This is a genomic window from Sphaerospermopsis torques-reginae ITEP-024, assembly GCF_019598945.1.
Lineage (GTDB): Bacteria > Cyanobacteriota > Cyanobacteriia > Cyanobacteriales > Nostocaceae > Sphaerospermopsis.
This window is the reverse complement of record NZ_CP080598.1, coordinates 5,130,220-5,245,562: the sequence shown is the minus strand read 5'-3', so window position 1 is coordinate 5,245,562 and position 115,343 is coordinate 5,130,220. Positions and strand designations below refer to the sequence as shown.

Annotated in this window: 108 protein-coding genes, 1 tRNA gene and 4 pseudogenes (2 of these 113 only partly in view); 48 read left to right on the top strand and 65 right to left on the bottom strand. The window is 36.2% G+C overall.

All coding sequences use genetic code 11. From position 1 onward, the window contains the following. Together K2F26_RS24425 and K2F26_RS24420 are read left to right on the top strand one after the other, a co-directional pair. Positions 1–227, top strand: the final stretch of a protein-coding gene (locus K2F26_RS24425) for a carotenoid oxygenase family protein (RefSeq protein WP_220609855.1). Its footprint begins 1,201 nt before the window's first position; 227 of the gene's 1,428 nt are visible here — the last part of the coding sequence; its start codon lies beyond the left edge, outside the window; the stop codon is at positions 225–227. 191 nt (positions 228–418) lie between these two features. After that, positions 419–1,261 carry a lysophospholipid acyltransferase family protein gene (locus K2F26_RS24420; RefSeq protein ID WP_220609854.1) on the top strand — a complete coding sequence of 281 codons (843 nt, stop codon included), beginning with the start codon at positions 419–421 and terminating at the stop codon, positions 1,259–1,261. A gap of 65 nt (positions 1,262–1,326) precedes the next feature. Here K2F26_RS24420 and K2F26_RS24415 read toward each other — a convergent pair whose 3' ends face one another. Further along, on the bottom strand, positions 1,327–1,935 hold the full coding sequence (locus K2F26_RS24415; protein ID WP_220609853.1) for a hypothetical protein: 609 nt from the start codon (positions 1,933–1,935) through the stop codon (positions 1,327–1,329). Between the two features lie 301 nt (positions 1,936–2,236). Then, positions 2,237–2,827, bottom strand: coding sequence for a thylakoid membrane photosystem I accumulation factor (locus tag K2F26_RS24410; protein ID WP_220609852.1), 591 nt, complete (start codon positions 2,825–2,827; stop codon positions 2,237–2,239). A 233-nt stretch (positions 2,828–3,060) separates the two neighbouring features. Between K2F26_RS24410 and K2F26_RS24405 the strand changes: the two genes are divergently transcribed. Further along, positions 3,061–4,398 (top strand): Mur ligase family protein, encoded by a 1,338-nt coding sequence (locus K2F26_RS24405; RefSeq protein WP_220609851.1) that lies wholly within the window; start codon positions 3,061–3,063, stop codon positions 4,396–4,398. 107 nt (positions 4,399–4,505) lie between these two features. Here the strand turns inward: K2F26_RS24405 and K2F26_RS24400 are convergent, their stop codons facing one another. Continuing rightward, positions 4,506–5,285 (bottom strand): hypothetical protein, encoded by a 780-nt coding sequence (locus K2F26_RS24400; protein WP_220609850.1) that lies wholly within the window; start codon positions 5,283–5,285, stop codon positions 4,506–4,508. A gap of 272 nt (positions 5,286–5,557) precedes the next feature. On the opposite strand from K2F26_RS24400, the gene K2F26_RS24395 reads away from it, so the two are divergent. The 3 genes from K2F26_RS24395 to K2F26_RS24385 all read left to right on the top strand — a co-directional run bounded on the left by K2F26_RS24395 (position 5,558) and on the right by K2F26_RS24385 (position 7,236). After that, positions 5,558–5,824, top strand: coding sequence for an AbrB/MazE/SpoVT family DNA-binding domain-containing protein (locus K2F26_RS24395; protein ID WP_220609849.1), 267 nt, complete (start codon positions 5,558–5,560; stop codon positions 5,822–5,824). Continuing rightward, positions 5,821–6,249 carry a putative toxin-antitoxin system toxin component, PIN family gene (locus tag K2F26_RS24390; RefSeq protein ID WP_220609848.1) on the top strand — a complete coding sequence of 143 codons (429 nt, stop codon included), beginning with the start codon at positions 5,821–5,823 and terminating at the stop codon, positions 6,247–6,249. The genes K2F26_RS24395 and K2F26_RS24390 overlap by 4 nt, the downstream gene beginning before the upstream one ends. 183 nt (positions 6,250–6,432) lie before the next feature. Further along, the gene (locus K2F26_RS24385; RefSeq protein ID WP_220609847.1) at positions 6,433–7,236 is read left to right on the top strand and encodes a type 1 glutamine amidotransferase; all 804 of its coding nucleotides are present in this window, start codon (positions 6,433–6,435) and stop codon (positions 7,234–7,236) included. Between the two features lie 101 nt (positions 7,237–7,337). Here K2F26_RS24385 and K2F26_RS24380 read toward each other — a convergent pair whose 3' ends face one another. The 3 genes from K2F26_RS24380 to K2F26_RS24370 all read right to left on the bottom strand — a co-directional run bounded on the left by K2F26_RS24380 (position 7,338) and on the right by K2F26_RS24370 (position 10,441). Beyond that, positions 7,338–8,069 (bottom strand): FtsB/FtsL family cell division protein, encoded by a 732-nt coding sequence (locus K2F26_RS24380; protein WP_220609846.1) that lies wholly within the window; start codon positions 8,067–8,069, stop codon positions 7,338–7,340. A 199-nt stretch (positions 8,070–8,268) separates the two neighbouring features. Next, positions 8,269–9,087, bottom strand: a complete 819-nt coding sequence (thiD, locus tag K2F26_RS24375; RefSeq protein ID WP_220609845.1) for a bifunctional hydroxymethylpyrimidine kinase/phosphomethylpyrimidine kinase — start codon at positions 9,085–9,087, stop codon at positions 8,269–8,271. A 928-nt stretch (positions 9,088–10,015) separates the two neighbouring features. Beyond that, complete coding sequence (locus tag K2F26_RS24370) at positions 10,016–10,441, bottom strand: hypothetical protein (RefSeq protein WP_220609844.1); 426 nt, start codon at positions 10,439–10,441, stop codon at positions 10,016–10,018. A 123-nt stretch (positions 10,442–10,564) separates the two neighbouring features. Between K2F26_RS24370 and K2F26_RS24365 the strand changes: the two genes are divergently transcribed. Together K2F26_RS24365 and K2F26_RS24360 are read left to right on the top strand one after the other, a co-directional pair. After that, complete coding sequence (locus K2F26_RS24365) at positions 10,565–12,415, top strand: S8 family peptidase (protein ID WP_220609843.1); 1,851 nt, start codon at positions 10,565–10,567, stop codon at positions 12,413–12,415. Positions 12,416–12,642: 227 nt separating this feature from the next. After that, positions 12,643–12,873, top strand: coding sequence for a hypothetical protein (locus tag K2F26_RS24360; protein ID WP_220609842.1), 231 nt, complete (start codon positions 12,643–12,645; stop codon positions 12,871–12,873). Here K2F26_RS24360 and K2F26_RS24355 read toward each other — a convergent pair. Continuing rightward, entirely contained in the window at positions 12,860–13,183 is a 324-nt protein-coding gene (locus tag K2F26_RS24355; RefSeq protein WP_220609841.1) for a thioredoxin domain-containing protein, read from the bottom strand. The genes K2F26_RS24360 and K2F26_RS24355 overlap by 14 nt on opposite strands. Before the next feature lie 1,490 nt (positions 13,184–14,673). Between K2F26_RS24355 and hetF the strand changes: the two genes are divergently transcribed. From hetF to K2F26_RS24340, 3 genes are all read left to right on the top strand, one after another. After that, on the top strand, positions 14,674–17,196 hold the full coding sequence (gene hetF / locus K2F26_RS24350; protein ID WP_194058480.1) for a cell division protein HetF: 2,523 nt from the start codon (positions 14,674–14,676) through the stop codon (positions 17,194–17,196). A gap of 128 nt (positions 17,197–17,324) precedes the next feature. After that, positions 17,325–17,663, top strand: a complete 339-nt coding sequence (locus K2F26_RS24345) for a P-II family nitrogen regulator (RefSeq protein ID WP_096571842.1) — start codon at positions 17,325–17,327, stop codon at positions 17,661–17,663. Between the two features lie 458 nt (positions 17,664–18,121). Beyond that, positions 18,122–18,433: a HigA family addiction module antitoxin gene (locus K2F26_RS24340; RefSeq protein ID WP_194056454.1), complete on the top strand. Its 312-nt coding sequence runs from the start codon at positions 18,122–18,124 to the stop codon at positions 18,431–18,433. A 24-nt stretch (positions 18,434–18,457) separates the two neighbouring features. On the opposite strand, the gene rdgB is transcribed toward K2F26_RS24340, so the two are convergent. The 3 genes from rdgB to purN form a co-directional block, all read right to left on the bottom strand. Beyond that, complete coding sequence (rdgB, locus tag K2F26_RS24335; protein ID WP_220609840.1) at positions 18,458–19,036, bottom strand: RdgB/HAM1 family non-canonical purine NTP pyrophosphatase; 579 nt, start codon at positions 19,034–19,036, stop codon at positions 18,458–18,460. Between the two features lie 125 nt (positions 19,037–19,161). After that, positions 19,162–20,613 (bottom strand): phosphoglucomutase/phosphomannomutase family protein, encoded by a 1,452-nt coding sequence (locus K2F26_RS24330; RefSeq protein WP_220609839.1) that lies wholly within the window; start codon positions 20,611–20,613, stop codon positions 19,162–19,164. A 207-nt stretch (positions 20,614–20,820) separates the two neighbouring features. Then, positions 20,821–21,468: a phosphoribosylglycinamide formyltransferase gene (gene purN, locus K2F26_RS24325; protein ID WP_137666086.1), complete on the bottom strand. Its 648-nt coding sequence runs from the start codon at positions 21,466–21,468 to the stop codon at positions 20,821–20,823. Positions 21,469–21,514: 46 nt separating this feature from the next. Between purN and K2F26_RS24320 the strand changes: the two genes are divergently transcribed. Beyond that, entirely contained in the window at positions 21,515–22,402 is an 888-nt protein-coding gene (locus K2F26_RS24320) for a carbohydrate ABC transporter permease (RefSeq protein ID WP_220609838.1), read from the top strand. Between the two features lie 153 nt (positions 22,403–22,555). Here the strand turns inward: K2F26_RS24320 and K2F26_RS24315 are convergent, their stop codons facing one another. The 3 genes from K2F26_RS24315 to fraC form a co-directional block, all read right to left on the bottom strand. Next, positions 22,556–23,335 (bottom strand): ABC transporter permease, encoded by a 780-nt coding sequence (locus tag K2F26_RS24315; RefSeq protein WP_220609837.1) that lies wholly within the window; start codon positions 23,333–23,335, stop codon positions 22,556–22,558. Between the two features lie 53 nt (positions 23,336–23,388). Further along, positions 23,389–24,399, bottom strand: coding sequence for a septal junction protein FraD (gene fraD, locus K2F26_RS24310; protein ID WP_220609836.1), 1,011 nt, complete (start codon positions 24,397–24,399; stop codon positions 23,389–23,391). 66 nt (positions 24,400–24,465) lie between these two features. Continuing rightward, a complete protein-coding gene (fraC, locus tag K2F26_RS24305; protein WP_220609835.1) occupies positions 24,466–25,014 on the bottom strand; it encodes a filament integrity protein FraC in 549 nt (182 codons plus the stop codon). 359 nt (positions 25,015–25,373) lie between these two features. Here fraC and K2F26_RS24300 point away from each other — a divergent pair, with 359 nt between their 5' ends. The 6 genes from K2F26_RS24300 to K2F26_RS24275 all read left to right on the top strand — a co-directional run bounded on the left by K2F26_RS24300 (position 25,374) and on the right by K2F26_RS24275 (position 32,401). Beyond that, positions 25,374–26,510 (top strand): cob(I)yrinic acid a,c-diamide adenosyltransferase, encoded by a 1,137-nt coding sequence (locus K2F26_RS24300; protein WP_220609834.1) that lies wholly within the window; start codon positions 25,374–25,376, stop codon positions 26,508–26,510. Between the two features lie 233 nt (positions 26,511–26,743). Then, positions 26,744–27,493, top strand: coding sequence for a thioesterase II family protein (locus K2F26_RS24295; protein WP_220609833.1), 750 nt, complete (start codon positions 26,744–26,746; stop codon positions 27,491–27,493). A gap of 547 nt (positions 27,494–28,040) precedes the next feature. Further along, positions 28,041–28,535 carry an Hsp20/alpha crystallin family protein gene (locus K2F26_RS24290; RefSeq protein ID WP_220609832.1) on the top strand — a complete coding sequence of 165 codons (495 nt, stop codon included), beginning with the start codon at positions 28,041–28,043 and terminating at the stop codon, positions 28,533–28,535. 280 nt (positions 28,536–28,815) lie between these two features. Further along, positions 28,816–30,720, top strand: coding sequence for a molecular chaperone DnaK (gene dnaK / locus K2F26_RS24285; protein ID WP_220609831.1), 1,905 nt, complete (start codon positions 28,816–28,818; stop codon positions 30,718–30,720). A gap of 435 nt (positions 30,721–31,155) precedes the next feature. Beyond that, positions 31,156–31,401 carry a hypothetical protein gene (locus tag K2F26_RS24280; protein WP_096571856.1) on the top strand — a complete coding sequence of 82 codons (246 nt, stop codon included), beginning with the start codon at positions 31,156–31,158 and terminating at the stop codon, positions 31,399–31,401. A gap of 10 nt (positions 31,402–31,411) precedes the next feature. Further along, positions 31,412–32,401, top strand: coding sequence for a hypothetical protein (locus K2F26_RS24275; RefSeq protein ID WP_220609830.1), 990 nt, complete (start codon positions 31,412–31,414; stop codon positions 32,399–32,401). A gap of 99 nt (positions 32,402–32,500) precedes the next feature. Here K2F26_RS24275 and K2F26_RS24270 read toward each other — a convergent pair whose 3' ends face one another. After that, positions 32,501–34,009 carry a UbiD family decarboxylase gene (locus tag K2F26_RS24270; RefSeq protein WP_220609829.1) on the bottom strand — a complete coding sequence of 503 codons (1,509 nt, stop codon included), beginning with the start codon at positions 34,007–34,009 and terminating at the stop codon, positions 32,501–32,503. A gap of 191 nt (positions 34,010–34,200) precedes the next feature. On the opposite strand from K2F26_RS24270, the gene K2F26_RS24265 reads away from it, so the two are divergent. Then, positions 34,201–34,719 (top strand): DUF29 family protein, encoded by a 519-nt coding sequence (locus tag K2F26_RS24265; RefSeq protein WP_220609828.1) that lies wholly within the window; start codon positions 34,201–34,203, stop codon positions 34,717–34,719. Between the two features lie 128 nt (positions 34,720–34,847). Here the strand turns inward: K2F26_RS24265 and K2F26_RS24260 are convergent, their stop codons facing one another. Together K2F26_RS24260 and K2F26_RS24255 are read right to left on the bottom strand one after the other, a co-directional pair. Beyond that, positions 34,848–35,075, bottom strand: coding sequence for a type II toxin-antitoxin system HicA family toxin (locus K2F26_RS24260; RefSeq protein ID WP_220609827.1), 228 nt, complete (start codon positions 35,073–35,075; stop codon positions 34,848–34,850). After that, on the bottom strand, positions 35,072–35,299 hold the full coding sequence (locus K2F26_RS24255; protein ID WP_228020305.1) for a type II toxin-antitoxin system HicB family antitoxin: 228 nt from the start codon (positions 35,297–35,299) through the stop codon (positions 35,072–35,074). Before K2F26_RS24255 ends, K2F26_RS24260 begins: the two co-directional genes overlap by 4 nt. 393 nt (positions 35,300–35,692) lie before the next feature. On the opposite strand from K2F26_RS24255, the gene K2F26_RS24250 reads away from it, so the two are divergent. Continuing rightward, a complete protein-coding gene (locus tag K2F26_RS24250; protein ID WP_220609826.1) occupies positions 35,693–38,173 on the top strand; it encodes a vWA domain-containing protein in 2,481 nt (826 codons plus the stop codon). 127 nt (positions 38,174–38,300) lie between these two features. Beyond that, positions 38,301–38,819, top strand: coding sequence for a DUF29 family protein (locus tag K2F26_RS24245; RefSeq protein WP_220609825.1), 519 nt, complete (start codon positions 38,301–38,303; stop codon positions 38,817–38,819). 114 nt (positions 38,820–38,933) lie between these two features. Here K2F26_RS24245 and K2F26_RS24240 read toward each other — a convergent pair whose 3' ends face one another. Then, a complete protein-coding gene (locus K2F26_RS24240) occupies positions 38,934–39,776 on the bottom strand; it encodes a tetratricopeptide repeat protein (RefSeq protein WP_220609824.1) in 843 nt (280 codons plus the stop codon). Between the two features lie 265 nt (positions 39,777–40,041). Next, positions 40,042–40,965 (bottom strand): ribonuclease D, encoded by a 924-nt coding sequence (locus K2F26_RS24235; RefSeq protein WP_220609823.1) that lies wholly within the window; start codon positions 40,963–40,965, stop codon positions 40,042–40,044. Between the two features lie 150 nt (positions 40,966–41,115). Here K2F26_RS24235 and K2F26_RS24230 point away from each other — a divergent pair, with 150 nt between their 5' ends. Beyond that, a complete protein-coding gene (locus tag K2F26_RS24230) occupies positions 41,116–42,144 on the top strand; it encodes an NADP-dependent oxidoreductase (protein ID WP_220609822.1) in 1,029 nt (342 codons plus the stop codon). A gap of 117 nt (positions 42,145–42,261) precedes the next feature. Here K2F26_RS24230 and rbp read toward each other — a convergent pair whose 3' ends face one another. Continuing rightward, positions 42,262–42,558, bottom strand: coding sequence for an RNA-binding regulator (rbp, locus tag K2F26_RS24225; RefSeq protein ID WP_220609821.1), 297 nt, complete (start codon positions 42,556–42,558; stop codon positions 42,262–42,264). A gap of 82 nt (positions 42,559–42,640) precedes the next feature. Here rbp and K2F26_RS25280 point away from each other — a divergent pair, with 82 nt between their 5' ends. Beyond that, entirely contained in the window at positions 42,641–42,766 is a 126-nt protein-coding gene (locus K2F26_RS25280) for a hypothetical protein (RefSeq protein ID WP_255512646.1), read from the top strand. 81 nt (positions 42,767–42,847) lie between these two features. Here K2F26_RS25280 and K2F26_RS24220 read toward each other — a convergent pair whose 3' ends face one another. Next, entirely contained in the window at positions 42,848–43,309 is a 462-nt protein-coding gene (locus tag K2F26_RS24220) for a hypothetical protein (protein WP_246605478.1), read from the bottom strand. A 53-nt stretch (positions 43,310–43,362) separates the two neighbouring features. After that, positions 43,363–43,638, bottom strand: coding sequence for a hypothetical protein (locus K2F26_RS24215; protein WP_220609820.1), 276 nt, complete (start codon positions 43,636–43,638; stop codon positions 43,363–43,365). Between the two features lie 451 nt (positions 43,639–44,089). On the opposite strand from K2F26_RS24215, the gene argZ reads away from it, so the two are divergent. Both argZ and K2F26_RS24200 read left to right on the top strand, forming a co-directional pair. Further along, positions 44,090–46,201, top strand: coding sequence for a bifunctional arginine dihydrolase/ornithine cyclodeaminase (gene argZ, locus K2F26_RS24210; RefSeq protein WP_220609819.1), 2,112 nt, complete (start codon positions 44,090–44,092; stop codon positions 46,199–46,201). A 216-nt stretch (positions 46,202–46,417) separates the two neighbouring features. Further along, positions 46,418–47,130: pseudogene (locus K2F26_RS24200) on the top strand (NgoBV family restriction endonuclease). Positions 47,131–47,133: 3 nt separating this feature from the next. Here K2F26_RS24200 and dcm read toward each other — a convergent pair. Further along, entirely contained in the window at positions 47,134–48,456 is a 1,323-nt protein-coding gene (gene dcm, locus K2F26_RS24195; RefSeq protein ID WP_220609816.1) for a DNA (cytosine-5-)-methyltransferase, read from the bottom strand. A 276-nt stretch (positions 48,457–48,732) separates the two neighbouring features. Here dcm and K2F26_RS24190 point away from each other — a divergent pair, with 276 nt between their 5' ends. After that, positions 48,733–49,551 (top strand): Uma2 family endonuclease, encoded by an 819-nt coding sequence (locus K2F26_RS24190; protein ID WP_220609815.1) that lies wholly within the window; start codon positions 48,733–48,735, stop codon positions 49,549–49,551. Between the two features lie 200 nt (positions 49,552–49,751). After that, a complete protein-coding gene (locus tag K2F26_RS24185; protein WP_220609814.1) occupies positions 49,752–50,261 on the top strand; it encodes a DUF2085 domain-containing protein in 510 nt (169 codons plus the stop codon). A 41-nt stretch (positions 50,262–50,302) separates the two neighbouring features. On the opposite strand, the gene K2F26_RS24180 is transcribed toward K2F26_RS24185, so the two are convergent. Both K2F26_RS24180 and K2F26_RS24175 read right to left on the bottom strand, forming a co-directional pair. Further along, a complete protein-coding gene (locus K2F26_RS24180; RefSeq protein ID WP_220612028.1) occupies positions 50,303–50,476 on the bottom strand; it encodes a hypothetical protein in 174 nt (57 codons plus the stop codon). A gap of 157 nt (positions 50,477–50,633) precedes the next feature. Further along, entirely contained in the window at positions 50,634–52,475 is a 1,842-nt protein-coding gene (locus K2F26_RS24175) for an ABC transporter substrate-binding protein (RefSeq protein WP_220609813.1), read from the bottom strand. 350 nt (positions 52,476–52,825) lie between these two features. Here K2F26_RS24175 and K2F26_RS24170 point away from each other — a divergent pair. Then, positions 52,826–53,032 (top strand): annotated as a pseudogene (locus K2F26_RS24170) (DUF2085 domain-containing protein); the annotation flags it as partial. Between the two features lie 457 nt (positions 53,033–53,489). Here the strand turns inward: K2F26_RS24170 and K2F26_RS24165 are convergent. After that, positions 53,490–54,182, bottom strand: coding sequence for a response regulator transcription factor (locus K2F26_RS24165; protein WP_194054736.1), 693 nt, complete (start codon positions 54,180–54,182; stop codon positions 53,490–53,492). 84 nt (positions 54,183–54,266) lie between these two features. Between K2F26_RS24165 and K2F26_RS24160 the strand changes: the two genes are divergently transcribed. Beyond that, entirely contained in the window at positions 54,267–55,625 is a 1,359-nt protein-coding gene (locus K2F26_RS24160; RefSeq protein ID WP_220609812.1) for a sensor histidine kinase, read from the top strand. Between the two features lie 168 nt (positions 55,626–55,793). Here the strand turns inward: K2F26_RS24160 and K2F26_RS24155 are convergent, their stop codons facing one another. After that, entirely contained in the window at positions 55,794–57,569 is a 1,776-nt protein-coding gene (locus K2F26_RS24155; protein ID WP_220609811.1) for an N-acetylmuramoyl-L-alanine amidase, read from the bottom strand. A gap of 321 nt (positions 57,570–57,890) precedes the next feature. Here K2F26_RS24155 and pyrG point away from each other — a divergent pair, with 321 nt between their 5' ends. Next, a complete protein-coding gene (gene pyrG / locus K2F26_RS24150) occupies positions 57,891–59,528 on the top strand; it encodes a CTP synthase (protein WP_220609810.1) in 1,638 nt (545 codons plus the stop codon). A 97-nt stretch (positions 59,529–59,625) separates the two neighbouring features. Here the strand turns inward: pyrG and K2F26_RS24145 are convergent, their stop codons facing one another. From K2F26_RS24145 to trxB, 8 genes are all read right to left on the bottom strand, one after another. Beyond that, a complete protein-coding gene (locus K2F26_RS24145; RefSeq protein ID WP_220609809.1) occupies positions 59,626–60,540 on the bottom strand; it encodes an ROK family protein in 915 nt (304 codons plus the stop codon). A gap of 92 nt (positions 60,541–60,632) precedes the next feature. After that, positions 60,633–60,794, bottom strand: a complete 162-nt coding sequence (locus tag K2F26_RS24140) for a hypothetical protein (protein WP_220609808.1) — start codon at positions 60,792–60,794, stop codon at positions 60,633–60,635. A gap of 163 nt (positions 60,795–60,957) precedes the next feature. Continuing rightward, positions 60,958–61,842, bottom strand: a complete 885-nt coding sequence (locus tag K2F26_RS24135) for an ABC transporter permease (protein ID WP_220609807.1) — start codon at positions 61,840–61,842, stop codon at positions 60,958–60,960. A 92-nt stretch (positions 61,843–61,934) separates the two neighbouring features. Continuing rightward, entirely contained in the window at positions 61,935–62,063 is a 129-nt protein-coding gene (locus K2F26_RS24130; RefSeq protein WP_437441041.1) for a PIN domain-containing protein, read from the bottom strand. Positions 62,064–62,116: 53 nt separating this feature from the next. Continuing rightward, positions 62,117–62,296, bottom strand: a complete 180-nt coding sequence (locus K2F26_RS25040; protein ID WP_246605476.1) for a PIN domain-containing protein — start codon at positions 62,294–62,296, stop codon at positions 62,117–62,119. A gap of 147 nt (positions 62,297–62,443) precedes the next feature. After that, a complete protein-coding gene (locus tag K2F26_RS24120; RefSeq protein WP_220609806.1) occupies positions 62,444–62,740 on the bottom strand; it encodes a hypothetical protein in 297 nt (98 codons plus the stop codon). 54 nt (positions 62,741–62,794) lie between these two features. Continuing rightward, positions 62,795–63,415 (bottom strand): Uma2 family endonuclease, encoded by a 621-nt coding sequence (locus tag K2F26_RS24115; protein ID WP_220609805.1) that lies wholly within the window; start codon positions 63,413–63,415, stop codon positions 62,795–62,797. A gap of 107 nt (positions 63,416–63,522) precedes the next feature. Next, positions 63,523–64,911 carry a thioredoxin-disulfide reductase gene (trxB, locus tag K2F26_RS24110; protein WP_437441040.1) on the bottom strand — a complete coding sequence of 463 codons (1,389 nt, stop codon included), beginning with the start codon at positions 64,909–64,911 and terminating at the stop codon, positions 63,523–63,525. Between the two features lie 390 nt (positions 64,912–65,301). Here trxB and K2F26_RS24100 point away from each other — a divergent pair, with 390 nt between their 5' ends. Beyond that, positions 65,302–65,823: a type IV pilin-like G/H family protein gene (locus K2F26_RS24100; RefSeq protein WP_220609803.1), complete on the top strand. Its 522-nt coding sequence runs from the start codon at positions 65,302–65,304 to the stop codon at positions 65,821–65,823. Positions 65,824–65,990: 167 nt separating this feature from the next. After that, positions 65,991–68,189 (top strand): O-linked N-acetylglucosamine transferase, SPINDLY family protein, encoded by a 2,199-nt coding sequence (locus K2F26_RS24095; RefSeq protein ID WP_220609802.1) that lies wholly within the window; start codon positions 65,991–65,993, stop codon positions 68,187–68,189. 115 nt (positions 68,190–68,304) lie between these two features. Here K2F26_RS24095 and K2F26_RS24090 read toward each other — a convergent pair whose 3' ends face one another. The 8 genes from K2F26_RS24090 to K2F26_RS24055 form a co-directional block, all read right to left on the bottom strand. Next, on the bottom strand, positions 68,305–68,934 hold the full coding sequence (locus K2F26_RS24090; protein WP_220609801.1) for an REP-associated tyrosine transposase: 630 nt from the start codon (positions 68,932–68,934) through the stop codon (positions 68,305–68,307). A gap of 112 nt (positions 68,935–69,046) precedes the next feature. Next, entirely contained in the window at positions 69,047–71,146 is a 2,100-nt protein-coding gene (locus K2F26_RS24085; RefSeq protein WP_220609800.1) for a DUF5672 family protein, read from the bottom strand. Between the two features lie 25 nt (positions 71,147–71,171). Beyond that, on the bottom strand, positions 71,172–73,871 hold the full coding sequence (locus K2F26_RS24080; protein ID WP_220609799.1) for a methyltransferase domain-containing protein: 2,700 nt from the start codon (positions 73,869–73,871) through the stop codon (positions 71,172–71,174). 314 nt (positions 73,872–74,185) lie between these two features. After that, positions 74,186–74,377 (bottom strand): DUF3368 domain-containing protein, encoded by a 192-nt coding sequence (locus K2F26_RS24075; protein WP_220609798.1) that lies wholly within the window; start codon positions 74,375–74,377, stop codon positions 74,186–74,188. Positions 74,378–74,637: 260 nt separating this feature from the next. Next, positions 74,638–75,246 (bottom strand): hypothetical protein, encoded by a 609-nt coding sequence (locus K2F26_RS24070; RefSeq protein ID WP_220609797.1) that lies wholly within the window; start codon positions 75,244–75,246, stop codon positions 74,638–74,640. Positions 75,247–75,493: 247 nt separating this feature from the next. Beyond that, complete coding sequence (locus tag K2F26_RS24065; RefSeq protein ID WP_220609796.1) at positions 75,494–76,036, bottom strand: Uma2 family endonuclease; 543 nt, start codon at positions 76,034–76,036, stop codon at positions 75,494–75,496. 126 nt (positions 76,037–76,162) lie between these two features. Next, positions 76,163–76,924, bottom strand: coding sequence for a Uma2 family endonuclease (locus K2F26_RS24060; RefSeq protein WP_220609795.1), 762 nt, complete (start codon positions 76,922–76,924; stop codon positions 76,163–76,165). Between the two features lie 145 nt (positions 76,925–77,069). Then, positions 77,070–77,474 (bottom strand): tetratricopeptide repeat protein, encoded by a 405-nt coding sequence (locus tag K2F26_RS24055; protein ID WP_220612015.1) that lies wholly within the window; start codon positions 77,472–77,474, stop codon positions 77,070–77,072. Positions 77,475–77,946: 472 nt separating this feature from the next. On the opposite strand from K2F26_RS24055, the gene K2F26_RS24050 reads away from it, so the two are divergent. Next, entirely contained in the window at positions 77,947–78,165 is a 219-nt protein-coding gene (locus K2F26_RS24050) for a DUF4327 family protein (protein WP_220609794.1), read from the top strand. A 112-nt stretch (positions 78,166–78,277) separates the two neighbouring features. On the opposite strand, the gene K2F26_RS24045 is transcribed toward K2F26_RS24050, so the two are convergent. The 3 genes and pseudogenes from K2F26_RS24045 to K2F26_RS25510 all read right to left on the bottom strand — a co-directional run. Further along, entirely contained in the window at positions 78,278–79,513 is a 1,236-nt protein-coding gene (locus K2F26_RS24045) for a protein kinase domain-containing protein (RefSeq protein ID WP_220609793.1), read from the bottom strand. A gap of 226 nt (positions 79,514–79,739) precedes the next feature. Then, positions 79,740–81,662 (bottom strand): serine/threonine phosphatase, encoded by a 1,923-nt coding sequence (locus K2F26_RS24040; RefSeq protein ID WP_220609792.1) that lies wholly within the window; start codon positions 81,660–81,662, stop codon positions 79,740–79,742. Next, positions 81,634–82,066 (bottom strand): annotated as a pseudogene (locus K2F26_RS25510) (transposase); the annotation flags it as partial. The gene K2F26_RS24040 and the pseudogene K2F26_RS25510, both read right to left, overlap by 29 nt. Positions 82,067–82,689: 623 nt before the next feature. On the opposite strand from K2F26_RS25510, the gene K2F26_RS24030 reads away from it, so the two are divergent. Continuing rightward, a complete protein-coding gene (locus K2F26_RS24030) occupies positions 82,690–82,869 on the top strand; it encodes a DpnI domain-containing protein (protein ID WP_220609791.1) in 180 nt (59 codons plus the stop codon). A gap of 108 nt (positions 82,870–82,977) precedes the next feature. Here K2F26_RS24030 and rlmN read toward each other — a convergent pair whose 3' ends face one another. The 5 genes from rlmN to lgt form a co-directional block, all read right to left on the bottom strand. Further along, positions 82,978–84,063: a dual-specificity RNA methyltransferase RlmN gene (rlmN, locus tag K2F26_RS24025; RefSeq protein ID WP_220609790.1), complete on the bottom strand. Its 1,086-nt coding sequence runs from the start codon at positions 84,061–84,063 to the stop codon at positions 82,978–82,980. Positions 84,064–84,111: 48 nt separating this feature from the next. Further along, the gene (locus K2F26_RS24020; protein WP_220609789.1) at positions 84,112–89,538 is read right to left on the bottom strand and encodes a trifunctional serine/threonine-protein kinase/ATP-binding protein/sensor histidine kinase; all 5,427 of its coding nucleotides are present in this window, start codon (positions 89,536–89,538) and stop codon (positions 84,112–84,114) included. Between the two features lie 184 nt (positions 89,539–89,722). Next, positions 89,723–90,076 (bottom strand): phenylpyruvate tautomerase MIF-related protein, encoded by a 354-nt coding sequence (locus K2F26_RS24015; RefSeq protein WP_220609788.1) that lies wholly within the window; start codon positions 90,074–90,076, stop codon positions 89,723–89,725. A gap of 147 nt (positions 90,077–90,223) precedes the next feature. After that, positions 90,224–91,012: a precorrin-4 C(11)-methyltransferase gene (gene cobM / locus K2F26_RS24010; protein WP_220609787.1), complete on the bottom strand. Its 789-nt coding sequence runs from the start codon at positions 91,010–91,012 to the stop codon at positions 90,224–90,226. Positions 91,013–91,297: 285 nt separating this feature from the next. Further along, a complete protein-coding gene (gene lgt / locus K2F26_RS24005) occupies positions 91,298–92,161 on the bottom strand; it encodes a prolipoprotein diacylglyceryl transferase (RefSeq protein ID WP_220609786.1) in 864 nt (287 codons plus the stop codon). Between the two features lie 284 nt (positions 92,162–92,445). On the opposite strand from lgt, the gene coaD reads away from it, so the two are divergent. The 3 genes from coaD to K2F26_RS23990 all read left to right on the top strand — a co-directional run bounded on the left by coaD (position 92,446) and on the right by K2F26_RS23990 (position 95,372). Further along, positions 92,446–92,997, top strand: a complete 552-nt coding sequence (coaD, locus tag K2F26_RS24000; RefSeq protein ID WP_220609785.1) for a pantetheine-phosphate adenylyltransferase — start codon at positions 92,446–92,448, stop codon at positions 92,995–92,997. Next, a complete protein-coding gene (locus K2F26_RS23995; protein ID WP_220609784.1) occupies positions 92,907–93,575 on the top strand; it encodes an ATP synthase subunit B family protein in 669 nt (222 codons plus the stop codon). Before coaD ends, K2F26_RS23995 begins: the two co-directional genes overlap by 91 nt. A gap of 150 nt (positions 93,576–93,725) precedes the next feature. After that, positions 93,726–95,372 carry a DUF1565 domain-containing protein gene (locus K2F26_RS23990; RefSeq protein WP_220609783.1) on the top strand — a complete coding sequence of 549 codons (1,647 nt, stop codon included), beginning with the start codon at positions 93,726–93,728 and terminating at the stop codon, positions 95,370–95,372. A gap of 318 nt (positions 95,373–95,690) precedes the next feature. Here K2F26_RS23990 and K2F26_RS23985 read toward each other — a convergent pair. Beyond that, positions 95,691–95,927 (bottom strand): annotated as a pseudogene (locus K2F26_RS23985) (DUF3493 domain-containing protein); the annotation flags it as partial. Positions 95,928–95,964: 37 nt separating this feature from the next. Between K2F26_RS23985 and K2F26_RS23980 the strand changes: the two are divergent. After that, positions 95,965–96,036: transfer RNA gene (locus K2F26_RS23980), tRNA-Thr, on the top strand. 142 nt (positions 96,037–96,178) lie between these two features. Here K2F26_RS23980 and K2F26_RS23975 read toward each other — a convergent pair. Together K2F26_RS23975 and K2F26_RS23970 are read right to left on the bottom strand one after the other, a co-directional pair. Beyond that, entirely contained in the window at positions 96,179–96,787 is a 609-nt protein-coding gene (locus tag K2F26_RS23975) for a hypothetical protein (protein WP_194054589.1), read from the bottom strand. A gap of 558 nt (positions 96,788–97,345) precedes the next feature. After that, the gene (locus K2F26_RS23970) at positions 97,346–99,004 is read right to left on the bottom strand and encodes a serine/threonine protein kinase (protein ID WP_220609781.1); all 1,659 of its coding nucleotides are present in this window, start codon (positions 99,002–99,004) and stop codon (positions 97,346–97,348) included. 108 nt (positions 99,005–99,112) lie between these two features. Between K2F26_RS23970 and K2F26_RS23965 the strand changes: the two genes are divergently transcribed. Next, positions 99,113–99,394 carry a type II toxin-antitoxin system RelE/ParE family toxin gene (locus K2F26_RS23965; RefSeq protein WP_220609780.1) on the top strand — a complete coding sequence of 94 codons (282 nt, stop codon included), beginning with the start codon at positions 99,113–99,115 and terminating at the stop codon, positions 99,392–99,394. A gap of 11 nt (positions 99,395–99,405) precedes the next feature. Further along, positions 99,406–99,711: a HigA family addiction module antitoxin gene (locus tag K2F26_RS23960; RefSeq protein ID WP_194054588.1), complete on the top strand. Its 306-nt coding sequence runs from the start codon at positions 99,406–99,408 to the stop codon at positions 99,709–99,711. 60 nt (positions 99,712–99,771) lie between these two features. On the opposite strand, the gene K2F26_RS23955 is transcribed toward K2F26_RS23960, so the two are convergent. Both K2F26_RS23955 and K2F26_RS23950 read right to left on the bottom strand, forming a co-directional pair. Then, positions 99,772–100,131, bottom strand: coding sequence for a hypothetical protein (locus K2F26_RS23955; RefSeq protein ID WP_220609779.1), 360 nt, complete (start codon positions 100,129–100,131; stop codon positions 99,772–99,774). A 336-nt stretch (positions 100,132–100,467) separates the two neighbouring features. After that, positions 100,468–101,979 carry a CIA30 family protein gene (locus tag K2F26_RS23950; RefSeq protein ID WP_220609778.1) on the bottom strand — a complete coding sequence of 504 codons (1,512 nt, stop codon included), beginning with the start codon at positions 101,977–101,979 and terminating at the stop codon, positions 100,468–100,470. A 93-nt stretch (positions 101,980–102,072) separates the two neighbouring features. Between K2F26_RS23950 and K2F26_RS23945 the strand changes: the two genes are divergently transcribed. The 4 genes from K2F26_RS23945 (at position 102,073) to K2F26_RS23930 (ending at position 104,977) form a co-directional block, all read left to right on the top strand. Further along, on the top strand, positions 102,073–102,579 hold the full coding sequence (locus K2F26_RS23945; protein WP_194054759.1) for a HugZ family pyridoxamine 5'-phosphate oxidase: 507 nt from the start codon (positions 102,073–102,075) through the stop codon (positions 102,577–102,579). A gap of 12 nt (positions 102,580–102,591) precedes the next feature. Next, positions 102,592–103,479, top strand: coding sequence for an alpha/beta fold hydrolase (locus tag K2F26_RS23940; protein ID WP_220609777.1), 888 nt, complete (start codon positions 102,592–102,594; stop codon positions 103,477–103,479). Between the two features lie 68 nt (positions 103,480–103,547). Continuing rightward, positions 103,548–103,940, top strand: coding sequence for a GFA family protein (locus K2F26_RS23935; protein ID WP_220612014.1), 393 nt, complete (start codon positions 103,548–103,550; stop codon positions 103,938–103,940). Between the two features lie 41 nt (positions 103,941–103,981). Further along, positions 103,982–104,977 (top strand): DNA-methyltransferase, encoded by a 996-nt coding sequence (locus K2F26_RS23930; RefSeq protein WP_220609776.1) that lies wholly within the window; start codon positions 103,982–103,984, stop codon positions 104,975–104,977. Between the two features lie 19 nt (positions 104,978–104,996). Here K2F26_RS23930 and K2F26_RS23925 read toward each other — a convergent pair whose 3' ends face one another. Further along, entirely contained in the window at positions 104,997–105,827 is an 831-nt protein-coding gene (locus K2F26_RS23925) for a helix-turn-helix domain-containing protein (RefSeq protein ID WP_302850075.1), read from the bottom strand. Positions 105,828–106,030: 203 nt separating this feature from the next. Next, positions 106,031–106,675 (bottom strand): DUF3386 domain-containing protein, encoded by a 645-nt coding sequence (locus K2F26_RS23920; RefSeq protein ID WP_220609774.1) that lies wholly within the window; start codon positions 106,673–106,675, stop codon positions 106,031–106,033. A 103-nt stretch (positions 106,676–106,778) separates the two neighbouring features. Between K2F26_RS23920 and K2F26_RS23915 the strand changes: the two genes are divergently transcribed. Beyond that, positions 106,779–107,453 (top strand): helix-turn-helix transcriptional regulator, encoded by a 675-nt coding sequence (locus K2F26_RS23915; RefSeq protein ID WP_220609773.1) that lies wholly within the window; start codon positions 106,779–106,781, stop codon positions 107,451–107,453. A gap of 68 nt (positions 107,454–107,521) precedes the next feature. Here K2F26_RS23915 and K2F26_RS23910 read toward each other — a convergent pair whose 3' ends face one another. From K2F26_RS23910 to K2F26_RS23880, 7 genes are all read right to left on the bottom strand, one after another. Further along, positions 107,522–108,229 carry a Na(+)/H(+) antiporter subunit B gene (locus K2F26_RS23910; RefSeq protein WP_220612013.1) on the bottom strand — a complete coding sequence of 236 codons (708 nt, stop codon included), beginning with the start codon at positions 108,227–108,229 and terminating at the stop codon, positions 107,522–107,524. A gap of 5 nt (positions 108,230–108,234) precedes the next feature. Further along, positions 108,235–108,777, bottom strand: a complete 543-nt coding sequence (locus K2F26_RS23905; RefSeq protein WP_220609772.1) for a DUF4040 domain-containing protein — start codon at positions 108,775–108,777, stop codon at positions 108,235–108,237. Then, positions 108,770–109,069 (bottom strand): monovalent cation/H(+) antiporter subunit G, encoded by a 300-nt coding sequence (locus tag K2F26_RS23900; RefSeq protein ID WP_187039926.1) that lies wholly within the window; start codon positions 109,067–109,069, stop codon positions 108,770–108,772. Before K2F26_RS23900 ends, K2F26_RS23905 begins: the two co-directional genes overlap by 8 nt. An 81-nt stretch (positions 109,070–109,150) precedes the next feature. Continuing rightward, positions 109,151–109,408 carry a hypothetical protein gene (locus K2F26_RS23895; RefSeq protein ID WP_137667240.1) on the bottom strand — a complete coding sequence of 86 codons (258 nt, stop codon included), beginning with the start codon at positions 109,406–109,408 and terminating at the stop codon, positions 109,151–109,153. Between the two features lie 2 nt (positions 109,409–109,410). Beyond that, the gene (locus tag K2F26_RS23890; protein ID WP_137667241.1) at positions 109,411–109,791 is read right to left on the bottom strand and encodes a Na+/H+ antiporter subunit E; all 381 of its coding nucleotides are present in this window, start codon (positions 109,789–109,791) and stop codon (positions 109,411–109,413) included. Then, positions 109,788–111,221 carry a cation:proton antiporter gene (locus K2F26_RS23885; RefSeq protein ID WP_220609771.1) on the bottom strand — a complete coding sequence of 478 codons (1,434 nt, stop codon included), beginning with the start codon at positions 111,219–111,221 and terminating at the stop codon, positions 109,788–109,790. Before K2F26_RS23885 ends, K2F26_RS23890 begins: the two co-directional genes overlap by 4 nt. Positions 111,222–111,268: 47 nt before the next feature. After that, positions 111,269–111,631, bottom strand: a complete 363-nt coding sequence (locus K2F26_RS23880; protein WP_220609770.1) for a cation:proton antiporter subunit C — start codon at positions 111,629–111,631, stop codon at positions 111,269–111,271. Between the two features lie 181 nt (positions 111,632–111,812). Here K2F26_RS23880 and K2F26_RS23875 point away from each other — a divergent pair, with 181 nt between their 5' ends. Next, positions 111,813–112,940 carry an ATP-binding protein gene (locus K2F26_RS23875; protein ID WP_220609769.1) on the top strand — a complete coding sequence of 376 codons (1,128 nt, stop codon included), beginning with the start codon at positions 111,813–111,815 and terminating at the stop codon, positions 112,938–112,940. Between the two features lie 479 nt (positions 112,941–113,419). On the opposite strand, the gene K2F26_RS23870 is transcribed toward K2F26_RS23875, so the two are convergent. Continuing rightward, positions 113,420–114,616 carry an MFS transporter gene (locus K2F26_RS23870; protein WP_220609768.1) on the bottom strand — a complete coding sequence of 399 codons (1,197 nt, stop codon included), beginning with the start codon at positions 114,614–114,616 and terminating at the stop codon, positions 113,420–113,422. A 184-nt stretch (positions 114,617–114,800) separates the two neighbouring features. Here K2F26_RS23870 and K2F26_RS23865 point away from each other — a divergent pair, with 184 nt between their 5' ends. After that, entirely contained in the window at positions 114,801–115,037 is a 237-nt protein-coding gene (locus tag K2F26_RS23865; protein ID WP_220609767.1) for a hypothetical protein, read from the top strand. Beyond that, positions 115,038–115,343, top strand: partial view of a type II toxin-antitoxin system tRNA(fMet)-specific endonuclease VapC gene (vapC, locus tag K2F26_RS23860; RefSeq protein WP_220609766.1) — the 5' portion only. It continues 96 nt past the right edge of the window; 306 of the gene's 402 nt are visible here — the first part of the coding sequence; the start codon lies at positions 115,038–115,040; the stop codon falls past the right edge of the window.

Here is a 115,343-nt window from a genome sequence, read left to right as displayed (position 1 = left end):
ATTTAATAGAAGCAAACTTAGGTGAAAATTTTTATCCTTCTGAACCTCTTTATATTGAAGATACTCAAAACTCTCAGCAAGGTTGGGTGTTGACAGTGGTTTATGATGGTAATACCGATAGTAGCGAAGTTTGGATATTTGATGGCGATCGCCTCAATGAAGAACCTGTTTGTAAACTGGGTTTACCCAGCGTTATCCCCCATAGTTTCCACGGTACTTGGAAGTAACAGGTGACAGGTGACAGGTGACAGGTGACAGTAAGAAGGCAAAAGGCAAAAGGCAAAAGTTGAAAAATTAATTCTTTCTCCTGACTCCTGACTCCTGACTCCTGCCTCCTGCCTCCTGCCTCCTGACTCCTGCCTCCTGCCTCCTGCCTCCTGCCTCCTGCCTCCTGACTCCTTGAAATCCTGAAAATTCCATGTTTCAACTACAACACACCCAAAACAAAAAACTAGGATGGTCTTTGGACGAGCGAGATCCAAAGTTCATTGAAAACCTCATGCCTATTTTGGGTTTTTTATATAACTACTATTTTCGAGTGCAAACCAGTGGCTGGGACAATATCCCAGAGGGAAAAGTTCTGTTTGTCGGTTCTCACAATGGCGGTTTGGCATCCCCGGATACATCCATGATGTTGTACGACTGGTTACGTCGGTTTGGCACACAAAGACCTATTTATGGTTTGATGCACCCCAAAGTTTGGGAAGTTTTTCCCCCAGCAGCGGAAATGGCCATGAAAGGTGGCGCTATCATGGCACATCCGAAAATGGCTTACGCAGCTTTTAAGGCTGATGCTAGTGTCTTAGTTTATCCTGGTGGTGCGGAAGATGTGTTTCGACCCCATCAAATGCGGGATCAAATATATTTTGCTGAACGTCGGGGTTTTATTAAGTTAGCACTGCGGGAAAATGTCCCCATTGTTCCGGCTATTTCCTGGGGGGCGCATGATACCCTGATAGTTTTGGCTGATTTGTATAAAATTATGCAGCAATTCCATAAATGGGGAATGCCTTGGTTGTTTGATGTTGATCCTTTAGTGTTTCCGGTTTATTTAGGTTTACCTTGGGGTTTAGCAGTAGGACCATTGCCGAATATTCCTTTACCTGCCCGTATCTATACCAGAGTTTGTCCACCCATTGTCTTTGAACGCTATGGAAAAGAAGCCGCAAGCGATCGCAAATATGTTAATGAATGTTATGAATTAGTCAGAAATAAAATGCAGGAAGAACTAGATAACTTAATCAAAATAGCCAGTAAATGAGGTTACAGGTGACAGGTGACAGTAATAAGTTTACCAATTACCAATTACCAATTACCAATTACCAATTACCCAATGGGATAATTTCCAGGGTTAACTGCATGAATAAACTCACTACCAGAATGTGGTCTACCTCTTTTATAGGCTGCTTCTTCTGGTTTTCCCCAACCCATTTGTAAAATTAATTCCAAAAAATTCGCATTTTCCCACTTTAAAAAACTTGCCCATTCTGTTCTTTGGGCTATTCTTTCAACATCTAATTTATTGATTTTTTCGTGTTGTTTACCATTACTAACACTTAAATATAAATCCATATCTGCTGTAACTTGATCCCAAAATTCCAACATAGAATTTTTCGCAGCTTTCAATATTTCCAAATCAGTATTTAACGCTATTAACTGCGCGTCAACCTCTGGATAATGGAAAGTTTTACCCTTTACAGTCAAATCTTTCCAGACAATCCCAGAAACTTGATTTTCTCGTTGATATTCATGAATCGAAGCTTTAAAATCTTGATAAGCAGTGAATTTTTGTAGCCCTTCCGTTGGGATAAACTGGTCTATAACTGGATTACCTGAAACCGTCACATCCAACTTTAGGCGTTCTCCTTTCAAGCAAGCTTGCCGTTCTGCTGCTAAAATTTGAATGAGTTCCAGCGTAGTATAAACTTTGTTCATTAGTTATTGGTTATTAGTTATTGGTCATTAGTTATTAGTCATTAGTAATTTAACTATTATGTCTTGGTAAAAAGAAAAATGCAGTATCAGAACCAACTAAAAATTTATCACCTAACTTAACTTGATCTATAGTAATTTATAGTTTTCTATGATCTGCGTTTATCTGCGTTTATCTGTGTTTATTACTTATCCAGACTGATGAAAATCATAAAATTTGCAACCAGCAGGGTGGGCAATGCCCACCATAATTTGCTAAATTTGCTAAATTTGCTAAATTAATGTGCTAATTGCTAATAAATTTTTACTGGCTCAACTCGCTGCTATACTCATTAAATGAACGCTGCTTGAACTCAATAGACTGATCACGAGGTAACAAATTAAATACCTCCCTAAATTTATCATCTATCTCTTCAAAAGGTACTTGACCTTTTTTATTCAAAACAACTTTTCCTGACTGATCAAAAAGAACAACCTGCGGTACAACACCAGAATAATAATATCCTGGTTCTGTCGGTTCATAACTGTCCTTCACGGGAATAGTATCAACACTCACAGGAATAATTTCCGCAGCACGTCCATAAAATGCTTGAGTCTGGGAAATATACACCGCATACTGTTTACAATCGCTGCTATCATCAACATAAAAAGCCAGCATTGCGGGTTTATGTTCTGCTAAAGTCTGTGCTAAAGTTAGTTTGGGAGGAACAAGAGAACCATTTCCCGCAAAAACCACGAAAATATTACCTTCGTATCTGTCATCCTTCATACCTGCAAAAGCTGGTTGTATACCTACAAAAAATAGGCAAAGCAGCAATAATAGGCATTTTGACAGCAACCGTCGCCAGTTAGCAGTTATGTTAGTTTGCAAAAAAAGCCAATTTATGCTACTCATCAACAGAAACCTTATTTAACACTTTTGCCTAGATATATAATTACATCTGGACGCTATTTTTTAACCATGACTTTTAGTAGATAGATCCCCGACTTCTTTAAGAAAGGGAACAGGGAACAGGGAACAGGGAACAGGGAAGAGAAAGTTTTGATCTTCAGACTGGTATTTTTTACCAAGATTGGTTAAACTGACAAAATTAAATTTGCCAATAAAGACATTACATAACAACTGCTGTGGGAAAGAAAATACAACTTATAGATAGAGTCAAACTAGGTTTAGCGGTATCCATTGCTAAAAGTGTGACATTTTTAGTACGTTCTTTGCGTCTTGGTGCTGCTAGTGTATTACCAGGTTCTATTGCGCGACGTATCGAACCCAGACTGTTAGAATTATTAAGTCAACAAGTTAAAAACGGAGTAATTTTAATTGCAGGTACAAACGGAAAAACCACAACCGCCCTATTATTATGTACAATTTTAGAACGCACAGGTTACAAAATTGCCCATAATTCTACGGGTGCAAATTTAGAGAATGGTTTAGCGACTGCTTTAATAGAAAATACCAGTTTATTAGGTGCTTTAAATGTTGACTATGCAATTTTAGAAGTTGATGAAAATATCGTTCCCAAGGTTTTAAAACCTTTACAACCAAAAATTATTATCTGTTTAAATTTATTCCGGGATCAACTTGATAGATATGGAGAAGTTGATACTATTAGTAAAAAATGGACAAAGGTAATTTCAACCTTACCAGAAGCAACAGTAGTTATTCCCAATGCTGATGATCCGACTTTATCTTATTTAGGTCAACAGTTAAATCAAAAAGTGCTATTTTTTGGATTAAATGAACCAGAGAATTATTTAGAATCAATTCCTCATGCAGTAGATTCTATTTATTGTCCCAGATGTGGACATTCTTTAGATTATCAAGGGGTTTATTTATCCCATTTAGGAGATTTCACCTGTCCTAGTTGTGGGTTTAGTAAGAGTCAACCCAGTTTAGAAAGTAGTGAATGGTCACAAATTCTCGTAGGTTTATACAATAAATATAATACCTTAGCTGCTGCTACTGCTGCAAAAGAATTAGGAGTTAATGAAGGGAAAATTAGAGAAACAATTAATAATTTTCAAGCAGCTTTTGGACGTGCAGAAGATTTGGTAATAGATGGGAAAAAAGTGAGAATTTTATTATCAAAAAATCCTGTAGGAACAAATGAAACTATTAGAGTAGTTACTCAAAGTACAGATAAAACTACATTGATGGTTTTGAACGATCGCACACCTGACGGAACAGATGTATCTTGGATCTGGGATGTAGATACAGAGAAATTAGTAGAACGGGGTGGAACATTGATAGTGAGTGGCGATCGCGTGTATGATATGGCGTTAAGATTGCGTTATAGCGAAAAATCTATTGACAGCAAAATTAACTTAATTGTTGAAGAAGATTTAAAGAAAGCTATTAACACAGCTTTAGAACATACCCCGAAAAATGAAACTTTGCATATTCTTCCTACCTATTCAGCAATGTTAGAAGTGCGGGAAGTTTTAACAGGGAGCAAAATTCTTTAATAATTGATAATTGACAATTGACAATTGACAATTGAAGAGTTACATCAAATAAAATAGATCCCCTATTTCTCAAAGAAGTCGGGGATCTGAATATTCTGAGAAATAACTTAAACTAAATAACTGGTATTAGGAACAATTTGAAAGAAAGCATATTCATACCAAGCAGTCCAAATAAAACTTCTAACCCAACGTTGATATTTTTCAGGAGATAATTCATAATTAAAATCTCCCTCAGAAATATCAATAGAAGATAAATGAGAATTACAACCGCAACCGTGATGATAGGTAAAACCATATTTTGAAGCAATGCTTTGTACCTTCATTTGCACTGCAAAAACCTTACCTGAGTGTAAAATTGCATCCCAAGAACGTTTATGTTTAATATCCCGTTTGTCAAATCTTAAAGCGCGTTCTTCAAATACATGATCTCGGTAAATAGGTGCTAAATGCACATGATAAAAACTTGCAGGTAAATCATATCCAAACTCGTTAAAAAGGTCAATTCCAATTAAAGCAACCTTCACTTCATTGGAATATTCTAAACCCTTTGATTTTACATCTTTTAAAATTTCTTGAAAATCTGGATATTGATCCTTTAAAAAATCATTTCCGTAAAATTCCAAAGTTTCATAAGCTAACTTTCCAAACAACTGAGAAAACGAAGATTTACAACCAGCTAACTCTGGACGTTCATTAAATAAATCCACATCACCTTGCGCGAGTTTATATTGAAATAACTGCGCCATTTTCACATAAACATCAACATCTTTAAAACCTACATTTGCTTTTCCAGCAGCGATATTTTGCCAAATAGGAGGTAGTTGAGAAACGGAAACCGCATTTTCACCAGCAATTACAGTTAAATTGGGATTTTCAATTAGTTTCATGATTGATTTACCTTTGAGGATACTGACTACGATAACTTGTGATTATGGTGACAAAATGCTCAAAAAAACTGTTACCAAAAATACTAAATTAACCAAAATACTAATTATGACAGGGTGTAAAACAATAAAAAAGCGAGATTGTAAATTAAAGTAACTACTGAATAGGAATTTTTACCCAATCGTGTAATATTTATGTTATAATTATTCAGACTGAGAATTATAATATTAATAATCAAAATAGAAGCTACACAAAAAAAGCAAAGGAGTAAATAATGATTACTAAACTAATTGCCAAAGTTACCTCAGAAGGAAAACTAGAAATTCCTCCAGAGATATTACAGCAGTTGCAACCTAATTCAGAATATGAAATTTCTGTAACAGAAAATGAAATTAAGATGATAAAAACCAAAAAAAAGCTAACGCTAGACGAGTTATTTCAAATAGTTGATGAATCTGAACCAGATCCAGAACAACCAACCTTAGAAGAAATTAGTGAAATAGTCAAAGAAGTGAGAGAAGAATTGTGGGGTAAAAAATGAAAGTAGTTGTAGATGTTAATGTTTTGATATCAGCTTTATTATGGGGAGGAACACCCCGCAAAATCCTAATTTTAGCCCAAAATAATCAAATTTCAATTTTTGCATCTCCAGACTTGTTTCAAGAATTAGAAACTACTTTAAAACGGACTAAATTTCAAGCCAAAATAAAATCACTGGGATTAACTGTAGAAGATATATTAGATGCTGCTACAGAGGTTTTACAATCGTGTCCTAATATTTCTCTAGATATAGATATATCACAACTAAGAGACATAAAAGACTATCATATCTTAGCTGCTGCTGTATCTGCTCAAGCTGATTTTTTAATAACAGGTGATCAAGATTTATTAGTATTAAACCAATTTGCAGAAATATTAATTATGACACCTGCTGATTTTCTAAATACTAATTTTACATCTTCATAAATAAAAAAAATCAATAATAAAACCAACCCCAAATAACCTTCAAAAACTAAACCTTAATTCCTCTGCGTCTCTGCGGTTCGTTATTCTGTTAGCATAGCAACACCAAACAAATAACCTAAAAAATATTGAAAACTCCAAAAAATGAGTTAACATAAAACCCAAAATAAACATAACTGTAAAACGATGGAAATAATAATTGGTTGGTTATATCCCAAACTCATGAGTACCTACGGAGACAGAGGAAACGTCATCACCATAGAAAAACGCGCCCAATGGCGGGGATATGATGTTAAAGTAATACCATTAGATCAAAATGCCACCGCAGATGATATAAAATCAGTAGATATAATTGTTGGTGGAGGAGCGCAAGATCGTCAACAAGAAATAGTCATGCGTGACTTACAAGGTGCAAAAGCTGACGCAATGCGAGATAAAATTGAAAACGGTACACCAGGAGTTTTCACCTGTGGTTCACCCCAACTTTTAGGACATTATTACGAACCAGGTTTTGGACAAAGAATAGAAGGTTTAGGAATATTAGACTTAGTTTCTATTCATCCAGGAGAAAATACTAAACGTTGTATAGGTAATTTAGTCATAGAAGTTACCGCTTCCCGACTCGCGCAAGAACTAGAAGCAATGATAGGAACAAAACCTTATTTAGTCGGGTTTGAAAACCACGGAGGAAGAACAAAACTAGGAAAAGTAGAAGCTTTAGGAAAAGTAGTTTATGGTTTAGGTAATAATGGTGAAGATGGTACAGAAGGAGCGTTTTATCAAAATGCGATCGCAACCTATTCACACGGTCCCTTATTACCAAAAAATCCCTTTGTTGCAGATTGGTTAATTCAAACAGCGTTAAAATTGAAATATCAACAAGAAATTAAACTGACACCTTTAGATGATACCTTAGCAATCCAAGGTAGAGAAGCAATGTTTCACCGTTTAAAAGTGAACTTACCAACAGTTGCTACAGTCAAAGTTTAACATCATATCTGTGAGGTTTGGTAATTGGTAATTAATAATTAGTTTATTAACTTCCTCTATCTAACTCCTGACTCCTTGATCTCCTGACTCCTGACTCCTGACTACTGACTACTATTTTGACCTTGATTTTGTAAAAAAGGACGTACAATCAAATAACCCGCACTAAACCCACCAATCATAATAAACACAATAGTAAAAAACAACCACCAACCATTCAACCCCCTAGACTCAGACTCTAGGGGTAAATAATAATGTACTTCTTGTTCTTCTATATACATTGGTTCTGATACCGGAAAATTCATATCCATCACAGGTACAGAAATAACCTCACGACGGACTTTTTTCGGTGGTTTGGAAGTTGGTTGACGTGGGGGAGGTGCTGTTTTAACTGTCTTCTTTTTAGGAACTTTACTTCCAGTGTTTTTACGTACTTTGTCTTGAGCTTTAGGCATATTTTTTACAGTTACATTAGGTCTAGGTGCAGCTTGATTATTTGGTCTATTATTTTGTGTATTATTTTGTGTATTATTCACATAACCATGATTTGGAGGAACAGTTGGAGAACTTGGTGTACTTGGTGGAGTTTGAGAACTTGGTGCAGAAGAATCTACTAACTTTTGCAGTTCTAAACAAGACTGAACAAGTTTGTTAATTTCTTGACGTAGTTGTTGATTTTCCTGGGATAATTTTTGATTATGGTTGGTGACTACATCTAACTTTGCTTGTACTGCTTGTAACTCTGCAACTAATTCCCGGTACACATAAACAGGAACAGATGGGGAATATTTGGGAGTGGGTGGTTTATTATGAACATTAGTGGTAGTTGCTCTCATCTGCATATTGGTATAAAAATTAGGTCTTTAGATTAGCAAAATATACTATCAGAGTAAAGTGATCCCGGAGATTAGACAATAGAATAATATAAAAATCACCTAACTGCACAGAGACAGAAATAAAATAGCAATTAACAAGGATGAAAACAGATATTCCATCCTGTTAATCCTTTAATCCTGGACATCCTGATTCAGACATTTATTTCACCAACAACGGGAAAAAATGTCCCACAGGTCCACTTCCCTTCCCAATATCCAAAGAATAAGTAAGTGCAGTTGTCACATATTCCTTAGCTTCTTGTACCGCATTCCATAAATCTTTACCCAAAGCTAAATTAGCAGTAATCGCAGCAGATAAAGTACAACCAGTACCATGAGTATTTTTCGTTTCTACTTGTTTCGTCCTCAAAACTTCCAACCTTTCCCCATCAAACCAAACATCCACCCCTCTCAACTCTCCAGACATTCCCCCACCCTTTACCAAAACCGCTTTAGTCCGTAAACTTTTGTGTATAATTTCGGCAGCAGTTTGTATATCCTGCAAAGAAACAATTTCCAACCCGCTTAAAATCTGCGCTTCATAACGGTTAGGTGTAATAATAGCCGCTTGGGGAATCAATTCATCACGTAAAGTTTTCACCGCATCATCATCAATTAACTGCGCTCCTGTCCGTGATACCATCACAGGATCTACCACCAAATTATCAATTTGTAAAGTTCTCACTTCCTGCGCTACAGTTGAAATAATTTCTTGATTTAGCAACATTCCTGTTTTTGCAGCTTGCACACCAATATCTTCAACCACCGCCCGAATTTGTGCTATAACAGCCTCTGAAGGCATAGCATCAACCCGGATCACACCAAGAGTATTTTGGGCGGTAATACAAGTAATAGCACTTGTACCATGAACACAGTGAAAAGCAAAAGTTCTTAAATCGGTTTGAATACCCGCACCACCACCACTATCCGAACCAGCTATAGTTAAAGCTACAGGTATTGATGTATTCTTAGTTATCATTATCGTTAAAAATCAAAATTTAACACACATAAAAAACAGATATATAATATATTAATGTTCTGTGTCTAATCAATCCCCAGATGAGGAAATCGCATTTTTAGGTCAGCGCGTTTCTGAAATAGAAAAATCATGATAACATAAAAACAAATTACAGCAATAACTAGAACAATATCGCCGGAAAAATGTAGAACTAGCAGAAAATTTAAAAAACACTAAAGAACAATCTGCACTCTATAAAATGATTATTGATACAACAGTAAATTTCATCTTTGTCAAAGATAAAAATTATATTTAGGGGTTGCTGAGAAAGTCTTTCCGTGAGGGTATAGGAGTCAGGAGTCAGGAGTCAGGAGTCAGGAGGAGATTTGAAAATTTCTTTGCCATCTCTCGAAATCCCAAAAAATGCACACTTTTTCAGGTATACCCTTCAAAACCCTTGCACTTTTTTCCTCTTTATCAGCCTGTAACCTTTAGTATATCTGGGTTTTACATTTTTTCAGCAAACCCTATTTAGTTATTAGTAAATAAACCTTTAGCTGATTCTCTGAATACAACAACCGCAGAAATTATTGGTAAAAATATTGATATATTCCATGAAATTTGGTGCATAAAGGATTTGGAAAATTGTTGATTCTTTACGTATATTTTCCTGCCTGTATCAATCAGAATTAAAATATGTTGATATTCATGAAGGAATAGAAAGCGCCTTATTACATTATTAATTTTAGCACATCGTCTCAATCATGAAAATCATCATTATGGTGCTTTAAATTGTATTTCATCAATTGGTAAAATAACAGAATTTATGATAAAAATTCCCCTTCCCCACAAATAAGCATTCAGATCTTAGAAGTCAGCTAAAACTGTTTTTTAGACAAGCGCAAATCAAAAATCAACTTAATTTAAGATATCCAATTTTCATCTGCGTTTATCTGCGTTCATCTGCGTTTATTACACCCTGCAAAAATTTACCCCATTCTGCTGCTAAAGGAATTTCTGTAAAGGGAACTCGTACTGATTTAGCAGATTCATAAAATACAAATTCTAACTCAATCACACGACCTTTTAAGGGAGGGTTTTCCATTTCCACTTGTTTATCATTTACCAACAAGCTAATTTTTTCAATATCTAATAAACTAAAAGTTTGCAGTTGAATAGGTCCTTTAGTAGTAGGTTTTCCCCAAGTGATATCATTACCTTTTTGAGCGAGTACAGCATAAATATCATACTTAGCCCGTTCAAACTGTTCTGCCCAAATTTTATAAGCTTCAAGTTTCTGATATTCCTGCGAACCTTGCCAAGCTAACCAGAAAAATGCTACTAACAAAGGCAACCATAAAAGACCACGTTCCATAATTCGTAATTGGTAATTAGTAATTCGTAATTTTTCCTAGATTTTTTCTAGTCTCCACTGTCCCAAAAATACCACTATATGAGTTATCGTAGTGTGCAAACTGACAAAAAGCGATGAGTTGATATGAGAAGACTTATATTATTGTGCTTGTTTGTCATCGGCTTGGTTGCTGCCGTATTCGGATACCTGAATGTTCAGGGATTGGCAACCAAAGGTGAATTTGAGACAATATTACTGGATTTTCGGGAAGATTTACCAGCAACAGTCATACAGCAAGATTTACAAGCGATCGCTCAACAATATAACATTACACCCCGACTGGATAATCAATTTTCAGCGGCTGATAATGTGTATATTATCAAAGGCGATCGCCAAAGATTGCAAGACCTGAGAAAATCAGCTTATGCCCAAAACACAGAATTTATCGAGCCTAACTATATTTATACAGCAGTTCCCATCGGCGAAACTGCCTGGTTAGGAGACTTTCTCCGTCCCCAAGAAGGAGATGAAGAAGCAACCCCTTCCTTAACAGGTCCCAACGACCAATATTACAGCAAACAATGGAATTTGCACAAAATTGGTGTAGAAGGTGCATGGACACGCACCAAAGGCAGCGGTATCACAGTAGCAGTTATTGACACCGGCATCACCAAAGTCCGGGACTTATATGAAACCAAAATAGTCAAAGGTTACGACTTTGTAAACGACACCGAAACCGCCCAAGACGACAACGGACATGGAACTCATGTAGCCGGTACAGTCGCCCAAGCCACCAACAATAAATATGGTGTAGCTGGAGTTGCCTACGAAGCAAGTCTCATGCCCTTAAAAGTATTAAGTGCTGATGGTGGTGGTACTGTTGCTGATATTGCCGAAGCCATCAAATTTGCCGCCAATAACGGCGCAGACGTAATTAACATGAGCTTAGGTGGTGGTGGCGAAAGCCAGTTAATGAAAGAAGCCATTGAATACGCCCACAGAAAAGGTGTAGTCATCGTTGCTGCGGCAGGTAACGAAAGTACCGATGGTTCTAGTTATCCCGCCCGTTATCCTCACGTCATCGGTGTTTCCGCCTTTGGACCCGACGGGGAAAAAGCAGACTATTCTAACTTTGGTGCAGGAGTAGATATTTCTGCCCCTGGTGGTAGTGATGCAGGTGCTATTCTCCAAGAAACCATCAACGAAGAAGGCCAAGGCGTATTTTTAGGACTGCAAGGCACAAGTATGGCTGCCCCCCACGTCGCAGGAGTAGCAGCATTAGTCAAAGCAGCCGGAGTTACAGACCCAGAGGAAATTTTAAAAGTCCTCAAACAGTCAGCTAGAGCCATGCCAGAGGACGCATTAAACTATTACGGTGCTGGACAACTTAACGCCGAAGCAGCCGTAAAACTTGCCAGCGAAGGACAAATTAGCTTTAACGACTTTTTCCGGTGGTTAAGAGATAACGGCTATCTCAACCCCGGCTTTTGGATAGATGGCGGTGCTGTAGCCTTAATACCGAAAGTCCTCATGGTACTAGGTTCTTATTTACTCGCTTGGTTTTTACGGGTTTACTTCCCCTTCACCTGGAGTTGGTCCCTATCCAGTGGTTTAATATTTGGTAGTTCTGGGTTATTCTTCCTCAAAGGAATTTATATCTTTGACTTGCCCCAGTGGCCATTCCGGGTTTTAGGTAGTTCTATTCCCGAACTAGGCAACAGTATACAAGGAACAGCAGATTTAAATCCCCTCTTTGCCAGTGTATTAATTCCCATGCTTTTAATAGCATTGCTATTAGGACATCCCAACTGGAAATGGTTTGCCATAGGTTCTAGCCTTGGTGTAGCAGCCTGTTTAATAGTTAGTGCTATTTATGATCCCGCAGTTTGGGGTCTAGGAGATGGTACATTAGCCCGCATTTTCTTACTTGTCAATGCCCTACTTTGCTACGGACTAGCCCGTTTAGCATTGAAAAACGACGAACAACCAGCTTAGATGGTGACTGGTGACAGGTGACAGGTGACAGTGAAAAATTAGGGACTTCCAGCAAATAAATTATCCAATCTTGTGGGATGGGCTTCTAGCTCGTCCGGGTTTAAGGGCAGGCAAGATGCCTACCCCACAAGAACTAATTAAATATTTTTTTATTTGTAAGTCCCTTAACCCTCTCTTGCCTTTTGCCTTTTGCCTTTTGCCTCCTATTCCCTATTCTCTATTCCCATATGATCACAATTACAGGCAAAATAGAACGCCGAAATATTGGACTCGGCGCTTGGGCTTTTGTTACAGACGATGGTGTTACTTACGAAATTCCTAAAAGTGCTGACAGAAATTTGCTCAAGTCAGGTCAAAAAGCCACAATTACAGGAAAAGTGCGTGATGACATCATGACCACCGCTATGATTGGTCCTGTTTTACAGGTAGAATCATTTGAAATAATTAATTCTGACTAGCTGCTGTATCTAAAACCTCTTGGATACGAGTTCTAAACTCACCTTTGGGATGTCCACCTTTAACTTCTCCCACAATTTGAAATTCACCATCAGGAGAATTGCATATAATATAGGTAGGCCATCCCATCTCCGATTTATCAGGATACTGGGTGAGCAGAATTTTCCGATATTGACGATAAGTCGCTGTATCCTGCATTTTCACATCAATAAACTGCAAACCCAGTTCCTCTGACACTTTTTTATCATAAAAAGACATTTTGTGGCAGATGCCGCAATCTTCAGAAGAGAACTTAATCACTGCTAAACTCATTTGTTTTTGGGAATTTCTTAATGTTGAATACAATTTTCTGAGAATTTAGAATACAGTATGAATCAGGCTTTTTGCGTCAAGCTTGGTTATTTTGGGCAAAACTTGTCCTATTTGATGTTTGGAAAAAATCAGTACAGGTTTTCCCTGTTCCCTGTTTCCTACCTCTACCGATAATGTTGGCAATCAAACCGGATTCCCTTATGTCATAAAATGTTAACAGATATCTAGAAAATCACACAGGCATGAATTATATAAAAATTATTAAGATTCCTATTATATATCGCTATAATCATTCTGAACTTGGGCTGAAGCTGAAAATAAAATTACTGCAATTACAAAAATAGGCTTGGCATTTGGCAGAAAACAGGAGTAAACTGGAAGCCAACACTGAGTGGACAAAAGATGAGAAAAGCACTTGTGGCGGCCAACTCGCTTTTGTCTACAAAAAACCCCCAATCGGTGTTAACCAACTAGGGGAGATTAGTTATCAGGGTGCATCTACCAATTTAATGTTCCCAGGTGTAGAACCATCGTCCGGATAAATTTGTTCCTGGAAGTTTGTTTTTATTTTTGAATAAAAAACCCCCAGTGGTGTTAGCCAACCAGGGGAAATTAGTTATCAGGGTGCATCTACTAATTTAGTTCTTCTTGGTGTCATTACCATATTCCGGAACAATTTAGGTGCATCATTATTATTGTTTATAAATTCTGGTTTGATGGGTTGTGAAGCCAATAAAAAACCCCCAATTGATGTTAGCCAACCAGGGGAAATTAGTTATCAGGGTGCATCTACTAATTTGGTTCTTCTTGGTGTAATTACCATATTCCGGAAAAATTAACTAGCTTTTTCATGATTGTTTGTCCAACAAAAAACCCCCAATTGGTATTAGCCAACCAGGGGAGATTAGTTATCAGGGTGCATCTACTGGTTAAATGTTCATTGGTTTTAATATTATTTCCGGAAAATTGGGTTGTATTTACATGATTGATCCTTGTCAACCAAATAAAAAACCCCCATTGGTGTGAACCAAATAGGGGAGATTAATTATCAGGGTGCATCTACCATCTAAACGTTCTCATTTAATGCACTATGCTCCGGATAAATTTCAGCAAATTTAGGTGCTTGTCACTTAGCGAAAAAATTCCTATGGCTAGTAGCTGGTTAGGGGAGTTAGTTATCAGGATTTGATTTTCTATACAGTTGAGCAGAAATTCTTGGGTCAAACACTGCTTTTTTTGCCAAAATTGAAAAGAAAACCCCCAGTAGGTGTTAACCTACCAGGGGAGTTGAAGATCAAGGTGCATCTACCAATAAAGTGTTCTAGTCAGAAGTAATCCAATCCGGATAAAGTTGTACCAGCACTTGAAGGCGAAACAACCCGAAAACAGAAACATTCCTCGGCAAGATGCTTCTAAAGTATCAGTTAGAGAGAAAAGACTAGAAACTTTTACGGTGAAAACCGGATTTTAGGAGGCAAACAGGAGAAGTTGTGACCCAGGAATTTCACATTTCCGTGACTCCAGTAGGGCAAAATGACTACTTGGTGCGGACGGAACAAGTCGCACCTGGGGTGCCATTGGCAGAAGAACTGGTGAGTTGGCCTGTGGCTGAGTGGTTAGCGGCCGCAGGACATTTAATGAATGACCCTTTACAGTCAGTGCTACAGGGGGATGCTATAGCCAGAAACTCTGTAAACTTGGTGGCACTGGGTCAACAATTATATAATGCACTGTTTCAAGGCACTCTCAGAGATAGTTGGATTACTGCCCAAGGCATTGCCCAGAACCAACAACAGGTACTGCGCTTGCGTTTGGGATTAAAAGATACACGGTTAGCGCGGTTGCCGTGGGAAGTGATGCACGCAGGCGATCGCCCCTTAGCCACCGGTCCTTATATCGCTTTTTCCCGTTATCAAAGTGGAATTCCTTCCACATCAAGATTACCAACACGCAACCTACCCACACCACAGGACGAAAGCGGAATAAGAGTGTTAATGGTGATTTCTTCCCCCACAGATCAAGCCCGTCTGGATTTGCTCAAACAAGAAGCAATCAACCTACAAGAAGAAATGCACCGCCAAGCCCCCCGCTCTGTGGAAAATGGTATTTATCTGCCAGAAATTGAATTGACTGTCTTGGATCAACCAGGAAGAGAAGAGTTAACCCAAGCTTTAGAACAGGCAAGATATCATGTTCTTCACTACTCTGGTCATAGTAATGTGGGTGCTAATGGGGGGGAAATATATTTAGTTAGTCGCAGAACTGGGTTAACAGAAACCCTCAGTGGTGATGATTTAGCCGGTTTGTTGGTGAATAATAATATCCAAATGGCAGTGTTTAACTCTTGTTTGGGAGCATATAGAGCTAAGTCTGATGGTTCTGGGGATACAGGAGAACGAAACTTAACGGAAAGTTTGGTGAAAAGAGGGATTAGCAGCGTTTTGGCGATGTCAGAACGGATTCCCGATGAAGTGGCGCTGACGCTGACACAGTTGTTTTACCGCAACTTAAGCCAAGGCTATCCTTTGGATCTGTGTGTGAGTCGGGTGCGTCAGGGCTTAATTTCTGCCTATGGTTCTCACCAGATGTACTGGGCATTACCGATGTTGTATTTGCATCGGGAATTTGAGGGTTTTCTGAGACCACAATTAGGTTTATCTGCTAGTTCCGAGTTCCTCAACGACTATCAGACTCCTGTGGGAGCATCTACTAATGCCATGTATGCGGCGGCGATAGATGATTTGGAAATACCTTTAACTCTGGAAGAGATGATGTCCTCTGAGTTGGCAAGAGAGCCTTCTGAGTTAGATTGGCTGGAGGATGATACTTGGGGGGATCTCATGGATGAAATTGATTATGATCACCCCGGTTATGATCAGGATTCAACGATTGTTGCGGATTTATTTCGCCAGTTGGGGAATCAACAAGCGCCAACAGTATCCGAAATGCCCATGAAGGCGGAACTGGAGTCACCAGTCACCGAAAATCATCTTCAGGAACAGCAACCTGCAAAACAGGAGGAAGAATTTGATTTTTGGGGAGATCAACCAACTCCAATCACGCTGAATGCGCCAAAGAATGTGCAAATTTCTACCAATACTAGCAATAATGCGTCAAATAATGTTGAAGGTAATCAGGTAAATTATCAACAGATACCTTTACCATCTTTTCGGCAACCACGTCGCCGTCGGCCATGGCCAATTTTAGGCATTTTGGGCGCAAGTGCTTTGGCTGTGATCATTGGTTTAAGTTGGTGGTGGAATCAGCGCCAGTCTGTAGTTCCTGAACTTCCAGTTATTCCTACTCCGACTGTTCCTGAGTCAAAAACAACACCCTTTGATTTAAAAAAATCATCAACAGGTATTGTTACTGCTAAAGCTACAGCAGAATTGAGCCAAGGTAATTTACAGGCTGGGCTAGACGCTGTGGCAGAATTACTCAATCGTGGCGCTTTAGAATCAGCAGATACGGCTTTAGCATTAGTTCCTGCTAAACAAAGCGAAAATCCATCTGTGTATTTTTTCCGTGGACGATTGGCTTGGCAATTTGCCCAAACAAGAGATAAAAAATACAGTATTGATGATGCCCGTCGTTATTGGGAAATTGCTGTGCGGGATCGCCCTGATTCGGTTCTGTATAACAATGCTTTGGGATTTGCTTACTATGCAGAGGGAAATTTGAATCGGGCTAATGATGCGTGGTTTAAGTCTGTGAATTTAGCACTTAAAGATCAGAATACAACCTTGATTACAACCCCAGACGCTAATACTATCATGCCTTCAGAGGCTTTAACGGCTTATGCAGGATTAGCTTTGGGTTTATATAAATCTGCAAATAATCAACCTGCTGATAAACAAGGACAATATATTAAAGAAGCAATTAAACTGCGTCAAATGGTAATTCAGAATGAACCTGTAAAGTTTACAGTGGATAAATTAGCGCAAAATTGGCTGTGGACAGATCAGGCGATCGCAGATTGGCGATCGCTGCTACAAGAACAGGAAAAGAGGTGATTGGTGATTGGTGACTGGTGACTGGTGACATAACTCATCGGAAACAAGTAGAGCTTGATTTACAGCTTTAGACAACGAATCTGGTTAGATATATAAACAACGCTCTGAGAAGTTAGGAATTGAAAAAAATGAAAAAAGTAGAAGCTATTATTCGTCCATTTAAGCTGGATGAGGTAAAAATTGCCTTGGTTAATGCGGGAATTGTGGGAATGACAATTTCGGAAGTCCGTGGTTTTGGACGGCAAAAAGGTCAAACTGAACGCTATCGAGGTTCGGAATATACGGTTGAGTTCTTACAAAAACTGAAGTTGGAAATTGTTGTAGAAGATAACCAAGTAGATATGGTGGTTGATAAAATCATTTCCGCCGCCCGCACTGGTGAAATCGGTGATGGTAAAATCTTCATTTCCCCTGTTGAGCAGGTTGTACGGATTCGGACTGGTGAGAAGAACACCGAAGCTGTGTAAGTTTTGAATATGTAGATATTGGGCGTTGTTGAATTTTCTTGTTCAGCAGCGCCTTTTATGCTTTGGTTGTGCTATGTAGGGGTTGCTGAGAAAGTCTTTTCGTGGAGGCAGGGAACTCTTAACAGGGAACAGGGAACAGTTTTAGCTATCTGTCATCCCCCCATTTTGGGATTTCTTGGTTTCAAAATGCACGGTTTTTCAGGTATACCCTTCAAAAGTCTTGCACTTTTTTCCTCTTTATCAACCTCAAACCTTTGATTTATAAAGGGTTGCGCTTTATTCAGCAAACCCTATGTAGTAGGAGTCAGGAGATCAAGGAGTCAGGAGTCAGGAGTCAGGAGTAAAACCCTGTGGTAGTCAGAGTTTCATAATTAATTGATGTCCTAAATACTCTGTGTACGGCTATACTAAAAGAGTTATTTACAATATGTCTCCATTGATCACTGAAGGATAATAATATGGCGCGTCCACCTATTCATCCTGGAGAAATTTTAGCTGATGAACTGCATGAATTAGGAATAAGTGCAAGTGAATTAGCTCGTTTACTTCATGTACCCAAAAATCGCATTACCGAAATAATTAATGGTAAAAGATCAATTACTGCTGATACCGCTTTACGCTTAGGACAATTTTTTGGGATGAGTGCTGAATTTTGGATGAATTTGCAGAAAAATTATGAACTCAGACTAGCTGAACAAAAAATTGGTCAGGAAATTAAAGCAACTATTTCTCTTTGGATTTTAACAGGAAATATGCAAGTTACGGCATAATTTTTTGCTAGTAAAACTTGATGATTAAATTTTAAACTTCACCAACTGCGGAACTAAATTTTTCAAAGCATTACCGCGATGACTAATTGACTTTTTCAACTCCGGTGACATTTGGGCAAAAGTCAACTGCTTTTCTGGGACATAAAAAATCGGATCATAACCAAAACCACCTTCTCCACGAATTTCATAGAGAATTTCACCTTTACAAATACCCTCAGATTGTAAAACTATTTCTCCTTGAGGATTCGCAACTGCTACGGCACAGATAAACTGAGCTTGACGATTTTTAGTATCTCCTAATTCCCGTAATAATCGCCCAATTCTGTCTGCGTCAGTGTTGCCATAACGGGCAGAATATACACCAGGCGCACCATTGAGTGCATCTACCGCTAAACCGGAATCATCGGCGATCGCCCATTTTCCTGTAGCTTTGGCAATTTCAGCAGCTTTTAAACAAGCATTGGCTTCAAAAGTTTCTCCAGTTTCATCAACATCTAGATCTGCTGGTTTTAAGATTAATTCCCAACCAGAATCAGCTAAATAAGCTTGCATTTCCCGCAATTTACCGGGATTTCCTGTGGCTACTACGAGTGTTTTAGTCATTAGAATTAGGTGACAGGTGACAGGTGACAGTAAGAAGGGAATAGGGAATAGGGAATAGGGAATAGGAAATAGGGAAGATGAATAAACCAATCACCAATTACCAATTACCCATTACCCATTACCTATTAATTTCCTTCTGCCCAAGTTTTAGCCCAATTTAAGGTTTGATGGACTTGTTCTAAAGTTGGTGCTTCACAATAAAGGCGTAATACTGGTTCAGTTCCACTAAACCTAATCATTAACCAACTTTGATCTTCTAGACGGAATTTATAACCATCTATTGTATTACAATCAATGACTTTTTTACCTGCTATTTCTGTTAAAGGTTGGGTTTGTAATTGTTGTAATAATTTTCCTCTCACTTCCATACTAGCTAATGGTAAATCTATCCGATCATAAGCTGAGAAAAAATTAGTTCTTTTCTGCAATTGTTGATAATAATCACCTAAATCTAAACCCGATTCTACTACTGCTTCTAATACATACAATGCTGATAGTAAAGCATCTCTTTCAGGAATATGACTACCATAACCAATTCCTCCCGATTCTTCACCTCCTAATAATACTTCTGTATCTAACATTCTATCAGCGATGTATTTATAACCAACGGCGGTTTCAAATACAGGTAAATTCAATGATTCGGCAACACGAGGAATTAAATCAGAACCGCTGACAGTTTTAACGATTTCCCCTGTAAAGTTGCGTCTGGTTTTGAGGTGATCTATTAAGATGGGAATTAAGATTTGAGAACTGAGGAAATTAGCGTTTTTGTTTACTGCGGCGATGCGATCGCAATCTCCATCAAATACTAACCCTACTGTTAAATATGAGTTATTATTGTTATTAATTTCCCCATGATTTTTGATTTCTGTAAATAATCGGGAAAGATATTTTGGTAAAGGTTCGGGCGCTCCTCCTTCAAATAAAGGATCACGGTTACTATTAATTTCTTTAACTTTTTCGCCTAATAATCTAACCAAACCACTAGCAGCAGCACCGTGCATAACATCAGCAAATAATGTTAATTTACCTGATGATATTGCTTGGCGAATTTCGTGAATATTTACTTTCTTTTCTAATGCTTGACAATAACTAGGCCAGGGATCAAATGTCTCTTCTTTTCCTGGAGTCGTTGCGGTTGGTACTGCTTCTGTTAATAGTGCTTCTATTTCTTTGGTAACTTCTGGAGGCACAGAACCACCAAAAGCACTCTTGACTTTTAACCCTAAATATGCACCAGGATTATGACTAGCGGTGATGACTAACGCGCCTAAAGCATTGAGGTCTTTTGCAGCCCAACTAAAAGCGGGAGTAGGTGCGTAGGTTTCGCTAAACAGGACATCAAAACCCACTGCTTTGACAGCATCAGCGACAGCATGGGCAAAATTTTCTGCCATAAAACGGCGATCGTAACCGACAATGATGGTACGGCTACCGACTGTAGAATAATATGTATTATATAATACTTTAGCGGCGACTGGGGCAACTATAGCTAGGCGTTCAAAGGTAAATTCATCACCGATAACACCCCGCCAACCATCAGTACCAAACTTTATGGGGTTAGTTAAAACTGACATGGAGATATCCTAAAATTTTCTAACAGAGGATTGTAGCATTTATACTGGTGATTGGTGATTGGTGATTGGTAATTGGTAATTGGTAATTGGTAATTGGTAATTGGTAATTGGTAATTGGTAAAATATAATTCCCCCTGTCACCTGTCACCTGTCAACTGTCAACTGTCAACTGTCAACTGTCAACTGTCACCTGTCACCTGTCACCTGTCACCTGTCAGCGAGGGAAGCAATGGCTAATGGTAAAATACGGTGTTCCTGAATTTGGATTCTTGCGTGTAGGGTTTCGGCTGTATCATCTGGTAATACTGGTACTGCGGCCTGCATGATAATTGGTCCGCTGTCCATTTCTAAACGCAACAGATGTACAGTACAACCAGTTATTTTCACTCCGGTTTCTAATGCTTGTTCTACAGCCCGCACACCTTTGAAACTCGGTAATAAGCTGGGATGAATATTAATAATTTTATCAGGAAAAGCGTCAATTAATTCCTGTGTTACCAAACGCATCCAGCCAGCCATAATCACTAATTCTACATCATGTTGATTAAAAGTTTTGACAATTTCTCTGTCTAAATCTTCGCGCTTTTTATAGTCACGATGATTTAATAATACAGCCTTTACTCCGTGATTTGCTGCCCTTTCTGCGGCTTTTGCTGTGGGATTATTGTAAATTAAAACTTGAATTTGGGCGTTGAGTTTCCCTGCTTGGATAGCTTGGGCAACTACTTCAAAATTACTACCGTTTCCTGAAGCCATTACTCCCAGTTTCAAAACGTTGCTAGGTTGTGAATTTTCCAGAGAAATATCAGGAGAAACTAGACTAGGTGTGCCATCAATGGGGTAATATTGACTCATAAACTCTCATAAAATTATGAATATACTGTGAATGTCTAAGATTATCATGAAACCATCCCGTTTTTCTCCTTCGGAACTACTAGATAATGATACTACTGCGGCTTGGGTTTTTCTCACACCAGCACTTATTTTGTTAGGTTTATTTATAATTTGGCCTATTGCCTATTTGTTTTATCTCAGTTTTACTGCTGGTAGTTTTACTTCATCGGGTATTTATTGGGTAGGTTTGAAAAATTATTGGCGTTTGTTGCTTAACTCTGATTTTTGGCAAGTTCTGTTTAACACTGTTTATTTTACTTTTGGTAGTCTTGTTCCCAGTTTGGTGATTCCTTTGGGACTAGCGGTATTATTAGATCGTTCTTTAGCTTTGCGGGGACTTTTGCGAAGTGCCTATTTTCTCCCTTCTATTATCTCACTGGTTGCGGCTGGTTTAGGTTTTCGTTGGTTGTTTCAAAATACTGGTCCTGTGAATGGATTTTTAGATTTTTTTGGTGTTGCACCCGTATCTTGGTTAGGTGATACTTTTTGGGCAATGCCTGTGATAATTTTATTTAGTATTTGGAAACAAATAGGTTTTAATATGGTGGTTTTTTTGGCTGGGTTGCAAGCTATTCCTCTAAGTCTTTATGAAGCAGCAGAATTAGATGGTGCAAATAGTTGGCAGCAATTTTGGCATATTACTTTACCAGGATTAAGACCTACTTTAATTTTTGCGACTGTCACCACGGGAATTTTTACATTACGAAGTTTTGAACCTGTTTATGTGATTACAGGGGCTGGTCCTTTAAATTCTACTAATTTGTTAGTTTATTACACTTATCAAGAAGCTTTTGGTCAATTTGATTTTGGTTACGCCGCCGCAGTTGCTACTGTGTTATTAGTGGTGACTTTGGTGTTAGTTTATTTGCAGTTACGAACCTGGGGAGAAAATTGATAATTGATAATTGATAATTGATAATTGAAAATTGAAAATTGATAATTGATAATTGATGATTATCAATTACTACCCAATCACCAATCACCAATCACCAGTCACCAATCACCAATCACCAATCACCAATCACCAGTCACCAGTCACCAATCACCTTTAAAACTCTTTTTTCAAGAAGATAAAAATAGCGATCGCTAACAACATGAAACTGTAAAGTAAGCCATAACCAGCATTACTTAATAGTGTCATGGTGTCAGGTATTGCTTGCAGTCCATAAACAGCATCATTTTTTAAATCTAAGCGAGATAAATCTGGAAGTATGAGATATAAACCTTGGGTGATTCTTTCTACCGCAGGGTTTTCACTGAGACGACCTAATGCGACTAAATCTTTGGTAATATAGCCCATTAAATAGACGGCAAATGTTAAAGCTGTGGCTATTAAGGAACTGGTAAAAACTCCTAATGTGACAGCCACAGCAGTAATTAAAGTTAATTGTAAAAATAAGAAAAGTACGGCTAAAAGAATGCTGGGTAGGGGATATGACATTTTACCAAGTTGCAAAAACACCAAATAAATAAATGTCATGGATGCTATAAGTAAACCCAACACACCTGATAAACCTAAGTATTTACTGGTGATAAATTCACTGCGGCTGATAGGTTTAGCAATTAACATGAAAATAGTCCGTTTTTCAATTTCTTTGTTGACAAGTCCTGTGCCAATAAAGACTGCAACAATTAAACCAATGACATTCATTACTGCTAAACCCACATCTAAAAAGATTTTGTCTTGGGTTGTAGCTGCAAATTCAAAAATTGCCCTGTCAGCAACAGCAAGGATAATTGCATAAAAACCGATAATGTAGAGGATGCGATCGCGTATCACTTCCTGAAATACGTTTTTTGCCATTACAAATGTTCTGACTGCGTTCATATTTTTTGGTAATGGGTAATTGGTAATGGGTAATTGGTAAGTGATAAATAAATCTACTGTTGTGGTGGTGGTGAACCGATGAAAAATCTGCTGTTGCGATCGCATTTAATTGCTGCTACCGCATTTTTATTTTCTGGACTTTTAACAGTTGATACTGGTTGAATTTGACAAGATTTTTGCAGATAAAATCCCTTACGATTAGCAGTTGGTCCTTGCCAAATACTCAGAATATCTAATCTATAACCAGATTTGATATTGACTACACGCGGTTCTATTTTCCATAGTCCTTTTTCTTCGTATTCGCTGAGGTTTTGGTTAATCATTCTTTTACCCAAATTTCCTACTTGTTGGTTAGCTTCTAGTAACCATCTTTCTACTTCTGACCAAGATCGGTTAGATATTTCATCTTGTATTAATGGTTGAATTTTATTTAAAATCATATTACCGTTTTCTGGTCTTTTCGCTTTTGGTTCTAGTTTAATTACAAAGGTGCTGCGTTGAAAATTATCTGCGGATAAACTGGGATATTCTTTTAACCATTTATCTATGACAAAGTAAAATTGAATCCAGCAACTTATCAACATCGACCAAGCAAGTAAAATAATGATTTTTTGGCGTGATTCTAATTTGGGAAGGGCAGCTTTTGTTGATGTACCTGTTCCTGAGAAAAATTCTGGGATTGCTGTAATTATAGCTGCAATTGTTGGCCAAAGAACTATGGTTCTAGGTGTAACTACATTTTCTTGATGTCCAAAAGCAAATACACTGACTAAAAACCCAGTTAATAATGCACCTACTGGCATAAAAGTTCCTGGAACTCTTGCAGGATCATCAGTAGTATACCAAGCTGTACCTGCAATTAAAAATCCCCAACCTGTTAAGGCAATGATATCTTTGATTGGTCCTGTGGCAAAATATGAATTTCCCCACGCGAAGAGGCTTAAATAGATAAATGTCTGCCAGGAAAAAGCTTTGGGAGGCATTATCAGTTTTTGAATGCCCAAAAATAAATCTTGAACAAATTTAAATAGCTGTATTACTTCTTTAAACAATGATGAATTCATATTTGCACCTATTTTTAGCTATTTTTACCTGGCTGATGTTTTCACTTAGTTTCTTAATTTCTCAATTTAATTCCTAATAGCAAAACCACGAATGACTAAAATTAATGAAATAGCCGTATAACTCAAGGAATTGGCGATTAAAGTAGTAGTAATTAAGCTGGTATTTTGTAATTTAAGTTTTTCATTATTGAATATTTTTTGGCGCTGATTGGTGTCTGTGCTTTCTTGTTTTTTACCCCCTTCATATAAGGTAATAATCAAGAGTTTTAACAATGCAAACTTGACCAAAAATGTACCAAAGAAAACCAGAAAGCCCATGAGAATTAGAGAATTCTGTATGCTGGCGCTTTTAAAGGTATTAAAAAATATGTAACTAATCAATTCTGACTTGATACCTACAGCTAATATTGGTTCGACCATAAAAAATACATTCCAGCCAATGACACTGGAAAAAACGTTCATAGCTATGGCGTAAAAAATGCTGGTTTTTTTGTCAAATTTGAGTGATCTATTGAGAATATACCCTTCTAGGGGAATGGCAATTAATAAAAATAAAGTTTCAAACAAAATTGCCCCAAGGGGTAAAATTCTCGGTAATGTTAATTCGTCTGACATAAAGCATCAATAAATGATAAAGTTTGAGATTTGAGATTGAACCCAGCCAGGAAAGGATGGTAATTGAGGATTTTAGATACAGGGTATTGCAGGATGCAGGAGGTATAACATTGAATCAATTTCTTGATGTACCATGAAAGTATAACTGAGATTATACGGATGATGGGGTAAATTATCTCATTTTTCTGATCATTTTTTCTCTAATTGTGCCAGCGACTGGAAGTCGTGGCTATACAGACAAAACCCACCTACGTGGGTTTTAGGTTTTGACTACTGACTGCTGACTGTTGGTGAATTAGTCCAGAGGTTCGGTAAGATCAGAAACAGCCACGTTACAGCTTTTCTACAGTTTTCCAAAAATGACAAGAAATGGCATCGGTATTCGCACAGCGCAAGTACGTTCTGAACGCCTCACGGGTCAAATTCATGTTTATGATGGTGTGGGTAAAGGTAAGTCTCAAGCGGCTTTAGGGGTGGTTCTGCGCTCTATCGGACTGGGTATTAATGCTGAGAGTAATTTTCATCGTGTGTTACTGTTAAGGTTTTTGAAGGGTCCAGAACGTGATTATGATGAGGATGGAGCGATCGCCGCTTTGCAGCGTGGTTTTCCCCATTTAATTGATCAGGTTCGCACTGGTAGAGCGGAATATTTCGGCCATGATGAAATTACCCCTTTTGATCGCGCAGAAGCAGCACGGGGTTGGGATGTGGCCAAGGGTGCGATCGCCTCTGGTTTATATTCTGTTGTGGTTTTAGATGAAATTAACCCGGTTTTAGATTTGGGTTTGCTTCCTGTGGATGAGGTGGTAAACACTTTAAAATCTAAACCCCAGGAATTAGAAATTATTACCACAGGTCGGGCAGCACCGCAACAATTATTAGATATTGCCGATCTGCATTCGGAAATGAAACCCCAACACCATCCCACAGCAAAAGCATTATTAATTGAAGGTATAGAAATTTATACTGGTGCGGGTAAAGGTAAATCTACCAGTGCCTTGGGTAAAGCTTTACAGGCAATAGGTAGAGGTATTAATCATCCTGGTTCTACTCGTGTATTAATTATGCAGTGGTTAAAAGGTGGCAGTGGATATACTGAAGATGCAGCGATCGCCGCTTTGCAGCAGTCTTATCCTGAAGTAGTGGATCATTTACGCTGTGGAAGGGATGCGATCGTGTGGCGTAATTCTCGCCAAGAATTAGATTATGTAGAAGCGGAAAGAGGTTGGGAAATTGCCAAAACAGCGATCGCTTCTGGTGTGTATAAAACTATCATCCTCGATGAACTTAATCCCACCGTTGATTTAGAATTACTCCCTGTTGAACCAATTGTACAGGCTTTGCTGCGTAAACCAAAAGACACAGAAGTAATTATTACTGGGCGTTGTCAAAATCAACCTGCATACTTTGATTTAGCCAGTATTCATTCTGAAGTTTATTGTCATAAACATTACGCTAATCAAGGTGTGGAATTGAAGCGGGGGGTTGATTTTTAAGCAGTTTTATTCCTGTAGGGATAATTCATGAATTACCCCTGCATGAAATTATACAGCAGATTTCATTTATAAGAGTTACAAATCATAATAATGAAACTCTTGTGGTGCGGGCATCTTGCCCGCTAAATATGTACCTCATATTTTCGGAAACTAAAAACCTCTTGTCTCTTGCATGAGTGCCTCTTGCCTTGTCATAACGACAATTTTTAACGCCTACCTACTTAGACCCTATTATGAACACCAAAACCACATTAAACGCCTGGGTAACTTGCCCCAAACCCAACCCCCAAGCAAAAATGCGCCTATTCTGCTTACCCTACGCAGGAGGTAGCGCAATGGTATTTCGCACCTGGCCTAGTCATTTACCCCCAACCATTGAAGTCTGTCCTATAGAAATTCCTGGTAGGGGAAAACAAATGAAATTTCCTCCCTACACAAAAATGCAGCCTTTAGTTGAAGAAATAGCGAAAAATCTCATCCCATTTTTAGATAAACCCTTTGCTATTTTTGGACATAGTATGGGTGGACTAGTTGGTTTTGAATTAGCTCGTTTACTGCGTTCAGATGATAATTTAACACCATTACATTTATTTATTTCTGCTCGCAATGCTCCCCAAGTTACACCCACAAAAAGAAAAATTTATAACTTACCAGATGATGAATTTTGGCAAGCAATTTGCAACTTTAATGGTACTCCTGATGGTGTCATAGAAAATGAAGAACTGATCCAAATTTTTCTGCCTATTCTCCGGGCTGATTTTACAGTTTTAGAAACTTATGTTTACACCCATCAACCACCTTTTGATTTTCCCATTAGTGTTTTTGGTGGGTTACAAGATACCACATTGACTGATTATGAATTAGAAGCATGGCAAGAACAGACGACAGCAGCTTTTTCTTTACATAAGTTTCCTGGTGATCACTTTTTTATTCGTGAACATGAAAAAGTTTTACTACAATATATATCTCATAAGTTAGAATGACAATATTGTTTTTACTTGATAACTCTACCTAAGAGGGATTTTTATTTTCTGTTTTTTTGATAAAAAATTGACTGCTGCATAGCCTTCAATAATGAACAATTGACAATGAAAAATTGACAATGAACAATTGACAACTACCTCACCCTTAAAGGAAGAAGATTGAAAAAGCGGCATTTTTAGCTTTTTCCCTGGAAATAGGAGGTTTTAAAGCTGGAATTAAACAATTAATTATCAATTATCAATTGTCAATTGTCCATTGATAACTGAGGGTAATGTTGAGATATTTACAACTAACATAAGGTGTATTTTTTATAGCCATGCTTGTAACAAATTGTGAAACAATGTAGCAGGTACGGCTATTGCGATTTTTATAGCTATAAAACCGAACCTACTAAATTTAAATCTTGGTGTTATGGTTTATTTAGGAAGCAAAAGATCAAGCTTCACGCAATAAAAGATTTAAAAAATATACGAGTATAGTTTACCATCTGTGAAGCTGAAAATTAAGCCTCCGCAAGCCAAATACAGCATTGTATAGGAGATAGATATGGCATTAGTTCGTTGGGACCCTATCCGCGATCTTGAACGTTTAGAACCTTTCCGCGAACTTGAACGTTGGGATCCTTTCCGCGAAATTGATACTTTACAAAGGCGGATGAATCGTTTGTTTGAAAGAATGATACCAGGTGATGGCAGTGAAAGAGGAGGGTTAACTTTTATCCCTGCTGCTGAACTCGAAGAAACTGATGATGCTTATAAATTGAAACTAGAACTACCTGGTTTAGAAGCTAAAGATGTGAATGTTGAAGTCACTCCTGAAGCTGTTTCTATTACTGGTGAAAGGAAGTCTGAAACAACAACTGAAAGAGAAGGTTACACTCGTTCCGAATTTCGTTATGGTAAATTCCAACGGGTAATTCCATTGCCTTCGACAGTAAAACATGAAGAAGTTAACGCAGAATATAAAGATGGTATTTTGCGGTTGAACTTGCCGAAAGCAGAACCAGAAAAACAAAAAGCTTTCAAAGTTAATCTCGGTTAATTTTTAAGCTATTAGCTATAAGCAGTCAGCTATAGCATTTCCATTTGAGATATGAACACCTGTGGCACAGGCTTCTAGCCTGTGACGGGCAAGATGCCCATCCCACATTCAGTTTACATCTCATTTTCTCGTTCCCATACTCTGTATGGGAATGAATTATTGAAGGTTCTGCCTTTAGTGATAGCAGAGTCAGAGACTCTGTAATAGCATTCCCAGTCTGAGACTGGGAACGAGAGAATAGCACTTCTGAAAAACTTCTACTCAAGTCCAGGGGGAAGATATGGCAAAGGTAGTAGGAATTGATTTAGGAACTACTAATTCTTGTGTTGCTGTGATGGAAGGTGGGCAACCTTTAGTAATAGCTAATTCTGAAGGACAACGCATCACTCCTTCTGTGGTAGCTTACACTAAAACCGGTGAACGTTTGGTAGGTCAAATTGCTAGACGACAAGCGGTAATGAACCCAGAAAATACTTTTTATTCTGTGAAAAGGTTCATTGGGCGCAAACATGAAGAAATTACCCATGAAGCGACGGAAGTTTCCTATAGAACCCTGCGTGATAGTAATGGTAATGTCAAGCTCAGTTGTCCCGCAGTTAATAAACAATTTGCACCAGAAGAAATTTCTGCCCAAGTTCTGAGAAAGTTAGTTGATGATGCTAGTAAATATTTAGGAGAAAAAGTTACTCAAGCAGTGATTACTGTTCCTGCTTATTTTAATGATTCCCAAAGACAAGCTACTAAAGATGCAGGTAAAATTGCTGGTTTAGAAGTTCTCCGCATTATCAATGAACCAACAGCAGCAGCATTAGCTTATGGTTTGGATAAAAAACAAAATGAAACTATTTTAGTATTTGACCTTGGTGGCGGTACTTTTGATGTTTCTATTTTGGAAGTTGGTGATGGTGTGTTTGAAGTTAAATCTACCAGTGGGGATACTCATTTAGGTGGTGATGACTTTGATAAAAAGATTGTTGATTGGTTAGCACATGAATTTCAAACTAATGAAGGTATTGATTTAAGGAAAGATAAACAGGCATTACAAAGATTAACGGAAGCGGCAGAAAAGGCAAAGATTGAACTTTCTAGCGCCACGCAAACTAATATCAATTTGCCCTTTATTACGGCTACTCAAGCAGGTCCAAAACATTTGGATATGACATTAACAAGGGCTAAGTTTGAGGAGATGACGGCGGATCTTTTAGATCGTTGTCGTAAACCAGTACAACAAGCATTGCAAGACGCAAAACTGACAAATGCCCAACTTGATGAAATTGTTTTAGTTGGTGGTTCTACTCGTATTCCTGCTGTGCAAGAATTAGTGAGAAGAATGACGGGTAAAGATCCCTGTCAAGGTGTGAATCCTGATGAAGTTGTAGCGGTAGGTGCTGCTATTCAAGCGGGTGTTTTATCAGGTGAAGTTAAAGATATTTTACTGCTTGATGTCACTCCTTTATCTTTAGGTGTGGAAACTCTGGGCGGTGTGATGACTAAAATCATTGGCCGTAATACAACTATTCCTGTGAAGAAATCAGAAATTTTTTCTACTGCGGCTGATGGTCAAAGTAATGTAGAAATTCATGTTTTACAAGGTGAAAGAGAGTTAGCAAAAGATAATAAAAGTTTGGGTACTTTTCGTTTAGATGGTATTCCTCCAGCACCCAGAGGTGTACCACAAATTGAAGTTACCTTTGACATTGATGCTAATGGTATTCTTTCCGTGACTGCTAAGGATAAAGCCACTAATAAACAGCAGTCAATTTCTATTACTGGTGCTTCTACTCTTGATAAACGAGATGTAGAAAAAATGGTGCGGGATGCGGAAGCTCATGCACAGGAAGATAGAAAAAGACGGGAACAAATTGATACTAAGAATTTAGCTGATTCTTTAGTTTATCAAGCAGAAAAAGAACTCAGAGACTTGGGTGATAAAGTCAGTGCTGCTGATAGAAGTCGAGTTGATGAGTTAGTTAAGGATTTGCGGGAAGCTATCAATCAAGATAATTTTGATCGGATTAAGTCTCTTAGCAGTGAATTACAGCAAACCTTGATGCAAATTGGTAGTGCGGTTTATGCTCAAGCGGGAAGACCGGATGTAAGTCCAGATGGAAGTAGTCGAGAACCTCAACCGCACACAAATCGGGGTGAAGATGTGATTGATGCTGATTTTGTGGAGTCCCAATAATAGGATATCAAGGAGTCAGGAGTCAGAAGATCAAGGATATCCCTGACCACAAGTCAGGGATCTATTTCTCAAACAAAATAAATAATAAATCATAAATTACAACATATCAACAACTTGATCGGGCAATTTACTCCATAAGGAGGATGGTTTGACTATCAAATTTATGCAAAGTTATCCAGATGATCAGTAGATAGAGATGAACAAGTAGAAAGACTTAAATTAAATATCAAATGTCATCTTCAGGAAAGGGGAGATTAGCGGCAAAATCTCAGAAGTGGAGATGGCTTTGCTGTTTATTCTTAACCATACAAATGTTTATCCTATTTGACTTTATTTTAAGGATTTGAAGAAAACTTGCAGTAAAACACACACTGAAATTGTTTTGTTTGCTTGAATAGCTATATTAAGATTACAGAACTGGGCAATTCTTAAATTATGGCTACCAAGATCATTGATGTGAGAGAATATACTGTTAGAGCGCATAAAAGACAGATTCACACTCGTGTTTTTCATTTTGTTTGTAAAGAATGTAATCAAGCGACAAAACGGGAAACCTTTGGACCTAGACCTTTATATTGTGAAAGTTGCCGTCCTCCTCAACCTCCGAAAAAATCTGCTCATGATCCTAGAAAACTCAAGCCTCATGCGATGAATTACAAAAGTGACATTGAATTAGAATAATTGAAGTAATATGAACACCCAAGAACAATTACAACCTCCTTCAGAGGTATTTATTAGACCATTGTTGGAATTACGAGACTATTATGCTGGTCTTGCACAAGAGTACCAACGGCTATTTATTGAAGCGCGATCGCAATTGGATCATGTGGAAGCTTTGTTGTCTCCTTGGTCCTATCCTGATGAACATGAAGTTTCAGAATTAGAAGCTAGTGAGCAACCAGGTTCTCGTTTGTTTTTGGCATCAGATCATCAGTCTGATTTAGACTTGTTCGAGTCTGTAGAGTCAGAACCTTCTCACTCTCAACAATGGAAAACAAATGGTTCAAGTGCTGCGGCTGCAAAAGCAGCAGTTTCTCATCCGAGAAATACCTCTTTGGATAGTTATGAACATTTTACGAAGGGGGTGGAAATTCCCATGCTTCCTGAATATAAATCCTTGAGTCGGATGGAAGCTTTAAGGATTTTATTACATGAATATGCTGGGACTGTTTGCCATATAGATTTTATTGTGCGATCGCTCTATGGTGAGTTAGAATCTACTATCTTTAAAATCGTCAAAGGTAGGGTTCAATCTTCTCTGACTCAAGGTAGAGAAAGGGGTTATTGGTCGGCTATTCCTAACGAACCTGGTTGTTATACTCTGGCTTTAAGTTTGTTAGATCCTAATCATCAAAATGGCTCATCTACTCGTAGTAAAAGTAGAAGAAAAAAGCCTGTGGCTGTAACACACTCCAATGATATTCCCATGCTCAAAAAATATGAGGGTCAATTTTTAATTGATGCTCTTACCTCTTTTTTAGGAGAACATCGAGGACGGGTTTTTGGTGTGAATGAAGTCATTAATGGTATCTATGGAGAACTTGATGATCGGGACATGAGAGAGGTAAAAAATAAGGTTCTCAATGAATTATCTAGAGGTCATCGCACAGGTAGATTTTCTAGAGTTCCTAACCAAATTGGTTTCTATACCTGGGATGCAAGGATGATATCAAGAAGATAAGGAGATGGGGAAGCAGGGGAAGCAGGGGAAGCAGGGGAAGCAGGGGAGGAACAATAAGTTCTTCTTTCTCCTGAACTCCTGACTCCTGACTCCTGACTCCTATTTCATATCATAACCAAACAAATTGGGGTCAACTTCTCCTAGTTTTAAATCTGCTAATCCGTATTCTGCCCAACGTCTTTCTACCATTGCGGCAATATCAGGATCAGATTCTAAAGGTGCGCCCCATTCATGTTCTGTTTCTGGGGGTATTTTGGTGGTTGCATCTATGCCCATTCTCCCCCCTAAACCAAGTTTTTCACTAGCAAAATCTAAGGTGTCAAAGGGGGTATTTGGTAATATGAATACATCCCTGGTTGGGTCAACTTTAGAACTAATTGCCCAGACAACTTGACGCGGATCACGAATGTTGATATTTTTATCAACAACTATGACAAATTTAGTATAGGTGAATTGAGGTAAGGCACTCCAAAAAGCTAAAGCTGCTCGTCTTGCTTGTCCGGGGTATGCTTTATCAATAGAAATAATTGCTGCTTTGTAACTTAATGCTTCCATTGGCAGGAAGAAGTCAACTATTTCTGATACTTGTTGCCGTAAAATTGGGGTATAGATGCGGTTAAGGGCGATCGCCATCATGGCTTCTTCTTTGGGTGGACGACCGCTAAATGTGGTAAGATAAATCGGATTTTTGCGGTGAGTCATGCACTGGAAGCGAACCAAAGGCGAATCTTCCACACCGCCATAATATCCCATGTGATCGCCAAAGGGACCATCAGGTAAAACTTCCCCTGGGGTGATAGTTCCTTCTAAAACAAATTCTGAATCTGCGGGTACTTCTAAATCTACTGTTTTACACTTGGCTAATTGTACTCCAGAACCGCCATAAAGTCCGGCAAATAACCATTCTGATAAATCTACGGGAATGGGTGTGGCTGCTGCCATAATGATTAAAGGATCGACTCCAAGGGCGATCGCCACTTCTAACTTCTTACCACGTTCCGCCGCTTTGCGTAAATGTCTCGCACCCCCCCGCACTGATAACCAGTGTACGGTCATGGTGTTTTGAGATTGCAGTTGTAGACGATACACACCCACATTTGGCGTTCCTGTCTCACAATCCTTGGTAATTACCAATCCCAGCGTAATTATCTTTCCGGCATCTCCCGGATAAGGACGTATTAAAGGCAACTTATTTAAGTCTAAATCATCACCTTCCACAACCACCTGTTGACAAGCGGGGAAAAAATCCCTTCCCGGTTTCGCTTTGACAACATCAAACAGCACCTTACCAAAGTCTATCGCTTGAGAAATCTTTTTCGGGGGTTTGGGTTGCTGAAGCATACTTAACTTCTTCCCCAAAGTTTCCAACTCCTCTGGTTTTTCCATATTCATAGCCCAGCATATCCTTTCTACCGTCCCCATTAAATTCACTGCAACGGGGAAAGATGCACCTTTGACATTTTCAAAGATTAAACCTGGACCACCTTTTTGCAGCATTCGGTTAGAAATTTCCGCAATTTCTAGTTCAGAGTCTACTAAAGCCGAAATTCGCTTTAATTGTCCTCTTTCTTCCAGAATTTTAATAAATCCCCGTAAATCTCGCGCCATATCCCTAACAGTTAAGAAGTGTAAAGTCTTCTTGATCTTAACTTGATATTTGATAGTTTATCTGTACTATATAATCATGATTTCCAGAATAATTGAACGCAGATGAACGCAGATTGACGCAGATTATATAATACAATTCATCTAATGATATGTTATTATAAAAATATTGTTACAGTGAGGTTAATAAAACAATGACACAGGAATTAATAGACCTCAGAAATAGTATTTTAGAACAGCGTTATAGTGATGCTTTAGCTATTGTAGATGAGTTAGAGGGAATGGGTAGACAAGCAATTTTCAGAAACATTCAATCTTTTTTATTGCGGCTGATGATTCATTTAATTAAAAATCAGATAGAAAAAAGATTAACTAATTCTTGGGCTAATTCTATTCGCAGTTCTATTAGAGAAATAAAAAAAATCAATTTACAAGACAATAAAACTTCTTACTACGTCAAAATAGATGAGTGGCAATCAATGTTAGAAGATGAATTTGAGGAAGCTATTCGAGAAGCTAGTGATGAAGTTATGAATGGTATTTATAGTCCCTTTCAATTAACGGAAATAGTTGATAAATTTGCGGTGATTAATCAATCACAAAGTTTGTTGAATTTGACCTATAATTACTCAATTAAGGAATTACCCGCAGTGGTTGATGATTATTTAACCCAGTTACCTGGTGGTGAAGATTGGAAATTAGGAAAAAGATGATTAATATAGATAAGTTATATAGAGAATATGCGATCAATGATCAAAATTTGTTGTTGGATTTGGGGATCTAATATTTCGCGCAAAGTCGCTAATAAGCAAAGGTGCAAAGGAAGAGGAGGGTTGAAGTATCAGTTTAAAAGTTCGATTAATTCATGTTTTGTTAAATCTGCATCTCGCATTATTTTTAATAATAGACCTTTACCAATGGTTTTACCACTATGACAAGGAATAGAAACAACTCGATCATCTTGATGTTTCATTCTCACATGACTACCTTTTTGTCGTACTATATAAAAACCTATTTTTTGTAATGCGGCAATTAATTCTTCTCCTGTAATTGCTGGTAATTTAGTCATGATAAAACTACTTTTTGGACTCCTATAAATTCTGTTATTGACTCTTCTTCTAATTCCTCTAAACACATTTCAATTACTTCTTTAATATTAGTGATTAATTCATCAATGGTTTCTCCTTGACTATAACAGGCTTTCAGTTGAGGAACTTCACCAATATACATACCATCTTCATCTCTTTCAATTACTACATAAAATTCTTTGTTTTTCATGGTTTTGGTTGTCATTGCTATAGTTTTATCGCAGGTTAATTATGTTAGATTTTTATTATAACACAAAGGAAAGATCCCCGACTTCTTAATTTAATCTTTGGTAAATAATGTTAATTTATCAAAGAAGTTGGGGATCTAAATGCAGTTTTAGCATCATTACATTTGAGATATTTAGTAAAACATTTCTCACTCTGCTGACAAGCAAAAATTAAGAAATATAAAGATTTTTACCCTGACCTTGACATTTTTATAGTATTTACGTACTATATGTGATATAGAGATAATCAAAACATCTCTAATTAGATTCTTTACAACATATTACAACATCATTCAAATCAGGTATAAATTGATCTATCCTGTGATTTATCCTGGACAATATTCCTTGTAAAATTACCATTTGCAAAAATTATGACAAGTCAAAAAACCAAGTTTGCTGTTTATAATCTCGCAGGTAAGGAAAAAGCTTTCTATTTAACTGAAAAAGTCAAACTGGAAATTAAGCCAGATGCAATTCCTAAAAAAATGATCGCTCATAGTATCATAATCATTGATCGTTCTGGTTCAATGTGTGGTGATATTGAAGCATTAAAAGAAACCTTAATCAAACTTTTGACGCTGGATGAATATAGCAACTCAGAATTAGTTGTGACACTAATTTCCTATTCTTCCAAAGGTGATTTAACTTGTCATTTTCAGCGTGTACCTATTCAAGAGGTAATGCAGCCAGATTCAGATTATATTGCTGATATCAAAGCAATTCACGCTACTTATTTAACTTGTATTTCTCAATCTTTGAAATTAGCTAATGAATTGATTCGTCCTGATGAATTAACTGCAATTACTTTACACAGTGACGGCTATGCTAATGATAGCAGTTTCAATTCTAAATCTAAGGCAATAGAGGAAATTTGTAATGATTTGAAAAACAAGGAAGTTTTTGTTAACACTATTGCTTATTCTTCCTCTTCTGATTTTAAATTCCTCGCTAAAATCGCTAATTCTGTTTCTGGTATTTGTATCCAAGCTGGCAATATTAAGGAAGTTTATGATGCTTTGTATAACACCGGAAATGTGTTAAAAGAAGCGACAGGAATAGTCATAGAAGAAACCTTAGCTAGTGACTACAGTTATCAAGTTTTCTTTTCTTCCACTGCTAAAAAAATTAATGGCACAAATCAAACTTTAAAAGTTTTTGGTTTGAAACCGGAAGATGAAGCTTACATCTATAAATATAAGCAAATTACCAAAGCAGCTTATGAACAATTAAAAGATGTTCCAGTGGCACAAAATGATCCGTCTGTTTATATTTTTGCCAAAGCTAATTTAGCAGATGGAAATTTGAATACTGCGAAATACGCACTTGCTAGTACGTTCAATGCAACTTTAACCGCAAGACACGCAAAAGCTTTAACCAATGAAGACATTGCTGATTTTACCAAAGATTTAGAAATTGCCATCTTTTATCCTCATGTTTTAGCTGAACATGAAATTTTAGATCATGTCAAAGTTAATGATAAAATTTCCGTTTTGGCATTGATTGATATTTTATCAAAACATCGCCAACATATCATTATTAACCTCAAACATCTGAAAGAAACTTATCAAAGAAAGGGTATTAAGCGGGTTAATGGTACAAGGGGAGAAAATGGGGAATTAATCAAACCTTGGTTAGAAATAGAATATATTGAACCAGGTGATTATGTGCAGATGGGTAGTTTTGATATTAACCGCAATACCGCGACTATTAATATGCTGCTTACGCAAAAAGTCAAACTGGTAAAAGCGGAAGATAAAACCCCTATTACTGAAGTTGCGGGTGTGTTATTAAATGCTTTAACGACTTTTAATAATTATACCATTGTCAGTGATGGAGAAATTAATGTTAAGACTTTAAAAATGAAAATTAGCAGTAAAAAAACCTTTGATGAATTACAAGCAGTGGGGGTTATTGATGGGGAGAAATTTGATTTTCAAAAAGAATATACTTTGCAATTAGCAGATTTACCTTTGGTGAGTTTTGAAGGTAATTATAGCAGCGTGGAAGGTTTGTTTACTCAACTGGCAGAAATTAAAGCTTTAACGAGTATTTTATCTGCTCATTTAAGGGAAGAGTCGGATATATTTATTCCCGCACAAATAGAAGAGTTGAAAAAACATTATCTTTCTAAAAATCTGTATCTGAATTTTCCCACCACTAACGAATATACAGATTTGAAAGTTGCTTTGTCTGATGGTACTGTAGATTCAAGAGTGAGTTATAAAATTGATATTGGCAGTTTAGAAATTGTGAATTTTAATAAATTGTCTTCTGCTAATCAATTTCTTGATAAAAGATATGAAGTTTTCGATTCGGAAACTGGGGAAATTTTCAAAAAACCGACTTTTGAATTAGCTTTTCAGGAAAACATTGCTTTTCGTTGTAAAGCTGTTTCTTCTAGGAGCAAATTTACAAAAGCAGATGATTTAATGAAAGCTGTTTTTGATGATTTTTTGGGAATAGAAACAACGGGTAAAGTTGCGGAAATTTTAAATTTGGTAGGTGCTGGAAGTTTAGCTTTATTACTACAAGCAAAACACGCAGGTACACCTGTGGATAAACAGGAAATTATCGACGCGATGACAACAGCAAAACAGAAGTTAGAGAGTTACACAGAAAATGTTTATCGAGAGAAAATTTCACCTTTAGTATTTTATATTGGTGCGACGGGTTTGTTACCTGATGAAATGAATGCTCCAGCGATGACTGCGGATGAAATTAGTAGTAAATATCCTGATTTGCAGTTTTCTAAATCTGAACAGGAAGGGACATTTTTCGTAGTTGGTGATACTGTAATTAGTGTGTATGCAGAAAATGAATATTACAGTAAAAAACCTGTGGGTGTGAGTTAGGTAATTTTGTAGATTTTGTTGGGGTTTAGCATTGCTAAACCCTTACCTATTTGATAAATTGAGTATGTCGTAAAATAATGTGTTATTATAAATAAGTATCTTGACTAAATTTGAGGTTAATAAAAATATGACCCAGGAATTAATAGACCTCAGAAATTGTATTTTAGAACAGCGTTACACAGATGCTTTAGCGATTGTGGATGAGTTGGAGGGGATGAGTAAAAAGGCGATTTTAAGACAAATAAAGTCTTTTTTCAAGGTGTTATTAATTCATTTAATTAAGAATCAAATTGAGAAGCGGTTAACAAATTCTTGGGCAGCTTCTATGAGAAATGCAGTTTTAGAAATTCAAGATATCAATTTAAAAGAAAATAAAAAATCCTATTATATTAATTTAGATGACTGGTATGATTATCTTGAAAATGAAATTGATGTAGCTATTCGTGATGCCAGTGTGGAAGTTTTAAATGGTGTTTATAGTCCTTTTCAATTAGCAGAAATGGTGGACAAGGAACAAATTATTTATCAAAGTCAAGCGTTATTAAAGTTCACTTATGATTATTCTGTTAAAGAATTACCAGCAGTGGTTGATAATTATTTGACTCAGTTACCTGGTGGTGAAGATTGGAAGTTAGGACGCAGATAATATGGTAATTTATGGTAATTAATTATATTGTCACCCTGATAGTTGATAGTTGATAGTTGATGGTTGATTGAGAAAAATATAATTACCCAGTCACCAGTCACCAGTCACCATTACCTAATTTCCTAATTCTTGGATATTTTTCATTACTTGTTGATACAATTCTTTGTTACCTTCTCGATCAAAAATAGCTGCTGCCCGTTGTAAATCTTGTAATGCACTGCGTTTATCTCCAGCAGCAGCAAAAGCATTTCCTCGGTTATTAAACCCAGGTCCAAAATTAGGATTTAAACGAATAGCTTGATTGTAATCTGCGATCGCTTTTTGTGGATCTCCCACGGCAGCGTAAGCATTTCCCCGGTTATTATAGGCAACAGAATAATTTTCATCTATTCTAATTGCTTCAGTATAATCTTCTATCGCCCCATTTCTATCACCTTGGGCTGCACGAGCATTTCCGCGATTATTAAAAGCTTCGGCATAATTTGGAGCTAAACGAATCGCTTCATTATAATCAGAAATAGCTGCTTGTTGATCTCCCAAAGATGCAAAAGTATTACCACGATTATTATAAGTTTCTGCATCATTGGGATTGAGACGCAAAGCTTGATTATAATCAGCGATCGCACCTTCTTTATTACCAATATCAAAATATGCTAAACCCCGACTTTTAAACGCAGGTGCATATTGAGAATTAAGACTAATTGAACGACTATAAGCAGCAATAGCCGCTTCAGAATTACCTTTAGCGTGCTGATTTTGTCCCTGAATATAAAACTCTCCTGCTTTGGATGTTCTAGGTGTCAGTCGGTTAGGAGGACTCACCCCTATTTCAGTTACTAAAACATCCTGATTTTGATTGCAAGAAACGCATAAAATCCCACTGAAAACAGTAACTACTGCTATTTTGAATATTCTGCCTAGCACTTGTCTATTATGTGTCAATAACTGCCATTTCATAAGTTCTTATCAATTACTTGCATACCCGGAAAAAATTGTTACCCGTTGTTACCAAAATTTAAGAGAAATCTAATAGATTCCATGAATTACTTTTTCCAAATTTAACCATTTACCGGAAAATTTAATGTATAAATAATTTCAGTTTTCATTTCGTAAAATGTTTAATAATATCCATTTAAGTTACTATAAAGAATCAAAACCCTAACTTATTAAATAAGTCAGGGTTCTGTAAGTTCAAAATATAATAAATTCTGGCTTTTGCATTCTATTCATCATTATTAACATCTTCTTCCTGAGATTTAACAATTAACCGCCAAACAGAACTTTTTTCAATATCGACATCTAATTGTTCCAAATTTCTGCCTAATTCTTTTTGTAATTTCTCAGTTAGAGTAATAGGAAAATCCAAATCAATATCTTCATTTTCCACTAATCTCACCAATTCGGTAAATTTAACCTTAACAGATTTACGTTCATAACCGCTGAGTTTACAATATTCAGTTTCCGAAATATTTTGAACTTGCATCGCTTTTTTTAATCGTTCTTGTAAATAATCAAATTCAGAATTAATCAGTTTTTTTTGCTGTTCCACTTCTGTATATCTTTGAGAAAGTAAAGATAAATCTTCCGTTTCTGGGTTTGTAGTAACTTGAGACTGTAAAGCTAATAATTTTGAATGTACTTGAGCTAAATAAATACAATCAAAATAAGCATATTCTAATTGATCATCGCTTAAAGGTCTTATACCCCAATCGCTACCTTGTTCTTGTTTATCAATACCATAAAAATTACACAACACATTAGCTAGAGTTTTCAGTTGATAATTAGGCAATGGTAGAATATGATATGGTATGGACTTAGCCATTTCTAAAGTACAAGTGATATTTTTGGCTTTTTTATTGCCTAAAAGTTTCAAATCATAACTTGCATTGTGAAAAACCTTTTCGATAGATTCATTAATCATGATTTGCTCAATAAAAGCAGCAATCACATCAGACTTATTTAAAACATCCAAAATATAAACACTGTCACCAGTCATATCTTGAGGATGATCCAATATTTGAATCAGGGATAATCGAGGATTACGACTTTTATAATCAGCAACTTCTGTATCTATCCACAAAGTTTTAGCTTTGGTATATTTAGCAATTTGAGAACGGATTTCCGCAGCAGTAGTAAGATAAGGCATTGGTAGATGTAGAGCAGTTTAACTTAGTTATAATTTTCCAAATTAACATTTTGTGACTAATTTTGCCCTTACCTACTGCCTGATAATTATGCTAAGTTTTAATAAAAGTTCTTGCCAATCTGCCAAAATTCTGAAAAAAAACTCAAATTTATGAAATCATCTATAAATCGTCAATGGCGTTTAGCATCTCGTCCTGTGGGTGACATCAAAGTAAGTGACTTTGAATATCGAGAAGAACCCATTCCCATACCAAAAGATGGTGAAATACTGATCCGCAATATCTATCTTTCTTTAGATCCTACCCATCGCATTTGGATGAGCGATCGCCCCCAGTATATGCCACCTGTGGAACTTGGGGAAGTCATGCGCGGTATGACAATAGGAGTAGTCGAAGAATCGAAAAATCCCAAATTTCAAAGGGGGGATCTCGTTTCTGGACTCTTAGGATGGCAAGATTACGCTTTAATTACTACTGAAAATCTTCCTTACATCACCAAAATTCCCCAACCTTTAACAGTTCCCCTAACAGCATTTATGGGACCTCTGAGTTTTATTGGTTGCACCGCTTATTTTGGACTTTTAGATATAGGAAAACCTCAACCCGGAGAAACTTTAGTAGTCTCAGCGGCCTCTGGTGCAGTGGGTTCTTTAGTGGGACAAATAGGGAAAATTAAAGGTTGTCGTGTAGTAGGTATCACTAGTTCCGATGAAAAATGTCGTTATTTATTAGAAGAACTCGGTTTTGATGCTGCAATTAATTATCAAACCGCTGATTTAATTCCCGCTTTCGCTGCATCATGTCCCCAGGGAATTGATATCTATTTTGAAAATGTAGGTGGGGAAATTCTGGACGCGGTTTTAACACAGGTTAATCTAAATGCCCGCATTCCTTTATGTGGTTTAATTTCCACTTATAATACTCAAGAACCTGTACCCGGACCTTATAATTTCAGTCAGATTTTAATGCGGCGGGTATTAATAAAAGGTTTTATTGTAACTGATTATGTGAGTCAATGGGATGTTGCTTTTAGGGAAATGGGACAATGGATACAAGAAGGAAAATTAAAATATCAACAAGAAATTGTGCAAGGTTTGGAAAATGCACCTACAGCAATTCTCAAACTTTTTAATGGTGAGAAAATGGGTAAATTAATTGTGCAGATTTCTGAACAGCCCTAATCTGAAATTATCCATTAAAAAGGCTCAAGTATTACTATTTTGTCATACCTGAGCCGTTAATTAATTCAATTAATTTGCTAAAACTATTGCATTAGCAAAAATGCTTGACTTTATAACTTAGTAGCGATTGCGATTATAACCACCACTGTTGCGATTACCACCACCTCTATCTTCTTTGGGTTTAGCTTTGTTAACTTTTAAATCTCTTCCCATCCACTCAGCACCATCAAGGGCATCAATAGCAGATGTTTCTTCATCATCTGTACTCATTTCTACAAACCCAAAACCGCGCAGTCTTCCTGTTTCACGGTCGGTAGGTAATTGAACGCGCTTTACAGAACCATATTCTGCAAAAACCGCAGTTAGAGTATCTTGGGTAACTTCATAAGAGAGGTTGCCTACATAAATTGACATAGATTTTCTCCAAAATCATAAGAGTGTAGAGATTTAGGTTTCGGAGAAAAGTCTGTAAGTACCAAAAGGAAAAAACCTATCAATGTTAAAAACAAACGCCGTCGCCGAATTACTTCTCACCTCCCATCATGGCACGGAAATTCACTTTCGGGGAAGAAGTGACCAAAACTGTTACATATCGTTATGTGAACAATTAAAGTCTAAGTAACTTTATCAGTTCAAGCTGATTACATTAACGCCTAATCCGGTAACGCTTATATAAAATTCTTTGTTTTTAGTGTTTATTGTGTTATTTGTTCATTGCGTTATTTATTTTTTGTTGAAGAGAAGCGATAATTTCATCACTTAATTCTTCTTCTGGTTCTACAACTTCACGTTCAGCTAAAACTGATTGAATTTGACTTTCGGAGGCTTTTCCTAACCTTTGTAGTAGTGTTTGAAAACTTTGTTCCTGTTCACTTATTTCTTTTTCTGGTGTTGCTTGAATAAAATCTGTGGATACAACTTGGCGAGTTAAAGCATAAACTATATATTGATTTAATGAAATACCTTCTGTTTCCGCTGAATCCAGTAATTTAGATTCTTTGGCAGGAAGAGATTTCATATCCCCTTCAACTATTGTTCCCCTTGCTTCTGGAGCAATTTGCTTTTTCAGTTTTTTAATTCCACTTGCAAGCTGTTCTTGTTCCGTTTCGGTTAACATATCAATTCTGACATTAATTGCTCTATTTCTATCTGATTTCTTGGACATGGTTAACACCTTGATTGAGTGGATAAAAAATACAGAAATACATGATGGTGATTCTAGAAATTAGAAATTTTTACTGTGCCGTTTGGTGTTTCTTTCTTGGTAACTACTTCCGAGATGCCAGTTTCATCCATGTGAGTAATCATTAAGTTGGGAGTTTGATTAATTCTTGGCATTTTATTCTCATCTAGACTTATGGATATCACAGAAACTTCTCCTTTTGGATTCTTGATAACAACGTGGTAGCCTGACTCAGTAGGCCACAAATTTAGCACTTCTTCTCCTTCTTTAAGAATTTTGATTTCTGGCGAAGAGATATAATTGGTTGACATGGTTATGTTCTCCATTTCGTAAATATCAATTCATATCACAATTTTAATATGGAAATCTTAAAACAGACGGTGTGGCTTATGTAATGGGGTGTATTCTGTTTGTAAGTGCTTAATTGTGACAAACATTAACATCACATACACTGTAAATTATAGTGTAAATTTTTGTAAACAGTGTTTATACATAAAATAAATTATTTTTTTAATACAAATTTTTATAAAAATTAACTCACTATGAGTTAGTTGAGAATGTAAAAGCCAGCAGTTTACATCCCACATAACACATTTTCCCTCCTCCCCCTCCTTTTCCCTATAGCAGTAATAGAATAGGAACGATATCCTGGTATAGTCTACCAAGAGCAAAAGGTAGCTATTAAGTAGCAGATTTGACAGACTTAGAACACCAAAACTCTGTATCCAGAAGAGATTACTGAAAAGCAAAGTAAAATTTTTTATGGTTTCCCAAATTCGGTTTTTAATGTGCGCTCCCGACCACTACGATGTAGACTATGTGATTAATCCGTGGATGGAAGGGAATATTCACAAATCATCACGCGATCGCGCTGTAGAACAGTGGAATAAATTATACAATGTTATCAAAAATCACGCCATTGTCGATTTAGTGACACCCCAAAAAGGTTGGCCAGATATGGTATTCAGTGCCAATGCTGGTTTAGTTCTTGGTGAAAATGTGGTTCTCAGCCGTTTTTTACATAAGGAACGCCAAGGAGAAGAACCGTATTTTCAACAGTGGTTTGAAAATAATGGTTTTAAGGTTTACACACTTCCTAAAGACTTACCCTTTGAAGGTGCTGGTGACGCGCTTTTAGACAGGGAAGGGCGCTGGTTATGGGCGGGGTATGGTTTCCGTTCTGAGTTAGATTCTCACCCATACTTAGCTAAATGGCTAGATATTGAGGTGATTTCTCTGCGGTTGATGGATGAAAGATTTTATCATCTTGATACCTGTTTCTGTCCCCTAGCTAACGGGTATTTGCTGTATTACCCCGGTGCGTTTGACTCCTACTCTAACCGGGTGATAGAAATGCGCGTTGCGCCAGAAAAACGTATTGCTATTGCAGAAGCTGATGCGGTTAACTTTGCTTGTAATGCGGTGAATATTGAAAGCATCGTGATTATGAACAAAGCCAGTGATAGTTTAAAATTACGGTTAGCGGAAGTTGGTTTTCAAGTGATTGAAACTCCTTTAACCGAGTTTTTGAAAGCTGGTGGTGCGGCTAAATGTTTAACTTTGCGAGTGACTGAACCTGTACGGGAAGAAGTACACGCTAATACTCAGGTAGAAAGTAGGGTAATTCGTTTAGAAGGTCATTTACTAGATGCAGGTTTAATTAACCGTGCTTTAGATTTGATCGTAGACATGGGGGGAAGTTTCCAAGTTCTCAAGTTTAACTTGGGTGAACAACGTCAAAGCACCTCAGCAGCGGAAGTCAGGGTATCTGCACCATCTCATGATGTAATGGAAGAGATTATATCCCAGTTGATTGATTTGGGTGCGGTTGACTTACCCCAAGATGAAAGAGATGCAAAACTCGAACCAGTTTTACAAGCGGGTGTTGCTCCTGATGATTTCTATGTAAGTACAATTTATCCTACCGAAGTAAGGGTAAATGGACAATGGTTGAAAGTAGAAAATCAACGCATGGATGGGGCGATCGCCATTTCTAGTACAGCTAATGGGTTAGTTGCTAGATGTAAAATTTTACGTGATCTAGAAATTGGTGAACAGGTGGTAGTTGACGTTCAAGGTATCCGCACTATCCGTAAAACCGAATCCCGCGAACAACGTAACGCCCAGGAATTTAGCTTTATGTCTTCCGGTGTTTCCAGTGAAAGACGGGTAGAATTAGTTGTGGAACAGGTGGCTTGGGAATTACGTAAAATTCGGGATGCTGGCGGTAAAGTAGTTGTCACCGCTGGACCAGTGGTAATTCATACAGGCGGCGGTGAACACCTTTCTAGATTGATTCGTGAGGGTTATGTTCAAGGACTTCTAGGAGGAAATGCGATCGCAGTTCATGACATCGAACAAAATATGATGGGAACATCTCTCGGTGTGGATATGAAACGCGGTGTAGCGGTACGTGGTGGACACCGACATCATTTAAAAGTAATTAACACCATTCGCCGTTTTGGTAGCATCGCTAAAGCGGTAGATGCTGGGGTAATTACTAGCGGTGTGATGTATGAATGTGTGAAAAATGACATTCCCTTTGTACTTGCTGGTTCAATTCGTGATGATGGACCCCTACCGGATACGCAGATGAACTTGATTTTAGCACAACAAGAGTATGCAAAAATCATTCAAGGTGCGGAAATGATATTGATGTTGTCTTCTATGCTGCATTCTATTGGTGTAGGAAATATGACACCAGCAGGGGTGAAGATGGTATGTGTGGATATTAACCCTGCGGTAGTGACAAAATTGAGCGATCGCGGTTCAATTGAATCTGTAGGTGTGGTGACGGATGTGGGTCTGTTTTTAAGTTTGTTGGTGCAGCAGTTGGATAAGTTGACGAGTCCTTATGTTGCTAATGTAGGTTAAGTAAGGTTTCGCGCAAAGACGCAAAGATGCAAAGAGTTTTTCTGTGCGTTTTTGTGTCTTTGTTTTTTTCACGCAGAGGCGCAGAGAACGCAGAGAGTTATAATTTGGAGTATTTGCTGAGGTTTTTAATTCAGTATAAAAACAATATTAAATAAATAGTCAATTTTGATACTGATGATAGTATGACTCAAGTTACTCTTGAAAAATCATACACCTATGATTCAATATCATCCTATTGCTACTCAAATTTACAATTTATTAATTCAGGATGAAATTACAAAACAAGAAGGAGAAATTATTGTTGATTTTTTCAATATATCTGTAAAAATAAATGAAAAAAGTGCTGTAGGATATATATTTGAAGAATGGCTTGCTGAATGGATGAGACAAAAAACATTAATTTCAGGACAAAACAAAATACTCAAGAGTTCCCTGATTTTTTGGTTGATGAAAATTCAGATTTTGCTGGTTTATTAGAAGTTAAGGCTTTTTATTTTAATAAGCCACCTGGTTTTGATGTAGCAAATTTTGAAGCATACTGTGATTCATTAACTAAGCAAGCTTATCGTCTAGATGCTGACTATTTAATATTTTCTTATGATATACAAGATTACAAGTTTAAAGTTAAAAAAGTGTGGCTAAAAAAGATTTGGGAAATTACAGGAAAGTCAGAAACATACCCAGTTAAATGTCAATCTAAAAAAAAATCACTTTACAGTATTAGACCTATTAACTGGTACTCTAATAGGGCTAGATATTTTCCTTTTAACTCTAGGTTAGATTTTGTAGAAGCTTTATATAACACTCTTAAAATAGCTACTAGAAAAACTGAAGAAAGTTATGAATGGTTACAAAAAGTTGGTGGATGTGATGGATGGTTACAAAAAGTTAAAGATAACTATTTGCTGCATACTGGAGAAGAATTATAAGTTTTACAGAAAAGTCAAAACATATTCTTTGTTAGGAACTGATAACATTCTTTGAAGAACTATTCTTTCTGCAATTTCTCTTACAATAGGAACTACTACGGTATTTCCTAATAAATCAAATGCTTTATTAATAGGTAAATTAATCTGATAATCTTCAGGAAAACCAAACAATCTTAATCCCTCTCTGACAGTTAAACATCTTAAACCATCCCCATCAACTACTGCTAATTTCTGCATATCTGTAGCTACTAATGTGGGTGCAATATCATAAGGATCGAGAATTTTATTGATAGGAAAACTCAGTTTACCGACTATTATATTATATCCTTTGGGTAAATCATATCTATATTCTCGTTTTTTCACATTGTTACCATCTTTGTTAACTACTTCTTGAATATCTTTCGGATGTTCATATTTTAAATAACCTTTATTTGCTAAATCATCTAACATTTCTGCTAAGTTAGGATGGGGATAAAAAGTAGCAATTTCATCTAACATTAAGGGTATTCCATCCATCCAGTGAATCCCTTTTTTAGCAGACCATATTTTTCTTCTTCTTTGTTTTAACAATAAGTTCAACAATTCCTTCTGTGCTAAACTCACACTTCCTTTTAATTCTAAATCCCAACTGTGAATATTATCTTCTCCCCCCCTTTTATCTTTAATAGATTTTCCATACAGTTGTTCAATGGGATAATTTTGTAATAATTTTTTGATAAATTCAGTTTTTAAAGTTGGACAACCTGTTTCTAAAATATCTAATAATACTGGTTTGGCATTTTTAGGAAATGTTAAAGAAATTGCATCAGTTTTAGTTCCTGCTATATACACTCTTTTCCTATCTTGAGGAACACCAAAATTTTGAGCATTTAAAACACTATATTTTACTTTATAACCTAATTGTTCTAATTTATTTAAAATTGTTGCTAAGGTTTTTCCTTGATCATGTTGTACTAAACCTTCCACATTTTCCAATAAAAAACCGAAAGGTGATTTATCTTTTAAAATGCGTTCAATTTCAAAAAACAGCGTTCCTCTAGTATCTAAAAATCCTTGTCTTGTTCCTGCACTACTAAAAGGTTGACAGGGAAACCCCGCTAATAAAATATCAAAATCAGGTATTTGTTGAGTTGATATTCCTGTAATATCAACCCAACTTTTCTCTTCTTGAAAATTATCTTGGTAAACTTGAATTGCCGATGCTTTTATTTCTGATGTCAAAACACATTCAGGCTTAATTCCTAAAGATTTACAAGCTTGTTCTAAACCTAAGCGCATTCCTCCAATTCCTGCGAACAAATCAATAAATTTAATGGTATTAAACATAGATTTACTATCCCGATAATAGTGACAAAGCTTCTTTTAATTTATCATAAATTTGATTATTTGTAAACACTTTTCAGAGATTTATTTACTAATTTTAGAAATAAATTTTCAAAATTTACTGCTCTATTATTAGTAATAGTTTTTACATCATTTATTGATGATTGATAAAAAAGCTGATGTTGTGTATTAATGGTAAAACAAATATTTTTACTCTTGACTCCTAACAATTTGTTTATGATATAATCTAAAGATAACAACCCCAATCTCTTAAACAGTATGAGTGAAACCCTGGCTGATATTTCCATACCTCCACAGTTTCCTGATCATACTCAATTACCGGAGTCTGATGGTACTTTCGTGAAGAACTTTCAAGAACATCCCCAAAGCATAATCATCACAGATTCAATAATTCAAACTTTAGAAAAATTACATCCCGATGGACAATTTTGTATAGGTCAAGATTGCGGGATTTATTGGCGAGAAACTGAACCACCAGAAAAAGGAACAGTAGCACCGGATTGGTTTTATGTCCCTGATGTTCCCCCCAGACTAGATGGTAAAATTCGCCGTTCTTATGTACTTTGGCGTGAATATATTCCCCCTTTAATTGTCATAGAATTAGCTAGTGGTAACGGTGATGAAGAACGAGATTCAACCCCTCTAGCGGGTTTACAACCAGGTGAAAAACCTGGGAAATTTTGGGTTTATGAACGCATTATCCGCGCTCCCTATTATGCCATTTATGAAGTTAATAGTGGCAATTTAGAAGTTTATCATTTGGTAGATTTTTCTTACCAAAAAATGCAGCCTAACGAACGCGGACACTATCCAATTCTGCCATTAGGTGTAGAATTAGGTTTATGGCAAGGAAGTTACTTAAATAATGCCGATCAACTTTGGTTACGTTGGTGGGATAATGAAGGTAACTTATTATTAGTAGGTCATGAACAAGCACAGTTAGAAAAATTAAGGACTGAACAACAACAACAAAGAGCAGAACAACAACAACAAAGAGCAGAACAAACAGAAATTAAAGCTGCAAAGTTAGCTGCAAAATTGCGAGAGTTGGGTATAAATCCTGATGATGAGTTATAATTAGTAATCAGCTATCAGCCTATAACGGCAAAATCAAAGATCAAGTAGGATTAATTGAAGGAGGAAAGTTTACTTTTTCTCATTTGTTCTTATTCTTTGTACCTGAGTCTTGAAAGCTGATGGCTGAAAGCTAACTGCTGAATATTTACACTGTATAATGAAAGAAACAAACCACAGAGTGACAGAGGACACAGAGAGAAATGCAACGGGCTATTTTATTAGAAAAGGTTGAATTTGAAAAAATTAATTGGGTGAGTTTTTTTGCTGACTTCCTGTTAGTAGGAATGGTATTTGGTCCCCCTATTGCTCCCTTTTTAGCCGCTTCTGGTTTTTTGGTACTGCCTAATATTGGGGATATTATTTATTTTATGGGTAATCATGTTTGTCCTCAACCTACTATGGGTTTGGAGTTAGCACCACCTCATATTATGGCGGTTTGTATGCGGTGTTATGGCACTGTTACAGGATTGTTAATTACTAGAATTTTGTGTGCTATAACTAAAGGAAAAGGCAGTTTTTGGTTACATCAATATGGTTGGATCGGTGCTGCTTTTGCTAGTGTGTTAATGATGGCTTATCCTTTGGAGTTAGCAGCGCAAATTTTTGATTTGTGGGATTTTAATAATTACATTGTCACACCTTTTGGTTTAGTTACTGGTTTAGCTTGGGGGTTGTTTGCTATGCCACTTTTACATTTTCAAAAGGTGTGATTAAGGTGTTGAACCAAATCCACCACCACCGGGGGTTTCTATCACAAAAACATCTCCAGATAGCATTTATAGACAATAATCCATTTTTTATTAGCCTGAGGAACAATCAAAAAACGTTGTGTATGTCTGGAAAGTCTGTCTATAATTTCCTGGTTATTCGTGACAGCAATAATATCTGTGAATGTACCACCACGATCTGCAAATACTTTCAACATTTTTCTATTTCTCCAAGTCTAGTTTATGGAATTAGATTAACGTAAGGATTAGGAGTAGTTCTACTTTATATGTGGAAAATTTTGACTATGGATGTTGATAATTAGGGATGAATGAATCAATTTATAACCGAATTAATGCACAATTGCCATTAGTTTTTCAGCATATTTTCCACTGCCATTGTTGTTGTGTTTCATCCCATTTGATGGCTACTATTTCTGCTGGAGGATCAAGGCGATCGCCACTTTGATCAAATTGAATCAAACCCGTAACACCCTTTACCTGTTTTCTCTTTTTTTTGAAATATTGATCCATCTGTATAAGTAAATCTTGGCTAGATTGACTACGGTATTCTTCCAAGACTTTTAAGATTATTAAGACAGAATCAAAAGCTGTTGCACTGCGCCATGTTAAATTTTCTATTCCCCATAACTTATCACCTATTTTACAAAAAGTTTCTGGTATAAAATTAGAACTCTCACACCCATTTTCTTGACTTTGGTAATGCCAAGGAATAGAAGCTATAATTTGACGGTTATTTTGATTTGTAGTATTGCAAGGAGTTTGCTCATGAATCCAATGTAAAACATTATGATGATAAAAAGTGGCCGAGCCGACTATTAAACAGTTGTTGATATTTAATCGGCTAATTAACCCAGCATTATCAAGGGAATTTGGTTCAATTCCTCCATCGGGAATTATAATGATAATATCAACATCATTTTTTTTCAGATATTCTATATATTGTTGGACTCTGTAATAATTTTCACTAATATAATTACATTCTTCGAGAAAAACAAATTTATCTTCATGTTCTTCTAGATATTTCCTAATACTGTTTCTATAGGAAATACTGTAACTACTATTTTGGTTATAGATAAGAGCTACTTTTTTGGGAGTTTGGCTGGAAACTTTTTCTATCAAATAATTAGCCATTTTTTTAGCATTAATAGCATCTGGTGTAGTCAATCTAAAAAAAGATAAACTTTCATCTATAGATAATTGGGAAAGTTCATTTGATGTACTACTAGAATTTACTAAAGTTAACCCTTTCTGCTTATAAAAACGCAGTGCATTTTTGGTCATTTCGCTTGAATAATGACCGATAATAGCAACTAGGTTCAATTGTGGTGCTAACTCAGCTAATTTTTCTGCTGTTTGGTTATATGGATCGTATAAGTTATTAGGATCATTAACAACAAGAATTTGCAATGCTATTTGACTATCACTAGATATTGAAGGTAAATAGGTTGGACGGATATCGTTTAAATTTATCTCTTGACCTAAAGAAATTCGATCAAAACTTTGCAGATTAACTTGTAATTGTATTTGAGAAATTCCTCTCAAAATTTCGGCTGCAACTTGCCCTTGATTATGAAAGAATGGAGTAACTACAGCTAAAGTATAAATTTTAATACCCTTCTTTTGTAAAAGAGATTTTTTATATTCAATCAAGCAGTTATTGATGTAGATTAATACTTCAGGATTACCAATTCCATAATTATTAAGTTCTTGATTCCAAGCTTTTAAAAAACACTGAAATGCTTGATAGTAAAGTCCTTGTTGATAAAAATTTGTTCCTTGAATCTGATATTGAACTATTTCTTGGTTAGCTGAATAAATAAAAATTTGTCTTCCAAAGCTGCCTTGAAAGTTATCACTATTTAATTGAGGTGGAGGATTTAATCTATAACCGTTTTTGGGGGCGTTTAAAAAGTTAATAATCTTGACCCAATTGCCAGCTATTTCCTCTTGGTCTACACCCATTATATATGCTATTTTTGGATAAATAATATTACTTAATCGGTCGGCAATATTCTGTCTAGGTAAGTTGACTATATTAGCTATTTGTTGTCGAGATAATCCCAATAAACAATTACAAACAATTATCTTATCTAGTTGAATGAGATTGTTTGTGTTAGGAGTAGTATCTAAATTTTGTAAGAAAAGCTCAATATTAATGCCAAGATTGTCTATAAATTGCTGATAATTTTCACACATTTTATTTCAGATGTTATCGTCTTTTCTAGAATGATACTCTGATTTTTCTGTGAAGTTTTTATATGAGTGTGAAGATAATTTCTACAGATGTGGAAGCAATACTGTTCGGTTAAGGATTTTTGTAGGTTGGGTTAAACGATAGCGTAAACCAACAAACCCTTATAAATGTTGGGTGTCGTTCCTCAACCCAACCTACATAGGGGTTGCGGAGAAAGTCTTTTCATGTTCGCGCAGGGTGACGTAAGTCATGGGAACAGGAGTCAGGAGGAGATTTGAAAATTTCTTTGCCATCTCTCGAAATCCCAAAAAATGCACACTTTTTCAGGAATACACTTCAAAACCAAAACCGTTTTTGGTTACATCAATATAGTTGGATCGGTGCTGCTTTTGCTAGTGTGTTAATGATGGCTTATCCTTTGGAGTTAGCAGCGCAAATTTTTGATTTGTGGGATTTTAATAATTACATTGTTACACCTTTTGGTTTAATTACTGGTTTGCCTTGGGGGTTGTTTGCTATGCCAATTTTACACAGGCAGACAGAGACGCAAACCAGCTAGAATGCGCCTACCACTGCCACGACCATCGTCTATAATGTTCGTTAACATTTTTTATTCCTTTGATGAAAATAACGTGATTTAGTTCACACACCCTGGATAACTAGTAACTTGATTAATACATGATTTGAAGATAGAGTAAAGGCGTTTTTGTTGTTGTTCTTAGTAATCAATCATCACTCAAATGCTAATTCATTAGTCTAATCTTTCCTGAGCGAAAAAAATTTTTACTCTCTCAGGATATAACCTATATATGCAATTACCGTGCAAGATTTGTGCAGAATTTGTGCAGATCAACTTTTCTAGAAAGTTGTATGATGATGGTGAGTTTATTCTTTTCTAACAATGCATTTAATAAATGAAGCCTGTGAGATATAAAAATCTGGTAGAGACAGTTTATCAATCGCCTCTACATTGAACAGATTAACAACAAATTCCCTATAATTTTGTATCAATTGTATCAGTTGAGACGATATCCCAAACCATGAACAGTTTCAATCAAAGTTTCCGGCGCACCTAAAGCCCTTAATTTTTGTCGAATACTTTTAATATGTGACCTTACTGTTTCCTCCACTGGAGAGTCATCAACAGACCAAACCTGCTCAATGATGCTAGAACGACTCAATACCCTTCTACCATTAGCAACCAGCAGTTCTAAAATTCCATACTCTTTAGGAGTCAAGGACATAAGATGACCATCATAGGTAGTCTCGTAAGTGCTGGGATTTAAAGTTAACTTTCCCCAAGATAAACTGACTGTACTGGCAGCACTACCACGTCTGAGTAAAGCACGTATCCGAGCCATTAATTCTTCTAAGTCAAAGGGCTTTGCTACATAATCATCTGCGCCGGCATCTAAACCAGCAACCTTATCGGCTACGGTATCACGGGCGGTTAGCATTAATACGGGTGCTGCTGAATTACGATGTGCTGGACTGTTGGTGCTAGTGGTGCGTAAGCGGTGACAAAATCTGATGCCATCTAACTTTGGTAAAGTGACATCCAGCACCACTAAATCATACTTCATTGACTCTGCTGCGTGCCAAGCTGCTTCTCCGTCTTGAGCAACATCAACTATATACTTTCGTCTGCTTAAAGCTTCTATTAGTGCTTCTGCCAGTTGAATATCGTCCTCAACTATTAAAATTCGCATAATTTATTCCTTATTCCACAGCAAGTCATGAAGTAATGAGGGAAATATTAACTTAAATTGACTATCTGAATAAAAAGGTAATTTATGAAATTGCATTTTTCAGTAAATTGGATTTCTGCGGGAGTTTCTTTGGCTATATCTCTGATGCTTTTGGTTACTTTCGCTGCATTAAACAACACTACCGAAATTAAGGAAAATGTTGCTCAAGTTCAACATACTTCTCAAACACTCAATACTTTGACAGATTTTTATGCAGCAATGACTGTGGCTGAATCAGCACGACGGGGGTATATATTTTTGGGCAGTCAACAAGATTTGGATCGTTATCAAACTGCTATCAATAATATGAGAACTAATATTAATTTATTAGATATTCAAATACATAATAGTAGCAAACAGAAACAACGATTTGCTCTTTTAAAATCATTGGTTAATCAAAGATTAGCTTTGTTAGAAGAATCTATAAAACTTTATCAACAAGATGAAACCTCATGGCAACGGCAAAATAAAATTACTGAACTTAGTGTTAATCTCAGAGAGAAAATTATACCGATAATTTTAGAAATTCAAGGGGAAGAACAAAGTTATTTGAAAACTTCTCTCCAGCAGTCAGAAAATAGTATTCACTTACGAATCATCATAGAAATAATAGGAACTCTTTTAAGTTTGTTAGTAATTTGCATTTTATGTTTTATTATCGAGAGTCAATCGGTGAAACGAGAACATATTAAATCTTTAGAAGCTTCCTTAGCTCAAGAAAAAAAGATTGGGGAACTCAAGGTTCAGTTATTTTCTATGATTTCCCATGAATTTCGTACTCCTTTAAGTGTAATTTTGCTATCTTGTCAGTTATTAAGGGAAATTTTGATAGAATTAGTAGATGAAAAGGAATTGAAAAACCTTTATCGCATTCAGTCTTCAGCTAAGTTAATGAATCACCTTTTAACAGATATATTAACTTTAACTAGAGCCGAAGCCGGTGAACTAGATTATAAACCTCAATTAATTAATGTGGAAAATTTTTGTTTAAATTTGCTGGAAGATGTGCAAATGTTTAGTCGCACAACTCATACTATTAAATTTATCAAACATGGTCAATCTTTTCGGGCTAATCTAGATGAAAAGTTACTATATTCTATTTTGAGTAATTTACTTTTAAATGCTATCAAATATTCATCACCAGGGGGTAAAATTTACTTGATTTTAAATGCTCAAGAGGATGCTACTATTTTTCAAGTGATAGATGAAGGTATCGGCATTTCTCCAGAGGAACAGGTGAGGCTTTATGAGCCTTATTATCGCTCGGAAAATGTTGAAGGTATTGTTGGTACTGGGTTAGGATTACCAATTGTGAAAAAATGTGTAGATCGACATCAAGGAGAAATTTTTGTAGACAGTAAAGTGGGTGTAGGAACAACTTTTACTGTGAAAATTCCTATATAGCAGGAGTCAGGAGTCAGAAGTCAGGAGTCAGAAGTCAGGAGTCAGGAGTAAAACTCTCTTGTATTGGTAGTTTCATTATTTACTATGACTTACACAATATAGGACTAAAAACCTAATTATTACGTAGGGGTAATTCATGAATTACTCCTACTTACGTTCTGTTTTGCTTTATTTCCGACTTTTAAACCACTCTGTCACCCCATCAGCTAAAGTCCGCGCCATTTTTCGCTGTTCTTGGGGGTTGACTATCTCTTCAAACTCCTGGGGGTTAATCATAAAACCTAATTCTAATAATACTGAAGGAGCAGCAGCAGGACGAGTCAGGGCTAAATTATTCCAAAACACCCCATAATAAGGTTTCCTCAATGTTTTTACTACATGATTTTGCAAAAATATTGCTAAACTGTGTGCCTGTGGATGATACCAAAAAGTCCCAAAACCTCTAGTTTTTTCGGCATCGCCGTCATCAGGTAAAGCATTGTAATGGATAGAAAGGGCGATCGCAGGTTCTTCTTTTTCAATCATCTGCTGACGTTCCACTAAAGACACATCCCGATCATCTTCCCTTGTCATCACCACCTTTGCACCCCGTTTTACCAACTCATCCCGCAGTAACTTGGAAATTACCAAGTTGGCATCTTTTTCTGGATACCCAGTCGGACCAATTGCACCAGACTCTTTACCACCGTGACCAGGATCAAGTAATATCTTAATACCAGATAAAGGTAGGCGTTTTCTGTTGTGAATCTTAGGTGCATGGCGCAAGGTCAAAACCAGCGTTGTGTTGTCGTATTTCAGCTTATATCCCCACTGTTGGAAGTTTTTGAGGTTAAAGGTATATTTCACTTGACCAGGACTCACCTGTTGCCAATCTAGGCGATAAATCAAGGGGTCATCATCCAGGCGAATGGTGTCTGTTTGAGCAATAGTATTGTAAAGGGTGAGACTAAAAGTGCGATCGCCTAAGGCGGGGCTTTGCCCATCGCTCTGTTCCACACTTACAGGTATGGGCATTTGTAAAGGAAACCTGATTTCTGTTCTATCAGACAAGCGACGATATCCCACACTACGAATTACAGTCTGTGGTGGTACTGCACCTGGTATAATTCTAGTTTCTTTACTATTGATCCAAGCCCCATAATCTAAGCGTAGCCAATCACCTTCTCTACCTGTAACTGTTGCTTTTGTTCCCTGTGGTAGTGGTGTCAGTCGAGAATAATCTGTACTAGGACCTGTGCGAGCAACACCTGATGTTGCTGACACTTCCACAACTGGCAACTGTGCAGGTGCAAGAATTTCAATTTTGCCCTTACCAGTTTCAGTGATAGTCTGACCATTCAATGTCAAACTATATTGAGGTTGTCCTAAATCAGCAGCATTGGCCACTGTTGTACAACCTTGATATTTGTTAGGACTAGAAGTTGTGGGTTGATTTCTTCCCGTTAGTACACCTGAATTAGCAGGTAATTGCGCTTGTGGTGGTTGTGGTAATAAGGGAATGGTTTGATTAGCCAACTTGACAGAAACACCAGCTTGAGGAGGTGCAACAGCACCAAAACAAATCAGTTCTCCCGGTAGTCTGGCAATATCAGCAGCAGGAGTCAGAGAATCCTTAGCAAAGCCTAAACCTTGTGGTAATTCTGGTTGAGTAGAAAGCCTTGTTACTTTAATCTCTCGTTCCTGATTTTGGTAACGTACTTTAAATACATTCTCCCCTAACTGTAAAGGGAAACTGGGAGAAAAATGACCAGCCTTGCTGCGGTTAATTAGTCTACCATTGATGAGAACTTCTCCAACTGGTGGTGCAGTACCGATAAAAAATATTTTTTCTTTACTGGTTTGGTAGTTTGTTGGGGGAAAAACTACTAGGAGCGATGTTTGTGCAAAAGCAACGGAGGAGGTAAGCAGACAGTTAAATACTACTAATCCTAAGAGTTTTTTCACGGCAAAACACAGAAGATTTTACGATAATGACTGTGAGACAATGAATAATAAAGGATAAAGAATGAAGCATAAAAAGCAGGAAGTCAGGAGTCAGGAGTCAGGAGTCAGGAGTCAGGAGTCAGAATATTTGATCAATCAATCGGTAGATAATCGAATAGTGATTTTTGGCGTAACCGTTAAAACCTGACTGCTAAAAGCTGACGGGGTAGCTTACCTTTAAGCATTAGCTGAATCTTTACTTCATATCTAGTGTTTGGGCGCACGTTTTATCCTTCAAGAAACAGAATGTATTTTTAGAAGTTGCTAGAAATTGAAAATACTATGACTAAGTTTATCTTTGTAACTGGAGGCGTTGTTTCCAGTATTGGTAAAGGCATTGTAGCAGCAAGTTTGGGGAGGTTGCTTAAATCACGGGATTATTCAGTATCCATTCTCAAACTTGATCCTTATATTAATGTTGATCCTGGTACAATGAGTCCCTTTCAACATGGGGAAGTTTTTGTTACCCAAGATGGTGCAGAAACAGATTTGGATTTGGGACATTATGAACGTTTTACGGATACTTCTATGTCCCGGTTAAACAGTGTTACTACTGGGTTGATTTATCAATCAGTAATTAATAAAGAACGCCGGGGAGAATATAATGGTGGGACTGTACAAGTAATTCCCCATATTACCAATGAAATTAAAGACCGCATTTTAAGAGTTGCTAAGGAAACAAATCCGGCGGCAGTAATTACGGAAATTGGTGGTACTGTGGGTGATATTGAATCACTGCCATTTTTAGAAGCGATCCGTCAGTTACGTAAAGAAGTCGGACGACAGAATGTTTTGTATATGCACGTCACCCTTCTCCCTTGGATTGCTTCAGCAGGGGAGATGAAAACTAAACCTACTCAACATTCTGTTAAAGAATTGAGATCCATTGGTATTCAACCAGATATTTTAGTTTGTCGTTGCGATCGCCCCATCGGTGTGGGTTTAAAACAAAAATTATCGGAATTTTGTGATGTACCGGTAGAATGTGTGATTACCTGTCAAGATGCTAGTAGCATTTATGAAGTACCTCTGATTTTAGAAAAGGAAGGACTGGCGCAGCAAACTTTAGACTTGTTGCAAATGGAACAACGCCAGCCTGATTTGAGTCAGTGGGAAACAATGGTAGAAAGAATGTATAGTCCTAAATATAGCGTAGAAATTGCCATTGTTGGTAAATATGTGCGTTTAAGTGATGCTTATCTTTCTGTAGTTGAATCCTTACGTCATGCGGCGATTTCTACTTACGGTGATTTGCGGATAAGATGGGTAAATTCAGAAACCCTAGAAACTGAATCAGCGGAAAATTATCTTGCAGGTGTGGATGGTATTCTTGTTCCTGGTGGTTTTGGTAGTCGGGGGATAGATGGCAAAATTGCCGCGATTAAATTTGCACGCGATCGCCAAATACCCTTTTTAGGTTTATGCTTAGGAATGCAATGTTCTGTGATTGAATGGGCGAGAAATGTTGAAGGTTTAGCTGATGCTAACAGCGCCGAATTTGACCCATATACCACAAATCCCATTATTAATCTTTTACCTGAACAACAAGACGTAGTAGACTTAGGTGGAACAATGCGCTTAGGTTTGTATCCTTGCCGTGTACAACCGGGTACACTAGCCTTTGATTTATATCAAGAAGAAGTCATTTATGAACGTCACCGACATCGTTATGAGTTTAACAACTTGTACCGCAACGCTTTATTAGAGTCGGGTTACGTTGTCAGTGGTACTTCTCCTGATGGAAGGTTAGTAGAAATAGTTGAATATCCCAAACATCCATTTTTTATAGCTTGTCAGTTTCACCCAGAATTTCAATCTCGTCCGAGTACACCCCATCCTTTATTTAAAGGTTTCATGGAAGCTGCTATTTCCCGTACTCATCACAGTAAGAATACATCTAAACCAGTCCAAGTTTCTTAATTTGGAGGCAGGAGGCAGGAGGCAGGGGGCAGAAGGCAGGAGGATGAACAAATAATTTTCTATTCCCTGTTCCCTATTCCCTTCTTACTGTCACCTGTCACCTGTCACCTGTCACCTTCTTACTGTCACCAGTCACCAGTCCCCACGCTAATTTAGCAGCACCTACCATTCCCGCTGAATTACCTAGTTCTGCTGGTAAAATTTGTAAACCTATACGGGATGTTGGTAAAACTCGCTTTTCGATTTCTGCTTGCATTGCTGGTAAAAAATATTCAAAACTGGCACTGACACCACCACCAATAATTACCGCTTGGGGTGTGAGTACATATATTAAACTTGTTAAGCCAATTCCCAAATCTTTACCATATTCTTGCCAAAATGTCAAGGCTTCAATATCGGCATTTTCAGCTAATTTACCTAATTCTGCGGGTTCTTTTCCTGTGCGACGACGAATAGCTGAAATTGAAGCATATTGTTCTAAAGAACCTTGATTACCACTATTGCAAGTTGGACCATCAGGGTTTAAAGTAATCAAACCTAATTCTGCTGCTGCACCTTGATGTCCTACAAATAATTTACCATCAAGTATAATCGCACCACCAACCCCAGTTCCCAAAGTGAGTAAAATCAAATGTTGAAAATTACGGCCTGCACCTAACCAAGCTTCTCCTAAACCTGCACAGTTAGCATCATTAGCGAGGATGGTAGGTTTTCCAGTTTTTGCTTCTAACCAATCTGCTAAGGGTACATCATGCCATCCTACCAGATTAATGGCAACTTTGGCAACTCTGCCAGCAGCGTCAGCAGGTCCTGGAGTTCCCACACCGATCGCTATACTTTGATTATCTGGATCAATTTGGGCGATCGCCTCTATCATCTTTAATAATACAGCTTCTGGTGTTGCCGGTTGGGGAGTATCCACAGTTACAGATTGTAAACAATTACCATCTGCTGTAAATCTTCCCAGTTTAATCGCTGTTCCACCTAAATCAATACCAATTACATTAGTCATTAGTTATGGGGCATTGGGCATTGGGCATTGGGCATTGGGCATTAGTTATTTTTTTCAATAATCAATAACCAAGAACCAATCACTAACTAATTTTAAGATTTTTTACTGGCTATTTGTACATGAGTAATTTGATTTGTACTCATGCTTAAATTCTGTATATTTGTCACGGGTGAACCTTTTAAAATCCCCGATAAAGCAACAGAAAGCATTAACCCACCAGTAGCAGCTGCAATTAAAGTAAATTTATCGTTCACAGGAGTCTCTCAGTTTTGTTAGTTATCAGGAGTCAGGAGTCAGGAGTCAGGAGTCAGAATAATTTTAGATTTTAGATTTTAGATTTTAGATTGGAGTTGACAAAAACAATCCAAAATCCAAAATTGTATCACCAATTACCAATTACCAATTACCAATTACCAATCATCTATTTTCTCTTCTCAGACGAGGATTGACAAACTCATTCAACCCTTCACCAAGTAGTGATAACCCTACTACCATGATAGTCATAGCTAAACCGGGAAAAAGAGTGGTCCACCAAATACCTGTAGGTAGTGCTTCTAGTGCCTGTTTTAAATCATATCCCCATTCGGGTACATCTTCAGGTAGTCCTAAACCTAAAAAACCTAAACCACCTAATACTAATATGGCATCTGCGGCGTTAAGGGTAAAGAGGACGGGGACACTTTGAATAACATTGAAAAATAGATATCTTGATAATACAATCCAGGTAGAAGCGCCCATTGCTTGCGCTGCTTCAATGTAGACTTCGGTTTTGACGCTCACGGTGTGATTACGGACAACGCGATAATATTGGGGAATGTAAGCTATACTAATGGCGATCGCTGCATTTAATATTCCTCTCCCTACCACAAAAGCTAAGGTAACAGATAGCAACAAACCCGGTAAAGTGTAAATGCTATCCATGAGAAATAGCAAAGTTTTATCTAATTTTCCTCCTAAATAACCACTTACCATCCCCAAAGGTACACCCACTATCATACTTAATGCAGTGGCTAAAATCACTACTTGTAAAGCTGCTTGTGCGCCGAAAATAGTCCGGGAAAAAACATCATAACCCAAGCGACTTGTACCAAACCAATGTTTAAAGGAAGGTGCATTATGAATAGGGTTACTTAAAAATTCTTTCGGGTTTTGTAACCATCCCCACTGTTGAAACACTGGGGCAAAAAAGGCTAAAAATATGAATGATAGGGTAATAGCTAAACCTATCAACATAAATTTTTGAGATAGGTTAGATTTAGCAAAGTTTAAAAATCTGGGTATGCGGCTTTTTGTAATAGTCATGGTAATATAATTATGATGGTAATTTTTCTTTTTCTAACCCTTTGCGTCTTGGCGTGAGACTTAAAAATATAAATTATAATATAAATTATATATTACAATAACCAATTTTCTAATTTAAGTCCTTCAACTCTCGATAAATCGGAATCATTAGAAACAAGAATTAAATCTAAGATAATTGCTGTTGCTGCTATTACAGCATTTCCCGGTGTAATGAGGTACACTTGATTTTAAGACACAAGGTAAAATTCAAGAAACAAGAAGATTAGACTTTACCTCATAACAAAGGAATCTGCTGTAAAACGTCTGCATCTTGAATAGGTGTACCTTTGTTTTTTAATTGAGAGTGAATTTCACAGGATTTTTCAATTATTTCTAAATCATCTAAAAATAACACAGGATAATCATTACAAAAACCTTGAAAATCTACTAATTGCCTAGTAGCGTTTAAATACATTAGCCCTCTTTTAATTTCATAGTATGTATACAACTAATAAATATTTCCGAACCAAGAAAACTTAACTCTCTCAGTTTATTATTTATAGTTGTATTTTTCTTTAACGCATAACTAACGATATTTGAATCAAGTAAATAATTCACCGTGTTATTTTCCTTCTACTGCTGCATCAAAAATCGCTATTTCTTCGGGTGATAAGTCGTTTAATGTTCCAGAAACCGCTTCTAACACAAGAATTTTATCAATTCTTCTGGTTAAATCATGTTCTTTAATTGCTCTCATTTCCTCTGGTGACAATCTACCAAATAATTCTATCAACATTTCGGTCATTTCATATTGATCTAATTTGACTTTGTAGAAACTACTTCCTTGAAATAATTTATCTACCAATGTGGAAATACGTTCGGTTAGTTCTTGTTGATAGTCGGTTATTTGTTCTTGCATGGTTTTGACTCCTGATGATGGCTGAATATTTACATTAAAATTATAATCTATCCTCTATAAACTAGCTTGAAAAATTTGATTAGCAGTTAAATTTAACTCTGGGAAAGTTGGTGATATTATTAAATCATCATTTCTAAATTGACTAACTTGATATTCTCCTTCTATCAGTTGATAAATAGAAATAGTTGGTTGTTTAGGATTGCCAATAAAAGCTCTACCACCTAAAGCAGCATAATCTACAATCCAATATTCTACAATACCCATTTCCTCATAGTCAGCGAGTTTTTTATGGTAATCATCACGCCAGTTTGTACTCACTACTTCCACTACTAAAGGAATTGACGCTGATTCACTAATTGTAGATGACTTTTTCCACAGAGGTTCGTTAACTAGATTAGCTCGATTTAACAATGGTATATCTGGTAAGTATGCTGATTCTTTATTATATGGTTTGATCAAAGCTGTTTTAGGAATGAAATAAGGAAGTTTTAGACGACTAAATTCTAATGTGATTTGTGCAGCTAAAAAACCTATAATTTCTTCATGTTCTCCTACGGGTGGTGTCATTTCTACAATTACTCCATCGTATAATTCATAGCGAACTCCTGTATCTGGATACCACTCTACAAACTCGGCAAAAGTGACTAATTTAGTTTCAGGTAAAGCTTGAATCATAATTTAGATTATTTGGTTTGAATAGTTATTATATCTGTTCAGAGAGGGAACAGCGAACAGGGAACAGAAAATACTGTCACCTGTCACCTGTCACCTGTCACCTAATTTTACAAATTACTTTCAATCAACTGTCGATATTCACTTTTCTGTTTTACACCTTTCAATTCCTTCACTAATTCTTTATTCTTAAATATCTGTACCGTCGGTGTACCAACTATACCAGCATTTTCAGCAATATCTCTATCTTGGTCAATGTCGATTTCCACAAAGTGAATTTTACCATCAAATTCATCGACGACTTTATTTAATATTGGTTTCAAGGTGTGACAAGGACCACAACCAGGAGAAACATATTTTACCAACAACAAGCGATCGCTCTCATGGAATAATTTTCTTAAAGCATAACCTCCATTATGGCGTGTTGCTTGTAAATTAAATTCAGTGGCTGTTTCTGCTTTCTGGGTTTCTGGGTGGGGTGTTGTTCCCTCAGTTTGGGTTTGATGAAATTCATGAATTAAATTATTAGATGATAACCATCTTTCCGCTAACATGGCCGCCATACAACCAGTACCCGCTGCTGTAATAGCTTGTCTAAATTCATGGTCTTGCACGTCACCGGCTGCAAATACGCCCTCTACACTGGTTTCTACACCACCATGTTTAGTGGTAATGTACCCCACCTCATCCAGTTCTAATTGTCCCTGAAATAGCTCTGTATTGGGCTTGTGACCAATAGCGTAAAATAAACCTTTAGCGGGAATAGTGCTTTCTTCCCCAGTTTGTTTGTTAATAACTTGTACACCGGTCATATTACCTTTACCAATGACATCTACCGCTTCGGTGTGCCAATGTACTTTAATTTTCGGGTTACTCAAAACTCTGTCTTGCATAGCTTTAGAAGCCCGCATTTTATCAGAACGGACTAATAAATGCACTAGAGAACCATATTTAGTTAAATAAATAGCTTCTTCTGCTGCTGAGTCTCCCGCACCAATAACCGCTAACTCAGCACCGCGAAAGATGGGGGTTGCACCATCACAAATAGCACAAGCGGAAATTCCCCGACTCCAAAATTGATGTTCGCTGGGTAAACCTAAACGTTTAGCTGTTGCACCGGTAGCGATAATTACACTATGGGCTTTTACTTCCCTTTCTTGGGAACGGATAGTAAAAGGTCGCTGACTTAAATCTACTGATATCACATCTTCAGTATATAACTCTGACCCCCACCGTTCTGCTTGCGCTTTCATGTTATCCATCAAGTCTGGTCCGGTTATCCCGTGGGGAAACCCTGGGAAGTTCTCAACTTCAGTGGTTGTCATCAGTTGGCCACCGGGTAAACCTCCCGCTTGAAACCCTTCAAACACCACGGGTTTTAAATTTGCCCTTCCTGCATAGATAGCTGCGGTGTAACCAGCAGGACCAGAACCGATAATGACTAAGTTTTCTACTGTGTTTTCTACTGGGGAATTTGTCATACTATTATACAAACTCATAACGACTACGTTTAAGTTAGTATAGCATAACTCAAAGATCCCTGACTTCAATTTATGATTTCAGGACTTACGCAGCATAGAACGGAAGTAGGGGTAATTCATGAATTACCCCTACACAAGAATCAAGTTTTGAGTTCAATCTTGCGTTACAAATCGAACATCCAGAATGGCAAATGGAGTTGGTAGAAGGGAATATAGTAATTATGGGTCCATCAGATTACGAGTCAGAAGAAATAGGTGGTCGGTTTTATTCTATGTCCATCAAACTTTTAAGACTGTTGACGAGATGGTAAAAAAAAAATTTTTTACAGAGGTGATATGAAACTGATCAAAAGTGGGTAAGTTAATAGCATCAGGAATTAGACAACACCGATCCTACAGGAAAACACCATGAAAACTGAACTAAAAGCCAAATTCTTACAACACCTCCTGGGTAAAAAGAAAGAAGACGAAGGTTTCACCTTAATTGAACTGTTAGTTGTTATTATTATCATCGGTATTCTATCCGCTATTGCTCTACCTTCCTTCCTCAGCCAAGCAGCAAAAGCTAAACAAACGGAAGCGAAAAGCTTTGTTGGTGCAGTCAACAGAGCGCAACAAGCTTTCCGCATGGAAAATCAACAGTTTGCAGGCAATGCTAATCTTGCGGATCTGCAAATTGGTGTTCCTACTCAAAGTGAATACTACGGATATAGTTTATCGGCAGCCGCTGCTACTCAGACTACTGTTAGTGCAACACCTATAACTAATGAGTCATCTACTCTTAGAGCTTATGCTGGTGGTGTAGTTGTTCTGTCAACTGGACTAACTAAGAGTCAAGCTTGTATGACAACCGCAGTTTCTGGCACTGCTCCTACCTTCAATTTCTCTGGAACTGATGTAACCTGCGGTAGTGGTACTCTCATGAAATAAAGTTGAATGCTTTATTTTTGTGAATGATGTCAGATTTTTTCGTCAGATTTTCTCACATATTGTGGGGGTTAACTGTGTTAATCCCTGCTTTTAGTTTTGATTTATGTTTCCAACGGCCAAAACTAATATTAATTTAGACTTGTGTATTCATCCTTTCCAAGTTTTCAATGATTACCACCAACTTAAATAATCAAATTTCTGCTCACCCAAGCTTATTAAGCATTCAAGAATATGAACAAAATATTACAGAGAATCCCCAGGAAGTTACTAATTATTGGTATTTAGGACTTGCTTTGTTATTAGCAGGAAGAGAAGAAGAAGCGCAGATAGCCTGGATGACTCCAATGCTAGAATTTGGAGAAGAAGAGTCAGAACAATGGCTACTGCAATTAACAGAAATTTTATTAAATGCTGCCCAACAACAGGAAACAGATTCTCAATCTCAACTGGCTTGGGTAATTCGTCAACACATTAGAGAATTTGTCCCTGGTCATATTAATAATCTTTTAAAAATAATTGAACTAAATATTGATTTAAAAATTGAGGATTGGGAAACAAATGTTAATCAATTAATTGCCATTATATCCGAACTAATAGAACCCCCTATTTTTGATGAGAAATTATTAGTGCCAGTGATTGAGAAGTTACTTCGTCCTAACCCAGTTAGTCCTCCTGCATTTATAGATAAATTAGTAGAAGCTTTTATACCCTATTTAATAAATTCTGAAACTATTATTGAATTATTGATACATAAAGCTGATGCCTATAGTCATTTTTTTAACTACCAGATGTCAATTTATTTTGCGAAAATTGCCTACCACCTAAGACCCAATAATTTAGCTTGTCTTGGCAAAATTATTTCTCCTCTGCAAAGTCTAGGAGGATCTTATAATAAAGAGTCTATTGATTGGGCAAACAAATATTTAGAAATTGCTCAAGAACTAATTGATAAAATTCTCGGTAATCACTTCTTACTGACAGGATTTTCCAAGTCTCTTGATTATCCAGAAAAAGCGGTTCAGATTTACCAACAATATAAACAATTTTTATCTGATCTTGTCAACAATCAAACACAAAGCAAAAGTTTGATTGAGATATTAGCCATTGGTCACTTTTTCCTATACATGGAAGATAATCCCCATGAAAATAGATTAATTCGCAATGGATTAGCTGCTTTATGTCAAAAAATGATCTGGAAAGAGTATTCTCAAGAGATCAACATTTATCAACAGCGTTTTAATTTACCTCGTCCTGCTTTGAGTGCGCGTCCTTTAAGAATTGGCTATGTATCAGAGTGTTTTATTTCTCATTCTGTCGGTTATTTAGCTTGGTGGTTATTAAAATATCATAATCGGCAAGAATTTGATATTCATTTATATTCTTTAAGAGAGAATATTTATGATCCACAACAACAAGCTTATAAAAACGAATTTGGTGATCATTTTCATCAATTATGCCCGCCGATAGTGACGGTTACAGATAAAATAAATGAAGATGAAATAGATATTTTAGTTGATTTAGATAGTTTAACTTCCTATAGTAATTGTGCTATTTTAGCCTTGAAACCCGCACCGATTCAAGTTAGTTGGTTAGGGTATGATGCGACTGGTTTCCCGACGGTTGATTATTTTATTGCTGATAACTATGTTTTACCTGCATCAGCACAGGATTATTATACAGAAAAGATTTGGCGACTGCCGCAAAATTATATTGGTATTGATGGCTTTACCGTGGGAACACCAACTATCAGTAGAGAATCTTTAGATATTCCTAATGATGGAATTATTTATTTTAGTTCTCAAACTGGATTAAAACGTAATCCCGATAATATCCGGTTGCAAATGCAAATTATCAAACAAGTTCCTAATAGTTATTTTCTGCTGAAAAGTTTTCGCAGCAATCACGAAGATCTGCAAAATTTTATTGCTCCCCTTGCTGAAGCCGAAGGACTTGATTTAGAATGTTTTAGGTTTTTACCCACTGCACCTACAGAGATGGAACACCGCGCCAATTTAGCCATTGCAGATATCGTTTTAGATACCTATCCCTATAATGGTGCAACTACTACTTTAGAAACATTATGGATGGGTGTACCGATAGTGACAAGAGTGGGGGAACAATTTGCAGCCCGGAATAGCTATACAATGATGATGAATGCTGGAATTACTGAAGGTATTGCTTGGAGTGATGAAGAATATGTCGAGTGGGGTGTGAAGTTGGGTAAAGACGAGAAATTAAGACAAGAAATTGTCTGGAAATTGCGAAAATCACGACAAACATCACCCCTATGGAATGGCAAAAAATTTGCGCGGGAAATGGAGAATGCTTATTTACAGATGTGGCAAAGGTATATTGATAACAAATAACTGAGTAGTGAGGACTTTAGTCCTCAACTAATTTTATTAAACAATAAGCACTAAAGTGCTTACTACGATGCTTACTACGATGCTTACTACGATGCACTAAAGTGCTTACTACGGACTAATCATCCCAATCTTTCCCATAATCTCTGACGGGATATTCAACCCAAGAATCACGCAACCATTCCCGTCCATAAGTTTGTAAATACCGGTGAACACTACTCTCAATCCAATCATAAGGAGATTTCACCAAACCATGTTTTACTGGGTTGTAATGAATATAGTTAAGAGTTCTGTAGTAATGTTTTTTAGAGCGAATTGCGCGATCACTCCAACTATACCATATTTTTCGCCCAGTTACATTGTCTTCTTGATTCCATTGACGAGAAAGCGCACCATGTATTCTGCGAAATATCTCACTTAAAACATTAAAATCTCTTACGTGAACCAGTAAATGATAATGATTAGGTAAAATCACCCACGCACAAATCTTGAAGTTTGTAGTGAGTGCTTCAGCACTCCCCTCATTACTCCCCGCATCACCAAAATTATTAAATATCATCTCTAACAGTTGCTGACGACGTGATTCTGAATGAATATGACACTTATGTTCATAGCAAGTTGCTGTTAATAAATAAAATTCTTGATCTCTGACTAGATGTGGTGGTGAGTGCGGTGGATAACCCCGACTTATACGATATTGCACCAGTTCAGCTTGTTGCTTGTATGTAAGTTTACGATATTCGTACATAATTTTTTCAGATAGTCAGTCCAAATAACTGAGTATTCAGGACTTTAGTCCTCAACTAATTTTATTAAAGAATAAGCACTAAAGTGCTTACTACAAAGTGAAAAACCTCCTTTCAGATTTGATTAATCAAACTATCCAATGGATAACTTTTTAAGTTACTAACTGGCATTTGTGCTAAAGTTATTTTAGCTTCATTACTCAAGATAACTCTACCATAAATGCGGGGTAACAAAGATTGCCATTGCATATTTCCTAATTTATCAATCAAGGAAATCTCTATAGTATCGCTAATATCTAAATCTGCCATTAACAGATTCATAGCCACACTAGATAAAAATATTTCTGCATCTTCTATAGTTAGATTACCTGTGTGAATAATCAGGGTAATTTTTTGATTTTCAGGGTGATTTGCTAATGTTTGAATTACCTGTTGTAATTCTAAACCAAGTTCATCTTCTGCTTGTGTCCAATCAGGAAAGATAATTAAATTAATATCTCTTAATTTTAACTCATTGATAAAATCGCTGTTTTGGTGATTATCTGAAGAAAAGTCTAAATTCAAATCTTGAGATAATTTATTTAGGACAGAGATAACATGAGGTTTTCCATGGAATCCAAAGGTGTTTTCCCAAGAAAAGTTTTCAAGTTCTTCTATGGGTTGTTCAAAACTAAATTTAATAGCAAATTCTAAAGGTGCAAATTTAATACTTTTCGCTGTAAACCAGTCATAAAAATAATGGCAGATAATCAAATCTTCTGATAACGAAGATGTTTTTATATGATCAAAATCTAACTGTGAACATACCTCTAATAATTTTTTACTTCTTAAAGAAAAACCACCATTACCTACTCTATTTTTATTTAAGTCAAGTATATCTACTGTCTGACCTTGGGAGTTAACTAAATGAGATTGTTTGCGCCAAGGTGCGCCAATATAATCATAATTTAAAAATTCCTCTGACCAGAACTGAGGATTGATAATAAAACCATCTCCTTGTGTAACTAAGCAAAATTCAGTATCTATAAATGAATTAAGCTCTTTAATTATAAATCTGCTATATTCAACTAAACTCTTGATAGGATGAATTTTAATAATTTCTAATTGTGGAAAAAGTTCCAAATAACTTTGATCAATTTCCTCAGATGTAAAGAACAATACTCTATTAAAGTTTGCGTTTAAATTGGAAATTACTAAACTTAGTAACGTAAGTTCTATGTCTACGGAAGATATGGTGACTAGAGTTGTATTTTGGAGATTGATTTTATTTGTATTTTTATCCAGTAAATTAATAGCATTATTCAATAATTCTGTGATATTAATAGCCTGTTGTGTTTTAGCTAAAGATCCACTATAAAAAGTTCTTTCAGTAAAATTATCTGCTTGGGTATCTCTGACTATGAAAGGAGGATGTTTTAAAGGAAACTGCATTTCTTCAACTGGTATATTAGCTAAAATACTATTTGTATCTGTTGCATGAGTTCCTTCTTGTCCAAATCCAATATTAGAAACTAAATTAATATTTGGTAAAATACTTAAACCTTGATTTATATAACAAGCAAATAACCAAGGATAATCCCAGGTATCAAAACCTTCATACATACTTTGGAAAATTACTGACCAGTATCTAAATGCTTGTTCATCTTGGAGAATATCAAATAGCCAATTTTCATCTCTAACTTGAGGCCAAAGCGTCATAGTATCATCATAATATTGCCATGCTCTTTTCCAAGTAGCCCATCCCCAACAATGGTTATAACGGGAAAAATAATAACTATAATTTCGTCTTTTTTGTCCAAACTGAAGATTTTGTCCAGAAACTAACATGATCCGCGAATTATGACGATACTCTTCTAATAACTCTTCACAAAAGCGAAAGAAACTAGGATCAGGGAGACAGTCATCTTCTAAAATAATTGCTTCTTCAACTTGAGAAAATACCCAATCTAGTCCGGTATAAATTCTCTTTCTACAACCTAAATTAATATCAGAGTAATTAGTTAATACTTCACACTTCCAGTCAACTTGATTAATAATTGCTCTAGCAGCAAGACACTTTTCTTGTTCTCCAATTTTATTCGCTCTTGCACCATCAGCAATAACCAATAATTTGGGAGGTTTAGCTTCACGAATTTTTTCAAAAACTCTCTGAGTGACATCGGGACGGTTAAAAATGATAAAACAAACCGGGGTTTTTAATTGCCATTTACTCATAATTTTTTATGTGTACTTTTATTTCTTAAATTGCAATTACAGGACTGGTAATCTGAAAACAGGATCTTCCTAAACAAGAGCGTTTTTCGCTAGGTAAGTCTCCTCTGGATAATAAACTAACATCTTTAAAGAAGATGGAAGTGCAGTTTTTATAAAGATAGCTAGGAATCATTCCATAAAAATCAATTTTCATAAATCCTGAGTCTAGTAATTTTTTAACACCTTCTGCGTGTCTGTGATCATCTGTGTTATCAAAAATAATAAATCCTTGGTCTTTTACTTTAGATATAGCAAATTCAGCACATTGATTTCTATTGCTACCGTCAACAATAATTACATCAAATAAATGATCTTCATATTCAAGAATAGCAGAAGCATATTCTAAATCATCTTCAATTAAATATAATTCTACATTTGAAGGCATATTTTCTTTAATATAGTTAAACCAATTAGCATCATTCTCAATGGAAATTACTTGTGTTACTCTCTTAGACCACCAAAGAGACGAATTACCACTACCATATTCAAAAATACGAAAATCACTATCTATTTTATTTTCAATAAATTCTATAGCAGGATAGGTGTACCAAGGAATAGGTTTTGCTTCTTGGTTAATAGGTTTCCCTGAATATAAAGAATTTAACCATCCAGAAGTCTGTAAATAATTAATACCTGGCGGTAAATTTCTGGAAATTTCTTGCCAATCAGTAGCTAATATTAGGCTATGAGCTAGGGGTATTAACCCAGTTTCAGAAAATTGAGGATTTTCAATGATTGTTTGTTTAAATAATTCGATGGCTTCAGAAAATTTCTGTTCAGCAAATTTTTGATAAGCTTTGGATAAACTACTTTCTTGTTGTTGTGACTGTGTATTTGGTAAATTATCTAATAGTTGTGATTTCTCTACAGCTAGTGCAGCACTTTTTAATTCTTCTAAAGAAAAAGAAGGTAATTGTTCTAATCCTATTTGATTAATAAATTTTTTGTCTTCACATTCTAAAATAATTCTAGAGTGCAAAACTGGCAATAAACCTTTATATTCTTCTGGTGAATTTGTTTTTAATAAATTAAATTGTGGTAATTTATCATCATCAGTTTCCATATTTCCTTGATAACAAAGATTAAGTACAACATCTGCTAATAAGAAGTTTCCATCTTCTAAACTGGTGTTTTGGATATCAATAAGTAAGGCAATATCACTATTTTTAGGGTGATCAATAATGGCTTGACATATATTTAGTAACTGTGCAAATATTACTTCTATAGATTGACTCCAATCTGGGAAAATGATAAAATTAGTGTTTCTTAAATTCAGTTGATAGTTGTTTTCTGCTGATTTTATAGCTTTTAATACAGCATGAACATGAATAACTTGATTTCCCGAATTTTTCTCATCAATGCTAACAATACTAAATTCCCCTTTAAAACCATAATGACTTTGACAACCTGCTAAATAAGGAGGAAATTCTTGGCAATAATACATAAAAGAATTAATATTCCAAAAACTGACATGGGTAGGATCTTGAAATGCTCCTCTGCCATCAGTTGATGGTACGCTAATGTCAACTATTCCATCTGGCTTTAATATTCTCCAGATTTCATTCATTGTGTGGATTCTATCAGGCAGATGCTCAATAATATCATGTGCTTTAAGAAAATCAACACTATTATCTGGAAATGGAAAATGACCATTCAAATTAGCAATAACATCTACACCATCAGCAGCAACTAAATCTACACCTATAAAACCTTCAGCTTTATGAGTTCCACATCCTAAATCTACATTTACCAACAAGTTAGCATTATTCATAATGTCAATACTTTTTTTATTAAGTTGTTGTTGATCTGACTCAAATAAATTTTTTTCTTCTTGCTTATCACAAATTAATAATATACCATTATTTTGAAAATATTTTCTCCCAGGATAAAAGTGTTCTAACTTACTTTTTATTTCTAAATCAATAGGGCGCGTAAATGTTAGCTCAATTTTATCAGTGATAAAACTGCTTTGATTAATATATGCTAAGTAATCTTCTGTAAATAAGCGATTAATATGAGATGAATGATAAATATAATAAACCATCAGATTAGCCGTTTCTTTGTCAGTAAATTGACATAGATGGCTATACATTTGCGGTGGATTCATTAAAAGATGACCCCAAGGGGGAATAGGAGAGTCACCAAAATGAAATTTTTGGCCTTGTTGATCAACTATATTCGGTAAATGATGTCCATCATAAGCAGACCAGATAGGAGAAAACATTGAAAACAATTTGCCTCCTGGTTTAAGAGCTAGAAACATTTTATCCAAAGCTAATGGCAATTTATGAATATGCTCAAAAGTCGCAATAGAAAAAATTAAATCATATTGGTTATAATATTCCTCTGGTAAATCTTCAATATTTTCTAGATAAAGATTATATTTATTTTGTTGTTTATTATTGAACTTGTAATCAGAAGTATTCTTAATGTTTTTAATAATTGTACCTGTGTGAGTTATTCCTCCCGTTTCTTCCAATGATTCTTCATAATCTGGTGTTTCAATTCCTGTCCATGATTTCACACCAAGATAATCAAAAACAAAATCAGGAGGTAAACTTCCTCCTACTTCAAGTACATCTTTATTTTCAAATCCAACTAATTGCTGACAGATATGAGCAAAATTGACATGATAACTAAGGTTGAATTTAGTTTGACATTCTTGGATTTGTTCTTGTTTTAACATTATTTTCTCCCATGAAAAATTTATATAACTGCTGATGGTAACAAAAATAGCTATTTGTGGCGATCGCCTTCCCCCACTATCTTCTCCACATCGTCCAACACAGTCTGATAATCCTCCCTATCAGAATCCAACTTAACCAACCTCTCCATCAGTACCATCACTCCTTAAATTACCCACCATATCCATAGAATACCCACAGTTGACCAAAATCTATCATTTCCTAGATACGTGAATATTTATTGAAATCAATCTTTACAATTAACATCAGCAAACCCAAAAATCATTATTCAATGCTTTTACACTGATTTATATTTTTATTTACCAACTTGAAATTTAAGAATATTTACCATACTATCTGACAACCATAACCCCGCATCCCCTAAAGCCTCAATTCCTGGAGATATATTAGAAATAAGTCTCCGGCTTTTTGCTAAAATTATTACCCCACCAGTACCCATAGTAATAATACTTAATAATTTAACACAACGCCGTGCTGTCTCGATCATCAAGTATAGCAAAACGAGGAGAACAATTAAAACAACCGTTTAACTATTCTCAGGAAATTGAAAAACAAGTGTTTTTATTTCTGAATTATCCTTAGAATGTGATACAGTAAGGGCGAAGCATTCGGATGATAGTCTTAGGTAAAAACCGATAATTAATTGTCCGAATGCTTCGCCCCTACATTGTTGACGCGAAACCTAAATCAAAATGTGGTTTATTTACCTGAAAATAGCTGTAACATAGTTACTTCTCCTGGAATATCTTACAAATTCACCTGCTCAAAACTAGCATGAAATAAAAAATTAACAGCTTCCATCAATGCTTGTAAATCCTCCAATACATAATATTTAACATTCTTCACAAAATCCACAGCTTGTAAAAATCCAAATTCCCACAATTTACCATTAGAAACTATCCCAAACAACCTACTATTTTCCTCACCATTAATTTTTTGTGCTGCTACCAACTCCGCTAAACACTGTCCCCAACCTTCCTCAAAATTATCCTTTTTTGCTTCTACAATAATTAAATAAGGTTTCTCTAAAATTACCTTTCCTCTAGGAGAACGTTGGGCAATCATATAATCTGGAATACCAGATAAATTCTCATCATAATTTAATGCTTGATGACTCCACAGCAGTAATTTATCAGCGTAATTTCTCCATATTTCTACTAAAATCGGATAAATAATACTTTCACAAATAGCATATTCTGAATTAAAAATTACCCCTTCCTGTAATAGAAACTTTAATCTGTTTTCAAAATATGAATCAATTTCTATCGGTGTTTGTTCAATAAAATTTTTTTCAGAATAATTGATAGGAAAATCTTGTAAAACATCAGCAATATTTTTGTATTTATTAAAAGACATAACTACCTCTATTAAATCCACATATAATGTTTAACTGTTGTTAATCTTATCCAATTATTTCTCCAATTATTTCAAATAATAAAACCTAATAATTTAACTTCCTATTTATCTATTTCATCCTGTAAATCCTTAAATTCTGGATATCCTGATTCAGACAGAAAATTATAATTTTTTATTTTTGACTTTTTATCTAGTTCATCATGTAAATCCTTAAATCCTGGACATCCTGATTCAGACAATTATACAACTACATTAATAACTGACTAACAATAATATCAACATCTGGAAAAACTAAAGCATTAATTATTGGTTCTTGCCATTTTATTTCCACCAAATAATCACCATTTTCAAGTTGCCGAAAAACAATTAGTTCTTTACTTTGTAAATTAATAATCCAATACTCCGGGATTTTTGCTTCAGCATAAACCTTTTTCTTAATCAATAAATCTTTAGCTAAACTTGTATTAGCTACTTCAATTAACCAAAAAATATCCTCTGGATAGGGATGACGTTGATCATATTTAGACTCAGGTAATTTAACAATTGCAATATCTGGTTCTGGTTCAGAATTAGATAACGTAATTGGACCATTAAACCTAACATCTGCTTTTCCTTGTAAAAGACTGGATAAATAACTAACACCTCTTTTAGCAGTATTATAATGTTGAGGTAATTCGGGACTCATTTCTATAATTTCCCCATCTATTAATTCACAATTACGACCTGTTAAAATATCAGAAGCAATCATTTTATGATAGTCGGCAACTGTCCATCTAACTAAAGTTTTCATTGTTTAGAACCTTAACTTCAATTCATATACCCAATATACCAAGATCCCCGACTTCTGATATAAAATTATAATTATAATTTATGGACACAATCTCTAAAAGAAGTCAGGGATCTATTCACTGATTATTTACTCATCTAATTCTACCCCTAATTCTCTCAACTTTGCCGCTAATTTATCCGCACGTTGTTTCTCCTGTTCAGCCCGTTGTTTTTCCTGTTCTGCTTGTTCTTCTCCTGTTAACAATAAATTACCATCTAAATCCCACCATCTTAACCAAGGTAACTCTACATTTTTATATGTTCCTTGCCAAATACCCAACTCTACACCCATTTTTTGAATTAGATAACGCCCCCTTTCATTAGGTGACATTAAATAATATTTCCCCTCAACTAAATGATATAATTCTAATGATGCTTTCTGCACTTCATAAATTCCATAAAAAGGTACTCTAATCGCTTTTTCATACACCCAAAACTTACCTGAACATGGCGTTTCATCCCTTTCTTCAGCACCATGCCCTGAAACAAATTCAATCACAATGAAAGGGGCTACAAATTCCTGCCACATCACATAAGAACGGCGCATTTGTCCGTTTAAAGTTGGCGGTACATCAGGAACATAAAACCAATCTGGTGCTTCTGCTCCTTTTTGTGGTGGCTCAGTAATACGCCAATAAATACCGCTATCTTGACCTATACAAAATTGTTTATCTGGATGAATTTCTTGTAATTTTGACCAAATAGATTCTGTTAATAAAATACTTTGAGGATGTTCTTGAAAATTCTTCACAAATGTTCCATCTTCACAGGGTAATTGAGTATGATCTGGTAATTGGGTGGGTAGATCAGTTGGCAGATCAAGTTTCATATCAAGTTTCATACTATCCATAATTTACCATTGTGTATGTTTGTTTTGACTAGGATAGGTTATGGCATGGCATTCACCTGATTTCATTGTAAACAAATACCCAAATCCCCGACTTCTCAGATAAAATCATCATTTCTGGACACAATCAATAAAAGAAGTCGGGGATCTATTTAGCTACCTGATTATTTTTCTCTGTTTTCTTTGCATCCGCTAACACAGTTTGATAGTCTTTTCTATCTGGATGTAGTTTAACCAACTTCTCCAACAGTGCGATCGCTCCCTGATTATCCCCCACCTGTAACTTCATCACTGACAACTTCTCCAACGCCACCTGATTATTAGGTTCACGCTGCAAAACCAACTCATAACCCTTAATCTGTTTCTCTAACTCAGTCTCAGCAGATTCAACCACCGATTGCTGTGGGTGTTGCCAAGCTTTTTGAATGGTGCTAAACCCCCCAAACAATATAGAACCACCGAAGCCCAATAAAGAAATATATGTAACAATTCTTTGCTTTCTTGCAATTTGCTGACGACGTTTTTCCAAGTAATCACTACCAGAACTAGCCATGTATTCATACTTGCTGCGGTAAATACATAAAAACAGCAATCTTCCTCTCCTATTTATGAGATTACCCATAAAACCAAAAAAAATATCACCACTGACTGCTGATAGCTGACAACTCCTAGCACTCAATAATGGACAATTAACAATGAACAATTGACAATTAATTACCTCTCCCTTCAAGGGAGAGGATTGAAAAGCTGAATTTTTTGCTTTTTTCCCCTTGAAAGGGGAGGTTTTAAACCTTGAACGAAACAATTATCAATTATCAATTGTCAATTATCAATTGATAACTGTGGTCGTAATTACCGTACAAAAACCCAAATCTTAGCAACTTCCCAGAATAAGTTATGATATACTCTAGAAGTTAAGACTAGCTTTGCCCAACTATAGGACTCACGCACCAGTAACAAATGCCAACTGGAAAGCAGTTTTAACTAAGTATTCACACAAATAAAATTTGAACCACATCGAGGTTATGACTCAGCAAGTGATTCACCCTATGGTGAAATTGCAGCGCAATGTGCAATCACTCGTAGAATCCAATATTATTAAGCCAAGCGATAGCATCTGGAAAATTGCCTTCCTCTACGGCAATGACTGGCAACACTGGAAACAAGAACTGCTAGACTTTGGCTTTAGTATGCAAGATCCCATTGGTGATCTATTAGCAGTAGAAACTTGGGACGAAGATTAGGGACTGGGGACCGGTGACTGGTGACTGGGGACTGGGAAAAGAATTTCACGTAATTACCATTTACTAATTACCAATTACCAATTACCAATTACCAATTACCAATTACCAATCACTAACAAGCCATCAAAGCCTCAGCTAACTCCTTAGCAGTTTGAAAGCGATCGCGTGGTAGAGGTTCCGTCACCCGTTCAATAATTTCGCGGAGTTGAGGAGTAATTGTCGGCACATTTTTCACATCAAAGCAACCTCCACGCCCTTTGTGGCGGAAATACTTTAAAGGATTTTCCCCCGTTAGTAAAAAAATCAAAGTTGGACCTATAGCATACAAATCCGATTGTGTCAATGGTTGTCCTCGTTCCTGCTCAGGAGCGCAATAACCTTCCGCACCAATCCTTGTCCCCGGTGCAGTGCCAATTTCCTTCACAGCACCGAAATCCAACACCACAATTTGATTATCAGCATTTCTCACCATCAAATTAGCAGGTTTAATATCCCGGTGAATCAGCGGTGCATCTTGATGATGAAGATAATCTAAAATATCGCAAGTCTGAATCATCCAGGCGATCGCCTGATGAGGAGTCACAGGACCAGTAGTATATACACGCTTTTCCAAATCCTGTCCGTGAATTAACTCCATTGCCAAGTAGTTTTTCCTATCTTCGGCAAAAAAATCATAATATTTGGGAATTCCTCGATAATTAAGACATTTCAGAGTTTTCGCTTCTCGTTCAAACAACTCCTGCGCTTTAGCAATTTTAGCCATATCCGCATTCATCTGCTTTAGCACCAACAGTTGAGGAACACCTGTACTTACACCTGTAGCATCCCAAGCCAGGTAAGTAGTACCCATACCACCCTGTCCCAGTGTGCGTAAGACCTGATAATGGCGAATTCGCTTGATAACAGTTAGCGGTTGACCACAGTGAACACAAAATATATTATTTGGGGAATTTCCTTCGTGATTGCAATGGGAAACAGCAACTTTCTCAATTTCCTGGTGTATTGGTTGCCAAGGTGAAACCGTCAGTTCCGGTATATCCTCAAGTTGGAATTTGAGTATAGGTCCTCCCTGTGCTAGTTGCAGGAGAGAATTATCGGATAACGTACTTTTTGTTACCAGAACACCATTAAGAAAAGTACCATTTGTCCCTTGACTAATTACCTGCCAAGCATCACTGCTGCCAGAACTCAATTGTTGAAGTTGCAGATGATACCGAGAAACTAAACTATCATTGAGTACAACATGATTATCCACCGCGCGACCAATGCGAATCACAGAGGAACCCTGAAAACTCCACTGTTTAAGCGGCGTTTTATTTTTCGTGTCTAACAGGGTCAGTGTTACCACAATCAAAATTTATAATTCATAATTATTTATCTATCAGAAAAGAGAACTACTTGTAAAGACATGGCTTATCAACCTGCTATATAAAACCTAGACAAAGCTAGACTTTACTTTCTACTAGTTTTGTATGTACTTGTATAGGTTTGTCTAGTAAATTGTCAATTTAGGACAAGCTCATTTCCATTCTATGTCAACTTTGCTGATAGGGTTAACAGCTAGTTAGCAAGAGTTAGCTTGTTTGCATCGGAGAAACCTTAACCCGAATCAATATAGCCGTAATATTGTCGTGACCATTGTATTCATTTGCCAGATCAACCAAGTCGCTCAGACCTGATTCCAAATTTGTACTCGAACTGAGCAACGGTGTGAGGTGAGTCTGCCAATTAGTTTCCAATAAATCATTATCAGATAACCCATCGGAAACCAACAACAGCAAACAATCTTCATGAATCTCAAAGAAATTGATATCAGGATGGACAAAATTGGCATCTCGTGGACCCAAAGCTTGAGTGAGTTGGTAGGCATCTGGACGAGCATAAGCTACACTAGCAGGTACCCCTTTAGCAATTTCCCGTTGACCCACTTCGTGATCCACAGTCATTTGCTCTAGTCCCCCCTTGCGAGTGACACGATAAAAACGACTATCTCCCAGATGAGCCACTGCTAACTTAGTGTTTTGCATCAATAACATCACCAAAGTTGTACCCATGCGCCCCACACCAGAACGCAGTCCTTGTTGATTGAGATCGTAAATCGTTTGATTCGCTAACAAAACCGCTTCTTCGATCATTTCAGATGTTGGCAGTTCCTCCCCAACCCACTTTTCTTGAAAGTATTTTCGCAAAGTAGTTACAGCCAACTCACTGGCCACCTCACCTCCAGCGTGTCCCCCCATCCCATCACAGAGAATATACAAACCCCTAGCTTGCAAATTGCGATTTCTAGGTACTTCCAGCTTTTGCTGCTTGGTTTCAATGGCAAAATAATCTTCGTTGTGATCACGTTGACGACCGACATCAGTGCGTCCTACATCTTCCACAGTCCTTAATTGCATTGACAAGATAATTGTCGGTGCATCTTCATTTCTTTCCTCATCCTGACAATTATCATCTTGCAACACAGTTGGCGCAAAAGCATATTTTGTCTCTGTAGAAGCAACACCAGAGTGAGAAGGTGATTGTAGTTCTGTGGATATTTCCTCCAAATGCGATCGCAATTCTTCCCCAGTGGCAGTCTTACCAGCTTCTAAATCATCCAAAATTTGCACAAAAGAGGCAATATGAATATGTTGAGACTGTAGACATAAATTGCGCCAAACCCTTCCCAAAGACTTGATAGTTAAAGGCGGCTCGCCATCAGTAGGCAAATTTTCAGTAGGTGTTTCCAGATACAACTGTTGTAACCCCAGTGTTTGGTCTCCATCTAGTCGCAGATTTGATAACTTCAACAAACTTTGACGACAATTTACTGGTTTCAGTATTTCCCAAAGTTGGATCATCTGATAACACCAGTGTAAAATCTGCAATGGATGGGTTGTAGGATCTTGCCACGCCTCTAGTAACAACTGCCAATGGGAACGGTCTTCAATCAGTACCACCTGCATATTATCTTGTTGCCAAGCATCGTGAATTATGGGTATTCCCAGTGAAATTTCCTGTTGTAATGCCACATAAGCTTGAGCCAAACTAGGAATACCAATTACACTCACCGATGGCACAATCAAACCCTGTGGTTGATGTTCCAGCATCGCCTCAATAGGTGAAATGTGAAAGGGTTGGCAATCTAAAACCTTGAATTTATACTCAGTACCACCCGGCATCACTTCCGGTTCTGGTAAAGGTTCTAATAATTGATAGCGTTGTCCCCGATCTAAAAATGAGCCTACCGCAAATTGTAGACGGGTGTTTGTGTTGCCTATATCTGGTGTTAATTTTTCTTCCCCAAATTCGGAAACAACAACAGGTACTTCTTGGGTAATGATTGCCCACCAAATCGTGCCACATTCTGCACCACACTTGTGACAGTATTGATTATTTAAAAGGACTTCTGCCCCACATTCAGGACAAGTCTTATAAGTTAAAGACGTGCCACAACTTTGACAAAACTTATTGTCATTGGGATTTTCAAATTGACATTGCGGGCAAATGAGCATAGTAGAAATTCCTTGCTTTTTCTTCTAAGATGCTTCTAGCTACTAAATATATAACGTCTCTACTGGGATAAAATCTATCCACAATTACTAACTTACTGCCATATAGTTGTGTTTTATATTCTAGTACAGCACGGCGTAAATAAACCAACCATTCTAAATCTCCGACAATCCTATGCTGTCTTGGTTTTGACTTTTGACTTTTGACTTCCGCAAAGCGGTACTAGCTGCCTTCTAAATTCATAAAAGCCCATATCTGATATAGCTTTTGATAATTTCCCATTAGCTAACATCCCGGATACATTCAAATCCTCTATCCCTATCACCGCGTGGTTTTTGCTAATATAGGTCGTGATTTTATGTAATGTATCTTTTCTAATGTTGGCTATTTTTTGGTGTAATCTCGCTCATTCGATAACTCTTAAAGTCTTACATGATAAGAAATAATGGGCAATTAATAATTAAGAATATCTATTACTAATTACCCATTTCTCATTACCCATTACTAATCTCTAGATTAGCAAAAGTAGTTGATGACTGTAATATCTCATATTGGAAGTTTTGCTTAAATTATAACTGCGTCATGTAGTGATATTTTCTCTAATCAAGGTAATAAAGGTAGTAAATACCACTATCGCAGAGAATATAAATGTAATCTGAAATACAATTTACACAGCGAAAAGCTTAACAAAATCTAAAGAAAAATATTTTGTAACTTAAAATACAGTTTTTCTGTGTCTGTAGCGATTGAATACAAAAACAACTTATTGGAAAACAAAAGGATAAATATACTTGTCTCAAAGATTAAAGTACGGGGATCACTAAGAATGAAAACAAAAGTTACAAAAAAAGTAAATTTATATATCTAAAGCGTGACGACTAAAAATATCAATACTAAGATAATAAATAAGGATACGTGAAATTTTTAAATTGTTAAATTTGTTAAAAAATAGCCGCCTCTGTGGCTATAAATCTTGACTGGCTAGAGTTACAGAGTGTTACCAACATTATTTAATCCAGGGGTTTTAAAATGCAAGTCTTACAAAAAATTCATTGCCCAAATTGCGGCAGTAAAGCTGAACGTCACTTTATTGCTGAGAGTCAAGTCACCAGAACACAATGCCCAACCTGTGATTACCTGATGATTAGCTGCACTCGCACTGGTAGGGTTATTGAGGCTTATGCACCAGGTATTTATGCTAAAAAATAGGTGATTGGGGACTGGGGACTGGTGACTGGTGACTGGTGACTGGTGACTGGGTAATCAATTTTATGTTTACCAATTACCAATTATCAATTATCAATTATCAATTACTAATTACCTTTTATTTCTTCTCAGTTGTCCACAAGCTGCGTCTGCTTCTAAACCGCGAGAATATCTGACACTTACAGCAATGTTTTGTTGTTGGAGAACATTAACAAAAGCCTGTATTCTATCGCGGTTTGGTCTTTTATAATCTACTTCCTCAATAGGGTTGTAGGGAATTAAATTCACATGACTTTGAAAACCGCGCAGACGTTTTGATAGTTCTAAAGCGTGTTCTGGTAAGTCGTTGACTCCCGCTAAAAGGATATATTCAAAAGTTACTCTGCGTCCGGTTATTTCTACATATTCTCGGCATTCTGCGAGTAAGTCTTCGATGGGGTAGGGTTTAGCACTGGGAATAATTTGTTCTCTTAATGTTTGGTTTGGTGCATGAAGACTGACAGCGAGGGTAATTTGAAAATGGTGTTCGGCTAATTGACGAATGCGATCGCGTATACCTACAGTAGAAACTGTGAGCGATCGCGCTCCTATTCCCACATCTTGATTTAAAGATTTCAACGCTAAAATTACATTTTCCGTATTCAACAACGGTTCACCCATTCCCATAAACACCACATTACTCACCCGTTGTTGAAAATCTTCCTGTACAGTTAATACTTGATCCACAATTTCTGCACGGCTAAGATTACGTTTAAAACCTCCTTTCCCCGTCGCACAAAAATCACAGGCCATTGGACAACCAACTTGAGTAGAAACACAAACCGTTAACCGCTTATCACTGGGAATACCAACAGTTTCAATAATTTCTCCATCTGCTAATTTCAACAGATATTTTACCGTATCATCAGCAGCAACAGAACGATAATGTAGAGATGAACGACCTATAGGAATATCTATAACTTTTTCTCGCCAACTTTTAGGAAATACAGAAACATCTGCTAAATTACGCACACCTTTATCATATATCCAATTATGTAGTTGTTTCCCCCGGTATCCAGGTTGTCCTTGTTCTTGAACCCAAGCGGTTAACTCAGCTACCGAAGCACCGAGAAGAGGGGAAACAAGTTCAGAGTTTGCAGTGGTAGAGTTTGTAGAGTTAATGGAATTTACGGGAGATACAACAGGTGTAGCAGACATAAAAAAAACCATAATTTGATTCTATATCTCTATCCTACACCCATGATCTCAAATTGTGTGGCTTTTCTGACTCGAATTAATAGGAATTTGAATAATAAATTCTGTACCCATTCCCGGTTCAGACACGCACTCTATTCTTCCACTATGTTTATCTACGATAATTTGATAACTAATTGATAAACCTAAACCTGTACCTTCACCAACTGATTTGGTGGTGAAAAAAGGATCAAATATTCGTTGTGTAATTTCTGGATTCATCCCCATTGCATTATCTTTAATGGAAATTTTCACCCAATCATTATTAATGATATCCGTGCTAATTGTAATTTGACTAAAATGTAATTCTCTTTCCGCTTTTGATAAACTCTGCTCATATTCATATAAAGCATCAATCGCATTACTGATAATATTCATAAACACCTGATTTAGCTGGGAAGCATAACAGCTAACTAAAGGTAACTTACCATAATCTTTAATAACTATATTTTGTGCATAACCTAACTTTTCTTTTAACCGGGGTTGCAACAGCATTAATGTACTTTCAATACCCTCATGGATATCTACAAACTTCATTTCTGATTCATCTAAACGGGAAAAATTACGTAATCCTAGAACAATATTGCGGATACGATCTGCACCTACAGACATTGAACTGAGTATTTTTGGTAAGTCTACAATCAAAAAATCTAAATCTATTTCTGCCATCTTTTGTTGCAATAAAGATGTAGGTTGGGGATACTCTTGTTGATAAAGATTGAGCAAATTTATCAAAGCTTCAATATAGCTCTTAGCATGATCAACATTACCATAGATAAAATTTACAGGATTATTAATTTCATGGGCAATACCAGCAACTAATTGTCCTAAACTAGACATTTTTTCCGTTTGAATTAGTTGCAGTTGTGTAAATTTTAATTCCCGCAGTGTTTTTTCTAAGTGCAGATTTTTTTCATTTAATTCCTGGGTTCTTTGGGCAACTTTTTCTTCTAATTTACCATAAAGTTGGGCATTTTCTAAGGAAATAGCAGCTTGGGAAGATAAGAGTTTTAATACTTTCAGTCTTTCCGGGGTAAATGCACCTACTGTTAAATCATTTTCTAAATAAATAATGCCGATAAGTTTACCTTGATTTAAAATAGGATTGCAGAGAATAGATTTAGGTTGATATTTAATAAGATAAGGATCAACAGCAAATGTTTTTTCATTAGTAGCATCATTCATCAGAATGTCTTTTTGAGTATTCAAAACATAATTGATAATGCTTAATGGTAAGTTTTGATTCTCACTTAATTTTGTAAAATCTAACTCAAGTTTTTGGTTTTCTCGATATTGTGGTACAACAAATAAGTTACCTTCTTGCTGTAAAATAAAAACAGCTTTTTTCGCTCCTGTATTTTCTACAATTACATCCAGTAAATTATGTAGTAATTTTTCTATCTTAATTTCCGAAGAAATGGCTAGAGATGCTTTAGTCACAGTTTCTAAATCTAAAATTGCTGATACACTCTTATTGCTGGAATCAGATATAAGCTTACTAATTAGATTAGGTTCTTCACTGTCTATTGCTTTTTGCTTGAGAATAGGAAGAAGTAGCTGAGGATAGGTTATTTCTAAATCTTCTACTTTAGCTTTAGCACCCCAATTAACATAACAATAATAAGCATCTATTAAGTAAGTTTGAGCAATTTTTATTTTACCAGATTCGAGATAAAATTGAGCAGCTAATTCATTAGCAATAGCTTCTTCTTGGATATATTTATTTTCCTTTGCTCCAGCAATTGCTTGATCATAAAGTTCCATCGCTTGCCAATTATTACCCAAAACTCTCGCTATTTCTGCTGCAACTAAATCATACTTGTGTTGATAATTTTGCGGTGCATGATTAGCCCAAACTTGCATTTTTTTTTGATTTTCTAAGACGGTTTTTAAATTTTCTGGTTGTTCATTTATAGATTGATAAGGGTATTCAGCCAACAAAACTAAAGAATAGTATAAAATATATTGACTAACAGTAATTTGTCCAACTACATACTGTAAATATTCTTTTCCTTGAACAGCACTTTCAAGGGATTTTTTAGTATTTTTAAATAAATAAAAAAATATGCTTTTTGCCAAAAATAATGAAAATAATGTTGTAGAAGCTTTTGTTTCTATTAACAGTGGTAATAATATAGATTCATTAAATGAACTTCCACTGAAATCTGATTTATCAATCTTGCTATCTGACAAATTAAAAACTAACTGTTTCCAGATTTGGTGAAGAAGAACAGTACCCTGTTGCTTTAACTTATACATTAAATTTATATGGGTTTCTATCTCCTGAAATATATATGCTAAGTTGTCCCCACTTAAGATCATATTGATGTTGTAGATAGCAGAAGCGTAACTCACATATTCAAAATCTCCGGTTTCTAATCCAACCTGTACAGCTTCCCGTAAACTATCTATTGTTTTGTGAATATGATTTTTCCAAAAATTAATATTAGCATTCCACATCAACAATGCTCGACACTTTATTTCCTTGGTATCTAATTTGTCTAATAAATTTAAACCCAATTTACCACAGCGATATCCAGTATCAATATCTAAGAATACTCCACATAATAATACACCATAATTCACGTACCCATGAGCAGAACTTGAACAATTACCATATTTCACAGACAAATGTATCATCGTAAAAATAATTATCGGGAATAATGCCGGATCAACAAAATAACAAGCAGCAGTCATGTTAGCTAAGATTCGCATGGCTGCAATTTTATCTGGAGCGGTCATCAATGGTAAATTGATTAAATCATCAACATTCAAATTTGCTGGCGGTTCTTTTTCTAAGTTAACTCCCAACATCTTGATGATAGTTAAACCTGTTTCAATGGCTAATTCTATTTGTACTTGAGCCATATATATTTGCATTTCTGCTTCATAAACTTTCACTTGGTCAAGTAAACTATTGGCATTGTTTTTGACTATTTTTATATAAGTTTGTGCTTGATCAAAGTTGATGTTTAAAAATTCAGCATCAACCGCTTCCACATAAAGATTTAAAGTCAGATCATACTGATGTTGCCAACTATCTATTGTTAATAAATCTAAACCAAATTTTAAATATCTCACCGCAGCTTCGTAAGCTGTAGCTAACTTGGCTTTTTTCCCAGCAATTAAATTCAGTTGAGCAAGTTCATATTTATCTGACTCATTGGTAATTAATTCAACTCCAATGTTAAGCTGATTAACTATCTCAAATATTTTTTCTTCTAGTTCCCAAGAATCAGTATTTTTTAAAATCAATTGCCCAATTTTCAAGTGTGTTGCTTGTTTCTCAGCATCAGGAATCAATAAATAAGCAGCTTGCTGTACTCTGTCATGGAGAAACTTATATTTAACTGTCAGTCTTTCCAAATTATTCAATTCTAATTCTGAACCAGATACAGAAATAATATCTATACTATCTACATAAAATTTATAACTTTCATCTTGTGGTAAAATCAAACCTTGTTTCAACGCATTCCATAAATTTGTAGCTATTTCTAATTGTGATTTTTCACAGACGATAGATAAAGTATATAAATCAAATTGATTACCTATACAAGCTGCAATTTTCAAGATGTTTTGTGTATCAATTGGTAATTTTTTGATTTGTGAACCTAAAAACTGTACAATATCATCATTCTCATATGAAGCCTTAGCTGCATAAATATCACACTGCCAATAACCAAGATTAAAATTAAAACTAATCAACCCATCTTCATACATAGATTTCATGAATTGATTAGTAAAAAATGGGTTTCCTTTGGTTTTGGTTAACAGTAATTCAGTGAGAGATTCTGCTTCAGATTCAGGGCAATATAAAGTATCTACTATTAGTTGATTTAAGTGTGATTTATCTAAAGGTTGTAGGTTTATTTGATTAACTATAACATCGGCTTTGCGAATATTATCTAAGGTAATTATTAAAGGATGTCCAGCATAGACTTCATTATCTCGATATGCTCCAATTAACAACAAATATTGAGTATCTGTTTCACTAATTAATAATTCTATTAACTTCAAAGAAGCTGCATCAGCCCATTGTAAATCATCTAAAAAAATTACTAATGGATGTTCTTTTGTGGCAAATATTTGAATAAATTTACCAAAGAGAAAATTAAAGCGATTTTGAGCAGCACTACCTGTAAGTTCTGGGATATCAGGTTGCTTACCAATAATATTTTCTAGTTCGGGAATGACATCAATAATAACTTGTCCTTGTTCTCCCAGTGCTGATAAAATAAAACTTTTCCATTCTTGTAACTTGTCGGTACTTTCGGTTAAAAGTTGCTGTAATAAACTCTGCAATGCTTTGACTAAAGCCGACAAAGGAATATTCCGTTGAAATTGGTCATATTTGCCAGAAATAAAATAACCTTTTTGACGGATAATAGGTTTATGAATTTCATTAATAACCGCAGTTTTACCAATACCAGAAAAACCAGCTACTAAGATTAATTCTTTATTGCCATTACTGATTCTTTCAAAAGACTCTAATAAACTTGAAATCTCATTTTCTCTCCCATAAATTTTATCAGAAATTATAAATCTGTCTGCTATATCTCTTTGTCCTAAATCAAAATCAGAAATTGCACCTTGATTTAATAACATTTGTTGACAGATTTCTAAATCATATCTAATTCCCCTGGCTGTTTGATATCTTTCCTCCGGGGTTTTTGCCATTAACTTGATAATCATATCTGCAACAATCTCAGGAATTTCGGGATTAATTTCCCTGGGATGCTCAGGAGTTTTCGCCAGATGACAATGCACCAACTCTAAAGGATTATTACTAATAAAAGGTAATTTTCCTGTGAGTAATTCATAAAATGTCACACCCAAAGAATAAAAATCAGTCCGGTAGTCTATCCCACGATTCATTCTTCCCGTTTGTTCTGGTGACATATAGGGAAGCGTTCCTTCTAATACATTTGGGTTTTTAATTTCAGCAACTTCTTTAGGTAAAAGACAAGAAATACTAAAATCTATTAGTTTAATTTTCTTCGTTTTTGGATGAATAATAATATTTTTTGGTTTGATATCTTTATGAATAATTTTATTTTGATATAGATATTCTAACGCATCAACAATGGCAATAGAAATATGGAAAAACCAATCTAATGTTAATGGTTGCCAATTAGCATATTGATGAAGAGATATGCCACCAATATCTTCTAAAATTAAAGCATAACTATTACCATAAGGTTCTAAAGCATAGGATTTGATAATATTCAGATGTTCTATTTGTTGGGTAATTGTGAACTGATTTTTTAAGGATATCAATTCGTACAATTGGGGATATTGTGCGTTTAAAGTTTTGATGATGACTGGATTTTGAGTCTTTTCTTGCTCACCACGATATACAGTCGTTCTAGTGCTAACATGAATGACTTCTGTGATGCGATAACCAGGAATAGTGATAGCAGAGATATTACTCTTGCTCATAACTCATTATTTGATAAAGAGGGAATAGTTAGGTTTATTTATTTAGACATCAACCAAATGCTTTAGACAACTTTTGTAGAGACGCTTCATGGAACGTCTCTAGATCATTTGTCACCAGATGTCTATTGCATCTGAAATTTATTAGCTGATAGCTGATAGCTGATAGCTGAATGATTAAAAAACATTAACCAAAGGTTGTACTATTCCAACCCCACATAAAACCCTTAGCGTCAGCAAATTCTATATAAATTCTATTTTTAGGAACACCCAAACAAGAGTTAATTTCCTGGCAAAATTCCTGACTCATAGCTAAAGTTTGTTCAGGTTTCATTGTGCCAACACTTTTAATTTCAATATAGCAAACTGGATCTGTAGTTCCTGCAAAAGTCATGGGTATTTCTGCTTCAAAAGCTGTCATCACATAAGATTCTGGTTTACCTGTATGTTTAGCTAACTTGGCTGATAAACCTTTAAGCATTGACTCAATTTGAGCTTTTTCTGGGGCAGATACAGAAGTTTGGACTTTAATTAATGGCATAATCAACAATTCAAAATTTAAAATTACAAAAAAATGAAATAATTGCCGGAATAATCTTAATGAATTTTCAAATCTTCATTAAAATTTGAGAATTGCCATCCTGAGAAGGTAGCAATGATTCTCCTAATTTTACTTTGTTTTCTGCATTCAGTGATGAGATGAACGAAACAAATGATTATGCTGTGGATGGTATAAACGAGAACGACCTGTTACTGGTAAGAGGGCAGGACTAATGATATAAAGTGTAGTCCGCAGTAATTGTTCTTCTTGGGTACATTCTGCCATTTTGTCAAGAGGAACAACCCGGATTTTTTCATCAGGCCAGCCTACACGAAAACAAATAGCCACTTGGGTTTGTGGTGGGTAATGTTCCAAGAGTTGAGCTTGGGCATTGGCAACATGACGCGCACTCAGGTATAAACACAGACTAGCTTGATGTGCAGCCAAACTAGCTAATTCCTCTCTTGCTGGTACTTCTGTGCGTCCACTGATGCGGGTGAGGATAATACTTTGTACCAAATTAGGCACTGTTAACTCTATCTTGAGTTTAGCAGCCGCAGCTTGAAAAGCACTAATACCAGGGATAACTTCAAAAGGAATATTCGCCTCAGTCAAAAGCTGCATTTGCTCATGGATAGCACTATAGAGACTAGGATCACCAGAATGAAGACGCACCACAGACTTATGCGATCGCACCGCTGTCACCATGATCGGTAAAATCTCTTCTAAAGTCTTATTCGCCGTTTTAATAATTTCCGCATCCTGACGACAGATATCTAAAATGTGTTCTGGAATTAAAGAATCAGCAAATAAAATTACATCAGCCCTAGAGAGGAGTTTTTGCGCCTTAACCGTTAATAAATCTGGATCTCCCGGACCTGCTCCCACAATATACACTGCTGATTCTAAGGAATTAATCAAACTTGCATCACTCATATTATTAGTACATTCACTTATAGAAATCTACACAACTATTCCCCAAAAAATTTTTTTGGCATTTCTTGACTACCCTTCCGGATCAACGCCCCTGGCCTAGTAGAGAGATATGGTAGATGCACCCTGGTTAAGCCCTAGAGAAAACTCTGGGGCATTTTTTATTTTTGGGCAGGAGTCAGGAGTCAGGAGAATTTTAGATTTTAGATTTTAGATTTTAGATTTGATTCATGAAATACAATCCAAAATCCAAAATCCAAAATCCAAAATCCAAAATAGAATCACCAATCACCAGTCACCGTTAGAAGAAGAAACCACATCAGGTAAAGGGCGTTTGAATAAATAAAGCCAAGCTAAACCAGCTAATCCTAAAGAAATTCCCGTTAAACTAACTATTTGTGCAATTCTCAAAGGTCCTAGCATCAAGCTATCTGTGCGTAAGCCTTCAATCCAAAATCGTCCTAAGCTATAGGCTACCCAGTAAACTAAGAATAACGTCCCTACCTTTAGGCGAGGCTTGCCAGATAAAGCGCGAAAAAATAAAGTTAGCAGCAGGGCAAAAACCATTAAATTCCACAGAGATTCATAGAGAAAAGTGGGATGGAAATATTCAAAATTAACCAAACCGGGAGGACGACGATCCAAGGGAATATACAGCTTCCAGGGTAAATCAGTTGGTCTGCCAAAAGCCTCAGAATTGAAAAAATTACCCCAACGTCCGATCGCTTGCCCTAAAATCAGCGAAGGAGCTACTAAATCTGCTAATTGCCAAAAAGATATCTTTTTCAGTTTGGCAAAGATTAACGCCGCTATGACACCACCAATAATTGCTCCATGAATGGCAATACCTCCTTGCCAAATAGCTATAATCCTCTCTGGATGCTGGGAATATTCTGACCATTGAAATAAAACATAATATAGCCTAGCTGCGGGAATAGCCCCAATTACCAGCCAAATCGACAAATCACTGATTAACTCAGGATTAACATGACGACGCTTTGCCACATATTGCGAAAGGCTAACGCCAATTAACACGGCTGAGGCAATCAACAAGCCATACCAGCGGATAACCACTGGACCGAGTTCAAATATAATTGGTCCTGGAGAAGTAAATTGAAATCCCAAGAGCAAAGCAGAAAAATCTATTGTCATGCAGAATTACCTAACAGATTTGATTGACTACTGCTATTTTCTCGACCTAAACATCATAAGCTGGAAATGAAAACAGGAGGCAGGGGATTGGTGATTGGTGATTGGTGATTGGTGATTGGTGACTGGGGAAGAAAATTTTAGATTTTAGATTTTAGATTTTAGATTTTAGCTTGGAGTTAACAAACACAATCCAAAATCCAAAATCCAAAATCCAAAATTAATAACTCCTGCCCCCTGCCTCCTGTATGTCGCTATAATTACCTAAAGCTGTTTAATTTATATAAATGATTGCTATCTATCCGGGGAGTTTTGACCCTATTACATTGGGACACCTTGATATCATTCAGCGCGGTAGTCGCCTGTTTGATGGGGTAATAGTGGCTGTATTGCGAAATCCTAACAAAATACCACTTTTTCCGGTGCAACAACGGTTAGAACAAATTCGTCAGGCTACAAAACATTTACCGAATGTGGAGGTAGACAGTTTTGATGGACTTACCGTTAACTATGCCCAAATGCGACAAGCACAAGTTTTGTTACGTGGTTTACGAGCAGTTTCCGATTTTGAGATTGAGCTACAAATGGCTCACACTAATAAAACACTTTCCACTCAGATGGAAACAGTTTTTCTGGCCACCTCAAACGAGTATAGTTTTTTAAGTAGTAGTGTGGTAAAAGAGATTGCAAAGTTTGGTGGCTCTGTCGATCATCTTGTTCCCCCACACATTGCCCTGGATATATACCAATGCTACAACCAAAACTCTCCAAACCTGAACCCAACCACAACGGAAAAAATGTCCCACCTCAAGAAAACCCCATTGGACAAGGAGGTGTAGATATTCTCCAAGAACTTAACCGTTTAGAGGATATGATTCTTGCTGGTTTGCAAATTCCTCTGACTGGACGCACGCTGATAGATGAAGACAAGGTTCTAGAACAGCTTGATTTTGTGCGTGTTTCTTTACCGTCGGTGTTTCAGGAAGCAGCAGAACTCCTTCAAAACAAGGAGGAAATCATGCTGGAAGCGGAGGAGTACGGACAGCAGGTGGTAGAAGCAGCACAGGCTAAAAGAGCGCAAATTCTGGCTGATAGCGATATTATCAGACAAGCAGAAAGGGAAACTGAACAACTGCGTCGAAAAGTACAGCAAGAGTGTGACGCAATGATGCAAGATACTCTGGCAGAAATTGAGCGCAAAAAACGTGCTTGTATGCAAGAGTTAGAGGAAATGCGCCAAAATGCGATCGCTCAAGCTCAAGAAATTGAAGATGGTGCTGATCAATATGCCGATAATGTTCTAGAAAATATCGAACAGGATCTTCAGGAAATGTTACGAATTATTACTAATGGTAGATTACAATTGCGAGGAGAAATACCTAAGCAACGTAATTCGACCTATCCTAAGAAAAAATAATTTGTTCAATACCCAATATAGATCGTATCCGATTCCCAACTTTACCCAGAATCACTGTTGATCATCCTGTATATTTTTGCATGGGTTTTACAGTTCGACGCTGTTACTTTAGACTGTATTAAAAGTACCGTAAGCAAGTACATCTAAAATATGAAATCTAAGGGTTTTAACATCTCTCGTTTATCTTTAGGAAGCAGTTTGACTGCTTTGTTAGTTATTGCTGGTAGTTCAACATTGCTACCCAGTCAGGTAAACGCTGGTTCTGCTCAAAGTTTGATTGCCCAAATTCCTGCCAGTGCTACAGTCATTTATGTTAATCCGGTAACTGGTCAAGATCTTGCCGGTGCTGGTGTGAGCGCAGCAACACCTTACAAAACCATTACCTTTGCTCTTTCCCAAGCGCAAGCAAACACAGTGATTCAACTTGCTCCTGGTAACTATAGTAAGGACACTGGGGAAAGTTTTCCTTTAATACTCAAACCAGGAGTGACACTTATAGGTAATGAATCTGCCAAAGGTCAAGGAACAATAATTACAGGTGGTGGGTTTTACACCAGTCGTACTTTTGCTAGACAGGATGTCACAATCCTCGCAGAAAATAATACCACTATTGCTGGCTTAACTGTGACTAATCCCAATCAACGAGGTACTGCTGTTTGGGTAGAATCAAGCAATCCCACTATCAAAAACAATACTTTTACCAACAGTGTCAGAGAAGGGGTTTTTGTTACAGGTACAGGAAATCCCAAAATTGAAAATAACATCTTTTTCAAAAATGGAGGTAATGGGATTTCTTTAGCCCGTTCTGCTCAAGGTGAAATTAGAAATAACACCTTTGAAGATACTGGTTTTGGTTTGGCTATTGGTGGAAATTCTACACCTTTGGTAGAAGGAAACCAAATTATTAAAAACCAAGATGGTCTGTTTATCTCTGAATCTGCCAAACCCATACTGCGTAAGAATTTTATTCAGAACAATAAGCGGGATGGTATTGTTGCCACTATCAATGCTCTTCCTAACCTTGGTACTAATGACAGTCCTGGTGGTAATCTGATTCGGAATAACACGCGTCACGACTTAAATAATTCCACTAGAGGTAATCGCATTGTTGCTATTGGCAATGATATTGATCAAAAACGCATTACGGGCGCAGTAGATTTTGTAGCTGCAACTGTTACTCCCCCCAGTGGTGGTACTGGTAGTACAGGTGCTACAGCATTTAAAGATGTGCCAACAGGTTATTGGGCAAAAGCTTATATTGAAGCTTTAGCTGCCCAAAATATTATTGCAGGTTTTCCCGATGGCACTTTTAAACCTAATGAACCTGTCACTCGCGCCCAATTTGCGACTATTATCAATAAAGCTTTGACACCTCCTGTTAAACGTCCAGCTATTCAGTTTAAGGATGTGCAAAGCAATTTTTGGGCTTATAATGCAATTCAAGCTGCGTACCAAAGTCAATTTGTAGCAGGGTATCCTGATGGAACTTTTAAACCACAGCAACAAATTCCTAGAGTTCAGGCTTTAGTGGCTTTAGCCAACGGGTTGAATTTCACTGCTAACAATAACAATATTGTCAGCGTTTATACTGATGCTGCTCAAATTCCCAATTATGCCATTGGACCTGTAGCTGCTGCTACTGTGAGACAATTAGTAGTGAATTATCCGACGGTGCAACAACTTGATCCTAATCGTCAGGCAACTAGGGCGGAAATTGCTGCTTTTGTTTATCAATCACTTGTGGCTATTGGTAGGGCGCAACCAATTTCTTCTGCTTATTTGGTGACAGCACAGTAACTTCAACAAATTCAATCAAACCCAATACCCAGATCCTTGACTTTTCCAAGAAGTCAGGGATCTGTCTCAGAGGATGTTTGAAAAGTCCAACTTGGGTGATTAGAAATCACATCTACACAGACAAAACCTGCCTACGCAGGTTTGAAATCCCTAGTTTTTCGTTAGTCCACTAGTGGACTTTGTTTGTGTAGTAGCGTATCCCTAACGGGACCGGAGGCTCTATTATATTCGCCGAAAACTTTTCTTCCTAATTTCTTCTCCTGACTCCTGACTCCTGACTCCTTGAACTCCTGACTTCTGACTCCTGACTCCTACCTCTTTGGAGCGTCGCTGTTCCCATCTCCACAGAAATACCATGAGGGCAACTATTCCTGCCTGCAGTGCAAAGTTAAGTAAGCTACTGTCAATATTTATACCAGCAAGTATTTGAAAGAAAAATACAAATGCACCGATAAAACCAGAAGCACCAACGCCAATATAGATAAACTGCCTTAAACCCCGATAGGGTGAGGCCATTTCGGCTTTTAAGCGATTTTTGAGATTTGGATCTACCATTTTTTTAAGAATTATGCTATAATTTTGGATGGTTTATGCCGATGTAGCACAGTGGTAGTGCAGCTGATTCGTAATCAGCAGGCCGTGGGTTCAAATCCCATCATCGGCTTGGGTTCTAGAAAATCAATATTTATTATTGCCTAGATTTTGCCTATTTGGAAAAAAATCTGGGCATTTTTAATACTTGCTTATTTAATACTTGGGGGATGCTGAATAAATGTAAAAGATATATAAATCAAGAGATGGAGAATTTATTTTGCATGACTACTTAACATCCACAGCAAAAATCCTAAAATTGGCTCAACTGGTGGTAAGGGATATTCGGTAATATCAATAGTGACTAAATTACCTTCTAATTTCAAAAATTTCCAAGCTGTGCCACTGGTGACAGAACCAAAAATAGTAGAAATATCTATACTATTAGCAGCATTAAATTTTTGAGCAGCTACCATTTCTGCAATACACTGACCTAAACCACCATTCAGATTTTCTTTTTTTGCTTCTATAATGATAATAACTGGAGCTTGAATTTCTAATTGGGTGGGTGATTGACTAATCAGAAAATCACAAATACCATTAAGTCCCATGTTGGTATCTACAGTAAAATCTTCTCCAGAAAAAAGGCTTACTTGACGATTTAATAATCTTCTCACTGCTGTTAATACAGGGCTAATAATCCATTCAGAACGGGCTTTTTCGCTACCTCTTGCGAGTACCAAAGGTACACCTTCTTCTAGTTCTTGACGTAATAAATCATCAGGTGCTACAGGAGGAATGTCTGGGAAAAATCTTCCACCTTCATGGATGGTAATTGCTAAATCTTGGCGGACTTTTTTAAGTGTAAAATCACTGTAAGGCATGGTGATAATTAATTAGGACTAAAAATGGATAGGAGAGTCAAATATTTGTTGTTACATCAATTCAAATGTTAATTAATTATGGTTGTGTTTGTCAATATATTTTGTATGACTCAGGATATCCAGGATTTAAGGATGTACAGGATGGGGTTATTTGTGGGTATCATAATTTTAGAAATTCAATAATATTGTAATGTTAATTAATTATGGTTGTGTTTGTCAATATATTTTGTCTGAATCAGGATATCCAGGATTTAAGGATGTACAGGATGGGGTTATTTGTGGGTATCATAATTTTAGAAATTCAATAATATTGTGATGTAGAGGATTATTTTTGGTGATATAATTAATGATTAGTTGTGAACTTCAGGAATAATTGATACTTAATCAATCATATCCTGAAAATCCTTAAATCCTGGACATCCTGATTCAGACAAAATTATTTAATGTCCTCATCCTGAAAATCCTTAAATCCTGGACATCCTGATTCAGACAATCTGCGTTTATCCGTGTTCTTATCCTGAAAATCCTTAAATCCTGGATATCCTGATTCAGATATTTTCACGGTTTGATTAAAGATTCCTCAGACTGACGATATTTAGCAATTAACTTACGTCTTTTTAGAGGTGGATAAAGCAGCATGGAAAGTGCAGGTAAACCTGTTCCGGTTAGTGCTAACAAAATAAATGGATTCAGAAAGCCTATTATTATTCCCGTTCCTACAGTAATTCCAAAACCTAATAAAAGTAGCATCAGTACAATTGTAAATGAGTCTACAGCCCCAATCACAGCACCAATCACAGCCCCCGCCACCGCCCAAACTACAGCCAAATATCCCACAGCCATAACCACAGCCACCGCCCAAACCACAGCCAAATATCCCACCTTTCGATTCTCTCGATACACAAGAAAAAACGAAAGAAAAAGCCAGAAGCCACACGTCAGGCTAAGAAGAAAAGACTCTATTGTTAAATAAGGTATACTACAAATCATAGCTGTAAATGAGATGACAGCCGCTATAAGCAACCCAATTAAATCCCGATAATTTATCTTCCTTTTCTCAATAGGTAAATCTTCTGTCTGTACCTTCACTGTTAAAATATGACTCTCTGGATAGGAATTACTGTATAGTATCAGTTGACGTTTATAATTTTTCTGTGCCATTAAATTCTTAGTATCAATTTGAATACGAAAATCAATATTATTACGCTTGAACTTGGCAGGTTGAACCGAAATCCAAGCATGAGAATCTGGAGTATGAGGAGGATCACTAGGATGAGGTGCAACTTCCCATCTACCTTCTAATAAAGTATCTGGTACAGAGTTTTTAATTGTAATGAGTTGGTTTATTTTTTCCCCTAACTTCTGTGCTTTAAATTCTAGTAATGTTTGACTTATAGTAACTATTGGAATACGGATGACATCAAGTGGTTTGAGTGCTTGTAAAGCTAATTCTGCATTAGAAAACCTGTCTTTTTGTTTCGGTTGTACCATCTTTTCCAACCAATCCAAAAACCGTAAACTCAATCGGGGTAAAAGATGACGAAATTTAAGTAAATAAGGATCATCTTCATCTTGTAATTTATCTATTTCTGTTGACTTAATTCCTGTCAATAAGCAAATCAAAGTTGCACCCAAAGCATACAAATCTGTAGCCTCTGTTGGCTTAAACATTTGCTCAGGTGGAATAAAACCAGGAGTTCCTTTAAATACACTACTTCCAGCCACTTCTTGACTACCAATACGTGCAAAGCCAAAATCAATTAAATAAACATTGATGTGTTCATCTACTAATATATTTTCTGGTTTGATATCTCGATGAATTACCGACGGAATACGATTTTGTAAATATACAAGAATTTCTAAAACTTTAACAGCAATTTGTTTGATTTCTTCTGGTGAAAAACTCCGAGGTTCTGCTAAAGTGGAAGCATCAATATATTGTTGAACTAGACAAAAACCATCAGATGTAGGAAAGGAATTTAAATAACAAGGAATTCCCGGATGTTTGAGTCCTGTTAGTACCTGTATTTCTCGTTCGTGTGCTGCAAAACTTGACCAGTTAGAACCTGCTTGAGCAAAACAAAACTGTTTTATTACTTCTTGTTGCCCTGTGTTAATATTTGTTACTAACCAAGTAATTCTGCCACCTTCTCTGTTACGCCCTAGTTCTTTAATAACTTGATAACCTTGTGCTTGGAAATCAGGGTAAATGCTCATATTTAGATAGAGGGAAGTATAATATTTGAATCATATTTTAATACATTATAATAAGGGAAGAGGTATAATAAAAAACTATACATCACAGAAACAAAATAATTAAAAGTAATGATTGTTTCCTTTGCTTGTAAAGAAACAGAAAAAATATGGCAGGGGGTAATTTCACGAAAATTACCAGTAGAGATCCAAGAACGCGCCTTACGCAAATTGCGACAATTGGAAGCATCAACTAATTTAGATGATCTTCGTATTCCTCTAGGAAATCGCTTAGAAGCTCTTTCTGGTGATAGAATAGGACAATACAGTATCCGTCTTACAAAGCAATGGCGGATCTGTTTCATTTGGGAAAATAGAAATGTTTATAATGTAGAAATAGTGGATTACCATTAGGAGAAAATCTCATGGAAAATAACTTACTGCATAATCCTCATGCTGGTGAAATTTTAAAGTATGAATTTTTAGATGAATTAGAAATCAGCGAAAATATTTTAGCTGATAATTTAGGTTTACCTCATCCTACTATTCAAGAAATTATTACAGGTAAACTTCCCATGACTGCGGATATAGATTTGCGTCTTTGTCGCTATTTTAGACTTTCGGAAGGATATTTTTTAAGATTGCAAAATGCTTATGAAATTATGGAAGCAAAAAGAAGTTTAGGAGAAATTTTAAATCAAATTACTCCTTATTCTTCGCTGACAACATAGAATACATATTGCCTACAATTTCTGTATCACAGATCAAAAATCCTAATTCAGACATTTTCACTACTTCCCAGTCTCCAATTTTATAACCCGCTTCTCTAAATCATTAACCTGTTGCTTTAATTCCACTACTAAAGTTGATAATCTCTCAAACATTTTATCCCTGTCAGATTGTGATAAATTCCGTTGATCAATTTGCGGTTGGACAGGATTTTGAGAAATTCTCGAAGATGGAATTTGAGGATTTTGACGCAATGATAATTCTATTTGGTTTAACCGCAATTCTAAACGTCGCAAGTTAGATTCTAGGTTATAAACTCTAAATTCTACTTGTTGTGATGTTGCAGGATGAGAAAAAACACTACTCCACAAAATAATGGCTAAAATTCCAGCTATTACTGTAAAAAACAATTTTTTTGACATTTCTAATATTGCATTAATTTTGATTTTGAAGGTGAAATACACGGAAGCATCCCAAATGTGTAAGTTTATTTTTTTATTGAGGCCAAGACATGAAATAAACGAACCACTAAGGGACGAAGGACACGAAGGAAAGAAAGTTTTAGAGAGATTTTGCAGTGGACAAGTTTATTTTTTCAAAATTGGGATGCTCCCAAATACACAGATACCCAATTTATTTTAAAATTCGGTTTTAAAATTTGGGTATCTATGGTATTTTTTTTCAGGGAAAGGAATGAATAATTAAACGCAGATGAACGGAGATGAACGCAGATGAGATAAACGCAGATAATTCTAAATTTAGATTATCTTAACTGGATCACGTTGCAATTGAGAAAATAATTGTTCCCAGTTGATAGAGTTAACGTTATTTTCTCCTTGTTTGACTTCAAAAGTGATATTTTTTGCTTTTGGTTTTTTTAACGATTGCACACAAATTTCTGCTACATCATTACGGCTAATTTTTCCCCGAATATTATCACCTTGTTCAACTATTAATTCTTTACCTCCCGCTTCTTCTGTTAACGCACAAGGTCGAATAATTGTATATGGTATTCCACTTGATCTTAAACTATCTTCTCCTTTTAATTTCCAGGTTAAAATTCCTCCTAATTGGTCATTTAATCTCACTGCTGGGGGTTCTTCCTCTAAATTAATTCCTGGTCTTCCAGGACGAGTTACACCCGCAGAACTAACTAAAATAAATTGTGATAAACCTGCACCACCATAAGCTTTGAGAGATTCTATTTCTAATGCAAAACCACCAGGACTAAATTGAGGATTTAAAGCACCGTCATATTCAAATTTGCTCAACATTAATTGAAAAGAACAAATTTTACTTTGATCAATTTCAGGACAATCTTTAACAGTTTTCGCTCTAAAAACAGGTGTTAAATTCACAAAAGGGATATTAACATCTATCCATGTATTAGCTACAGTATCAAAGGAATAACTGTAACCCACTCCATCCCAAGTATTTTCAGTTCTCAAAAATATTTTATAACGTTGTCCATCACCTTTAACTCTCAATCTCACCCCGGTAAAACCTGATAAATTAATTGCAGGTGCAAAATTTTTGGTTCTTACAGATGCAAAACCTCCTGAGTTTGCAGTAGAAACATTACCAGCAAATAAAGCGGTTTTTTCTAAAATGCTAAAATTGCTAGAACTGACACCACCCATGACAACATCATCCAAAGCACCCCAAATATTTTTTAATTGTGCTGTTAATTCCTCTGATGATTGGGTAAAATCAAAGATAGTTTTTTCTCCCGTGTTTGGTAAATATCTTCTAGCAGCTTCTACTAAATTTTTTACTCCTCTATATTCTACATTTTCTGGGGTGTCTCCTACTATTTCTGGTTGATAAAATTTCACACCTTGGTTATATTTTGCTCTATCAGGTGTGTCTCCTTCTACTGGTTGAACTCGCACTGCTGTACAACAAACCACACCTTGAATATTACTCATTACCAAATCATTCAAAGTTTCCGGTTTGGTAATATCTCCCACTACTAAGTCAACTTCATTACCAAGAATTGACCGCGCTTTATCAATATCTCTGACTAAACAACGCACTTTTTCACCTTGCGCTAATAATCTTTGTACGACTCGTTTACCAACTCCACCAGTTGCACCAGCTACTAAAATTACACCCATAAAATTACCCCCTTTTGGTTGATTTTGAATTGGTTGAGAACGATTTTTTGCAAATATATTTTGTACCCAGTTCAGTGCAGGGAATACCTCAAAATAGGTGAGGGTTTGAATGAGTCTACATAACTTAGATTGATGATGATTGTTTTCATTCATAGTGATTGCTAATGGTTGAGGAGTGTTTTTTGATAATTGCGGCAATTTTATATTATAATAGTATATTAACAGCTAATTATGGATTTATGGGTTATGAGTCAATTGGCAAAAATCCAAGCAGAGTATGAGAAATTTCCTCAAGAAGTTGCCAGTATTATGATTAGTACAGCAAACGAAAAAGGAATCCCCAACGCTAGTTATACTCCTTTTGTCATGGATGAATTTAAAAACATTTATATTTATGTGAGTGGTTTATCCACCCATACTGTTAATATTCAATCTCATCCTTATGTGAGTGTTTTATTTATTGAAGATGAAGCTAAAAGTCCTAATATTTTTGCCCGTCGTCGCTTGAATTTTGATTGTACAGCTACTTTAATTGAAAGAGAAACTGATCAATGGAATCAAATTGTTGATCAATTTCAAGAACGCTTTGGAGAAATTATTGAAGTGTTACGTGGTTTAGCTGATTTTAGAATTTTTCAACTCACTCCCACGCAAGGACGTTTTGTGATTGGTTTTGGTGCAGCTTACAATATTAGTGGTGATAATCTCAATCAAATTGTACATTTAAATAAAGATAATATTCCTAATTCATAACTTATATATTATATGCTGAAATTTCAACCTCCTGGTTTTGGTCAGAAATTAATTAAGACATCTTTGGGTAATATGGTTTATTATACCCAAATTGGTGAACCTTGGCAGTTTTATGAAGTTGAGAAATTACCACCTTTGTTATTTTTACATAATTTTGGTGGTGGTGCATCTGCTTGTGAATGGTCTAAGGTTTATCCAGCTTTTGCTAATGAATACCGTATTTTAGCACCTGATTTAATTGGTTGGGGAGAGTCAGATCATCCAGTTAAAGATTATCAAATTCAAGATTATTTGACTACTATTAGTGAATTTATTCACCAAACTTGTAATCAACCGGTAACGGTGGTTGCGTCTTCTTTAACTGCTGCTTTTATTATTCGTTTAGCTATTTCTCAACCGGAAATATTTAAAGCATTGTATTTAGTTTCACCTTCGGGGTTTGATGATTTTGGACAAGGTGCTGGTAGAAGATTACCGCTTTCTGTGATTAATACACCTTTTTTGGATAATTTAATTTATGGTTTGGGTGCAGAAAATGAAGTTGCTGTGAATAATTTTTTGCAAAGTTTTCTGTTTGCTAAATCGGAAAGATTGACTCAAGAAATTGTAGAAGCTTATTTAACTTCTGCACAGAAACCTAATGCTAAATACTCCGCTTTGGCATTTTTGAAGGGTGATTTGTATTTTGATTTGAGTTTGTATATTCAACAGTTGCAAGTTCCAACTGTGTTTTTCTGGGGTGAGGAAGCGCAGTTTACTAATATTAATTTGGGTAGGAGGTTAGCAAGTTTAAATAAAGGTGCAATTAGGGATTTTCAAGCTATAGCTGATACTGGGATTTTACCACATTTGGAAATTCCTGGGGTTTTTGTGGGGTTGCTATATAAGTATCTTGATTAAACGCAGATGTACGCGGATGAACGCAGATAAAAAATAAATAAAAATCAATTTTTTGGGTGTGATAAATGATGAGGACAAATATTAATAAAACTGTCACTTATGAAGGTGGTTGTCACTGTGGGGCGGTGCGTTTTCAGGTAATAGTTGATAAACATAAAGTTGATGATTGTAATTGTTCAGTTTGTCGGAAAAAGGGTTTTTTACATTTAATTGTCACTAAAGATAAGTTTACTTTGTTGCAAGGTGAGGATGTTTTAACAACTTATCAATTTAATACGGGTGTTGCTAAACATAAATTTTGTAAAGTTTGTGGTATTCATTCTTTTTATATTCCCCGTAGTCATCCCGACTGTATTGATGTAAATGTGCGATGTTTAGATGGGGATGTTATGGGTAATTTTGAAGTTGTTCCTTTTGATGGTGCAAATTGGGAGGATAATATTCATAAGTTGATTAATTGATTCTAGTTTTTGAAATTAATTTTTGAGATTAATTGTTGCAAATGACATCTATTTTGTTGACAAAACCTTTATACACTACAGATTATGGTTCTGCTTATGTGGGAGATGCTTTAGAATTATTAGATCAGTTGGAATCAAACTCTATTGATTTAGTTATGACTTCTCCTCCTTTTGCATTACAACGAGAAAAAAGTTATGGAAATGTTGAACAGGAAGAATATGTAAATTGGTTGTTTGCTTTCTGTGAAAAAGTCTATCGAGTGCTGAAACCTGAAGGAAGTTTTGTGATAGATTTAGGGGGAGCATATCAAAGCAAACGTCCTGTACGTTCACTTTACAATTATCGCATTTTAATTAAATTATGTGATGAGTTAGATTTTAGGTTAGCTGAGGAGTTTTTTTGGTATAATCCTGCAAAATTACCTTCACCTATTGAATGGGTAAATAAACGCAAAATTCGCGCTAAAGATGCAGTTAATACTATTTGGTGGTTGTCAAAAACTGATTTTCCGAAAGCGAATGTGAGTAAGGTACTTGTTCCTTATTCTGAGAGGATGAAAAAGCTACAAGCTAATCCTGAAAAATATTATAAACCTAAAGAACGTCCTTCAGGACATGATATAGGTTCAGCTTTTGCTAATGATAATGGGGGTGCTATTCCTCCTAATTTATTACAAATTCCCAATACAGAAAGCAATTCTCGTTATATGAAATTGTGTAAAAATGTAGGAATAAAACCTCATCCTGCGAGGTTTCCGCAAAAATTACCGGCATTTTTTATTGATTTTCTCACCGAACCAGGAGATATAGTTTTAGATATATTTGCAGGTTCTAATACTACTGGTGCTGCTGCGGAAGCTGTACAGAGAAATTGGCTTGCTTTTGAGCAAAATTCCTCTTATTTAGCTGCTTCTGCGTTTAGATTTATGGATGTTAATCAAAGTATGGATGATTCAGAAAAATTATTTACACAACTTCTAGAAATTAAGGAAACAATGAAAATTACACATTCTAGACAGCTTAATCTGGGTATATAAAATCTTGAATTAATGTAATTTAAAGATTCAATTTTGTTTGCTGTGGTGTGTTTGTGTATTTAGAATACACAAGCTCACCTTGTCTAACCAATTTCATTGGTATCTTGGGATTATTAATTGAATCTTGCTTATCTAGCTTTAGCTCCCATTCCTTAAATTTCACTTCAAGTATAGATGGTACAACTTTATAAATTTCAATTAATTCTATGCCTTCATAAATTGCTATATACCATGCTTTCACAGAGCGATACTTATGGAGAATATCTCTATTAAGATGATGGTGAGTAGTAACACCAGCATTTTTATTAAGTGCGCGATTTATTGTTTTTAATTCATATTCATTACCATCAGCATCAATTGCATCATTTCCTTCTCTGCCGGGGGATATGCGTAAGCCTAAAAGAATCAGTACCTGTAGAACTTTACCACCATTATCCTGCAAAATATCATTGATACCATATTCATCTGCCAGTTTTTGCATTTCTCGAATCCCTTGAAATGCAGACTCTAAACGCTCAATGTCTGAACTACGCTCATCCTTGCTTGTAATAGGTTCTTCAACTGGTTCTACCAGATTAGGAGAAACAGGAGCAACTATCAACGTATTCAGCATCTCAGTATTATCATCTAGCTGATCAATATTCATTAAATAAGATACTGAAACACTGAGAGCATTAGCTATCTCCAAAATTACTTCAAATGAAGGAGAGCGTTCACCTCGCTCTAAAAAGCTGATGTGTTCAGTTGTCTTACCTATAAATTCTGCTAATTGCTCTTGTGTAATGCCTTTTTCTCGTCGAAGAAAACGCATTCTACTACCGAAACGTTGCTGAAATACTTCGTAATCTATTTATACCCTCAATAAAAAACGAACATTTAGTTCGTCTAGCTATCCTATGAGGGAGTTAATTCTAAGTAAACGTACTCAAAGTACGTATTTTATTTAGGGAGTTATAGTGAGTAACAACAAAACAAAAAATAAAAATGATCGCCCTAATATTAACTCAGAGCGATCGCTGATTATTTAGTATTCAAAAATCTATTCAAAAAACCCTAACCTAACAATTCAAGATTACCGAAAATAAACTCTTGAATTGAGATATTTCCTTCTGTTTCAGTGCGAATTTCTCGACGGTTGAGAATGTAGTAATTTCCTACTTTTTCATATTCGTCTGTGAACTCGCTCCGACCGCCTTTTTGAACTCCAGTTTTGGGGTCATGATATACAGAATCATAGGTGTGAGATAGATATCCTGCCCCGGTTTCGTGAACGCTGAAAGTGTTAATAGTCACAACAACTCCATGAATATGACGATGAACAAGGGTAACTACATCATTGCGAACTTTATATTTATCACCGGCTGATTTTCCGCCTACAAAAATTTCTACAGCGCCGGTTTCATCTGTTTCGCCATAACTAAAAGTATTTTCGCCGTGAGTTTGTTCAAAAGTTCGACGTACACGGTGAACAGCAATTTCCCAAGTTTGGCTATCAATTGCTTTTTTTGCTGCTTCGTTTTCTACTTCTGTAACTTCCCATTTGAGATTTCCGTCAATACGAATTTTGCCAGTGTACTCCTGGCCATCATATTTATAAGTGATATCTGCGGTGTAACCGGGGAAGTTTTGATCCCAAGTATAACGGTTTTCATAAGCAGCCCGGAAAAGTTCTTGGGCAGAGATTTGAGTAACTGTCATGATGCTTGTCCTCTGGCTACGAGTGATAATAGCTTTTTATTGTTGATGATATTAGGATAGAGGTAATTATTGCAGTTCGCATAGTCCCCAACTGGGTACTCTTATGACTAAAACACTCCACGCCATTTTTGAAGCGATCGCCCATGTTGAAAATGAGCAAGAATTACAACAAGCTATGATGGATACCATCGGCGTGCATTTTGGCGTGCAACATTGGGGTATTTCTTTTCTCGATAATGAGTTATTAACAGGAATAGAAATTCCCGAAATTCCTGCGGTTTGCTTGGAAGCTAACCCCGTGGGAAGCTATGTTTTAGAACGTCATGCACCCACCCATGAACAATTAATTTTATCCCCAGAAGATTGGAAAAATTTTTGCACTCGTCATGAACACGTGATGACTGGACCGATAGTTTGTGATGGTCGGTTAGTGGGTACTTTAAATTTTGCCCGTGATCCTGGTAGTCTTCCTTTTAATAATAATGATTTGGCTGATTTAAGTGCTTTATGTATTCATTTATCAGCCAAAATTGCCACTCTCCGCGCTAAGTTGAAAACCGCTAAACCTGCTGTTGAATGTCCCCTCACAGCTAGGGAATTAGAAATTGCCACTTTAGTTGCCCAAGGTTTAACAAATGGGGAAATTGCGGCTAAACTTTGGATTACTCAAAATACTGTGAAACAAGCTTTGAAAAGAATGTTTAAGAAATTGGGGGTTTCTGCGCGGGCAGAAATGGTGGCAAAATTGCAAGAGTATTTTGTAATTCGTAATTCGTAGTTCGTAATTTGTAATTTGTAATTTGTAATTATTACCCAATCACCAATCACCAATCACCAATCACCAAATTACAACAAACCCCGATAACGAATAAAAATCAAAACCACCGCCCAAGAACCTAAGGCCACTTTCACAGCCACGATAATATTTAAAATCGGCAAAATTCCCCCACTAAAAAGTGTTCCTAACTCCCCATGAGGTAACTCTAATCCTGATAAAGTAATCACAGATAAAACAATAAAAACTAAAACGGAAATTTTTTCCCAAATAGCTGCATGATAACGCTGATAAATTTCCTGCATCCATTGATAGGATGAAGTAATTGCAATTAAACCTATTGCTGTTCCACCCGCTACACCCGCAGCAAAACCACCACCAGGGCTTAAATGTCCTCTAATTGCTAATTCTATACCTACTAACGCTGCAATTGTCGCCCCCAAACGAGCTAAAATAACTGATGAGCGATCTTTAAATTGGTAAATTGTACAGGATGGATTTTCATTTGCTAATAAAAAGTTACATCCTAAAATGGCAATTGTAAATACAATTACTTCAAAGATTGTATCATAAAGCCGATTTCTGAAAATAATTCCTGATACTGCATTAACAACACCACTTTCAGCAACTACTTTTTCTGTGATGGACTTATCTAACAAAATAATACCTGATAAATCATTTTCTCCATTGAGAACTTCTGGTAAATTAGATACTGCATCAGACATGAATAACATTTTTACTAATAATGCTATTCCGGCTAAAATATAAACCCATTTCATTTTCATTAATGTTTCTCCTCAGATGCTTCAACATCAACATAATTGATAACTGTGTTAGGTGCTGAAAGTTCACTTTCAACAATTTGATAAATACGTTTTACTCTGATTTCTGTTTGATAATTTTGCTCAGATTCATCACTAACTAATATTGGCGCACAAGTAACATGAACTTCTTTTTCCTGTAATGCTGTTTGTAAACATTGGTGACTGTTGTAAGGTACAAGTTCTAACCGCATATAATGTTTACTGAAAATGCTACGAAAATCACTGATCAGATTTTCTGAGATTGATTGATTTTCAATGACACCCAAACGTAAAACTAAAGAAGAACGAACTGCGATCGCATATAAAGCAACAGATAACATTGTTCCCATTAATGCTTCTGTTAAAGCTACATCTGCTGCACCTAAAACCGCATCTACTAACGCAGCGATCGCCCCCAAAACCCCACGCAAAATTAACGCATGATAAGGGTTAACTTGAGTTATCAATAAACCCGCAGTTAAAGGTAACAAAGCAATAATTATATATAAATAAGAATCATTCATTTTCTGCCTCTATAGTTGTATCATGAGTTGAACAATAGGCGATTACATAACCCAACATTGTATTCCAAATCGCCAAGGAAATAATACCTAAAACTAACAATGGCCATTTACTAGGTATTTTCATTAAAATTCCCACAATCATCAGCATTGAACCCAAAGTATCAGCCACAGTAAGTCCATGTAATTTGAATAATACTGATTTATTGCTAACTAAATGAGAAGTACCCCAAAACCAGAAAAATAAACCTATACCTATACAGGTATAACTGATAATACTCACAAGATTTTGCATTTAACTTTCCTCATGTTCATCTTTTATTTAAACTCGTGAAATCTGATTACTGAAAGCTGATAGCTGATAGCTAATTACTATTCATGCTTCATTTAACCTTCTTAAAATCTGTGCTAATAACATAAAACCAGCATTTCCCACACTCAACATAATCGCTCCTACTACCCCGATCATCCAATCATCTCTGGCCACAGAAATCACTAAAATCATGATAGATACTTTACTAGAAATACTCCCCAAAGCCAACATTAACTGCCAAGTATTTTCCGTTTTCCATGCTTCATAAATGGGAATTAATAAAGCTGCTATCATCCCTAACAAGACTATTTCTAAATTCATAATTATTTCCTTCCTGGTTTAATATGATGAACTTCGTAAAATCCCTCTTCATCATGGTTTAAAACAATAGTTTTAGGTGTAAATGTAATCAAAAATATGTCCATAAACACCAACAAGGAAGAATGTTTATGTTTCACCTTTTCCCTGATAATTTCCTCATGATGATGGGGATTAATGATAATTTCAAACGCTTCTTTAAAAGCCACAAGAACCGCTACCACTACTTCCCCTAAAACCTTTACCCATTCAGTTAATTTTGCCCGTGATGTGTAACCTCTGGGTAAAATTAGGGCAATGATTACCCCAATAATAATATTAGTTGTACTAAAATCAGCCGTTAATAAAAACCAAATGGTTAATCTTAATATCAAATGTCCAATCATGATAACACCATCCAAAACAAGAAGATTATAGTTAAACTCATCACACCTACTAAATGTTCAAATTCTTCAACTACACGGGGTACATAAATTGCTAATTTTTTGAAAATCAGATGATATGCTAACCAACCGATAGCAATGGTAATAATTGCTTTGATAATGTCAGCCAGATTATAAGCCTTTAAATAGGCAATATTACCAACAACTAAACCAGAAATTAATAAAACTACTGCTGCCCAAAAACCAGGTTTTATAGTTTGTTCAGGATTTTGTTTATGAGGCAAAAAAATGAATTTAGCCAAGGCTATTGCTGTGCCAACTGCGGCAATATTCATGGCTATAAATTGCCAAGATGTTAAATTTTTCATGCTTAACACCTTAGCTTCAAACCCTGACAATAAAGGAAAACCAGAAATTGATAAACTAGCGATAACTAAAACAATCCAAATGTTAGTATTAATAGGTTTATTTTCCAGTTCTTTAAAATTGCGACTGGGTAAAGAACCAGCAGTCAAAAATAAAGATGATTTTGCCAGTCCATGAGTTAGGGCATAAAAACCACCTACCGCTGGTGCAGCCAGTATCCAACCTAACTGGGAAATAGTGCTAAATGCTAACAGACGCTTGGTATCTTTTTCAAAGATGGCGTAGGATAAACCCATAAAAGCTGTCCCCACGCCCAAAATAACGACGATATTATTAAGTTCTGGAGAAACCGCAGCACATCTTAATAAAGGTAAAACACTAGCTTTGACTACTACACCTGAAAGCAGCGCAGAAACAGGAGTTTCTGATTCAGAATGGGTTAAAGGTAGCCATAACCCAGAAACAAAAATCCCAGCTTTGACTAACATTCCTAAAAAGATTAATGCTACTGCTTCCGGTGGGGCATTTTTTAAACCTGCAAAACTAAAAGAGAGATTATTTTGATAAACTAAGACAGCACCAACTAGATAAAATAACATTGAGATATTGCTGACAAATAGATAGCGTAAACCTACCCAAATTGATCTGTCAGTTCTAGTATAAGCAATTAATAAAAAAGCCGCAATTCCACTTACTTCTAAAGCTACATATAAACTCACAAAATCAGCACATACAAAAGCCGCATTTAAACTACCATGCACTAGCAAAGTTTGGGCATAGAAAAAAGCATTTTTATCACTTTGCCAACAATATAAAGCTACCGCCGCAGTCACTAAAGCATTAGTTAAAATAAAGTAACCACTTAACTGATCCGCTTCTAAAGTCACACCAAAACTATCAAGTAAATTGAGCTTAATTTCTGGCTTTTCTATCAACAGTTGTACACCATAAGCAGCAGTAATTAAAGTTCCTAAAAAAGTCAAATGTCTGTTAAGTTGGGGAACTAAAAAAATCATGAACCCCAGAAAAAACGGGATACCTACCCAAGCAATTGTGATCGTATTCATGGTTATGTTATTCATAGTTTTAAATTCAGGTTAAGTTTCATTTTTAGTTAATTTTTATGTTCATATTTGATGATCTGCGGTGTATTATTTTTCTCGATTTCACTACTTTCTAAAGTGGGATTGTCTTTAGCTAATTTCATTACACCTACTAACATTAAAGCTTGAATTGAAAACCCAATTACTATCGCTGTTAATATCACTGCTTGGGGAACAGGATCAGCATATCCAACTTTTTTGACGTTGGAAATAATGGGAGTAAATAAACCCGCTTTTGAGGCAATAAATACATAAAAAGCAATCACCCCCGTACTCATGACATCCATTGAAACTATCTTCATTACCAGGTTTTTCTTGAGAATAATTCCAAAAAACCCGAATAGTATTGTTATCAGTACAAACGCTTTTATCATAGATATCACCTATTTAATCAAATATAAATTTGCATTATTGGATTGAGGGAAAAGTTGCTGTTTGAAATCGGAAATTTTTGTTTTTGAAAGTGTTATACTATTAATAGCACTAAAAGTAGGTGCTAATTACAGCAGAACACTAAATAATTATTATAATAATCATAACAACACCTAATGATTTATGTTTTCTTTAATAACACCAAACATACAACCCGCAAAAGAAACCGTGAATTTTGATTTATCCACTTCATTACAATTAATTGGTCGATCTAAAGAGTTTCAGCGTATTATAGACATACTTATACAAGATGAAGATTTGTTAATTACAGGAGTACCCGGAAGTGGTAGAAGAACTTTAGTTAAAGTTGCAGCGCAGGAAGTTGGTGCGGTAGTCTTAGAAATAGACTGTATTCGTGCTACAGATGGTGAAAGATTTTTGCAATTATTACTAGAAGCAATTAGTCAAAATTGGCAAGCAAAGAAAATTAAATCTTGGGTGGAAAAAAAAGCGAGTGAGTTTTTTATTTTTAATAGTGAAAGTAAACTTAAATTATTACATTCTTTAGATCAAAAACAACTCTGGCAAGCATTTACTAGCCTAATTGAATTATTACAAATAATGGCTAATGATTTAAACCAGAGAGTAGTATTGATTTTACAAAGTTTTCCCCATATTCGTTCTTGGGATCGCAATGGTTTATGGGAATCAACATTTAGACAAGAAGTTAAAAACCATCCTCATGTAAGTTACGTTTTATTGGCGACAATTGCAGAAACTAGCCATCATCAAGATGATAGTATTTATTCTATAGAAACAATGGAATTAGCACCTTTAGCCAAGGATGTTTTAGCATTGTGGGCGCGAGAGATTTTACATACAAAAAATCTCAAATTTGATCCCCATTCCCAAAGCTTACAAGTATTTTTAGATGCTGTTCAGGGAAATATAGGTGATGCAATGGCATTAATTCGCAGGTTATCAAGTTTAGAACATGATCAAGGTTTAATTACTGAGCAAAAAGTACAGCAAGTAATTGAAGGAATGCTCAAAGATTTATCTATAACTTATGAATCTTTATTGATGTTATTACCTGCAAGTCAAATACATCTTTTAGAATGTTTAGCAGTTGATCCGACAGATAAACCACAGAGTAAAGAATATATTCAAAAACATGGACTTTCTAGAGGTGGAGCTTTGCAAGGTGCTTTAACTGGGTTACAACACAAAGGTTTAATTTACAGTGCTGAACAAGGTTATCGCTTGGCTTTACCTTTATTAGCTTTGTGGTTAAAACAAAGGTTAAGTTAATTGTAAGCATTCAGCTATCAGTAATCAGTAATCAGCTATGATCAGGAGAGAGACTGAGTAAATAATAAGTATGCTCCCATTTTGGCAAATTTTTATCGGGAGCATTCCAAATGTGTAAGTTTATTTTTCGTTTGAGTTCAAGACTTGAAATAAACGAACCACGAAGGACACGAAGGACACGAAGGGAAGAGGGAAGAAGAGAGTTTTTGGTGTTGCTGCGGTTATTTTTTCAAAATTGGGATGCTCCCTTTTTATCGTTCCCATACTCTGTATGGGAATGAAATTAACAAGCTTCTACCTTGTTTATTTAACTATAGGACTTACGCAAGATTTGACTAGAAACCTGATTCTTGCGTAGGGGTAATTCATGAATTACCACTACTTTCATTTTATTTTGCGTAAGTCCTGAACTAGAGTCAGAGACTCTTAAATTGTATTCCCAGTCTGAGACTGAGAACAAGAAAGAAATTGAACTTTATTTATTCACCTACCTGAACTTCTGGAGAAGCAGCATAAAAAGTATTAGCTTTTAATTGTACCCAGGTAAAGAAAGGAATTGCTAAAAGTTGAGTTATGGAAGAAAAAACCACTAAGAAAGTAATAGAGTGATCATACAAAATTCCCATGAAAGCACTACCTAAAAACCAAGCTAAACCATAACCTGTACTAAAAATTCCGTAAGCTGTGGCGCGTTTATTTTTAGGGACAATTTTTGCTATTGCTGCTTTGAGAATTGATTCTTGCGCCCCCATCCCAATACCCCAAAATGCCATACCTAAAAGGGCAAACTGTACATCTCCAAAAAATACTAAAGGGGCAAATAATGAAGACATAAAAGCGGCAATGATCAACATAGAAATTCCGATCCGATCAAACAAATATCCAAAAATTAGAGCCGCTACAGCATCAACTCCCATCGCCCAAGCATAGAATAAAGGAATGGTTTGCCCAGAGGCAATTTCTCCTTTTTGGAAGTGAAAAGCAATGAGGGGAAAATCTGCATAACCAGCCGCAATAATAGCTACAGCACCGAGATAAATCCAAAATATCCGGGGTAATTTATCACCTTGATCAAGTATTTTTTCTTCTTCAAAATCACTGGGATTAGGATATAATTTTTGGAGTATTAACAATACAATTAATCCTAAAATTGCAGGTAATACTAAAATTTTAAAACCTTGGCGATATTCTCCCAAAAAATAAACCATTGCGGCTACAGCTAAGGGTCCTAAAACTGCTCCAGTTTGGTCCATTGCTTCATGTAAACCAAAGCCGAAACCGCTACCAATTTGACTTACACCATGCGAAAGTAAGGCATCTCTAGGGGGGGTACGTACTGCTTTACCCGTGCGTTCAGCCATCATTAAACCGGCAGCTACTTCCCATCTTCCAGCTAAAGCTAAAAATGGGACAACTGCGGTATTTAAAATAAAACCTAAAGTGGTAATTCCCCAATATTTACCTGTTTTATCACTAAGATAACCAATAACTAAACGGAAACCATAACCTATTAATTCTCCAAAACCTGCAACTAAACCAACTATAGTACCGTTAGCACCTAGAACCTCTAAATAAGCTCCTGTAATGCTCCGCGCACCTTCATAAGTTGCATCAGCACAAAGACTTACAAAACCAAGTAAAATCACAAATTTTAAAGCTGCTGATTTTTGGTTCATCTTCCATAATTGCTAATGATTACCTCAATTATTTAAACATGGAAAATCATAAAACAGGAATTGTGTTTTTATTTTTTTTATAATCATTTATTATCATTGATAATCAGATGATATTTATACCCAGATTCCTAAAATTGTGTATAATCAAATAAGGATGATGTAAATTTAGGGAGAAAAATTGACTATGCAAAGTATGACAATAAAAACTCATGTTGGTTGTGATGGAATGCTACAAATATCTTTACCTGAAGTTCAAGATACTGATGTAGAAGTAATAATTGTTTATCAACCAATACAGAAAACAGAAAAACCACCTTTAGCGTCGCTATATGGAATTTGTGCTGATGATCCGATTATTATTGATGATGACAGTGTTTTTGATAACCTAGATGAAAAAATGGAAGGAGTATTTGATTCATAGATGCTTTACCTAATTGATACTAATGTGTGTGCGATGTACTTAAATGGACGGTCTGCATCTATTAGCGATCGCATTTTATCAGTACCAACTCAAGATATAGCTGTGTGTTCTGTGGTCAAAGCAGAACTTTTTTATGGTGCAATGAAAAGTAATAATCCTACACGCACACTGCAAAGACAAAAAGCATTTCTTGATCATTATCAATCTTTACCTTTCGATGATCAAGCTGCGGAAATTTTCGGCAATATTCGCGCTCAACTTACTGCTCAAGGTACACCTATAGGAGCGTATGATTTACAAATTGCC

Coding starts and splice junctions, on each gene's coding strand:
- dcm (WP_220609816.1), bottom strand. CDS start 48,456: ATGTTTAATACCATTAAATTTATTGATTTGTTCGCAGGAATTGGAGGA.
- K2F26_RS23945 (WP_194054759.1), top strand. CDS start 102,073: ATGAGTCAATTGGCAAAAATCCAAGCAGAGTATGAGAAATTTCCTCAA.
- fraC (WP_220609835.1), bottom strand. CDS start 25,014: ATGTCAGACGAATTAACATTACCGAGAATTTTACCCCTTGGGGCAATT.
- coaD (WP_220609785.1), top strand. CDS start 92,446: ATGATTGCTATCTATCCGGGGAGTTTTGACCCTATTACATTGGGACAC.
- K2F26_RS24420 (WP_220609854.1), top strand. CDS start 419: ATGTTTCAACTACAACACACCCAAAACAAAAAACTAGGATGGTCTTTG.
- K2F26_RS24290 (WP_220609832.1), top strand. CDS start 28,041: ATGGCATTAGTTCGTTGGGACCCTATCCGCGATCTTGAACGTTTAGAA.
- K2F26_RS24255 (WP_228020305.1), bottom strand. CDS start 35,299: ATGACAACCAAAACCATGAAAAACAAAGAATTTTATGTAGTAATTGAA.
- K2F26_RS23905 (WP_220609772.1), bottom strand. CDS start 108,777: ATGAATGATTCTTATTTATATATAATTATTGCTTTGTTACCTTTAACT.
- K2F26_RS24300 (WP_220609834.1), top strand. CDS start 25,374: ATGACAAGAAATGGCATCGGTATTCGCACAGCGCAAGTACGTTCTGAA.
- K2F26_RS24390 (WP_220609848.1), top strand. CDS start 5,821: ATGAAAGTAGTTGTAGATGTTAATGTTTTGATATCAGCTTTATTATGG.
- K2F26_RS24355 (WP_220609841.1), bottom strand. CDS start 13,183: ATGAGTTTAGCAGTGATTAAGTTCTCTTCTGAAGATTGCGGCATCTGC.
- K2F26_RS23885 (WP_220609771.1), bottom strand. CDS start 111,221: ATGAATACGATCACAATTGCTTGGGTAGGTATCCCGTTTTTTCTGGGG.
- K2F26_RS23990 (WP_220609783.1), top strand. CDS start 93,726: ATGAAATCTAAGGGTTTTAACATCTCTCGTTTATCTTTAGGAAGCAGT.
- K2F26_RS24275 (WP_220609830.1), top strand. CDS start 31,412: ATGAACACCCAAGAACAATTACAACCTCCTTCAGAGGTATTTATTAGA.
- K2F26_RS24370 (WP_220609844.1), bottom strand. CDS start 10,441: ATGGAACGTGGTCTTTTATGGTTGCCTTTGTTAGTAGCATTTTTCTGG.
- K2F26_RS24240 (WP_220609824.1), bottom strand. CDS start 39,776: ATGAAATGGCAGTTATTGACACATAATAGACAAGTGCTAGGCAGAATA.
- K2F26_RS24260 (WP_220609827.1), bottom strand. CDS start 35,075: ATGACTAAATTACCAGCAATTACAGGAGAAGAATTAATTGCCGCATTA.
- K2F26_RS24380 (WP_220609846.1), bottom strand. CDS start 8,069: ATGAGAGCAACTACCACTAATGTTCATAATAAACCACCCACTCCCAAA.
- rdgB (WP_220609840.1), bottom strand. CDS start 19,036: ATGACTAAAACACTCGTAGTAGCCACAGGAAATCCCGGTAAATTGCGG.
- K2F26_RS24230 (WP_220609822.1), top strand. CDS start 41,116: ATGAAATCATCTATAAATCGTCAATGGCGTTTAGCATCTCGTCCTGTG.
- K2F26_RS23865 (WP_220609767.1), top strand. CDS start 114,801: ATGCAAAGTATGACAATAAAAACTCATGTTGGTTGTGATGGAATGCTA.
- K2F26_RS24120 (WP_220609806.1), bottom strand. CDS start 62,740: ATGCAAGAACAAATAACCGACTATCAACAAGAACTAACCGAACGTATT.
- K2F26_RS24165 (WP_194054736.1), bottom strand. CDS start 54,182: ATGCGAATTTTAATAGTTGAGGACGATATTCAACTGGCAGAAGCACTA.
- K2F26_RS24050 (WP_220609794.1), top strand. CDS start 77,947: ATGACTCAGCAAGTGATTCACCCTATGGTGAAATTGCAGCGCAATGTG.
- K2F26_RS24245 (WP_220609825.1), top strand. CDS start 38,301: ATGACCCAGGAATTAATAGACCTCAGAAATTGTATTTTAGAACAGCGT.
- K2F26_RS24100 (WP_220609803.1), top strand. CDS start 65,302: ATGAAAACTGAACTAAAAGCCAAATTCTTACAACACCTCCTGGGTAAA.
- K2F26_RS24360 (WP_220609842.1), top strand. CDS start 12,643: ATGATCACAATTACAGGCAAAATAGAACGCCGAAATATTGGACTCGGC.
- K2F26_RS24340 (WP_194056454.1), top strand. CDS start 18,122: ATGGCGCGTCCACCTATTCATCCTGGAGAAATTTTAGCTGATGAACTG.
- K2F26_RS24400 (WP_220609850.1), bottom strand. CDS start 5,285: ATGAAACTAATTGAAAATCCCAATTTAACTGTAATTGCTGGTGAAAAT.
- K2F26_RS24330 (WP_220609839.1), bottom strand. CDS start 20,613: ATGTCAGTTTTAACTAACCCCATAAAGTTTGGTACTGATGGTTGGCGG.
- K2F26_RS24175 (WP_220609813.1), bottom strand. CDS start 52,475: ATGTGTGAAAATTATCAGCAATTTATAGACAATCTTGGCATTAATATT.
- rlmN (WP_220609790.1), bottom strand. CDS start 84,063: ATGTCTGCTACACCTGTTGTATCTCCCGTAAATTCCATTAACTCTACA.
- K2F26_RS24040 (WP_220609792.1), bottom strand. CDS start 81,662: ATGCTCATTTGCCCGCAATGTCAATTTGAAAATCCCAATGACAATAAG.
- K2F26_RS23995 (WP_220609784.1), top strand. CDS start 92,907: ATGCTACAACCAAAACTCTCCAAACCTGAACCCAACCACAACGGAAAA.
- K2F26_RS24160 (WP_220609812.1), top strand. CDS start 54,267: ATGAAATTGCATTTTTCAGTAAATTGGATTTCTGCGGGAGTTTCTTTG.
- rbp (WP_220609821.1), bottom strand. CDS start 42,558: ATGTCAATTTATGTAGGCAACCTCTCTTATGAAGTTACCCAAGATACT.
- K2F26_RS24220 (WP_246605478.1), bottom strand. CDS start 43,309: ATGTCCAAGAAATCAGATAGAAATAGAGCAATTAATGTCAGAATTGAT.
- K2F26_RS23930 (WP_220609776.1), top strand. CDS start 103,982: ATGACATCTATTTTGTTGACAAAACCTTTATACACTACAGATTATGGT.
- K2F26_RS24065 (WP_220609796.1), bottom strand. CDS start 76,036: ATGAAAACTTTAGTTAGATGGACAGTTGCCGACTATCATAAAATGATT.
- K2F26_RS24235 (WP_220609823.1), bottom strand. CDS start 40,965: ATGCCTTATCTTACTACTGCTGCGGAAATCCGTTCTCAAATTGCTAAA.
- K2F26_RS24085 (WP_220609800.1), bottom strand. CDS start 71,146: ATGAGTAAATGGCAATTAAAAACCCCGGTTTGTTTTATCATTTTTAAC.
- K2F26_RS24320 (WP_220609838.1), top strand. CDS start 21,515: ATGAAACCATCCCGTTTTTCTCCTTCGGAACTACTAGATAATGATACT.
- K2F26_RS24095 (WP_220609802.1), top strand. CDS start 65,991: ATGATTACCACCAACTTAAATAATCAAATTTCTGCTCACCCAAGCTTA.
- cobM (WP_220609787.1), bottom strand. CDS start 91,012: ATGAGTGATGCAAGTTTGATTAATTCCTTAGAATCAGCAGTGTATATT.
- K2F26_RS23915 (WP_220609773.1), top strand. CDS start 106,779: ATGACTAAAACACTCCACGCCATTTTTGAAGCGATCGCCCATGTTGAA.
- K2F26_RS23955 (WP_220609779.1), bottom strand. CDS start 100,131: ATGTCAAAAAAATTGTTTTTTACAGTAATAGCTGGAATTTTAGCCATT.
- K2F26_RS23895 (WP_137667240.1), bottom strand. CDS start 109,408: ATGAATTTAGAAATAGTCTTGTTAGGGATGATAGCAGCTTTATTAATT.
- K2F26_RS24190 (WP_220609815.1), top strand. CDS start 48,733: ATGAGTGAAACCCTGGCTGATATTTCCATACCTCCACAGTTTCCTGAT.
- K2F26_RS24075 (WP_220609798.1), bottom strand. CDS start 74,377: ATGATCGAGACAGCACGGCGTTGTGTTAAATTATTAAGTATTATTACT.
- thiD (WP_220609845.1), bottom strand. CDS start 9,087: ATGATAACTAAGAATACATCAATACCTGTAGCTTTAACTATAGCTGGT.
- K2F26_RS23975 (WP_194054589.1), bottom strand. CDS start 96,787: ATGCCTTACAGTGATTTTACACTTAAAAAAGTCCGCCAAGATTTAGCA.
- K2F26_RS23880 (WP_220609770.1), bottom strand. CDS start 111,631: ATGATAAAAGCGTTTGTACTGATAACAATACTATTCGGGTTTTTTGGA.
- K2F26_RS24270 (WP_220609829.1), bottom strand. CDS start 34,009: ATGGCGCGAGATTTACGGGGATTTATTAAAATTCTGGAAGAAAGAGGA.
- K2F26_RS23970 (WP_220609781.1), bottom strand. CDS start 99,004: ATGAGCATTTACCCTGATTTCCAAGCACAAGGTTATCAAGTTATTAAA.
- K2F26_RS24365 (WP_220609843.1), top strand. CDS start 10,565: ATGAGAAGACTTATATTATTGTGCTTGTTTGTCATCGGCTTGGTTGCT.
- K2F26_RS24250 (WP_220609826.1), top strand. CDS start 35,693: ATGACAAGTCAAAAAACCAAGTTTGCTGTTTATAATCTCGCAGGTAAG.
- K2F26_RS23870 (WP_220609768.1), bottom strand. CDS start 114,616: ATGAACCAAAAATCAGCAGCTTTAAAATTTGTGATTTTACTTGGTTTT.
- K2F26_RS23910 (WP_220612013.1), bottom strand. CDS start 108,229: ATGAAATGGGTTTATATTTTAGCCGGAATAGCATTATTAGTAAAAATG.
- K2F26_RS24185 (WP_220609814.1), top strand. CDS start 49,752: ATGCAACGGGCTATTTTATTAGAAAAGGTTGAATTTGAAAAAATTAAT.
- K2F26_RS23950 (WP_220609778.1), bottom strand. CDS start 101,979: ATGAATGAAAACAATCATCATCAATCTAAGTTATGTAGACTCATTCAA.
- K2F26_RS23965 (WP_220609780.1), top strand. CDS start 99,113: ATGATTGTTTCCTTTGCTTGTAAAGAAACAGAAAAAATATGGCAGGGG.
- argZ (WP_220609819.1), top strand. CDS start 44,090: ATGGTTTCCCAAATTCGGTTTTTAATGTGCGCTCCCGACCACTACGAT.
- dnaK (WP_220609831.1), top strand. CDS start 28,816: ATGGCAAAGGTAGTAGGAATTGATTTAGGAACTACTAATTCTTGTGTT.
- K2F26_RS24215 (WP_220609820.1), bottom strand. CDS start 43,638: ATGTCAACCAATTATATCTCTTCGCCAGAAATCAAAATTCTTAAAGAA.
- trxB (WP_437441040.1), bottom strand. CDS start 64,911: ATGAGTTTGTATAATAGTATGACAAATTCCCCAGTAGAAAACACAGTA.
- K2F26_RS24090 (WP_220609801.1), bottom strand. CDS start 68,934: ATGTACGAATATCGTAAACTTACATACAAGCAACAAGCTGAACTGGTG.
- K2F26_RS24180 (WP_220612028.1), bottom strand. CDS start 50,476: ATGTTGAAAGTATTTGCAGATCGTGGTGGTACATTCACAGATATTATT.
- K2F26_RS24415 (WP_220609853.1), bottom strand. CDS start 1,935: ATGAACAAAGTTTATACTACGCTGGAACTCATTCAAATTTTAGCAGCA.
- K2F26_RS24020 (WP_220609789.1), bottom strand. CDS start 89,538: ATGAGCAAGAGTAATATCTCTGCTATCACTATTCCTGGTTATCGCATC.
- K2F26_RS24135 (WP_220609807.1), bottom strand. CDS start 61,842: ATGACTATTACAAAAAGCCGCATACCCAGATTTTTAAACTTTGCTAAA.
- K2F26_RS23900 (WP_187039926.1), bottom strand. CDS start 109,069: ATGCAAAATCTTGTGAGTATTATCAGTTATACCTGTATAGGTATAGGT.
- K2F26_RS23890 (WP_137667241.1), bottom strand. CDS start 109,791: ATGATTGGACATTTGATATTAAGATTAACCATTTGGTTTTTATTAACG.
- purN (WP_137666086.1), bottom strand. CDS start 21,468: ATGAGTCAATATTACCCCATTGATGGCACACCTAGTCTAGTTTCTCCT.
- K2F26_RS24345 (WP_096571842.1), top strand. CDS start 17,325: ATGAAAAAAGTAGAAGCTATTATTCGTCCATTTAAGCTGGATGAGGTA.
- K2F26_RS23920 (WP_220609774.1), bottom strand. CDS start 106,675: ATGACAGTTACTCAAATCTCTGCCCAAGAACTTTTCCGGGCTGCTTAT.
- K2F26_RS25280 (WP_255512646.1), top strand. CDS start 42,641: ATGTTAAAAACAAACGCCGTCGCCGAATTACTTCTCACCTCCCATCAT.
- K2F26_RS24080 (WP_220609799.1), bottom strand. CDS start 73,871: ATGTTAAAACAAGAACAAATCCAAGAATGTCAAACTAAATTCAACCTT.
- lgt (WP_220609786.1), bottom strand. CDS start 92,161: ATGACAATAGATTTTTCTGCTTTGCTCTTGGGATTTCAATTTACTTCT.
- K2F26_RS24280 (WP_096571856.1), top strand. CDS start 31,156: ATGGCTACCAAGATCATTGATGTGAGAGAATATACTGTTAGAGCGCAT.
- K2F26_RS24055 (WP_220612015.1), bottom strand. CDS start 77,474: ATGGCTAGTTCTGGTAGTGATTACTTGGAAAAACGTCGTCAGCAAATT.
- K2F26_RS23875 (WP_220609769.1), top strand. CDS start 111,813: ATGTTTTCTTTAATAACACCAAACATACAACCCGCAAAAGAAACCGTG.
- K2F26_RS24060 (WP_220609795.1), bottom strand. CDS start 76,924: ATGGATAGTATGAAACTTGATATGAAACTTGATCTGCCAACTGATCTA.
- K2F26_RS24115 (WP_220609805.1), bottom strand. CDS start 63,415: ATGATTCAAGCTTTACCTGAAACTAAATTAGTCACTTTTGCCGAGTTT.
- K2F26_RS23935 (WP_220612014.1), top strand. CDS start 103,548: ATGAGGACAAATATTAATAAAACTGTCACTTATGAAGGTGGTTGTCAC.
- K2F26_RS24295 (WP_220609833.1), top strand. CDS start 26,744: ATGAACACCAAAACCACATTAAACGCCTGGGTAACTTGCCCCAAACCC.
- K2F26_RS23960 (WP_194054588.1), top strand. CDS start 99,406: ATGGAAAATAACTTACTGCATAATCCTCATGCTGGTGAAATTTTAAAG.
- K2F26_RS24145 (WP_220609809.1), bottom strand. CDS start 60,540: ATGACTAATGTAATTGGTATTGATTTAGGTGGAACAGCGATTAAACTG.
- K2F26_RS23940 (WP_220609777.1), top strand. CDS start 102,592: ATGCTGAAATTTCAACCTCCTGGTTTTGGTCAGAAATTAATTAAGACA.
- pyrG (WP_220609810.1), top strand. CDS start 57,891: ATGACTAAGTTTATCTTTGTAACTGGAGGCGTTGTTTCCAGTATTGGT.
- K2F26_RS25040 (WP_246605476.1), bottom strand. CDS start 62,296: ATGTATTTAAACGCTACTAGGCAATTAGTAGATTTTCAAGGTTTTTGT.
- K2F26_RS24395 (WP_220609849.1), top strand. CDS start 5,558: ATGATTACTAAACTAATTGCCAAAGTTACCTCAGAAGGAAAACTAGAA.
- K2F26_RS24410 (WP_220609852.1), bottom strand. CDS start 2,827: ATGAGTAGCATAAATTGGCTTTTTTTGCAAACTAACATAACTGCTAAC.
- K2F26_RS24265 (WP_220609828.1), top strand. CDS start 34,201: ATGACACAGGAATTAATAGACCTCAGAAATAGTATTTTAGAACAGCGT.
- K2F26_RS24030 (WP_220609791.1), top strand. CDS start 82,690: ATGCAAGTCTTACAAAAAATTCATTGCCCAAATTGCGGCAGTAAAGCT.
- K2F26_RS24385 (WP_220609847.1), top strand. CDS start 6,433: ATGGAAATAATAATTGGTTGGTTATATCCCAAACTCATGAGTACCTAC.
- K2F26_RS24315 (WP_220609837.1), bottom strand. CDS start 23,335: ATGAACGCAGTCAGAACATTTGTAATGGCAAAAAACGTATTTCAGGAA.
- fraD (WP_220609836.1), bottom strand. CDS start 24,399: ATGAATTCATCATTGTTTAAAGAAGTAATACAGCTATTTAAATTTGTT.
- K2F26_RS24070 (WP_220609797.1), bottom strand. CDS start 75,246: ATGTCTTTTAATAAATACAAAAATATTGCTGATGTTTTACAAGATTTT.
- K2F26_RS24015 (WP_220609788.1), bottom strand. CDS start 90,076: ATGCCATTAATTAAAGTCCAAACTTCTGTATCTGCCCCAGAAAAAGCT.